We start from the raw sequence: 109,718 nt of genomic DNA, 5'->3' as shown, positions 1-109,718 counted from the left end.
GGCGCTGGCCGGTCTGGTGATCAGCGGTGCGGCGCAGGCCGAGGCGATGGTCCGCGTGCGCGCCATCGACATCCTGCCGGACGCCAAGTCCAGCCCGGTGACCGGCGTCGATGTCTCCAACAAGATCGCCCCGGACGTTGATCTCAACTGGTTCTTCACCAAGAACCTCGCGGTGGAGCTGCTGCTGTCCATCCCGCAGGAGCACAAGGTCACTCTGAACGGTGCCAGCCTCGGCAAGGTCAGCCACCTGCCGCCGGCGCTGCTGCTGCAATACCACTACCCGGTGGGCGAGACCTTCCGCCCCTATGTCGGTGCCGGCCTCAACTACACGCTGTTCACCGACCGCAAGCTCGACGGTGGCCTGAAGCTGGAAACCGGCAGCTTCGGCCCCGCCATCCAGGCCGGCATGGACGTGGCCTTGCAGGGCAACTGGTACTTCAACGTCGACGTCAAGAAGATCTGGATCGACTCCGACGTCACCGACGGCACTGGCGCCTTCGTCACCCACGTCGAGATCAATCCGCTGATCGTCGGCGCCGGTATCGGCTACGCCTTCCGCTAAGCCACCGGCGCGAGCAGCAAAGCCCCTGTCCGCGCGAGCGGGCGGGGGTTTTTCTTGCGCGCTACTGCACCAGCCCCAGACGGTTGGCGACCAGCGCCGCCTCGGCGCGCGAGCTGATCGCCAGCTTGCGGTAGACGGTCTTGATGTAGGTGGCGGCGGAGGTGCGGGTGATGCCCAGGGCCTCGGCGACTTCCGGCAGCTTGTAGCCCTTGCCGATCAGCATCAGGGTTTCGCGCTCGCGCGGCGACAGATGCGCGTCTTCCTCGGCGGCTTGGGCGGGTGCCGACGCCGCTTCGGCGAAGGTGCGCAGCACCCGCCGGGCGATGGACGGCGACAGCGGCGGCTCGCCGGCGAGGATGCCGCGCAGCGCCGATTCCAATCGCTCGCGGGGTTCGTCCTTCAGCAGATAGCCGGCGGCGCCGGCGCGCAATGCCGGGAACAGGTGCGCGTCGTCGGCGTAGATGGTGGTGACCACCGCGACGCAGCCGGGCGCGGCGGCGGGCAGGGCACGCAGGAGATCAAGGCCGGAGCCGTCGGGCAGGCCGAGGTCGATCAGGGCGATGTCGGGCCGGTAGCCCTCGCGCAGCTGTTGCAGCGCCGCCTCCAGGCCGTCGACCAGGCGCAGGGCGATGCCCGGGAAGGCGCCTTGCAGCGCCGCCGCCAGGCCGAGGGCCACGTCCGGGTGGTCTTCGACGATCCAGCCGCTCTGCATGCTGATGGCAACCCTCCCCGGATGGGGACTGATGGAATCCGTAGCGGAATTAGATCATCGCGCGTGGTCGCCGCCAATCGCCGCGACGCGGTTGTCGGGCGCGGCTGGCGGCCTCAGGTGCGCGGATAGAGGTATTGCAGCCAGGCCTGTGCCGGGCCGAGTTGTTCGGCCAGGCCGATCCAGGCCGGGTCCAGGCGCGACGCCAGCTGGTAGGTCCGGCTGGCGTTTTCCGCTGGCCAGGGGCCGTCGTAGCCGGGCAGGCCGGCGGCCTTGCGGCGGCGGTCGAACTCGACGGTGGTGCCGGCGAACTCCTGGTGCTGCTTGCGGCCCTGCGCGTAGTCGGCGAGCCAGACCAGGGCGTTGTTGAGGCTGGCGCCACCCTTGCTCTGGAACCAGTACCAGTCCTCGCCGTGGCCGCGCGCCACCAGGGCGGCGGTCAGCAGCGGCTCCAGGCCGTAGGTGACGTAGCGCAGGGCGTCGCGCTCGCGGAAGTCGTAGAGGGTGCCGTCGGCCTCGATGTTGCGCGCCACCTGGTGGCGGAAGGCCACCCGGCTGCGCTGGATCAGCCCGGCGTCGTCCAGGCTGAAGGCCAGCAGGCTGGCGATCTTCACCCGGTGGCTCTGCCAGTTGTTGCGGCCGGTGGGGCGTGGATCCTCGGTCTGGAGATAGCCCTCGGCCATGCTGCGGAACAGCGCTTCGGTGCGCCGCCGCAGCGGCTCGTCGAGGAAGCGCTGGCCGCGCTCGTAGGCCAGGGCCAGGTAGGCGAAATCGGTCTCGTCGATGGGATTGAGGCTGGGACGGTAGACCGTCACCCAGGCATCGAAGTAGTCGTTGAGCTTCTGCCGGTAGCGCGGGTCGGCGCGGTTCTCGGCGGCGATCGCCAGCGCCAGACTGGCGAACCAATCGGCCTTGGCCAGCCGGCTGCTCTGGTAGCCGGGGGCGTCCGGCAGCAGGCCCTCGGTGTGGACCACGGCCTGCGCGCGCGGCGCGCGGGCGAGCGCCCCGTCCGCCACCTGCAGCAGCTCCGGCAGCGCGGCCTGGCGTCGGAGTTCGGCGCTGCCCGGCGCACTGGAATCCGGCGCAGGGGCCGGCAGCGGCGCCGAGACGCAGGCGACGCAGCAGAGGGCGAGTAACAGGCTGGTCAGGCGCATGGCAGACGTGGGCTGGGAGCAGGGGTGACGGCCGGTGCGGGTTTTTGCCGCTTTGCGTATTATCCAACCACTCGCGGCCGCCGGCCGCCGTTTCCTCCCAGAGGCCTGCCATGCGTAGCCTGCTCGTTCTGACTCTCGGTCTCGTCCCCCTGTTCGCGTATGCCGCCGCCGGCCGCGTGGTCGAGACCAATGGCAATGTCGAAGTCTCGCAGTCCGGCGCCACGGCGCCGATCAAGGCTGGCGGCGTGATCGAGGTCGGACAGTCGCTGACGGTTGGTCAGGGCTCGCTGGCGGTGTTGCAGATGGACGACGACGAGGTGGTGTCGCTCGGCGCCAATGCCCGTTTTGAAGTTCAGGAGTACCGCTTCGACCCGAAGTCGGAGACCGGCAACAGCGCCCGCTACCGGCTGGAAGGCGGCAGCGCGCGGCTGATCTCCGGCGTCATCGCCCGCCAGCAGCCGGGTGCGGTGCAGCTGGATACGCCCTTCGGCCAGGTCAGCACCGTCGGTACCGACTACGGAGTGCGGGTCTGCACCGCCGGTACCGGCTGCGGCGCGCCGGGTGTCTACGTCACGGTCAACTCCGGCAAGGTCAAGGTCTCCAACCCGCGCGGTTCGCAGACCGGCACCAATGGCCAGATCGTCTACATCGCCGGTCTCGACGTGGTGCCGGTGCTGGTGGCCGCGCTACCCCGCGACCTCGACGGCGCGCCGGATCCGGAGCCCTTCCTGCTCGCCGCCGGTGCTGGCGTCGGCCCGCTGCGCATCGAGATCACCAGCAGCGTCTGCGATCCGGCGGCAACGCCGTCGACGCCGACGTGTTCCTCCGGCCGCTGAGTGCGTTAAGCCTGCTGGAGGCGGGACAGGCCGGGTGCAACGCCCGGCGTTCGCGCTGGAATCTGTGACTTTTCGCCGTACCGAACCTTGCGCGATAAAACCGAGATCCTGATTACCCCGGAAGGCGGGCGCCTCCGGGGCTATCTGGCGGCGCTGCCGGCCTTCCACGAGCTGCTCGCCTTCCTGGTCTGGAAAGACCTGAAGGTGCAGGTCGCCCAGACCACCCTCGGCTTCGGCTGGCTGGTGCTCCGCCCCATGCTCAATGTGCTGGTGATGAGCCTGGTGTTCGGCAAGCTGGCGCGGCTGCCCAGCGACGGCCATCCCTATCTGCTGTTCCTGCTCAGTGCCTGGCTGCCCTGGAGCTATTTCACCGGCGTCAGCTCCAAGGCCACCAGCAGCCTGCTGGGCAATTCCGCGCTGGTGACCAAGGTCTATTTCCCGCGCCTGCTGCTGCCGGTCTCGCTGGTGCTGGGCGGCCTGCTGGAATTTCTCATCGTCTTCGTGCTGTTCGTCCTGCTGTCGCTGGCGATGACCGGCAGCATGCCGCTGGCCGGCCTGCTCTGGCTGCCGCTGCCGCTGCTGCTGCTGCTGCTCACCACCGCCGGTGCCAGCTTCTGGCTGGCGGCGCTGGCGGCGCGTTTCCGCGACGTGCGCAATGCCGCCAGCTACCTTCTGCAGCTGCTGATGTTCCTGGCGCCGGTGATCTGGCCGCTGAGCCTGCTGGCGCAGCGCTTCGGCATCAGCGCCGACCAGCACTGGCTGGCCACCGCCTACGGTCTGTATCCCCTGGTCGGCGTGGTCGAGGGTTTCCGTCGCGCCCTGCTCGGCAGCGGCGAGATCCCCTGGCAGCTGCTGGGTCTGGGCTTCGTCTCCGGCTCGCTGCTGTTCATCAGCGGTCTGGTCTATTTCCAGCGCAGCGAGAAACGTCTCGCCGACGAACTCTAGGGTGTGTTAACAGCAGATATGTCGCTGCGTTGCCGGTCAAAAGCGCGTCAGGCCAGACGCGAGCCGACGCAAAGGCTGGAGCCTTTGCTAGGCGAGCAACGCCGCATGACGCGCTTTTGGCCAGCAACCCTTCGGGGCGGGGCGGTTTTGGGGCATTGCCGCGTCAGCAAGAGTTTCAATAGCCCCGCTATTGCGCACTCTTGCTTCCTTGCACTGCCCCAAAACCGCCTTCCGCCGCAGCGACATATCTGCTGTTAACACACCCTAAGACATGAGCGACTACGCCCTCAAGGTCGAAGACCTGTCGAAATGCTTCCGCGTCGGCGCGGTTCGGAAGGGAAACCCACAGACCCTGGTGGCGCAAACGGCGGAAGCCGGCCTGCGGGCGCTGCGCCGGCTCTCCGGCCGGGTCAGCGCCGAGGAGAAGGCGGCCACCGAACACTGGGCGCTGCGCGACCTCAATCTGGAGGTCAAGGAGGGCGAGGTGGTCGGCGTGATCGGCCACAACGGCTCCGGCAAGAGCACCCTGCTGAAGATCCTGTCGCGGATCACCGCGCCCAGCACCGGCCGGGTGCGGGTGCGCGGCCGCATGGCCAGCCTGCTGGAGGTGGGCACCGGCTTCCATCCCGATCTCAGCGGCCGCGAGAACGTGTTCCTCAACGCCGCCATCCTCGGTCTGAAGCGCGCCGAAACCCGCCGCCGCTTCGACGCCATCGTCGAGTTTTCCGGCGTCGGCCGCTTCATCGACACGCCGGTGCGCAATTATTCCTCGGGCATGAAGGTGCGGCTTGGCTTCGCGGTGGCCGCCCATCTGGATCCGGACGTGCTGCTGATCGACGAGGTGCTGGCGGTGGGCGACGCCGCCTTCCAGCAGCGTTGCCTGGAGCGCATCGAGCAGGTTGGCGCCGCCGGCCGCACCATCCTGTTCGTGTCCCACCAGCTGGGCGCGGTGTCGCGCCTGGCGCCGCGCAGCGTGCTGCTCAATCGCGGCCGTATCGCCTTCGACGGCCCGACGCTGACCGCCATCCGCCATTACGAAGAGCACATCGGCGGCTTCCAGTCGCAGCAGCGCTGGGACGACCCGGCGCAGGCGCCCGGCGACGACTGCGTGCGCCTGCGCGCAGTGCAGCTGACCAGCGATGGCAAGCCGCTGAGCGGGCCGGTGGACGTGCGCCGGCCGCTGGAGCTGCGGCTGCGCTACGAGGTGTTCAAGGCCGGCCTGCCGATCCTGCCCAGCCTGCACCTGTACGACTTCAGCGGCACGCCGGTGCTCAGCGCCATCGACAACCATCCCGAGTGGCACGGCCAGTCGCGCGGCGCCGGTGTCTACGAGACCGTGGCGGTGTTCCCCGGCAACCTGTTCAACGAGGGCAGCTTCCAGCTGGCGGTGGGTCTGTCGACGCTCGACCCCTTCCTCAGCCATGCCTACGTGCATCACGCGCTGGCGTTCTCGCTGTACGACCCGATCGAGGGCGATAGCACCCGTGGCCAGTACCGAGGGGAGTTGCAGGGCTATATGCGGCCGGCCCTGGACTGGCAGACCGCGCGCCTCGGCGCCTGAGCTAGGAAGGACGTAGGCCCAGGGTGTCGTCGCGGCCGGTGCGCAGGGAATACCCGGCGTCCTTGAGCCGTTGCCGCGCCTGCTGGCGGTCGTCCGGGCTCAGGTGCTTGTGTTCGTAGAGCACTACCGAGGGGCGGTAGCGCTGCAGGTCGAACATCCGCAGCACCTGCCAGTCGTAGCCTTCGGTGTCGATGTGCAGCACGTCGATGCGGTCCACCCGGTGCTGATCCAGCACGCTTTGCAGGGGCAGGCAGGGCAGCGCGGTTTCGACGATGTAGGGTTCGAGCAGGCCGTCCAGATGCTTGACGATGTGCTGGCGGTCGAACGACCCCAGTTGGTCGTACCAGTACGGCAGCCGCTCGCCCAGCGCCGCCTTGGCCTGCTCGGAGACGTAATAGAACGCGGCGCTGCCGGGTTCGGCGGCGATCGCGACATTGGCGAAATCGAAGCGCGCGTCGCCGGCGTAGTTCTGGCGCAGCCGTTCAAACAGGAAGCCGACCGGCTCGATGAACAGGCCGCGCCAGCGGCGGTCTCGGCGCAGCAGGCGGTGCAGGGGGTCGCCCTGGGTGCCGTCGTTGGAGCCCACCTGCACGAAGTGGACGCGGTCCAGGTTGCGCAGCGCGGCGCGAATCTCCGCCTCCAGCGGGTGCGGCGCCGGCACCAGCCGACGGTAGCCGCGTTGCAGGGGCTGATAGAGCCAGGGCAGGCGCCTGAGCGCGGCGCTCAGGCGCTGACGCAGGGTGGAGGTCATGGGCAATCGGTTGGCGCTCAGTGGGGCGTTTCCAGGCGCTGACGCAGCTTGCGTACCCGGCCGCGCAGGCCGCGCCAGTTCAGCCGGGTCAGCAGATTTTCCAGGTCCAGCAGCGTCCAGGGCGTGTGCGCCACCGGCCAGGGCAGTTGCCGTGCGTAGCGGGCATGCAGGCGGCCGTAGGGATGCTTGGCGGGATTCACCCAGGGCTTGGTGCTGCCCTCGAAGTGGATGATCGCCGGCCTGCGGATGGCGTCTTCGAGATCGGCCGCCGCGAACAGCTGCCGGCTCTGCGGCGCCATCATCAGGATGCGCATGACGTTCCAGCGCGGTGGCAGCGGCAGGCGTTGCCCGTGCAGCACCGCCACCAGCGAATCCTGATCGCCGAAGCGGGTCCAGCCGGCGTTGGCGCGACCGTGGGCGAGCACCGCCTCGGTGAGCTGCGCGGCGCGGAAGCGTTCTAGGTTGAGCAGCATCACCCCGGAGTTGAAGTACTGCTCGGGGCCGCTCAGGCCGAGCTTCGCGTACCAGCTGTTGTCGCCGTCCCAGAACGGATTGCTGACCGCCGCCAGCGCATGCTCGCCGAGTGCGCGCTGCCAGAGCCATTCCAGGCTGTCGATCACCAGGGTGTCGCAGTCGAGATAGAGAACCTTGGGCTCGTCCGGCAGCAGCCGGGGCAGGAACAGCCGGTACCACATCACCGGCCGGATCTCGCCCGGCTTCATGAAGCCGAACAGCGGCAGGTCGCGCACCCACTCGTCGGGCACGGTGTGGAAATGCAGCTCGACCCGCTTGCCGTAGCGCGCCAGCGACTGCCGCACCAGGGCGCGGGTCGCCTCCGGGAAGTCCGGGTCGGTGAGGTAGTGAATGACGAAGTTCGCGCGCGGGGTGTTGCGCAGGGCGCTGCTCAACATCACCGTCGCGTGCGGGGCGTAGCCGTCGTCGCTGCTGCAGGTGAGGGCAATGCGGCTGCTCACGGAGCCCGCTCCAGCGGCGCGTAGGGCGGCTTGGCGCGCACCTTCAGCGCCACCCGCAGCTGCTCTGGCCGCGAGCCGGGCCGGTTCTCGCTGAGGCTGTGCTGGTTGTTGTAGATGTAGAGGGTTTCGTCGAGATAGCGCCAGTGCTTCGGCGTCGCCATCTCCAGCATCGGCCACATGGTCACCGCGTCGGCGGCGGCGCGGTAGTAGTCGCCGTCGCTGTCGCGCAGGTCCTCGTCGCGCAGTGCTTCCCACAGGAAGCGCCGGTAGCTGCGCAGGTGGGCGGCGATGAAGTCGTAGTAGCGGTAGGCGCCCAGTTCGCTCACCGGCGCCGGGTAGCGGTAGACCTTGCCGCGCACCTTGCGGCGCAGCCAGCGGTCCCGGCGCGCCGGCGGCACCCGCAGCTCGTGGCTGCCGTAGGTCAGCCAGACCTCGGGATCGGCATAGACCTCGGCGAGCCGCTCCAGCACCCGCGGGTGCGCCAGCCAGTCGTCGCCGTCGAGTACCACCAGCACGTCCTCCGGGCCGCCGCCGACCTCGGCGCTGGCGCGGACGATGTTGGCGAGCGGGAAGCGGCGCTCGGTATTGGCCAGCACCTGGAAGCGCGGATCGTTGCCGACCCGGGCGCGGGCGCGCTCGAAGGTGCCGTCGGTCGAGCAGTCGTCGACCATCACCATGCGAAAGTGCGGATAGGTCTGGCTCAGCACCGAATCCAGGCAGCGGTTGACCCACTCGGTGCATTGGTAGCTGGCGCTGACCAACAGGAACTGCAGGGGTTTCGGAGCGGACATGGGGCCTGAGGGAAAGGAGAGTCGTTGGATAACGGCGCCGCCGCTCTTGCGAGGACGGTCGGTGCCGGATCGGTACGGACCGCCGGCACGGTCGCCCGCGCGATGCTACATGGCGGCATCGCCGGCTGGCATCGTTGCTTCAGCGACGGCCGCCGACCGAATCCAGATTTCCTGCCGGCAGCCGCTCTGCGGCCGGCTCCAGCCGGAAGCGATCCTTCAGCCGCAGCGCTGGGGCTTCCACCAGCCGGTACAGCAGCCAGGCCAGGAACCCGGACAGCAGCAGGCTGCAGCCGGCGGTGCCCAGTGCCATGGCGTTGGCGCTCAGTACCGGCTCAAGCCAGGGTTGCAGGCACAGTCGCACCCAGGTGTCTGCGGCCATGTGCACCAGGTACAGCCCATAGGAGTAGAAGCCGAACCAGCCGAGCAGCGGTGTGGACAGACCGCGCCGCAGCCAGGAGTCCGGCGCGGCGCGCAGGCTGGCTTGCAGCAGCCCGGCGAACATCACGGCCAGGGCGCTGGTGGTCAGCACCAGCTCGCCGCTGCTGCGGAACATCGACAGTCCACGGCGGCTGAGGAAGACCGCCGCCAGCAGCGCCGCGCCGAGGCCGACTGCGGCCCAGGCGGCCGGCGACAGCCGCGCCTGACCCGATTGCCGACGAGCCGCCAGGTAGCCGCCGAGAAGGAAGCCGTCGAGTCGCGCCGGGGTGAACAGGTACAGGCTCAGCGCCGGGGCCTCAGCCAGGTACAGGGCCAGCTTGATTGCCCAGACCAGCAGCACCCCGTGCAGGCAGGCGCCGGCCAGCTTCTGCACCGGCAGCCGCCAGACCAGCCAGGGCCAGAGCAGGTAGAACTGCTCCTCGACCGACAGCGACCAGAGCACGCCCAGTTCGCGCACCGCCGGCAGGCCGTCCCAGCTGCTCTCCAGGTTCTGCACGAACAGCAGCAGGCCAGGCAGCCGGTCGAGGCTGTCGGCGACGATCTCCGGCGCCGGCACCAGCCATACGATCACCAGCACGGTCAGCGTCAGCACCAGGTAGTAGGCCGGCAGGATGCGCAGGGCGCGGCGCAGGTAGAACCGCCGCGCCCGCTGCGGCGCCGCGCGGCTGCGGATCAGGATGCCGGTGATCAGGAAGCCGGACAGCACGAAGAACAGGTCGACGCCGATCCAGCCCGAGCGTAGCGCCGCGTCGGCCCAGGCCGACCAGGCGGCCCTGGCGTCGAAGCGCAGGAAGTGGAAGGCCAGGACCAGCAGGATGGCGATGCCGCGCAGGCCGTCCAATACCGGATCCCGGCCCGCGTCAGCGGTCCAGTCCTTGGAACTCATTGTCACGCCCCTCCACAGGGCGGCGCCGGCATCCTTGCCCGCGCTTGGGTGCGTCACTGTGCCGACGGAGCCGCATGACTCGCAAGTCTGGTCAGAGCCCCCCGCGAACGGCGATGATCGCGGCTCTTCTTCCGCAGACCAGTCCATGGACGCCAGCCAGTTCAGTTCGATGCCGCGTGTCGGCGCCGCTCCCATCCCCCGCAACTACTGGCGCTGGTATGTGCTGAGCCAGCTGCGCGCTGCGATCAGCCGGGCGCTGGTGGCGGCCGGCTCCGGGCCCGGCAAGCGGGTGGTGGAGCTGGGCTGCGGCAACCGTCCCTACGAGGCGGCGGTGCTGGCCACCGGCGCCGCCTACGAGGGCGCCGATCTCAAGGGCAATGCCCACAACGACCGGGTGATCGGCGACGACGGCCGGGTCGAGGTGGAGGACGGCTACTACGATCTGGTGGTCTCGGCGCAGGTGCTGGAGCACGTGCCCGATCCCAAGGCCTATCTGGCCGAGTCGCTGCGGCTACTCAAGCCGGACGGCTGCCTGATTCTTTCCACCCATGGCACCTGGCCCTACCACCCGGAGCCCAACGACTACTGGCGCTGGACCGCCACCGGCCTGCGCAAGACCCTGGAGGACAGTGGCTTCGTGGTCGAGGGCTTCGAAGGTCTGGTGGGCCTGATCCCGGCCGGCCTGCACCTGATCCAGGACCATCTCTACAAGCGCTTGGCGATGTCCAAGCGCTGGTACGGCAAGAGCTTCGTCTGGCTGATGCAGGGCCTGATCGCCGCCGCCGACCGCCTGCACGGCGCCGACGGCCGCGCTAGGGATGGGATGATTTATGTGGTACGGGCACGGCCCGCGCCGCGCCAGCCCGGCGGGTCTGCAAGCCCTGGTCGATGAAGCGATAGAGCAGGTGGGCTAGCAGGAAGCAGATCGTCAGCGTTACCGCCGCCTCCAACACCCCTGGCAGCGGCGGCAGCCCGAGCTTGGCAGCCAGGGCCGGGGCCAGCTTGGGCATGAAGCGCACGATCGGGTAGTGCACCAGGTACAGCGCGTAGCTGATCACCCCGGTGTAGACCAGCGGCGGCCAGCACAGCAGCCGCAGCCAGGAGGCGCCGCGGTTGATCGCCAGCAGGCCGATCCAGCACACCGCCATCAGGATGCCGGCGGTGGCCGGCCAGGCCTCGTAATGGCGTTCCTCGCCGTTCACGAACCAGGCGTGGTAGCCCTCGATCACATAGGGCAGGAACCACAGCAGGCCTACGAAGAAGCCCAGCCACAGCGCCGGGTTCACCTGCCGCCGGTGGTCCTGCATCCACTCGATGCCGATCGCCATCAGCGAACCGAGCGCGAAAGCGTCGATGTGGCTGGTGATGACCACCGTGTAGGGATGCATCGCGCGCTGCCAGACCGCGAACGGCACCGCCGCCAGCAGCACCGTCATCCACACCAGGCGCGGCGTGTGCCGCAGCAGCAGGATCAGCACCGGCAGCAGGATGTAGAACTGCTCCTCCACCGACAGCGACCAGAGGTGGCCGGTGAAGTAGGGGTAGTTCTCGTCGCTCACCGAGTCGAACAGAAAGTCGGAGAACTGCGAGAAGGTGAAGAAGCGCCAGAACAGGCTCAAGTCGAACTGCCGTCCGGTGCTGACGCCGTTGATCGCCAGCGCCAGCAGCAGCAGTGCCCAGACCGTCAGCAGATAGAGCGGCCAGATGCGCTCGATGCGCCGGCCCCAGAAGGCGATCAGGCCCTTCGCCGAGGTGACCTGGCGCAGCACGATGCGGGTGATCAGCAGGCTGGACACCACGAAGAACATGTCCATGAACACCCAGGCCCAGAACAGGTTGTGGTAGTTGATGTGCCCGACGATCACCACCATCGCGCCCAGGCCGCGCATGCCGTCGATCTCGATGAAGCGCACCGCCTCGCCGCGCACGGGCGCGGAGCGGGCGGGCGCGGTGGCCTCGGACGCGGACATCGGGGGTCTCCTCTTGGGGGCAGGCTGGGCGCAGTCTCGTTGTGGCCAGAGGTTAGCAAGCTTGCCGGCCCGCCGGATGGTCTTGGCGGGTGAGGTCCGGGCGCCTACGCTGTCGTCACTTTCCGCAGCCCCCGCCATGACCGCTTCCAAACCCACTCCGGGCCTCGCCCGCCGTCTCGCGCGCCTCGTTCCCAGCGTCCTGCACCATGCCCGCCAGGGCAGCCTGCTGCCGGCTATCAAGCGCCGCCTGCGGCCGGTGCCGGCGAAGGCGCCGGACCTGCGCTTCAGCGCCCAGACCCGTGCCGACGCCATCGCCCGGTTGCCGCCGCTGGCGGCGCAGGCCGCAGCGGGTGGCGAGGTGCTGGTGATCGGCGTCGAGGGCGAGTTCCTGCAGGGGGTGCTGGCCGGCCTGGTCCAGCGCGGCCTGCGCCACCGCCGACTCGCACCGGAGGCCATCGCCGGGCTCGGCAAGCCGCAGCTCGCGGGCGTCGGCTGTCTGCTGCTGGCGCTGCCGGATTCGCAGTCGCAGTTCGCCGCCGCCAGGGCCCTGGTGGCCAACCCGGCCAGCGCCGAGATTCCGCTGGAGTACCTGGCGCTGCCGCGCGAGGACAACGCCGCCATCGCCGAGTGGGACCACTACGACACCCGCGATTTCGTCTCTCCGCTGATCAGCCAGCACGGCGCCGCCTTCTACGACATCTACCGCGAGTCGCTGAGCCGCTTCCGTCGCAAGACCGACATCCGCGACTACCTCGACCTCAGCCAGCTGCTGGAGTCGGTGGTGAGCCGAGGCGTGCCGGGCCAGGTCGCCGAGTTCGGTTCCTACAAGGGGCACAGCGGCTATCTGATCTCGCGGGTGCTGGAGCGACTGGGCAGCGACAAGACCCTGTACATGTTCGACATGTTCGAGAACTTCCCGGAGGAGGGTGTCGGCGTCGACCGCTTCTGGAGCGGCACCCACCAGGTCGATTTCGCGCAGATCCAGCAGCGCTTCAGCGATCGCGCCAACGTGCGGCTGGTAAAGGGCGACTTCACCCGCACCGTGCTGGAGACCGACACCGGGCCGCTGGCGCTGACCTTCATCGACTGCGACTCCTACCGCGCCACCAGGGTGCTGCTCGCCGAGCTGTGGGGTAGCCGCGTGCCGGTCGGTGGCATCGTCATCATGGAGGACTACGGCCACGCCGCCCTGCTCGGCAACCGCCTGGCCGTGCACGAGTTCTTCGACGGCCGGCGCGACGCGGTCACCTGGTTCTCGCAATTCAGCGGCTTCTTTGTCGCCATCAAGCTGGCCTGAGGCGACGATGACCGCTCTTCCCCGCCTGCTGGTCTCCAGCCAGGCCGGCTCGCCCGCCGATCCGCGCGTCTGGTCCGGCACCCCGAGCAAGCTGTTCGAGGCGCTGCTCGCCGACGGTGCGCTGCGGCCGGAACCCTGGTCGAGTGCGGCCGCCGGCCCCAGCGCCCTGCGCATCGACCGCGCGCTGGGCCTGCAGCACCGCTTCATCCACGGCCCGGCCCGACGCTGGCAGGCTGCCGCAGCCGCCAGCGCCGAGGCGGAGCGCCTGGACTGCGTCGCGCAGTTGCATCTGGGCAGCTACGACGCGCCGTTGCGCGCCGGCCGGCGGCCGTTCTACCTCTACGTCGACAGTTCCTACGACTTCTGGGAGCGTCACGCGCTGGCCGCCCGTTCGCTCGGTGGCTGGCAGCGCCGGGCCTTCCGGGCCCTGGACCGCCGGGTGCTGCTGGCCGCCCGGCACATCTTCACGGTCGGCGAGCACATCGCCGACAACATGGCGACGCACATGGGCGTGCCGCGCGACAGGCTGACCGCCGTCGGCACCGGCATGGGCGACATCCAGCCGTACAGCGGCGCCAAGGACTACCGCCGCAACCGCTTGCTGATCGTCGCCAAGAACCGCCCGGCCGACAAAGGTCTGCCGCTGCTGCTGGCCGCCTTCGAGCGTGCCCGCGCCAGCCTGCCGGACCTGCAACTGACCGTCATCGGCGGCGCCAAGTATCCGGAGCTGAAGGACCGCCCGGGCATCCTGCCCACCGGCTGGATCAGCGCCGAGGAACTGCAGCGCCTGTTCGACGAGGCCTGCCTGTACGTGATGCCGGCCGGCTACGAGCCCTGGGGCCTGTCGTATCTGGAAGCTCTGGCCTGCCGCATGCCCATCGTCGGCCTGGAGCGCGGAGCGTTCCCGGAGATCAGCGGCCGGGGCCGCTACGGCTTCAGCTTGGCGCAGCAGACCCCGGAAGCACTGGCGGACCTGCTGCTGTCCGCGCTCGCCGACCCCGAGCGCCTGGCACGCATGGGCGAGGCAGGTCAGGCGCATTGCCTGGCGCACTACCGATGGCAGCGGGTGGCGCGCGAGATATCCAGGGTGATACTGGACGCCCGCTCCTGAGCGCGGCGCGGCGAGTTCGGCGCTGAACCTCAGTCGCGATAGCGGCGCACCAGATCGCCGTAGGCATCAATCCGGCGGTCGCGCAGAAACGGCCACCAGCGACGCACGTTCTCGCTGCGCGCCAGGTCGACATCGACCACCAGCACGTCGGCGGACTCGTCGGCCCTGGCCAGGAACTCGCCCTGCGGGCCGGCGACGAAGCTGTGCCCCCAGAACTGCGAGCCGGACAGCTGGCCGCTGGGGTCGGGCTCGAAGCCGACCCGGTTGGCGACCAGCACCGGCAGGCCGTTGGCAACGGCATGGGCGCGCTGGATGGTCACCCAGGCCTCGCGCTGCCGCTGCTGCTCCGCGTGCGGATCCTGTGGGTTCCATCCGATGGCGGTGGGGTAGAGCAGCAGGTCGGCGTCCGCGAGCGCCATCAGCCGCGCGGCTTCCGGGTACCACTGATCCCAGCAGACCAGCAGGCCGAGCTTGCCGACGCTGGTCTGGATCGGTGTGAAGCCGAGGTCGCCAGGGGTGAAGTAGAACTTTTCGTAGTAGCCGGGATCGTCCGGGATATGCATCTTGCGGTAGACGCCGGCCAGCGAGCCGTCGGTTTCCAGCACCACGGCGGTGTTGTGATAGAGCCCGGGCGCCCGGCGCTCGAACAGGCTGCCGACCAGGACGATCCCCAGTTCCCGGGCCAGCTCGCCCAGCCATTGCGTGGAGGGGCCGGGGATGGGTTCGGCGAGATCGAACAGCTCGGTGGATTCGTGCTGGCAGAAGTACAGCGAGGTGTGCAACTCCTGCAGCAGCACCAGCTTGGCGCCGCCGGCCGCAGCGGCGCGCACGCCTTCCTCGGACATCTTCAGATTGAGTGCGCGGTCGCTGGTGCAGGGTTGCTGGATCAGGCCGACGCGCAGGGTCTTGCTGGACATGGTCAGATTCCTACTGGGCAGCGGTGGCGGCGGGAATCTGCATGGTGACGCAATGCAGGCTGCCGTACTGGTTGATCAGGGCGCGGCAATCCAGGCCGATGACCTCGCGGCCCGGGAAATGCGGACGCAGGCGGCGCAGCGCCTCGGCGTCGTTGTGCTTGTCGCCGTAGGTGGGCACCAATACCGCCCCGTTGAGGATCAGGAAATTGGGATAGCCGGCCGGCAGGCGACGGCCGTCTTCGTCGTGGATCGGCTGGGGCAGGGGCAGAGGGACCAGGGTGTACGGCGCACCATCGGGAGTGCGTAGAGCCTGCAACTCGGCTTCCAGGGCCTTGAGGTCCTGGTAGTGGGCGTCGTTCTGATCCTCGCAGGCTTGGTAGGCGATGGTGTGGTCGTCGCAGAAGCGGGCGATGGTGTCGACGTGGCCGTCGGTATCGTCGCCCAGCAGGTCGCCATGCCGCAGCCAGAGGACGCGCTTGGCACCCAGTTTGTCCTTGAGCACGGCCTCGATCTGCGCCTCGGACAGCTGCGGGTTGCGGGTGGGCGCCAGCAGGCAACGGCGGGTGGTGAGCAGGCTGCCCTGGGAGTCGACATCAATGCCACCGCCCTCCAGCACCAAGTCAACGGTCTCTACCGGCGCGGTCAGTGCGCCGAGTGCGGCCAGTTGCTGGGTGAGGGTGTTGTCCAGGCGGGCGTCGAACTTGCCGCCCCAGCCGTTGAACTGGAAATCCAGATGCAGCGGCTGGCCGTCGCGCAGCACGGTGATTGGGCCGTGGTCGCGGGCCCAGACGTCGTTGCTGCGCACCGGATAGATGGCGAGCCGCTGCGGCAGGGCGCCTGCGGCGATCAGGCGTTCGCGCAGGGTCTCGGGGGGCTGCTCGGTCCCGATCAGCACGCGCTGGTAGCGGCTGATGGCGACCGCCAGACGGATGAAGTTGTCCTCCACCGCCTCGAACCAGTCGGCGAAATCGCCGTCGGGACGCGGCCAGGTGAGCTGGATGGCAGTTTGAGGCGCCCACTCGGGCGGCAGCAGACGGTTGGTCATGGGGTGGAAAGTGCGGACAGGACAACTGACCGGCGCGCGATGGCGCCAGTCCGGGGCAGGTAGGCGGACCTACTTATTTAAGGTGTGGATGTTTGCAGTTCGTCGCGATGCTGAACTGGCGGCGGCTGCCCGGGGATCACCGCGTCGACCACGTGCTGGTGTTCAAAGAACACGGTGAAGCCCGGATAGTCCCAGCGGGTGATGGGCGGCTGCTGGGGCCGGCCACCACCCACTGCGGGGTGCTTCTTCAGCGGTTGGCCGTACTGGCGTTCGACCGCCGACATGGTGCTGCCCTTGGCGGGCTTGTCGATATGAGGGGCGGTTTCGGTGGGCGCAGGCAGGTCCAGCACGTCAGCGCCGGCCAGCAAGGGCATCAGGCTGGCCAGTAGAAAGAAAGTTGCCGGTAAAGCGGGCGGTGTCAGGCGCATGAACGACTCCAGCAATAATGCGGATGCCTTTGAATGCTCACTACTTTACCAGCGCCGGCCGGCCTCCCAGCGCGCTCATCGGGGACAAATTTCGCCTGCACGCCACTTGTTGACACTGCCAAGGAGCGCCCGTAAGATTCGCGACCTCCAAAAAACGGGCCGGCCTGTCGGCCCGTTGCTGTCTTTGCCAAGCCGACCTCGCGGAATCGCGGGAGACAAACGAACGTGCCGACGATCAACCAACTTGTGCGCACCGGGCGCACCAGCAAAGTCTACAAGAGCAAGGCTCCCGCCCTTGCTGGTAGCCCTCAGAAGCGTGGTGTCTGCACGCGCGTCTACACGACGACCCCGAAGAAGCCGAACTCGGCGCTTCGCAAGGTCTGCCGCGTGCGTCTGACCAATGGCTTCGAAGTCACCAGCTACATCGGTGGTGAAGGCCATAACCTGCAGGAACACTCGGTGGTGATGATCCGTGGCGGTCGCGTGAAAGACTTGCCGGGTGTCCGTTACCACACCGTGCGCGGCGCGCTCGACGCCTCTGGCGTCGACAAGCGTCGTCAGAGCCGTTCGAAGTACGGCGCCAAGCGTCCCAAGGCCGGTGGTGCCCCGGCTGCTGGCAAGAAGAAGTAATTAGGAAGCTGCCATGTCCCGTCGCCGTACCCCTGAGAAGCGCGAAGTCCTGCCCGACCCGAAGTTCAAGAGCGTCACGCTCTCGAAGTTCATGGCCATGATCATGGAGGACGGCAAGAAGGCCGTCGCCGAGAAGATCATCTACGGCGCCCTTGACCAGATCGCCGCCAAGAAGAAGACCGATGATCCGGTCGCCGTGCTGCAGACGGCCTTCGACAACGTCTCCCCGAGCGTCGAAGTGAAGTCCCGCCGCGTCGGCGGTGCCACCTACCAGGTTCCGGTGGAAGTGCGCGCCGTGCGCCGCACCACCCTGGCCATGCGCTGGCTGATCGACGCCGCCCGCAAGCGCGGTGAGAAGGGCATGATGGATCGCCTCGCCGGCGAGCTGCTCGATGCCTCCGAGAATCGCGGTGCGGCCGTCAAGAAGCGCGAAGACACGCACAAGATGGCGGAAGCGAACAAGGCCTTTGCCCACTTCCGCTGGTAAATCCGGGGTTCGTCCCCAGATTGCCGCTGTCCCGACAATCCGCAGCCCGAAAAGCTGCGGATTGTCGTTTTCTCCGAACACTTTACAAAGAGGTTAACGCCGTGGCCCGCACTACCCCGATTGAGCGCTACCGCAACATCGGCATCTCCGCCCACATTGATGCCGGCAAGACCACCACGACCGAGCGCGTGCTGTTCTACACCGGTGTCAACCACAAGATCGGCGAAGTGCACGACGGCGCTGCCACCATGGACTGGATGGAGCAGGAGCAGGAGCGCGGCATCACCATCACCTCCGCTGCCACTACCACGTTCTGGAAGGGCATGGCGGGTCAGTTCGACCAGCACCGCATCAACATCATCGACACCCCTGGGCACGTGGACTTCACCATCGAAGTCGAGCGTTCCATGCGCGTGCTTGACGGCGCCTGCATGCTGTACTGCGCAGTCGGTGGCGTGCAGCCGCAGTCCGAGACCGTGTGGCGCCAGGCCACCAAGTACAAGGTTCCGCGTCTCGCGTTCGTCAACAAGATGGACCGCACCGGTGCGGACTTCTTCAAGGTCGTCAAGCAGATGAAGGAAAAGCTCCGGACCAACCCGGTGCCAATCCAGATCCCGATCGGCGCCGAGGAAAAGTTCCAGGGCGTGGTCGACCTCGTCAAGATGAAGGCGATCATCTGGAACGAAGCCGACAAGGGCACCACCTTCACCTACGGCGACATTCCCGCCGATCTGGTCGCGACCGCCAAGGAGTGGCGCGAGAAGATGGTCGAATCCGCCGCCGAAGCCAGCGAAGAGCTGATGAACAAGTACCTCGAAGAGGGCGACCTCTCCGAGGAGGAAATCAAGAAGGCTCTGCGTCAGCGCACGCTGGCGCTGGAGATCTTCCCGATGCTCTGCGGTTCGGCGTTCAAGAACAAGGGTGTGCAGGCCATGCTCGATGCCGTCATCGAGTACCTGCCTGCGCCCACCGACGTCGCGGCCACCGAGGCCCACGATGTGGACGACTACGCGACCATCATCGAGCGCAAGGCGGACGACGCCGAGCCGTTCTCGGCCCTGGCGTTCAAGATCATGACCGATCCCTTCGTCGGCGCGCTGTCGTTCATTCGCGTCTACTCGGGCGTCCTGAAGCAGGGTGACTCCGTGTACAACAGCCGTACCGGCAAGTCCGAGCGCATCGGCCGCCTGGTGCAGATGCACGCGAACAACCGCGAGAACATCGACGAAGTGCGCGCCGGCGACATCGCCGCCTGCGTCGGCCTCAAGGAGGTCTACACCGGTACCACGCTGGCTGATCAGAACAAGCCGGTGGTGCTGGAGCGCATGGAATTCCCGGAGCCGGTGATCAGCCAGGCTGTGGAGCCGAAGACCAAGGCCGACCAGGAAAAGATGGGTCTGGCCCTGTCCAAGCTGGCTCAGGAAGATCCCTCGTTCCGCGTCAAGACCGACGAGGAAACCGGACAGACCATCATCTCCGGCATGGGTGAGCTGCACCTCGAAATCCTCGTGGATCGCATGAAGCGCGAGCACAAGGTCGAGGCCAACGTCGGCGCGCCGCAGGTGGCCTACCGCGAGACGATCCGCAAGAGCGTCGAGCAGGAAGGCAAGTACGCCAAGCAGTCCGGTGGTAAGGGTCAGTTCGGCCACGTCTGGCTTCGTATCGAGCCGAACGAGGTGGGCAAGGGTTACGAGTTCGTCAACGAGATCGTTGGCGGCGTGGTGCCCAAGGAGTTCATCCCGGCGGTCGATAAGGGTCTGAAGGACGCCATCAAGAACGGCGTGCTCGCCGGCTACCCCGTGGTTGACGTCAAGATCAGCCTGTTCGACGGCAGCTACCACGAAGTCGACTCTTCGGAAATCGCCTTCAAGGTTGCCGCTTCTATGGCCTTCAAGGAGGGCTGCCAGAAGGCCAGCCCGGTGATCCTGGAGCCGATCATGGCGGTGGACGTCGAAACTCCCGAGGACTACACCGGTGACGTGATGGGCGACCTCAACCGTCGTCGCGGCATGATCCTGGGCATGGAAGACAACTACGGCGCCAAGATGATCCGCGCCGAGGTGCCGCTGTCCGAGATGTTTGGCTATTCCACGACCCTGCGCTCGATGAGCCAGGGCCGCGCCACCTACTCCATGGAATTCAAGAAGTACCAGGAAGCGCCGCGCAACGTCATTGAGCAGCTCTCGAAGGCAGCCAAGGCTTAAAGCCTGCAATTCCCCTATCCATCAATTGATCTGACAAACGAACAGAGGACGCCGACATGGCCAAGGAAAAGTTTTCCCGTAACAAGCCGCACGTAAACGTGGGCACGATTGGTCACGTTGACCATGGCAAGACCACGACGACGGCGGCGCTGACCAAGGTGTCGTCGGACAAGTACGGCAACACCAAGTACGTGGCGTATGACGAAGTGGCGAAGGCATCTGAGAGCCAGGGCCGTCGTGACTCGACCAAGATTCTGACGATTGCGACCTCGCACGTGGAATACGAAACCGAGAACCGTCACTACGCGCACGTTGACTGCCCTGGGCACGCCGACTACGTCAAGAACATGATCACCGGTGCTGCGCAGATGGACGGCGCGATTCTGGTGGTGTCCGCGACGGACGGCCCGATGCCGCAGACCCGCGAGCACGTGCTGCTGGCCAAGCAGGTGAACGTTCCCAAGATTGTCGTTTGGCTGAACAAGTGCGACCTCGTTGACGACGTCGAACTGCTCGACCTGGTCGAGATGGAAGTGCGCGACCTGCTCGCCAAGTACGGCTTTGACGGCGACAACACCCCGGTGATCCGTGGCTCCGCCACCCAGGCCATCAAGGGCGACGCCGAAGGCATTGCCAACCTCCAGAAGCTCTACGACGCCCTGGACACCTGGATTCCCGAGCCGCAGCGCGAAACCGACAAGCCCTTCCTGCTGCCGGTGGAAGACGTGTTCTCCATCTCCGGTCGCGGCACCGTCGCCACCGGCCGTATCGAGCGCGGCGTGGTCAAGGTGGGCGAAGAAGTCGAGATCGTCGGCTTCCGCGACACTGCCAAGACCATCATCACCGGCGTTGAGATGTTCCGTAAGCTGCTCGACCAGGGCCAGGCCGGTGACAACGTCGGTCTGCTGCTGCGCGGCACCAAGAAGGAAGACATCGAGCGCGGCCAGGTGCTGTGCAAGCCGGGCAGCATCAAGCCCCACACCAAGTTTGAGGGTGAGGTGTACGTGCTGACCAAGGAAGAAGGCGGCCGTCACACCCCGTTCTTCAACAACTACCGTCCGCAGTTCTACTTCCGCACCACCGACGTGACCGGTAGCTGTCAGCTGAAGGCCGGTACCGAGATGGTGATGCCGGGCGACAACGTGGCGATGACGGTGGAACTGATCGCCCCGATCGCGATGGAAGAGCAGGTCCGCTTCGCCATCCGTGAAGGCGGTCGTACCGTCGGCGCGGGCGTGGTGACCAAGATCCTGGCGTAAAAATAATTCCTCGCAGATCACCGCGAGGCTGTTGTAACAACGAAAGGGCGTCGATATAATTCGCGCCCTTTCGCGTTACCACCCTGTTCTTTAAGACCTGAGTGTGAGCATGGCCGCAACCAGCCAATCCATCCGTATCCGACTCAAGGCGTTCGATCATCGTCTGATCGACAAGTCCGCCAAAGAGATCGTCGAGACCGCGAAGCGCACCGGTGCTGTTGTCCGTGGCCCGATCCCCCTGCCCACACGCAAGGAGCGCTTCACCATCCTGGTGTCCCCTCACGGTGACAAGGATGCTCGCGACCAGTACGAACTGCGTACCCACAAGCGCCTGATGCAGATCGTGGAGCCGACGGAAAAGACCGTCGACGCTCTGTCGAAGCTGGATCTGCCGGCGGGCGTGGAAGTCCAGATCAGCCTCAACTGAGCCTGGAGAAGACATCATGACTAATACTGTCTCCCGTCTCGGTCTGGTCGGTCGCAAGGCCGGCATGACCCGCGTTTTCACCGACGCTGGCGAATCGATTCCGGTCACCGTGATCGAGTGCGCCCCCAACCGTATCACCCAGGTCAAGACCGTTGAGGCCGATGGCTATCGCGCCATCCAGGTCACTTCCGGCGCTGTGAAGGCCTCGCGCCTGAACAAGGCCGAAGCCGGTCACTTCAAGAAGGCGGGCGTTGAAGCCGGCCGGACCCTGGTGGAGTTCCGCCTGCAGGACGGCGAGGGTGCGGAATTTGCCGCCGGCGCCGAGCTGAAGGTCGAGCTGTTTGCCGACGTCAAGGCCGTCGACGTGCTCGGCACCACCCAGGGCAAGGGCTTTGCCGGTTGGCAGAAGCGCCACAACTTTGGTGGCGGTCGCGCGACCCACGGTAACTCCCTGTCGCACCGCATGCCCGGTTCTATCGGTCAGCGTCAGTCCCCCGGCAAGGTCTGGAAGGGCAAGCCGATGGCCGGTCACATGGGTTCCAAGCAGGCGTCCGCGCTCAACCTCGATGTGGTCAAGATCGATGGCGAGCGCAACCTGATCCTGGTCAAGGGCGCAGTCCCTGGCTACGCCGGCGGCGAAGTCATCGTCCGTCCGACGGTCAAGTAAAGCGAGCGAGTCCTTCATGGAACTGAAAACCAACAAGGGCGAATCCGTGACGGTGTCTGACACCGTTTTCGGCGCCGAGTACAACGAGCCGCTGGTTCACCAGATCGTCACCGCCTACATGGCGGCCGGTCGTGCCGGCACCAAGGCCCAGAAGACCAAGGCGGAAGTTTCCGGCGGCGGCAAGAAGCCCTGGAAGCAGAAGGGCACTGGCCGTGCCCGCGCCGGCTCCATCCGCAGCCCGCTGTGGCGCGGCGGCGGCCGGACCTTCGCGGCCAAGCCGCGCGACTTCGCGCAGAAGGTCAACAAGAAGATGTATCGCGGCGCGATCCGTTCGATCGTCTCGGAGCTGTCCCGCCAGGGTCACCTGGTGCTGGCCGATAGCTTCAGCGTCGAGGCGCCCAAGACCCAGTCCCTGCTGGCCAAGCTGGCGGAAGTGGGTGGTAACGACATCCTGCTGGTGACCGAAGCGGTGGACAAGAATCTGTACCTGTCCGCCCGCAACATCCCGCATGTCGCGGTGTGCGACGTCGAGGCCCTGAATCCCGTCGCGCTGCTGCGCCACGAGAAGGTGCTGTTCACTCGCGAAGCCGTGAAGAAACTCGAGGCTTGGCTGGCATGAACGTCGAACGCATCCATCAGATCATTCTCGCGCCGGTGGTTTCCGAGAAGGCCACCCGCGTCGCCGAGAAGCGCAACCAGGCGGTGTTCAAGGTTGCCCTCGATGCCGACAAGCCCGAGATCAAAGAAGCCGTCGAAAAGCTCTTCAACGTCAAGGTGTCTGGTGTCCAGACCCTGGTCGTGAAGGGCAAGAGCAAGCGCTTTGGCCGTTTCGAAGGCAAGCGCTCCGACTGGAAGAAGGCTTACGTGACGCTCGCCGAAGGTCAGGAAATTGATTTCCTGGCCGGCGCCGCGCCGCAGGCCTAAGGCACTAGAAGAGAGATCCAGGCCATGCCGCTGATCCAACTCAAGCCGACCTCGCCGGGTCGCCGCCACCAGGTCAAGGTGGTGCATCCGCAGCTCCACAAGGGCGCTCCCTACGCTCCCTTGCTCGAGTCGCAAAGCAAGTCCGGTGGCCGCAACAACAACGGCCACATCACCACCCGTCACAAGGGCGGTGGCCACAAGCAGGCGTACCGTCTCGTTGACTTCAAGCGCAACAAGGACGGCATCCCGGCCAAGGTCGAGACCATCGAATACGATCCGAACCGCTCGGCGCACATCGCGCTGGTGCTGTTCGCCGACGGCGAGCGTCGCTACATCATTGCTCCCAAGGGGCTCTCGGTGGGTGATACCGTGCAGTCCGGCTCGGACGCGCCGATCAAGGCGGGCAACGTGCTGCCGCTGCGCAATATTCCGGTGGGCTCGACCATCCACTGCATCGAGCTGCGTCCCGGCAAGGGCGCGCAGATCGCTCGTTCTGCCGGCGCCGCCGTGCAGTACGTGGCTCGCGAAGGCGACTACGTGACCCTGCGTCTGCGCTCCGGCGAAATGCGCAAGGTGCACAATGAGTGCCGCGCCGCCATCGGCGAAGTCAGCAACAACGAACACAACCTGCGCCAGTACGGCAAGGCCGGCGCCAAGCGCTGGAAGGGCATTCGCCCGACCGTCCGTGGCGTGGTGATGAACCCGGTCGACCACCCGCACGGTGGTGGTGAGGGTAAGTCCGGTCAGGGTAACCCGCATCCGGTTAGCCCCTGGGGCCAGAAGGCCAAGGGTCTCAAGACCCGCAAGAACAAGCGCACGCAGAAGTTCATCGTGCGTAGTCGCCACAAGAAGTAATTGAGAGAACGACCATGCCGCGTTCCGTAAAGAAGGGTCCGTTTATCGATCATCACCTGATGAAGAAGGTGACTGACGCTAGCGGTTCCCGAGTCAAGAAGCCGATCAAGACCTGGTCGCGCCGTTCCATGATCACGCCCGAGTTCGTGGGCCTGACCCTGCAAGTCCACAACGGCAAGCAGCACATGCCGGTGTTTGTGACCGACAACATGATCGGCCACAAGCTGGGCGAGTTTTCGCCGACCCGGACCTTCAAGGGTCACGGCGGCGACAAGAAGGGTTAAGGGAGCGCCATGAACACGCAAGCCGTTCTGAGATTTGTGCGTCTGTCCCCGCAGAAGTCGCGCCTGGTGGCCGACCTCGTGCGCGGCAAGCCGGTCGCCGAAGCCGTCAACATCCTGAAGTTCTCTCAGCAGAAGCCCGCTCGCATCATCCTCAAGGTGCTGGAGTCGGCGATCGCCAATGCCGAGAACAACTTCGGTGCCGACGTCGATGAGCTGAAGGTGAAGGAAATCTTCGTCGACAAGGGGCCGGTGCTGAAGCGCGTCATGCCGCGTGCCAAGGGTCGTGCCGACCGCATCGTCAAGCCGACGGCGCACATCACCATCCGTGTTTCCGACGGCAAAGCGGCGTAAGGACCAGGATCATTTATGGGCCACAAAGTTAACCCCAACGGTTTCCGTCTCGGCATCACCACCGGCTGGACCTCCAACTGGTACGCCGAGAAGGGCGCCTACGCCGAAACCCTGCAGAAGGACATTGCTGTCCGTGCCTTCCTGTTCAAGAAGCTCGCGGCTGCTTCGGTCAGCAAGATCAAGATCGACCGCCCGGCGAAGTCCGCGCGCGTCACCATCTTCACCGCGCGTCCCGGCATCGTCATCGGCAAGAAGGGCGAGGACATCGAAAAGCTGAAGGCCGAAGTCGCCGCCAAGATGGGTCTCAAGACCGATTCGGTGCACATCTCGGTTGAGGAAATCCGCAAGCCGGAACTCGATGCCAAGCTGGTCGCCGAGTCCGTTGCCCAGCAGCTTGAGCGTCGCATCATGTTCCGCCGCGCGATGAAGCGCGCGGTGCAGAACGCGATGCGCATCGGCGCCGGCGGCATCAAGATCCAGCTCGGCGGCCGTCTGAACGGCGCCGAAATCGCCCGTGTCGAGTGGTACCGCGAAGGCCGTGTGCCGCTGCACACCCTGCGCGCCCACGTGGACTACAACACCGCCGAAGCCAAGACCACCTACGGTGTCATTGGCGTCAAGGTCTGGGTCTACACCGGTGAGGTGTTCGAGGCCGACCAGCGTGGCCACGGCAAAAAGGACGAAGCTGCCGAGGCCGTCGCGGCCTAAGGCTTAAGGAGCACTCCCATGATGCAGCCCAAGCGGACCAAATTCCGCAAACAACAGAAAGGCCGTAACCGCGGACTCGCGCAGAACGGCAACAAGGTGAGCTTCGGCGAATTCGGCCTGAAGAGCTCCGAGTGGGGTGCGCTCACCGCGCGCCAGATCGAGGCCGCCCGCCGTGTCATCACCCGTTACGTGAAGCGTGGCGGCAAGATGTGGATCCGCGTGTTCCCGGACGTGCCGGTGACCCGCAAGCCCCTGGAAGTCCGCATGGGCTCCGGTAAGGGTAACGTCGAGTGGTGGGTTGCCAAGGTGCAGCCCGGCAAGATGATTTACGAACTGGATGGTGTCACCGAAACCGAAGCGCGCGAGGCTTTCCGCCTGGCGGCCGCCAAGTTGCCGGTGAAGACCTCCTTCGTCCAGCGCACCATCATGTGATGTGATCGCCATGAAGAAGAACAGCGAAAAAATGAAGGAACTGCTCGCCAAGTCGGCGACGCAGCTCAACGAGGAACTGGCCTCGCTCCGCAAGGAGCAGTTCAACCTGCGCATGCAGGCTGCCCTCGGCCAGCCCACCAAGTCCCACCTCGTCCGCGAGGCGCGCAAGAGCATTGCCCGTCTCAAGACCGTGATGACCCAGCAGGCGAACGCGAAATGAGCGAGCAGACCACCACCGCGACCAAGCCGGAGCGCCGCATTGTCGGCCGCGTGACCAGCAACAAGATGGCCAAAACCATCACTGTGCTGGTCGAGCGTCAGGTCAAGCATCCGCTCTACGGCAAGTACGTGCGCAAGAGCAGCAAGCTGCATGCTCACGACGAAAACAACGAGTGCAACGAGGGCGATCTGGTCGCCATCGTCGAAACCCGTCCGCTGTCCCGCAGCAAGCACTTCAAGTTGCTCGAAGTGCTTGAGAAAGCGCACGGCTAAGGAGGCTTAGAGCCATGCTTCAGCAAGAATCATTTCTGGTCGCCGCTGACAACAGCGGCGCCAAGCTGGTCCAGGTGATCCAGGTCAAGGGTTCTACCTACCGCCGCTACGCCAACGTTGGCGACGTGGTGAAGGTGACCGTGAAAGACGCCATCCCGCGCGGCAAGGTCAAGAAGGGTGAAGTCCACGACGCCGTGGTGGTTCGCACCCGTCATCCGATCCGTCGCAACGACGGCTCCGCCATCCGTTTTGATACCAACGCGGCGGTGCTCATCACCACCAAGATGGAGCCGATTGGCACCCGTATCTTTGGACCCGTGACGCGCGAACTGCGCGACCGGTTCATGAAGATCGTGTCCCTGGCGCCGGAAGTGATCTGAAGGACAAGAAGCCATGAGCAAGATCAAGAAGGGCGACGACGTAATCGTCACCACCGGCAAGGACAAGGGCAAGCGCGGCACCGTTTCTCAGGTGCTCGAAGGCAAGCTGATCGTCTCCGGCATCAACGTTGCCAAGAAGCATCAGAAGGGCAATCCCAACGCCGGTGTCGCGGGTGGCATCGTCGAGAAGGAACTGCCGATCGACATCTCCAACGTGCAGCTGTTCAACCCGAAGTCGGGCAAGGGCGAGCGCGTCGGCTTCCGTGTTGAAGGCGGCAAGAAGGTTCGTTTCTTCAAGTCCAGCAAAGAATTGGTGGGCTAAAGGATTTCTCCGATGACTCCGAATTTCCAGACGCTGTACCAGGACAAGATTGCCACCGAGCTGAAGACCAAGCTCGGCTGCAACGCCATGGCGGTGCCGCGCATCAAGAAGATCACTCTCAACATGGGCGTCGGCGAGACCACCCAGGACAAGAAGGTGATCGAGAATGCGCTGGCCGACATGACCGCGATCGCCGGCCAGAAGCCGGTGATCACCAAGTCCAAGATCGCCATCAGCAACTTCAAGATCCGCGAGAACTATCCCGTGGGTGTGAAGGTGACCCTGCGCCGTGAGCGCATGTGGGAATTCCTGGAGCGTCTGGTGTGCGTGGCTCTGCCGCGTATCCGCGATTTCCGTGGTCTTTCTCCCAAGGGTTTTGACGGCGCCGGCAATTACAATTTCGGCATCACCGAACAGATCATCTTTCCGGAAATCGAGTACGAAAAGGTGGATGCGCTGCGCGGCATGAACATCACCATCACCACCAGCGCCAAGACCGATGCCGAAGGCAAGGCCCTGCTGGAAGCCTTCCAGTTCCCGTTCCGCAAGTAAGACCAGGTAGAGACTCATGGCCAAGACCAGCATGATCAACCGCGAGGTCAAGCGGAAGAAGCTCGCCAAGCGCTACGCCAAGAAGCGCACCGAGCTGAAGAAGGTGATCGCCAACGAGAACGTCGGCTACGACGAAAAGCAGGCCGCCGTGGTCGCGCTTCAGAAGCTGCCCCGCGACGCCGCCAAGACCCGCCAGCGCAACCGCTGCGCCATCACCGGCCGTCCGCGCGGTGTCTACGCCAAGTTCGGCCTCGCCCGTCACAAGCTGCGCGAGGCGATGATGCGCGGCGAGGTGCCCGGACTGAAGAAGGCCAGCTGGTAAGGCGTATTCCGTATTGCCGGCTCGCGGCATCCTGCCGCGAGCCGTTTGTTTCAAACCGACCGAAGAAGATTTGATATGAGCATCAACGATCCTATCGGCGACTTTCTGACCCGCATCCGTAATGGTCAGCAGGCGCGCAAGAAGTACATCGTCTCTCCCTCCTCGAAGGCGCGCGAGGCGGTTGCCGCCGTCCTCAAGGACGAGGGCTACATCGCCGACTACGCGGTGACCGCCGACGGCAACAAGAAGACCATCGCCGTTACCCTCAAGTACTTCGCCGGCAAGCCGGTGATCGAGCGGCTGGTTCGCGTCAGCACCCCGTCTCTGCGCGTCTACAAGGGCAAGGATGAACTGCCGAAGGTGCTGGGTGGCCTCGGTGTTGCGATCATCTCCACCCCCAAGGGTGTGCTTTCCGACCGCAAGGCCCGGGCTGAAGGCCAGGGCGGCGAAATCATCTGCCTCGTGGCGTAAGGAGAAGACCCCATGTCACGCGTCGCAAAGAATCCCATCAAGCTGCCGGCCGGTGTGCAGCTGACCACCTCCGGCGGTGTCGCTACCGTCAAGGGCGCCAAGGCGTCCCTGACCCTGCCGCTGCCCGCCGGTATCGCGGTTGACGTCCAAGGCGATGTCGCCACCATCAGCGCCGAGTCGATCAAGTCCAACAAGATGCTCGCGGGCACCATGCGCGCCCTGCTGAACAACATGGTCGTCGGCGTTACCAAGGGCTACGAGATCAAGCTGCAACTGGTCGGCGTCGGTTACCGCGCCGCCATGAAGGGCAAGTTGCTCGACCTGCAGGTTGGCCTCTCGCACCCGGTGAACTACCCGGTGCCGGAAGGCATCTCGGTGGAAACCCCCACCCAGACCGAAATCGTCATCAAGGGTGCCGACAAGCGCCTGGTTGGTCAGGTGGCCGCCGACATCCGCAGCTATCGCGAGCCGGAACCCTACAAGGGTAAGGGCGTGCGTTACTCGGATGAGAAGGTCATCCTCAAAGAAGCGAAGAAGAAGTAAGTCTGGGCACCCGGTAAACGAACATGAGCACCGACAAGAAATCCGTCCGTCTGCGCCGCGCGCGCCGGACGCGTGCGAAGATCACTCAGCTGGGCGCGCACCGCCTGACGGTTCACCGCACGCCGCAGCACATCTATGCCCAGATCATCTTCGAAGGCAAAACCCTGATCGCCGCTTCGACGGTGGAGAAGGACGTGGCCTCCGGCCTGGAAGGTACGGGCAACGTCGACGCCGCCAAGAAGGTGGGCGCCACCATCGCCGAGCGTGCCAAGAGCGCCGGCATCGTCAAGGTGGCTTTCGACCGTTCCGGTTTTCAGTATCACGGCCGCATCAAGGCGCTGGCCGAAGCCGCGCGTGAAGCCGGCCTGGAGTTCTAAATCATGGCTAACTATCAGAACACGCAGGACGACGGCCAGGGCAGCGATCTCAAGGAGAAGCTGGTTGCCACCAACCGCGTCTCCAAGACCGTTAAGGGCGGCAAGCACTTCAGCTTCACCGCGCTGACCGTGGTGGGCGACGGCGCTGGCCGCGTCGGCTTCGGCTACGGCAAGGCTCGCGAAGTGCCGCAGGCAATCAGCAAGGCGATGGACCAGGCTCGCAAGAACATGGTCACCGTCCCGCTCCGCGGCCACACCATCCAGCACGAGGTGATCGGCACCCACGGCGCCACTCGCGTCCTGCTCCGTCCGGCCTCCGACGGTACCGGCGTCATCGCCGGTGGCGCCATGCGCCCGATGTTCGAAGTCGCCGGCGTGCAGAACGTGCTGGCCAAGACCTACGGTTCGCGCAACGCCATGAACGTGGTGCGTGCCACCGTCGATGCCATCAAGAAGATGAGCCTGCCTTCCGAGATTGCCGCCAAGCGTGGCAAGACGGTTGAAGAGATCCTGGGGGCCTAAGCCATGACCGCTACCACCAAGCAGATCAAGGTCACGCTGGTTCGCAGCCTGGCCGCCCAGCTGAAGATGCACCGCAATTGCGTGAACGGCCTCGGTCTGACCCGCATGCACCAGTCCGTGATCGTGTCGGCCACCCCGGAGAATCTGGGCATGGTCAACAAGTCGCGCTTCATGCTGAAAGTCGAAGAAGTGAACTGAGACAGTCATGAAACTGAACACCATCAAGCCCGCCAAGGGCTCCAAGCCGGGTAAGGTCCGCGTTGGCCGTGGCATCGGCTCCGGCTTCGGCAAAACCGCCGGTCGCGGCCACAAGGGTCAGCGCGCTCGCTCGGGCGGCTACCACAAGGTTGGTTTCGAAGGCGGCCAGATGCCGATCCAGCGTCGTCTGCCCAAGCGCGGCTTCAAGTCGCCGCTCAAGGGGCTGACTGCGGAAGTGCGCCTGTCCGAGATCGAGAAGCTGACCGCCACCGAGATCGACCTTGCTGTGCTCAAGGCTGAAGGCGTGGTTGCTGCGGGTGCGCAGACCGCCAAGCTGGTGAAGTCCGGCACGCTGACTCGTAAGGTCAGCTTCAAGGGCGTGCTCGCTACCAAGGGTGCCCGCGAAGCCGTGACCGCCGCTGGCGGTAGCTTCGCCGAGTAAGCCCAGTACCGTTTCCCTAGCCTCCACCGAACGCGTTCGACCGAGTAGACCATGGCAAATCAGCAAGCCACCGGGATGATGCCGGATCTCTCCAAAATGGGAGAGGTCCGCAATCGTCTGCTGTTCCTGCTGGGCGCGCTGGTGGTGTACCGCATCGGTTCGTACATCCCGGTGCCGGGCATTGATCCGGGCAAACTGGCTGCGCTGTTCAGCCAGCAGAAGGGCACCATCCTGGACATGTTCAACATGTTCTCGGGTGGCGCACTCGAGCGTCTGTCGATCTTTGCCCTGGGCGTGATGCCCTACATCTCCGCCTCCATCATCGTGCAGTTGATGGCCGCTGCGGTGCCGCAGCTCAAGGAGTTGAAGAAGGAAGGCGAGGCCGGTCGTCGCAAGCTGACCCGCTACACCCGTTTCGGCACCCTCGGCCTGGCGATCTTCCAGTCGGTCGGCGCCGCCACCGCTCTGCAGAAGAGCGGCGTGGCGATGTTCCCGGGCTTCGGTTTCGTGTTCGTCGCCGCCGTGTCGCTGGTGACCGGCACCATGTTCCTGATGTGGCTGGGTGAGCAGATCACCGAGCGCGGCGTCGGTAACGGCATGTCGATGATCATCTTTGCCGGCATCGTCGCCGGTCTGCCCCGGGCCCTGGGTGCTACCGCCCAGCTGGTCAGCGAGGGCTCGCTGAACGCCTTCGTGGTGATCGTGATGTTTGCGCTGGTCGGTCTGGTGACCTGGGCGGTGGTATTCGTGGAACGCGCTCAGCGGCGTATCCCGGTTCACCACGCGCGCCGTCAGCAGGGCCGCAAGCTGTTCGCCGCCCAGACCCAGCATCTGCCGCTGAAGCTGAATATGTCCGGCGTGATCCCGCCGATCTTCGCTTCCTCGATCATCCTGTTCCCGGCCTCGATCGTCAGCTTTTTTGGCGACGGTGAAGCGGGCAGCTTCCTGCAGCGGCTGGCCAATGCCTTGTCGCCAGGCCAAGCCCTGCACTCGGTGCTCTACGGCGCCATGATCATCTTCTTCTGCTTCTTCTACACGGCGCTGGTGTTCGATTCCCGCGAGACCGCCGAGAACCTGAAGAAGTCCGGCGCGATCATTCCCGGGGTTCGTCCGGGCGTGCAGACCGGCCGCTACATCGACCAGGTGTTGACCCGCCTGACGGTTGCCGGCGCCATCTACATCACCGCCATCTGCCTGTTGCCGGAAATGCTGATCGCGAAGTGGTCGGTTCCCTTTGCCTTCGGCGGTACCTCCCTGCTCATCACCGTGGTGGTGGTCATGGACTTCATGGCGCAGTTGCAGGCGCACCTGATGTCGCATCAGTACGAAGGTTTGCTGAAGAAGCAGAACCTCAAGTCGCTCGGCAAGGGTGCCGACGGCAAGTCCGAGCAGAAAACCCCTGGTCGTCCCGGCGCACTGCGCCAGGGCTAATAGCAACAACGTCGTCAAGAGATAGAGCCATGAAAGTCCGTGCATCCGTCAAGAAAATGTGCCGCAACTGCAAGGTGGTGCGCCGCAATGGTGTCGTGCGGGTGATCTGCTCTGACCTGCGCCACAAGCAGCGCCAGGGTTAATACCCTCCGTCTGATCGGGGCGGCCTGAATGGGTTGGTCTGCTCAGCAGGGTTTGGAAGATCGAGTTTTGCCGGCTGCGTCAAGGGCGTTGCCGTTTGAATAAGTCAAGAGTTTTCTTTACAATCCGCGCCCTTTTATTTGGCGCTTGAAGGAAGTCGAACATGGCACGTATCGCGGGCGTCAATGTCCCCGACAAGAAGCACACGGTGATCGCGCTTCAGTCGATCTATGGCATCGGCGCGACCCGGTCCAAGAAGATCTGTGAAGCGACCGGCATCGACCCGTCGGTCCAGATCAAGAGCCTGACCGAGGCCGAGCTGGACAAGCTGCGTGCCGAAATCGGCAAGTACATCGTCGAAGGCGACCTGCGTCGCGAGGTTTCGATGAGCATCAAGCGGCTGATCGACATGGGTTGCTACCGTGGCACCCGTCATCGCCGTGGACTGCCGGTCCGTGGCCAGCGTACCCGTACCAACGCCCGTACCCGCAAGGGTCCGCGTAAGGCGACTGTCGCCTCCAACAAGAAGTAGTAACCAGTCAGTTTAAGGACGCCCTATGGCCGCCCCACAATCCGCCGCAGCTGCCGCTGCCGCCAAGCGCAAGAAGGTCAAGAAGAACGTTAGCGATGCGGTCGTGCATGTGCACGCGTCGTTCAACAACACCATCGTGCTCATCACCGACCGCCAGGGCAACGCCTTGTCTTGGTCGACGGCCGGTGCCTGCGGCTTCAAGGGCTCGCGCAAGTCGACCCCGTTCGCGGCCGGTGTTGCCGCCGAGCGTGCGGCGACCGCAGCGGCCGAGCATGGCGTGAAGACGGTGGAAGTGCTGGTCAAGGGCCCCGGCCCTGGCCGCGAGTCTGCGGTCCGCGCTCTGAATGCGGCTGGTTTCAAGGTGACCAACATCTCCGACGTCACCCCGATCCCCCACAACGGCTGCCGTCCGGCCAAGCGCCGCCGCGTCTAAGGCCTAGGTAACAGGAATCGATCATGGCTCGTTATATCGGCCCCAAGTGCAAGCTGTCCCGTCGTGCCGGCACCGACCTGCTGCTCAAGTCGCGCGCCCGCAGCCTGGAAACCAAGTGCAAGCTGGAAACCCGCCCCGGCCAGCACGGCGCGGCCAAGACCCGTCTCTCGGACTACGCCCTGCAGCTCGCTGAGAAGCAGAAGCTCAAGCGCATGTACGGCGTGCTGGAGCGTCAGTTCCGCAACTATTACCTGAAGGCCACCAGCTCCAAGGGCGCGACCGGTCTCAACCTCGTGCACTTCCTGGAAGCGCGCCTGGACAACGTCGTCTACCGCATGGGCTTCGCCTCCACCCGTGCTGAAGCCCGCCAGCTGGTTGGCCACAAGTCGGTGGAAGTCAACGGCAAGCCGGTGAACATCCCCTCCTACCAGGTGGCGGTGGGCGACGTGGTGTCGATCCGCGAGAAGTCCCGCAACCAGACCCGCATCGCCTCCTCGCTGCAGCTGGCCTCGCAGGCCGGTTTCCCGGAGTGGCTGGACATCGACGAGAAGGGTCTGAAGGGCACTTTCAAGTCGCTGCCGGAGCGTAGCCAGATTCTGCCCGACATCAACGAAAACCTGGTCGTCGAGTTGTACTCCAAGTAAGCGATAGCCGCCGCACTGGTTTTCCCGAATTTTCTAGAGGTCATCCCATGCAGGGTATCGTCAACGATTTGCTCAAACCGCGTAACGTCGAGGTCGAACAACTCGGTCCGAACCATGCGCGGGTTTCTCTGGAACCGCTTGAGCGCGGTTTTGGCCACACTCTCGGTAACGCCCTGCGTCGCATCTTGCTGTCCTCCATCCCCGGCGCCGCGATCACGGAAGTCCAGATCGAGGGCGTGGTGCACGAGTACAGTGCCGTCGAAGGCGTGCAGGAAGACGTGCTCGACGTGCTGCTGAACCTCAAGAACGTCGCCATCCGCATGCACTCGCGCGACAGCGCGACCCTGACCCTGTCGAAGTCCGGCAAGGGCCCGGTGACCGCCGGGGACATCCAGCTCGATCACGACATCGAGATCGTCAACCCGGATCTGGTGATCGCCAACCTCACCGGCGGCAAGCTGAACATGACCCTGCGCGTGACTCGCGGTCGTGGTTATCAGCCTGCGCTGGCGCGCCCCGAGGAAGAGGGCGTCGGCATTGGCATGCTCAAGCTTGATGCCTCGTACAGCCCGGTTCGCCGTGTCAGCTACTCGGTGGAGCGCGCCCGTGTTGAGCAGCGCACCGACTTGGACAAGCTGATCCTCGACATCGATACCAACGGTGGTGTCGACGCCGCTGAAGCGGTGCGCCAGGCGGCCCGTATCCTGCGCGACCAGCTCACCATCTTCGTCGGCCTGGAAGCCGAAGAGACCGTGGCCGTCGCCGGCGGCAAGAAGGATCTCAGCCCCATCCTGTTCCGTCCCATCGACGAGCTGGAACTGGGCGTGCGTTCCACCAACTGCCTCAAGGCCGAAAACATCTACTACATCGGCGATCTGGTGCAACGCACCGAGACCCAGCTGATGAAGACGCCGAACCTCGGCAAGAAGTCGCTCAACGAGATCAAGGAAGCCCTCAAGGGCCACGATCTCGACCTGGGCATGAAGCTCGACAACTGGTCGTCGCCGAAAGCCTCGGCCTAAGCCATCAGATCTGGAATCTAAGTCATGCGCCACAAAGTCTCCGGCCGCCGTCTCGGCCGCACCACCGCTCACCGCAAGGCCACCATGCAGAACATGGTCGCCTCCCTGATCCAGCACGAGCTGATCCAGACCACTGTCCCCAAGGCCAAGGAGCTGCGTCGCGAGATCGAGCCGCTGATCACCCGCGCCAAGGAAGACTCCCTGCACAACCGCCGCATTGCGTTCGACCGCCTGCGCAACCGTGATGCCGTGCAGAAGCTGTTCCTGGATCTCGGCCCGCGCTTCAGCAAGCGTCCGGGCGGCTACCTGCGCATCCTGCGCTGCGGCTTCCGTGCCGGTGACAATGCGCCGATGGCGTATGTGGAACTGGTTGATCGGCCATTGTCGGTTGGTGAACAAGCCTCGGCGTAATGTTCCCACAAGAATAAAAACGGCGCCCTAGGCGCCTTTTTTATTCGTCGGCCGCGACTCGGCTTGGGACGCTTGGACTGCGGCCCTCTTTTCGGAGCTGACGGTCTTCGTCACTGAGAAAACGTGAACCACGCATTGAAAGCCACGGTGATGCGCGGGGAGTCCCCGAAAAATGGGGTGACTTGGTGCGATACCCAGGATGGGAACAGCAGCAAATCGCCTGGGTTCAAGAAGTACTCCCGGGATTGATAGCCGTACGGGATTCTGAGCTTGCTGTTTGCCGCATCTTTGAACATCGCGGCGGCGAGGTTGGGGTGCGGAAAACTTAGTAGGCCTCCCTTCTCTGGCTCTTCGCCGTTGCATCCCGAATCGACGCAGTAGACGCCCGACCACGAAGCCATGGGGTGGTTGTGAAGTCCGAAATAACCGTGCTGTCGAGTGACGTGGAACCAAGCATCGGCATGTCCGATGATTCTAGACAGTGTGGTGGCCTCTTGACCATGCAATGTCGAGACGAAGTGGTGCAAGTGCCGCCAGCAGAATTCCCGCAACTCGCGTACGCATGGCTCGGGCCAATTGAACAAGTCGAAGCGGCTCTCGAATAAGTCCTTGGTCACCTGCATGGTGGCCTTCGCATTGGCGGAAGAAGGATCCTTTTCCTTTTCGAGAAATAGCCTGCGCAACTCAGCGTTCAAACTGCTTGGTGCCGGGTGACGAGCGAAGCCGAATGGCGTCGCAAAAGGGGTTGTAATTTGTAAGTTCATTTGCGGTTGATGGTACTTGTCCTGCCGCAATTCATGCACGCCTCCCCAAAGGCCAAACATCGACTGCTAGGTGTTGAGGTTCGATACGTTATTCATGGGGATGCGGCTGATGGGAGGGCAGAAGCCGATTGCTGAATGTTGTCGGTGGTGATTGTAGAAGTGGTTCCATCGTGCAAGCTGGTCGGTGCGTTCGCTGGAGTGGTTATAGGCATGGGCATAGGCCCATTCGCGCAGTGCCGTTTGCACAAAGCGTTCGGCCTTGCCGTTGGTCCGTGGCGTATACGGTTTGGTGAAGACGTGGCGGATGCCTCGTACGGCCAGTGCGGCACCAAAAGGCTTCGAGCGATAGGACACGCCGTTGTCCGTCATCACCCGCGCGGTTGAAACACCGTGTTCGGTAAACCACGCCAGTGCGCGTTCCAGAAAGTCGGTGGTCGTAGCTTTCTTCTCGTCGATCAGCACTTCGGTGTAGGCCAGCCGGCTGTGATCGTCAATGGCCAGATGCAGCACTTCCCAGCCCACGCAGCAGACGTGATCGCGCTTGTTTCCGGTGATGCGGTGTCCGGTCTTCTCGAGCCGCCCGAGCTTCTTGGTGTCGAGGTGAATCATAGACCCGGGCGTCGTATGCTCGTAGCGCACCACCGGTGGTGGCGCTTCGATGGGAGGCAGCCGGCTCAAGCTCCGACCGGCCAGGAACCGCCGCACAGTCGGATAGGGCGCTGCCAGTGAGCTGGCAATCGCCCGGATCGTCCAGCGGGCCCGACGCAAGCGCAGTGCTTCAGCAAGCTGCTCTCCGTTCAGCGCCGCGCGCACGGCATGAGGTCGGCTCGACCGATCCCGAAGGCCCGCGTCGCCTTCAGTCACAAAGCGGGACTTCCATTTCGCTGCCGTGCGCTGCGAAATACCCGCCTCAATCGCAGCGGCAGCAAGACCAATGACTGCGATCCGCTCTACCAATCACATTCGCCCACGCCACGTCGTTCGGGCATTCTGATGACTGTTCATCCGGCTCCCTGGTGATGGCTCTGAACTCTCGACAAGCTCAGATTCCCATCTCCACAGCCGGATGAACAACCTATCGAACCTTTACAGCTAGCCCGCGAGGTTCCCTGTCTGGGCAAGGATTTTGCTTTCCCACAAGTATCAGGCGGGATATGGGTTTAGGCCGTAAGCCGTATTGACGTGTCGCAATGCACAACGTTACGTTGCGGTGACAGCCTGGGCTGAAACTCGTGTTGGCTTGGCATGTGGGCCCTGCTTTGGTCGAGGGCCTTTAATTTTTTGGTATTCGCTGTCCCCAAGGGAGTCAATCAAATGAAACTTAGCGTAGACGGATGTATTCGGAGGTCAGTGTGGGCTGCGTTCGCCGCTGGCATTGCCAGCGCCGCAGCTCCCACTTTTGCGCAGGACACCGCTCCGGCGGCGACCACTGTGCCTGAGACGGCTCCTGCGCCTGAAGCGGCCCCTGCCGCTGCTCCGGCGACCAAGGCGGTGGAGTTGAAGGCTGTTCAGGTTACGGGCTCGCGCATCAAGGCGCCGAATCTGACCAGTTCCAGCCCGATTACCACGGTAGGCGCGCAGGAGATTAAGTTCCAAGGCACCACCCGCGTCGAAGATTTGCTCAACAGCCTGCCGCAGGTGTTTGCGGATCAGGGCGGCAACCTCGCTAACGGCGCGACTGGTACTGCCACTGTGGATCTTCGCGACCTTGGCTCCTCGCGTACCTTGGTGCTGATCGACGGCAAACGCGTGCAACCGGGTGATCCTGGCGATTCCACCGCTGACCTCAACTTCATTCCTGCGGCACTGATTGATCGCGTTGACGTGCTGACTGGCGGCGCTTCGGCCACCTATGGTGCTGACGCGGTCGCAGGTGTCGTCAACTTCGTGATGAAGAAGAATTTTGAAGGCGTTCGCATCGAGGCTCAGCGCGGCATCTTCAACCACAAGAATGACAGTCAAATCGGCGATGTTGTGCAGGCCAAGGGCTTTACGCGCCCTGCCGAGAATAAGTGGGACGGTCAGTCTTGGGATCTTGCCGCAGTTATCGGCACCAATACGGCTGATGGTAAGGGCAACGTTTCGGCCTACGCGACTTACCGCCAGATTGATCCCATTGATCAGGGGCAGCGCGACTTCAGTGCGTGCGCGCTTTCTCGTGCTAGTGCTCCGACTGGTGCGCGGCCTAACGACTTCATCTGCGGCGGTTCCGGTACCAGCGCGACCGGCCAGATTCTTGGCAATTACGATGGCGCCTATACCCTTGATACGTCTGGTCCGGGCAATACCTTCCGCCCGTTCGCTGCGACGGACGTTTTTAACTTCAATCCGTACAACTACTTCCAGCGTAACGACGAGCGTTACACCCTGGGTGCGTTTGGTCATTACGAGATCAATAAGCACGCTGAGGTTTACAGTCAGGTCATGTTCATGGATGACCGCACCAATGCCGTGATCGCGCCCAGCGGCGCCTTCGGTGTGGCCGTCACCATCGATCGCGACAACCCGCTGATCTCGCAGCAACAGGAAGACCTGTTGTTCCAGAACGAAGACCCGACTGCCCAGACCACGGACACTCTGATCCTGCGCCGCAATGTGGAAGGTGGTGGTCGTGACAGTGATCTCCGCCACAACTCCTTCCGTATCGTCGGCGGCATTAAGGGTGATATCGTTGGCGACTGGTCCTATGACGCGTCTTATCAGTTCGGTAAGACCACCCGCGAGAACATTTACCGCAACGACTTCTCGATCGTGCGCGTCGGTCGGGCTCTGGACGTCATCGATGACGGTAGTGGAAACGCGGTTTGCCGCTCGTTTGCCGACGGGACCGACCCGGCATGTGTGCCCTGGAATATCTTCTCGGTTGGTGGCGTGACCCCTGCGGCTCTCGGCTACCTCCAGACTCCGGGCTTCCAGCTCGGAGTGGTTGAGGAGCGTGTTGCCACGGCGTCGGTCTCCGGTCCGTTGCCCTTGCAGACGCCCTGGGCTAATGAAGCCGTTACGGTCGCGTTGGGTACGGAATACCGGGACGAGCGTTCCATCCTGGAAGTTGATCAGGCTTTTGCCACAGGTGACCTCGCTGGTCAGGGTGGTGCAACGCTTGGCAGCGGAGGGCAATTTGATGTCAAGGAATTCTTTGCCGAGGCCCGACTGCCGATCTGGCAGGACCAGCCGTTTGGTAAGGAGTTGAGCGTTGACCTCGGGTATCGCTTCTCCAGCTACAGCTCCATTGATAGCACCAACGCCTACAAGGTTGGCCTGAACTACGCTCCGGTTGACGATATCAAGCTTCGTGGCAGTTACAACCGAGCGGTTCGTGCCCCGAACATCGGTGAGTTGGCCTCGCCGCTGAACGTGCAGTTGGATGGTTCGACCGATCCTTGTGCTGGTCTGCTGACTCCGGACCAGGTTGCCGCGGGTGAAGTTGTTTCAGGCGGCGCTACGCGCGACCAGTGCCTTAACGATCCGCTGATTGCCGCCAACCCGGCACTGTATGGCACCATCCGACCGAATGCTGCGGAGCAGTACAACGGCCAGGTCGGCACCTCACCGGGCCTGAAGGCCGAGACCGCCGACACCTATACCTTTGGCTTTGTGTTGACTCCGTCGTTTGTCAAAGGCCTGAGCTTCTCCGTCGACTACTTCAACATCAAGGTTGACGGTTACATCTCGGGCTACGGCGCAGATACCATCCTGGCCTCTTGCTACAACAGTGGTGCGCTTTGCGATCTCATCAATCGCGATCCCACCGCCGGTATCACCCAGGGTACCCTTTGGCTGAGCAACAACGGTTACGTCGTCGACACGACGACCAACACTGGTACGTTGCTGGCTGCGGGTATTGACTTCAAGGGCGATTACCGCATCAAGGCCACCGATCTCGGCCTGGGTCCTGTTGGTACCTTCGTGGTCGATTACGTCGGTACTCTGAACACCCAGCAGAAGGTTTCCCCGATCCCGGGTGACGAAAGCCTGGCCTACAACTGCGTCGGTAAGTACGGTCCGCAGTGCGGCGCGCCGGTTTCGCAGTGGCGGCACAAACTGCGTGGTAGCTGGCAGATGCCCTGGTATGACTCGGCGGTTTCGCTGGCTTGGCGCTACATCGGTGAGGTCGAGGCTGACGGTTCTGGTCTTAACAATCTCCGTGACGACAAGCTGTCGGGTCAGAGCTACTTCGATCTGTTCGGCAGCATCCGCCTTGCGAAGAAGTACACCGTGCGCGCCGGTATCCAGAACGTCCTGGACAACGAGCCGCCGTTGGTGGGCTCCGGCGCCACGACCTCCGTTGTCGGCAGCGGTAACACCTATCCTCAGGTGTACGATTCCATGGGACGCTTCCTGTTCACCAGCGTGACCTTGGATTTCTAAAGCAGCACTGTTGTTTGCAATCAAAGCGGCGGGTTCGTAAGACCCGCCGTTTTTTTTTGGATAATCTGCTAGCACGTAAAGACGACGAGGGTGGGTTTGACGGTGGAACTGTCGAGAACGATTCAACAGACCCTATCGGTACTGCATCAGCAGGCCAGTGAGGCGATGGCTGCTGCCGATGCTGAGACGGCACGGGACCGCCTCAAACAGGCATTGAATCTGCACTCGTCGGACCCCGGTTTGTGGCTCCACCTTGCGGCCGCCAGCAGAGCTTGCTGCGATTATTCGGGCGCAATGGTCGCCGTCGATCAGGCCTTGCGTCTTGATCCACGTTTCTTTCTCGCCCTTCTGATGAGGGCGACGTTGCTAGAAAGAGACGGAAAATCGAAGGAAGCAGCCCGCGCGTACGGAGTTGCGCTCACCCAGGCGCCGGCGGATAGTCGGCTAGACTCAGCTAGCCTCCAGGCCATACGACATGGGCGTTTGGTTTACGAACGCTATCTGCGCGGAATGCGTGAGCACCTAAACCAGATAGTCCCGCTGATTACAGAGACCAACAGCGGTGTGGTGGGACGACGGCTCGCCAACTTTGTCGACTCCACTTTGGGCCTCAAGCCGCGCTTCCGACAGGAGCCGACAGACTATTTCTACCCCGGCCTGCCTGCAACCGAGTTTTGGGAGCGAGGCGAGTTCCCCTGGTTGGAAGAACTGGAAGCAGCTACTCCGCGAATTCAGCAGGAGCTCGCCCAAATTATGGCGGTAGAGCAGGGGTTCACCCCCTATGTTGATTACCCCGACGGCATTCCGCTAGACCAATGGGCTGCATTGAATCGCTCGCTGAGCTGGAGCGCGTTTCATTTTTTTCATCACGGGCGCCGTTACGAAGAGAACTGTTTACGCTGCCCGGCTACGATGGCGGCGTTGGCAAAGTTGCCGCAACCGCAAGCTGCGGGGCGCATGCCGGCGGCGATGTTCTCTGTGCTAAAGCCGCAAACCCGAATTCCGCCGCATACCGGCGTAGCCAACGTCCGTTTGGTGATGCACCTCCCTTTGGTGGTTCCTTCGGGCTGCGGTTTCCGTGTGGGTAATGAAATCCGAGAGTGGCGTGTTGGCCAGGCCTGGATCTTCGACGACACCATTGAGCACGAGGCCTGGAACAACAGCAACGAAGTTCGCGTGGTGCTGATTTGTGATGTTTGGAATCCCCGCCTCAGCACGATTGAGAGGGAGAACATCAGCGCGGTACTGGCGGCAATGGATAGTTATAACGAACTGACTCCGAGCGAAGGGTTATGAGCCTGCTAGCCATGCCCACAATCTGACGTGACCTGGCTCCATATTGGGCTTGCCTCATGAGCCGCGTTAGGTCAGAGGAATACCTGTACATAGCAACGGTATCGTCAGGTTGGAGATTCAGCTCTCTCCCGATTGTTTGCCGGTTCAATATGTCTCCGCGCTATTCGGCCGGCTTCACCGGGGCGTCGGCTTCGCGGCTCGGGATGCGGTTCAGGAGATCAAGCTTTCTAGGGGCGGTTTACGTCACGGGCACCCTTACTGGCTTGGCACGCTGCGGGTGTGTGACTCCGAAGCCGCGACTAGAAAAGCCGGTCTCGGCGAAAGCTTGGTCGTGAGTTTCCCGGCGCGAAAGCTCTGCTGGCAGATGCTGGCTGCGCTGCTGTTGTGCCCAGCCCATTTTTGCGCGGCGGAGTCACGACTGAGCGTCGGCAATGGGAACGAACCTGAAACCTTGGACCCACAGCGAGTCGAGGGCGTCAGCGCGTCAAACATCGTACGCGACCTCTACGAGGGACTAACCAGCTTGTCGTCTCGCGGTGAGGTCGTTGCCGGCGCGGCGGAGCGCTGGGAGGTCAGTCCCGACGGCCGGGAATACCGGTTCCAACTGCGCGCGCAGGCGCGTTGGTCGAATGGCGATCCACTAACGGCAGAGGATTTTGCTGATGGTCTGCGTCGCAGTGTCGATCCAGCGACCGGTTCTGCCTATGCCCAGATGCTGGCACCTATCGAAGGCGCGACGGAGGTGATGGTTGGGGCGCGGCAACTTAGAGAGCTTGGCGTGGAAGTGATCGATGCGCAGACTCTAATAATCCGTCTGAGCTCGCCTCGGCCGTACTTCCTCGGGTTGCTATCCCACCCCTCTACCTTCCCCATCCACCGCCCCAGCCTGGAGCGCTGGGGCAAGGATTTCGCACGCCCTGGCCGTCTGGTCAGCAATGGCGCCTACACCTTGGAGTCCTGGACGCCGCAGTCGTCCATTCGCCTGAAGCGCAACCGCTATTACTGGAACGATGCGCGTACTGCCATCGACACGGTGGTGTACCAGCCCTCCGAGGACAGCAATACCGAGCTCAAGCGGTATCGCGCCGACGAACTGGACGTGACCTACGAGATTCCCTTGCAGCAGGCGCCATGGTTGCGCCAGCACTATGGCCAGGATTTGCATGTTTCCAGCTATCTCGGAACCTACTTCTACGGCTTCAACTGCTCCCGCCCACCGTTCAAGGACAACCCCAAGCTGCGCAGGGCCTTGACCTTGGCGGTGGATCGCCAGGTGATCGTCGATAAGGTCATGAACGGTCTCGCGCTGCCGGCGTATAGCCTGCTGCCGCCGGGCTTGAGTGGCTACACGCCGCAACGGCCGGAATGGGCCGACTGGTCGCGCGAGCGGCGGCTGGCCGAAGCCAGGCGCCTGTACGCGGAGGCGGGCTACTCCGAGCAGCGGCCGCTGGAGGTGGAACTGCGCTACAACACCCACGAGGATCACAAGCGCATCGCGACAGTGGTGGCGGCGATGTGGAAGCAGTGGCTGGGTGTGCGCACCACGCTGCTCAACGAGGAGTTCAAGGTCTTTATCCAGAATCGCAATCTGCGCAAGATCACCCAGTTGTTCCGTGCGGTCTGGATCGCCGACTACGACGACCCCACGGCCTTTACCGACATCCTGCATTCCAGCCACGGCCAGAACGACATGGCCTACAGCAATCCGGACTACGACAGCTTGCTGGCGTTGGCAGCCGCAGAAGCGGACTCCGAGCGTCGCCGCCAGCACCTCGCGCAGGCCGAGCAAATGCTGCTGCGTGACCAGCCGCTGCTGCCGATCTACACCTACACCTCCAAGCATCTGGTGAAGCCCTGGGTCCAGGGCTGGCAGGACAATCCGCTGGACATCCATTACAGCAAGGATCTGCGCATCGTCGGGCGTCCGGGCGAGGCGGCACGGTGAGTCGTTATGCGCTGCTGCGCTTGCTCACGGCGCTGCCGACCCTGCTGCTGCTGGTGACGCTCAGCTTCTTCCTGATGCGCCTCGCTCCCGGCGGCCCCTTCGATGGCGAGCGCAGTCTGCCGCCGGAGATCGAGGCCAGCCTGCGTGCCGAATACCACCTCGACGAACCCCTGCCGCAGCAATACCTGCGCTATCTCGGCGGACTGCTGCGCGGTGATCTCGGGCCCTCATTCCAGTACCAGGGCTTCCGGGTGCGCGAGTTGATCGCGGCAGGCTTGCCGGTATCGCTGAGCCTGGGATTGTTGGCGATGGCGCTGGCCTTGCTGCTCGGTGGAGCCACGGGCGTCGTCGCCAGCCTGCGGCCGGGAAGCGTGCTGGACCGGGGCCTGATGAGTCTGGCGATGCTGGGCATCTCGGTGCCCAGCTATGTGGTGGGCCCACTGCTGGTGCTGCTGTTCGCGGTGCTGCTGCGCTGGCTGCCGGCGGGCGGCTGGGAACCGGGTCGCTGGAGCGATCTGCTGCTGCCGGTGCTGGCACTGGCGCTGCCGCAGATCGCCGCCATCGCCCGGCTGTTGCGCGGCTCGATGCTGGAGGTGCTGCGCCAGCCGTACATTCGTACCGCTCGCGCCAAGGGGCTCCCGGAGTCCCGCGTGGTACTGGTGCACGCCCTGAAGCCGGCCTTGCTGCCGGTGCTCTCTTATCTGGGCCCGGCCACCGCTGGACTCATCACCGGCTCCGTAGTCGTCGAGCAGGTGTTCGGTCTGCCTGGCATCGGTCGTTACTTCGTGCAGGGGGCACTCAATCGCGACTACACCCTGGTGCTGGGTGTGGTGCTGGTCTATGGCGCGATGATCGTGCTGTTCAACTTTCTGGTCGATCTGCTCTACGGCCTGCTTGACCCCAGGCTGCGGCGAGCATGAGCACGATGGCGGAAGGCCTGTGGCCGCTGTTGCGCCGTGATCGCGGTGCGTTGCTGGCGGCGGCCTTGCTGAGCCTGCTTCTGCTGCTGATCCTGCTCGGCCCACTGTTGTCGCCCTATGCGGTGGACAGCATCGACTTCGACGCCGACTGGGCGCAGCCGCCGCAGTGGGCCGGGCGGCACTGGTTCGGCACCGACGGTCTCGGTCGCGACGTCTTCGTGCGCAGTCTGGAAGGTGGCCGGGTGTCGCTGCTGGTCGGTATCGCCGCCACTGCGGTCTCGCTGCTGATCGGCGTCGCCTACGGTGCCATCGCCGGCTACTTCGGCGGCCGGCTCGACGAGCTGATGATGCGTGCGGTGGACATCCTCTACGCCCTGCCGTTTCTGTTTCTGGTGATCCTGCTGATGGTGCTGTTCGGCCGTGAGTTCTGGTTGGTGTTCGTCGCCATCGGCGCGATCAACTGGCTGGACATGGCGCGCATCGTCCGGGGCGAGACCCTGGCCCTGAAGCAGCGCGAGTTCGTGCTCGCAGCGCGCGCCTCGGGCCTGGGCGATTTCGCCATTCTCTGGGGCCAGATCCTGCCCAACCTGCTGGGTACGGTGGCGGTGGTGGCGACGCTGACCGTGCCGCAGGTGATCCTCACCGAATCCTTCCTGAGCTTCTTGGGCCTGGGGGTGCAGGAGCCGGCCACCAGTTGGGGCGCGCTGGTCAACGACGGCGCCCGCGAGATGGAGCGCACGCCCTGGACACTGCTGTTCCCGGCCGGCCTGCTGGCGCTGACGCTGCTCTGCCTCAACCGCCTCGGCGACGCCCTGAGCGATGCCCTCGAGCGCGGTGCGGACTAGCACCATGGCCCTGCTGGAAGTGGAAGACCTGAGCATCGACTACCCGCGTGGCAGGGTGGTGGACGGCCTTTCTTTCACGCTGGAGGCGGGCGGCTGTCTGGGCCTGGTTGGCGAGTCCGGCTCTGGCAAGTCGCAGAGTGCGCTGGCGCTGCTGGGTCTTCTGCCCGAGCAGGCCCGCGTGCAGGGTTCGCTGCGCTTCCAGGGGCAGGATTTACTGGCGCTCCCCGAGGCCTCGCGGCGCCGGTTGCGTGGCAGCGCCATCGGCATGGTGTTCCAGGATCCGATGAGCAGCCTCAACCCCTACCTGCGCATCGGCAGCCAGCTCACCGAGATGCTGGTCGTGCATCGCGGCCTGGGGCAGGGCAGTGCCGAGGCCGAGGCTTTGCGCATGCTGGAGGCGGTGCGCATCGGCGACGCCCGCCGCCGCCTGCGGCAGTGCCCGCACGAGTTTTCCGGCGGCATGCGCCAGAGGGTGATGATCGCGATGATGTTGCTGCTCAAGCCGGCGCTGCTGATCGCCGACGAGCCCACCACCGCGCTCGATGTCACCGTGCAGGCCGAGGTGCTGCGCCTGCTGGCAGACCTGCGGCGCGAGTTCGGCCTGGCTTTGCTGATGATTTCCCACGACCTTGGCGTGATCGCCGAGGTCGCCGACCAGGTGCTGGTGCTCTACGGTGGCCGGATGATGGAGCGCGGACCGGTGCCGCAGGTGCTCGGGCAGGCCAGGCACCCCTACACGCGCGGTCTGATTGCCTGTCGTCCCCGTCTCGACAGTCCGCTGGGGCGACCGCTGTCGGCGATCCCCGGCTCCGTGGTCAGCGCGCGTGACGCGCGAACAGGCTGCGTTTTTGCACCCCGCTGCGAGTTGGCGCGTGCGCTTTGCCAGCGTCAGCGTCCGGTCTGGACCTCGGTGGACGGTGGCGCGGGGCTGGCCTGCCATGCGGCGGCTGGCTGGCCCGAAAACGGTGACGGCTAAGTCATTTTTTTACCCATTCTCCGGGGGCTTGCCTTACCATGCTCGGGCTGCTGAACAAACGGTAAATAGTGCCTCCGGGGAAGCCCTATGCCCTGGCGGCTCGCCGTGCCGGCAGCCACCGACCGCGCCAGATCCCCAGGGAGTTCCCGTGTCACTGCCGTATCGCTATCTCGCCTTGACCCTGCTGCTGGCCGCCCTGCCGGCGCAGGCCATCGAATTCAAGCTCCCCTACCGCGACGACGAAGTGAAGGGCGTGCTCAACACCGTGGTGACCGTCGGCGCCGCCTGGCGCATGCAGGAGCGCAGCGCGGCCCTGGTCGGCAAGTCCAACGTCGATCCGACGGTCTGCGGCATTCCCAACCAGTCCTGCCAGGCGGTATTCCGCGATCAGCTGTATCCCGCGCAGACGCTGGCGGCCGCTCCCGGCCAGTACTCGCTGAATGCCGACGACGGCAATCTCAATTACGACAAGCGCGACCTCATCCAGGCGCCGCTGAAGATCACTCAGGATCTCACTCTGGCTTACGGCGATTTCGGCTTCTTCGCCCGTACCCTTTTCTTCCACGATTTCGTCAACGACGACTTCGAGGAATACCACCCGAACCGCATTACCGCCGAGAACGCTGCCAGCGTCGGCTATTCCTCGTTCAATCCGGGCTTCACCCTGCCTTACCCGGGCGCCCGCGTGTACGGACCCGGTGCCGTGGTGCGCAACCAGCGCAGGGACAAGGAGGTGCTGCGCCAGGCCGGCCAGGACTACCAGTTCCTCGACACCTACGTGTACGGCAAGCTGCCGTTGCCGTTCAGCGACGAGAAGATGCTCAGCTTCAAGCTCGGCCGCCAGACCGTGAACTGGGGCGAGTCCACCCTGCTGGTGCTCAACTCGATCAATCAGGCGCAGCCGGTTAACGCCAACAACTTCATGCGCATCGGCACCCAGGTCGAGGAGGTGTTCACGCCGGTGGCGATGGCCTTTGCCAGCTTCGAGCCGTTCGAGAACGCCACGCTGGAGGCCTTTTACCAGCTCGAATGGCAGCCGGTGGAAGCGCAGACCCCGGGCACCTATTTCTCCACCATTGATGTCGGCACCAACAACGCGGGCGACTACGTGTTCGCCAGCTTTGGTGGCGCCGCCGAAGATCCGGACGGCAAGGCCTCGCTGCAGTACAACCCGCTGGCGCGTATCACCGACACCACCTTGCGCCTGCAGCGCCAGCCCGATCTGGAACCGGACGCCGCAGGCCAGTTCGGCGTCGCGCTCAAGTACTACGCCGAGAACATCAACTCCGGCAGCGAGTTCGGCTTCTACTTCATGAACTACCACTCGCGTCTGCCCTACGCGAGCTTCTTTGCCGCCGACGCCAGCTGTGCCCGCCGTGAAGGCAATGCCCTGGGCATCGACGCCTACGATCCGCTCAGCTTCGTCGCTGCCTGCCCGGGCATTCCGCAGCTGTCGGTGGATCCCAGCAATGCCAGTTCCAGCGCCGCGCCGCTGGATACCGCCAGCTTCATGCTGGAGTACCCGAAGAACATCCAGCTCTACGGCATCTCCTTCAACACCACGGTCGGCGATTACTCCCTGCAGGGCGAGGTGGCCTACCGCCCCAACCTGCCCTTGCAGGTGGACCAGGAAGATCTGGTGTTTGCCGCCTACGGCCCGACGCTTACCCGCTGCCACGACCAGAACCTGGCGCGGCTGGCGCTGCCGGGACTGAACCTGGGCGCAGCCAGCACCGCGCTCAACAATCTGCTGTCCGGTCTGGGCCTGCCGGTGGGCGTGCCCAATGTGCTGCCGGTCGGTAGTGGCTGCGCCGGCACCACGGTAGGCATCGACACCAACAGTGCCTACCTGGGCACGCTCTACGGCCCCAGCGATTTTCTCGACGCCAACGGCAACAATCCCTTCCCCGATACCTTCGACCTCGGTGTCGGCCATCTGCCGGGCTCGGCGCGCTCCTTCCCCAGCTTCATCATCCCCTACCGTGGCGGCGTGGTCGGCGAGAACGCGCCCACCGACCGCAGCAAGGCGCTGGACCCGAACAATCCGGGTTACATCCGTGGCTACGAGCGCTTCGGGGTGTATCAGTTCAACCTGGGCGCGACCCGCGTGCTGGGAGCCACCGAGAATCCCTTCGCCGCCGATCAGATTCTGCTGCTGGCCGAGTTCGGCGCCACCTGGGTGCCCGACCTGCCGCCGCTGGATCAATTGCAGATCGAGGCGCCCGGCACCTTCACCCATGCCAGCGCCGGTGCCGACGGCTCGGGCGGCTACTTCACCGACGAAACCCGGCGCATGGCCTGCTCCACCAACCCGACCTGCTCCTACGGTGCCGACGGCGCGCGGTTCAATCCGCACCAGCAGGATCCCGAGGGCTACACCGACCGCTTCTCCTGGGGCTACCGGATGATCGCCATCGTCAAGTACGAGAGCGTGCTGCCGGGCATTTCCTTGCAACCCTTCCTGGTCTGGAGCCACGACGTCAACGGCACCGCGCCGGGGCCAGGCGAGAACTTCGTGCAGGGGCGCAAGACCGTCTCGGCCCTGCTGGAGACCCGCTACAAGTCCAGCTTCTCGTTCAATCTCGGCTACACCTGGTTCACCGGCGGCGGCAGCTACAACCTGTTGCGCGACCGCGACTATGCCCAGGTGTTTGCCAAGTACCTGTTCTGAATTGTTGCAGCGGTTGAGAAAAGGACGCCCCCGGCGTCCTTTTTCTTTTCTCACTTTCTTTTTTGCCTGTATTGCGGCTGCTCGGAGGCTGCTGCTACCTTCCATGAATAAGCAGGCGCTGTTGTCAGGGCGCCGCAAATTTTAAGAGTCCGCGTCTGCGGGCCAGTGCGTGAGAGAGAGGAGGAGAGAGCATGGGGTACCGTCTTGGACGTCCTGGGCTGCTGCTGGCCCTGTTCGCGGCACTGGTCTGGCAGGGGAGTGCCCACGCGGTGGAATTCACGTTTCCCTACGGCGATGAGGGCATCACCGGCGTGCTCAATTCCACCATCACCGCCGGTGCGCAGTGGCGCATGCAGGAGCGCTCGCAGTCGCTGGTGGGCAAGGCCAATCTCGATCCCAATGTCTGCGGCCGCAAGGCCAACGGCACGCCGCTCTATCAGTCCTGTCAGGGCCTGTTCCGTGCCCAGACCTACCCGGCGGCGCGGCTGTCGGAAGTGCCGGGGCAGTTCTCGAACAATTTCGACGACGGCAACCTGAACTACGACAAGGGTGACCTCACCCAGGCGCCGATCAAGCTCACCCAGGACTTGACGCTCAACTACGGTGACTACGGCTTTTTCGCCCGCGCGCTGTACTTCTACGATCTGGTGAACAACGACTTCACCGAGAACCACCCCAACCGCATCACCAAGGACAACTATCTGCAGGTCGGCAATGCCGTTACGGCCTTGCAGAATCTGCCGCTGCCGCGCACCGATTCGCGACCCTGCGATGCCGCGCGCAACCCTCTCGGGTTGCCGTGCAGCATCCTTTACGGCCCCGGCGCGCAGGTGAACAGCAAGCGCACCGACGCCGCGACCCTCAGGCAGATCGGTCAGAACTTCCAGTTGCTGGACGCGGTGTTCTACGGCAAGGCGCCATTGCCGTTCGACCGCGAGCTGACCTACAAGCTGGGGCGGCAGACCATCAACTGGGGCGAGTCCACCCTGCTGGTGATCAACTCGGTGAACCAGGCCCAGCCGGTCAACGCCAACAATTTCCTGCGCACCGGCTTCGCGGTGGAGGAGGTTTTCACGCCGCAGACCTCGGCATTCGGCAGTTTCGAGCCGTTCGAGAACGCCACCATCGAGGCCTACTACCAGTTCGAGTGGCAGCCGGTGGAGATTCCCGCGCCCGGCTCCTACTTCTCCTTTGCCGACCTCGGTACCGACAACGCCGGCAACTTCGCCACCATCAGCTTCGGTGGTGCCGCCGAGGATGCCGACGGCAAGGGCCGGCTGATCGACAACCCGCTGTCGGGGCTGACCGATACCAGCCTTCAGGCGCAGCGGCTGCCCGACAACGAACCCGACCGCTTTGGTCTGAGCAACCAGTACGGCATCTCCCTGAAGTACTTCGCGGAATGGCTCAACAACGGCACCGAGTTGGGTTTCTACTTCATGAACTACCACTCGAAGCTGCCCTATATCAGCACCTACGCTTCGATCGACTCCTGCGGCCGTTATTCGCGCAGCACCCTGCAGTTCCTGGCCGACTGCCCGGGCATTCCCTTGCTCGCCAGCCTGACCAATCCCAACGACCCCGACTCCTACCGCATTGATCCGGCCACCGGCCAGACCAAGACGGTGAACGATTACTCGGCGGTGCCGTTCGACAGTGCCAAGCTGCAGTTCGAGTACCCGAAGAACATCAAGATGCTCGGGGTGTCGTTCAACACCACGCTTGGCGAGTACTCGATCCAGGGCGAGGTGGCGTACCGGCCGAACATGCCGCTACAGGTGGATCTCGAAGACCTGCTGTTCGGCGCCTTCGGGCCGACGCTGTCGCTGTGCCAGAACCCGACCGTCGGCGGCACGCCCTGCGCCGGAACCGGCAATGGCACCGGCCTGGCGCTGGGCGCCTTGCCGCCGCAGTTGCAGGCCGCTCTGGGGCCGCTGGTGGACTCGCTGGGCGGCAACATCAATGCCGTCGGCGGCATCGGCACCGACGCCAACGGCAACCCGGTGCTCTATCCGGGCAGCGATTACGTGGTCGATGCCAACGGCACTCCCGGCGCCTACAACGACACCTTCGACCTGCTGGTCGGCCACATGACCGGCTCCTCGCGCTCGTTCCCCAGCTTCATCATTCCCTACCGGGGTGGTGCAGTGGGCGAGAACCCGGGCAGCGACCCGACCCGGCCCTACGACCACAACAATCCGGGCTACATCCGCGGCTACGAGCAGCTCGGCGTTTACCAGTTCAACTTCGGCGCCACCCAGGTGCTGGGCGCGACCGACAACTGGATCGGCGCCGACCAGATTCTCGGCGTGCTGGAAGTGGGCGGCACCTGGATCCCGGACCTGCCGCCGCTGGACGTGCTCCAGTTCGAGGCGCCGGGTACCTACACCCATGCCAGCGCCGGTGCCGACGGTTCCGGCTCCTACTACACCGACGCCACCCGTCGGCAGGCCTGCTCGACCAATCCGACCTGCTCCTACGGTCCGGATGGCCTGCGCTTCAACCCGCACCAGGCCGACCTCAGCCTGTATCCGGACAAGTTCTCCTGGGGCTACCGGATCATCAGCATCATCCGTTACGAGAGCGTGTTCCCGGGCATCAGCTTCCAGCCCCAGATCATCTGGCAGCACGACATGAACGGCACCGCGCCGCAGCCGCTCGACACCAATTTCGTCGAGGGCCGCAAGACCGCGAGCATCAACTTCGAGGTGCGCTACAAGTCCTCGCTGTCGATCAATCCTGGCTACACCTGGTTCACTGGCGGCAAGGGCGCATCCAATCTGTACCGCGACCGCGACTTCGCACAGCTCTACGTGCGCTACCAGTTCTGAGGCAGGTCCGCCCTCCGCGCCCCGGCGAGTTCCGCCCGGGCGGGGGAGGGCAAACGGTGACGTCGCCCCGGGCGCGCCGTTATACTTGCCGAGTTTCGGGATTGCGGCCCGCTCTATGCGGCCGCAGGCCAGTTCCCAGCCAAATTTTCGAATTCCAGCGAGGGTATCCGTACATGAGTACCGAAGGCGTCGACACCAGCCGCCGCCGCTTCCTCACGCTTGCCACTACCGGCATGGGCGTGGTGGGCGGCGCTGCCGTGGTTTGGCCGTTCCTGGCCTCCCTGAGGCCCAGTGCCAAGGCGCAGGCGGCTGGCGCTCCGGTCACCGTTGACCTGACGGCGGTGGAGCCGGGCCAGAAGCTCAGCGTCACCTGGCGCGGCAAGGCGGTCTGGGTTGTGCGTCGCACCCCCGAGATGGTCGCCAGCCTCGACAAGGTCACCGCCGATCTGACCGACCCCGAGTCCAAGAGTTCGCTGCAGCCGGCCTACGTCAAGGGTGCCGGTCGCTCGATCAAGCCGGATGTGCTGGTCACCATCGGCAACTGCACCCACCTCGGCTGCATTCCGACCTTCCGTCCCGAGCACCCCGCGCCGGACATTCACCCTCACTGGGAAGGTGGCTTCTTCTGCCCCTGCCACGGTTCCAAGTTCGACCTCGCCGGCCGCGTCTACAAGGGCTCTCCGGCCCCGGTCAATCTGGTGATCCCGCCGCACCGCTTCGCCAGCGACCTCTCGGTCGTCATCGGCGAAGACCAGGCCTAAGTTCCGCGAGCGAGTTTTAAGACATGGCCATTGTTCCCAACCCGTACAAGACCACCGGCTTCCTCGGCTGGATCGACGACCGCTTCCCGCTGACCAAGCTGTGGAAGGATCATCTCTCCGAGTACTACGCGCCGAAGAACTTCAACTTCTGGTACTACTTCGGCTCGCTGGCGCTGCTGGTGCTGGTCAACCAGCTGATCACCGGCATCGTGCTGACCATGCACTACAAGCCGGGTGCCGAGACCGCCTTCGACTCGGTCGAATACATCATGCGCGATGTGCCCTGGGGCAACATCATCCGCTACATGCACTCGACCGGCGCCTCGGCGTTCTTCATCGTCGTGTTCATGCACATGTATCGCGGCCTGCTCTACGGCAGCTACAAGAAGCCGCGTGAGCTGATCTGGGTGTTCGGCGCGCTGATCTTCCTGGTGCTGATGGCCGAAGCCTTCTGTGGCTACGTGCTGCCCTGGGGCAACATGAGCTACTGGGGTGCGCAGGTGATCATCAGCCTGTTCGGCACCATCCCGGTGATCGGTCCCGACGTGGTGATCTGGGTGCAGGGCGACTACTCGCCGGCCGATGCCACGCTCAACCGCCTGTTCTCGCTGCACGTCATCGCGCTGCCCTTCGTGCTGGTCGGCCTGGTGGTCGCCCACCTGATCGCGCTGCACGAAGTCGGCTCCAACAACCCCGACGGCGTCGAGATCAAGAAGCACAAAGACAAGGCCACCGGCATCCCGCTCGACGGCATTCCCTTCCACCCGTACTACACGGTGAAGGACATCGTTGGCGTCACCGTGTTCCTGATGATCTTCGCGGGCATCATCTTCTGGGCTCCGGACGGCGGCGGCTACTTCCTTGAGAAGCCGAACTTCACCCCGGCCAGCGCCATCAACACCCCCGAGCACATCACCCCGGCCTGGTACTTCGGCAGCTTCTACGCGATCCTGCGCGCCACCCCGCCGCTGTTCGGCTCGGCGCTGCCGGGCGTGATCGCCATGTTCGGCGCGGTGCTGGTGATCTTCTTCGTGCCCTGGCTGGACCGCTCGCCGGTGAAGTCGATCCGCTACAAGGGCCCGCTGTTCAAGATCGCCCTGACGCTGTTCACCATCGCCTTCATCGCCTTGTCCTACTACGGCATGCAGCCACCCAGCCCGCTGGGCAAGCTGGTGTCGCAGATCGGCAGCGTGGTGTACTTCCTGTTCTTCTTCCTCATGCCCGTCTACACCAAGATGGATTCCTACAAGACCGAACCGGAGCGCGTGACCCATGACGCTCACTAAGATTCTCGCCTCCGGCCTGCTGGCGCTGGCGGGCATCGGCGCCTCGGGCGCGGCCCTGGCGTCTTCCGGCGGTGCCGAGTTGCAGTACTTCCGCGCCGACACCGGCAACCTGCCCTCGTTGCAGCGCGGTGCCCGCGACTTCATGGCCTACTGCTCGGGCTGCCACGGTCTGAAATACCTGCGCTACAACCGTCTGGCCCAGGATCTCCAGATTCCCGAGGAGCTGCTCAAGGCCAATCTGATGTTCACCAGCGAAAAGCCGGGTGACACCATCGTTTCGGCCCTGCCGAAGAACGCTGCTGACTGGTTCGGTGCCCAGCCGCCCGACCTGTCGCTGACCGCCCGTTCGCGCGGTGCCGAGTGGGTCTACACCTATCTCCAGAGCTTCTACCTCGACCCCAGCCGTCCGCTGGGCGTCAACAACACCGTGCTGCCGGGGGCTTCCATGCCGCACGTGCTCTGGGAGTTGCAGGGCCTGCAGGCCAAAGTTGAGCACCACGGTGAGGCTGCGGCCGAAGGCGAGCACGGCGCCAAGCCGTTCGAGCTGGTGCAGAAGGGCAAGCTGTCGCCGGAGGAGTACAAGAAGTTCGTCGGCGATCTGACCAACTTCCTGGTCTATGCCGCCGAGCCGGGCCGCAACCACCGCATCGCGTTTGGCTGGAAGGTTCTGGCTTTCCTCTCGGTCTTCTTCGTCCTGGCCTATGCCCTGAAGAAGGAATACTGGAAGGACGTGCATTGAGATTCAGCGCCCTGGCTGTTGGCCTGGCGGCCCGCTAGTCGAGCCGCCAGATCATGAGCCTGCGTCGTCCCCGCAACAGCCTCCCCCCCAAGCCCGCGCCGGTCGCGGGCTTGGTGCTTTACGCCGGCAGTGATCTCTGGAGCGACTGGGCGCGGCTGATCTTCACCGAGAAGGACGTGGTCGATGCGCGTGTCGACCGCCTGCGTGCCGGCGCGCCACCCAATGAAGACTTGCTGGTGCTCAACCCCGAGCAACGGCTGCCGGCCCTGGCCGACCGCGAGTTGCTGATCACCGGTGCCAGGGTCATCGCCGAATACCTGGAAGAGCGCTATCCGCATCCACGGCTGATGCCCACCGATCCCGCTGGCCGGGCGCGGGCGCGGATGGTGCTGGAGCGCTTCGAGCAGGAGCTGTTCCCGCTGTTGGAGGAGGCCGCTGGCGACAAGGCGGCCGCCAAGGCGGCGCGTCTCAAGCTGGGGCAGACCCTGGCGGTCAGCGCCCGCTCGTTCAGCGCCCGTGGCTGGTTCCTGGGGCCGGAGTTCAGCCTCGTCGACAGCGCCTGGGCGGTCTGGCTGCAAGGGGTGTTCGCGCGCGGCATCGAGCCGCCCGAGCCGGTGCGCAACTACGCCGAACGTCTGGCCCAGCGGCCGGCGGTGCGGCGTTTCTTCACCGGCCGCTGAAATCCGGCCCGGCCGCCAAGGCGGCCGGCTATCCTTGGCGCCTGTTTTCGCTTGTCGAGTGCTGGCCGTGTCAAAGACCCATAAATCCCGCCGTCCGTACCTGATCCAGGCCATCTACGACTGGGCGGTGGACAACGGCCACACCCCGCACATCCTGGTGGCCGCCGACTATCCGGGCGTGGCGGTGCCCCGTCAGTACGTGCAGGAGGGTCGCATCACCCTCAATCTGTCGCCGATGGCGGTGCAGTCCATGCACCTCGACGACGATCCCCTGTGGTTTTCCGCCCGGTTTTCCGGCCGGCCCTTCGAGGTGGTGATTCCCTCCGGCGCGGTGCTGGCGATCTTCGCCCGGGAAAACGGCGAGGGTCTGGTGTTCGGCGAGGTGGAGCCGCCGGAGGGAGAAACCGACGCCGAGACAGGGGCCGATCCCGTGGTTTCCCAGGATGAGCCGCCGGAGCCGCCCAAGCCCAAGGGACGGGGGCACCTGCGGGTGGTTAAGTAGGCGGTCTGGCAATCCCCTCTAGCCGGGTGCAAGCTGGCCGCCGCACTCTCGGCGAGATCGCGACCGCCGGACCTGTATTGGGAGGTAGATCATGCGAGCTGAGACATTGTGTCGGTGTCGTGGGCTGTTGATGGTCTTGCTTTCCCTGTTGCTTCTGGCCGCTTGCGGAGGGGGCGGCGACTCCGGGGGGAGTTCGGGCGGCGGTGGCAGCTCCTCGGGCGGGAGCAGCGGCGGCAGTGGCGGTTCCAGCGGCAGTGGCTCGGGGAGCAGTGGCAGCTCCAGTGGCAGCGGTTCGAGCAGCGGTAGCTCGGGCTCGCAACCGCTGCCGACCGATGGCTACGTGAGTGGACCCACTGATCGCGACTCCGCCACCGTCACGGTCGATGGCCGCCAGATGGTTCTCTGGCGAGGCACGGAAGCCGGTGTCGAGACGCTGAGCCATCAGGGCGTGCTGCGCAGCTACTTGGTCGTCCGTCCGCAGGGCCTGAACGCGGATGTGCCGGTGATGATGTTCCTGCACGGCAACAACGGAACTCCGCAGGGCATGTCCGATCAGGTCGAGGCGGCGGCGCTGGTTGCCAGTCAGCGCCTAGTGGCGGTGTTGCCCGAGGCCACCGACCTCCGCTGGTCGGAGGACCCTTCCGATACCCGTGGCATCGACGACATTGGCCTGATCAGCGCCGTCGTGCAGCGTTTGCGCGGCACCGCGCATATTGATGCCCAGCATTTCTACCTCAGCGGCTTTTCCAACGGCGGCGCGATGGTGGAGCGCTATGCCTGCTCGAATCCGGGCGCATTCGCCGCCTATGGCGTGGTCTCGGCGGTGCTGCGCCCATCCATCGCCGCCGCTTGCGCGAGCAGTCCGGCGCGGCCGATCGCCTACATGCTCGGCACCCTGGACCCGGTAGTGGCCTTCGACGGCCTCAGCGGCTTCTCCTCGGCGGCCACCTCGGTGGCGCACTGGGTCGATGCCCAGGGCTGCACCGGTGAGAGCACGGAAGCGCTGCCGAATACCGCGCTCGACGGCACCACCACCGATCTCACCCGCTACACCGGCTGCGCGCAGGGCAACGAGCTGCGCTTCTACAAGATCAACGGTGGCGGCCACGCGTGGCCGGGCGGCACTTTCCAGGGGCTGGCCAGCAGCATCGGCCTGACCGCGCGGGACTACTCGGCCACCGAAGCCTTCTGGGACTATTTCGGCGCTTACCGAAATTAGATGCCTGTTGCCGTCGGCAGGGCCTTGCCGGGATTGAGGATGCCCAGCGGGTCGAAGAGCTGCTTCACCGCGCGCATCTGTTCAAGCGTGTCGGCGTCCACCTCCCAGCCGACGTAGTCGCGCTTGTCGATGCCGACACCGTGCTCGCCGCTGAGCGTGCCGCGCAGCGACAGCACCAGTCGGAACAGCGCCGCCAGGCAAGCCTCGATGCGCCCCATCTGTGCCGGGTCGTCCGGGTTGGCGAGCAGATTGACGTGGATGTTGCCGTTACCGGCATGGCCGAAGCAGACGATGGGCAGGCCGTGCGCGCGGGACAGCGCCTGCACCCCGGCGATCAGCGCCGGTAGCTGGGTGACCGGCACCGCCACGTCCTCATTGACCTTCTTCGGCGCCAGCTTGCGCAGGCTGGGCGAGAGCGCCTTGCGGCAGGCCCAGAGCGTCTCTGCTTCCTCAGCGCTGCCGGCGCTGCGCAGCTCGACTAGCCCGGCGCCGCTCGCCGCCGCCTCGATGGCGCGTACCGTTGCCGGCAGCGTCTCGGCCTCGCCGTCGGCCTCGATCAGCAGCAGCGCGCCGGTGCCGGCGGGGACGCCAGTGGGCCGGTACTCCTCGGCCAGCCGCACCGCCTCGCCGTCGAGGAATTCCAGCGCCGAAGGGATCGCCGGCTGGCCCATGATCCGCGCCACCGCCTCGGCGGCGGCAGTGACATCGGCATAGGCGGCGCGCAGCAGGCGGGTCTGGCTGGGCCTGGGCAGCAGCTTGAGCGTGGCCTCGGTGATGATCGCCAGCGTGCCCTCGCTGCCGATCAGCAGGCGGCTCAGGTCGTAGCCGACCACGCTCTTGCTGGTGTAGGCGCCGGTGGTGAGCGTGCGGCCTTCGCCAGTGACCGCCTTCAGCCCCAGCACCGCGTCGCGGGCGGTGCCGTACTTCACCGCGCGCGGCCCGCCGGCGCCGCAGGCGAGGTTGCCGCCGACGGTGCTGAAGGCGGCACTGGTCGGGTCCGGCGCCCAGAACAGGCCGTGCCGGCCGGCGGCGGCCTGCACCGCGCCATTGAGCGCGCCGGCCTCGCAGCGCAGCAGGCGGTCGCCGGGGGAGACTTCGAGGATGCGGTCCATGCGTTCCAGCGACAGCACCAGGCCGCCGGCCAGCGGCACGCTGGCGCCGGTGGTGTTGGTGCCACGCCCGCGCGCGGTCAGCGGCACGCGGTACTGGTGGCAGAGTCGCACCACGGCCTGCACCTGCTCGTGGTTCTGCGCGAAGGCAACAGCTTGCGGCAGGGTCAGCCGCCGTGAGTTGTCGTAGCCATAGGTCAGGCAGTCGGCTGGATCGGTCAGCAGCGCCGCCTCACCCAGCAGGCCGCGCAGCGCCGCGACGAAGGCCGCCGGCAGCGGCTCAGGGCCTGGGGTAGAGCAGCTCATCCAGGGCGTCGCAGAGGCAGTGCAGGAACAAGAGATGCACTTCCTGCACGCGGGCGGTGACGGCGCTGGCGGCGCGCAGTTCCACGTCCTCGCCCTGGAGCATCCGCGCCATCGCGCCGCCGTCCTTGCCGGTCAGCGCGATCACGCTCAGGCCCTTGGCTTGCGCCGCCTCGATGGCCTTGACCACGCTGGGCGAGTTGCCGGAAGTGGAGATCGCCAGCAGCAGATCGCCGGGCCGGCCGAGACCGCGCACCGCCTTGGCGAACACCTGTTCGTAGCCGTAGTCGTTGGCGATGGCGGTGAGCTGCGAGCTGTCGGTGGTGAGGGCGAGGGCGGCGAGTTCCGGCCGCTCGCGCTCGTAGCGGCCGACCAGTTCGGCGGCGAAGTGCTGGGCGTCGGCGGCACTGCCGCCGTTGCCGCAGGCCAGCACCTTGTGGCCGGCGTCGATGCGCGCCGCCAGGAGGCGCGCGGCGCGCGCGATGGCGGGTAGGGCGCTGTCCAGGGTCGCGCGCTTGGCGGCGAGGCTGGCTTCGAAATGACCGCGCAGGCGGTCCTCTAGGGAGCTCATGCGAAATCGTCCATGGAGAAGGCGGCTTGCAGCCACTCGCGGCGGCCATCGGCCTCGTAGGCCAGCACGTCGAAGCGCAGCGGCGCCTCGGCCTGGCGCGGATGCCGTTGCAGCCAGGCCAGTGTGGCGGCGGCGATGCGGCGCTGCTTCCTGCGGTCCACCGAGCCGGCGGCACCGCCATAGCCGGCGTGGCCGCGCTGGCGCACCTCGACCACCACCAGGGTGTCGCCGTCCTGCATCACCAGGTCCAGTTCGCCGCGCGGGCAGCGCCAGTTGCGTTCCAGCGTGCGCAGGCCGCGGCTCAGCAGATAGCGCTCGGCCTCGCGCTCGGCATCCTGGCCGCGCACGGCGGCCAGCCTGGCCTTGAGCGCGGCGATCACTCGCCGCCCTCGTCGCTGACCGGATTCGGCGCCACCAGCGTGGTGCAGCTCAGCCGTCGGTGCAGGGCGGCGTCAGCCTCGATCACCAGTTCGCCGGTGAGTCCCGGGACGGCGTTGCCCGGCGCCAGGCCCTCGCTCTGCATCCGCCGTGCGAGGTTGTAGGCGTCGTAGCCGAGCGCGAACAGCCGCTGGGCGTCGGGACTGCGCGGGTTGACGGTCGCCAGCGTGCCGCGCAGGTCGGCAAGCGGGCCGGTGGTGTCCAGGCGCCAGGGCGCGTCGCAGACGCGCAGGCCGCCGAGGTCGGCAGGGCCGGCATCGGCCGCCGCCGCCGGCGCATAGGTGGCGATGCGGCCGGCGCGGAAGTAGCGGAGCTGCGGCCAGATCAGCTTGGCCTGGGCGGCGCGGGCGCCGATGAAGATCACGTCGACATCGCCGCGCGGCCGCGCCGCCGCCTCGGCACGGATGCCGATGTTGGCGAGCTGCTTGCCGCGCTGCTCGGAGGCATCCAGCGCCAGCAGTTGCTTGAGGCTGGTGGAGAAGTCCACGGTCGCGGGGGCGAAGCGCGCCTCCGCCAGCACCCGGCCGCCGCGCGCCTCCAACTGGCTGCGGAAGGCCTGCGCCACGCGCTCGCCCCAGTCGCCCTGCTGGCTGAAGATCAGCGCCCGCAACTGGCCGGCGTTGGCGGCATCCTCGGCGGCGGCGCGGGCTTCGTCCTCCGGCGCCAGGCCGAAGGGGGTGAGGCCGGTCGGCGGACTGCGGCCGGCATCCAGATAGTTGAGCGCCAGCGTCGGCAGCCGCAGCGGCGAGGCGGCGAGGGCAGCGACATCTTCCTTGCGCAAGGGGCCGATCAGCAGGCCGGCACCGGCGGTGATCGCCGCCTGCTGGGCCGCTTCCAGGCCGGGAGCGAGATCCTGCACGCTCAGGGCCGGCGCTTGCGGACCAGCCTGCTGACGCGCGGCCTCGGCGCCGGCGCGCACCGCCTGCGCGGCGCTGGCCAGCGGGCCGCTGAGCGGCAGCAGCAGGGCGAAGTCGCGGCCGCCCACCAGCGGTGCCGGCGCCGGGCTGTCCGGCAACAGCAGCGCTGGCAGCTGGCTGACGCCAGGATGGTCGGGATGGCTGGCGCGCCAGGCCTCCACCGCCACCAGGGGCGCGCCGCCGCGCGCCAGCTGCGCCAATTCGATCCAGCCGCTGACCAGGGTGTTGCCGCTGTTGACGCTGCCCTCGGGCAGCGGCGCGCGACCGAGTTCGGTCCACAGCGCCTGCCAGTTGGCCTCGCGCGCCTCGGGAGAGAGCAGGGGGTCGCGGGCGACCCGGCTGGCGGTGCCCGCCACCGCGTCACCGAGCGCGAACTGCACCTGGGCGCGCACAGCCAGACCTTCCACCGCCAGCGGTGCGTCGAAGCTGGCCGGCAAGGCCTGCAAGGCGCCGCTGGCATCGCCCAGCTGCAGGCGGGCGCGGGCCCGCAGCAGGCCGGCGCGTTGGAACTGACGGTTGTCGAGCGAGGCCGGCGGCAGCTTCTGCAGCAGCGGATCGACGCCGGCCGGTTCACCGGCCGCAAGCAGCGATTCGGCGGCGAGCAGGCTGTAGTCCGCCGCCAGCCCGCCCTTGGTCTGGCGGGCGGCGTCCTGATAAAGCCGGCTGGCCTCGCGGTACTCGCCGCGCGCCGCCGCAGCCTGGGCGGCGGCGGCCGGCGACTCGGCCATGGCGGGCAGGGCGGTGTGCAGCAGCAGGGCCAGCAGAGCGGCGCGGTGGAACGCGGTGTTCATGGCTAAAGTATCGCACGCCCCCTCAAGACCTCCGCACCCGTGACCATCGTCGAAGAACCGCTGCTGCCCGGCTGCCTGTACGTGGTGGCGACGCCGATCGGCAACCTCGGCGATCTCTCGCCACGGGCGCGTTCGGTGCTGGCGCGGGTCGACGGCATCTGCGCCGAAGACACCCGCACCAGCGGCCAGTTGCTGGCGCAGTTCGGCATCCAGCAGTCGCTGCTGGCCCTGCACGAGCACAACGAGGACCGCATCGCCGCGCGGGTGGTGGCCGACCTCGCCGCCGGCAAAACCCTGGCCCTGGTCAGCGATGCCGGCACGCCGCTGGTTTCCGATCCCGGCTACGCGCTGGTGAAGGCGGTGCGCGAGGCGGGCGGCGAGCTGCGCGCCATCCCCGGCCCCAGCGCCTTGATCGCGGCGCTGTCGGTGGCCGGCCTGCCTACCGACGAATTCCGCTTCGCCGGTTTTCTGCCGGCCAAGCCCAATGCCCGTCGCGAGCGCCTGCGCGCGCTGGCGGCCGAGACCGCCACCCTGGTGTTCTACGAGGCGCCGCACCGCATCGTCGAATGCGCCGAAGATCTGGCCAGCGAGCTGGGCGCCGGGCGGCTGGTGTGCCTGGCGCGCGAGCTGACCAAGCGTTTCGAGCAGAGCGTTCGGCTGCCGGCCGGCGAGCTGGCGGCCTGGCTCAAGGCCGACGACAACCACCAGCGCGGTGAGTTCGTGCTGGTGGTCGCCGGCGCCCCGGCCGGCGAGGCGGGCAGCGTGGTTTCCGCCGAGCAGACCCTGCGGCTGCTGCTCAAGGAGCTGCCGCCCTCGCGCGCCGCCCGGTTGGCCGCCGAACTCACCGGCGCCAAGCGCAAAGCCCTCTATGAGCGGGCGCTGCAACTCGGCGGAGCGGCCGAGGAGACCGCCGGCGACATCGCCGACTAGGCCGGAATGCGGCCCGCGCAGGCTGGCGGCTCGCAATTATTACTACCCCTTCGAATCACTTTATTCCTGAAAACTCCTTGACCCCGAATGCAGGCAAACACTAAGGTCCGGCACTGTTTTTGCGAAAACGTGCCGGTACTGGCGTCATGTGCCGCCGCTGGAGTTCAAAGATGCGAGTTTTCTCCCTGGTCGGGAGCCTGTTTCTCGGCCTTAGTTTGAGCACCCTGGTTCAGGCTGCCCCAGCAGTCGCGGGCACTGCCGGGGCGCATACCCATGCGGTGACGGTTTCGTCGAAGAATGCGGCGACGAAGCCGAAAAAAAAGAAATCCACCACCACCGCCAAGGCGCATCAGGCGCTGGCCAAGCGTCCGTCGGTGGCCGCCGTCGCTGCTGAAACGGAGGCCGGCAACGCGTACGCGGACCGCAGTCTGGACGGCCACTACGGCCTGAGCCCGGAACGGGTCTACGAGGGCGTTCTGCCCGGCGAAGGCGTGGAAGTCGCCTACCCCAGCTTTGCCAACAGCGCCGGTCGCACCGAGTGCGTGGAGCTGATCAAGGGCCTGCTCGACGCGCCCAGCACCCGCCAGTGGCAGGAAGGCCGCAAGCTCAAGGCCCACGCCGACCAGATCCAGCCTGGCACCGCCATCGCCACCTTCGTCAATGGCCGCTACCCGCAGGCCCGCCGGCGCGGCAACAAGCACGCGGCGATCTTCCTGCGCGCGACCGAGCAGGGCATCTACGTGCTCGACCAGTTCGTGCACCAGCAGCACGCCCAGGAGCGTTTCATCCCCTGGCACAACCCGCGCGACCGTCGCGCCGCCAACAACGCCAGCAGCTATTCGACAGTGCGCTGGTAGGCCGCTCCGCGCCCGCGTTCAGTTGCTGCGGCGGTAGATCCTTCCGTCCGGCGCGGTCAGGCTCGCCGCCATAGGGCTGTGTCGCCGCGCCCAGCGCCGCCAGAACGGCGTGCCGGCGTAGTCAAAGTCGATACAGGCCTGCACCAGCGCCGGCTGCTCCCAGGGCACGTCGTGGTGCGCGGTTTCCAGCGCCGGGTCTTCGGGGTTTTTCAGCCAGGTGCCGGGGAACATCGCGATCTGGCCGCGATTGGTCAGCGCCGGCCGGTCGGCGACGGCCTGCCCCAGCCACTGGCGGCTGAGTGCCGCCACCAGATCGCGGCCCGGCCCCAGTGCCAGCGCGGTCACCGGCGTCGCGCGCGGATTCACTTCGATCAGGTAGGCCCGGCCGCTCGCCGCTTCGAGCATGAAGTCGAAGCCGCAGAGGCCGGAAAGACCCAGCCGCCGTACCAGGCGTCGTGCCGCCTGCTCCATCTCCGGGTGCTCGATCGGCTGGATCAGCGTCGCCGCGCCGGTGGCACTGAGTGTCGCCAGCGCCTCGACGCTGCTCCCCGCCAGTACCTCGCCCTGCCAGCAGGCCACCGCCCGGTTGGCGGGACGCCCGGCGATGTATTGCTGAGCGATCAAGCCCTGACTCTGGCGGTCGCGCAACTGGTCGAGCAGGAAGTGATCGTGGTTCACCAGCAGGCGCTTGAGGATGCGCAGCGCGCTGGGTTTGGCCGACACTGCGCGATAGGCCGGCTCCAGTTCTTGCGCCTCGCGGATGATCGCCACGCCGGTGCCGCCGAAAGTGCCGTCGGCCTTCAGCACCAGCGGCCAGCCTTGCTGTCGCTGCCAGGCCTGAAGGTCGGCCAGGCTGCGGATCTCCGCCGTCTCCGGAATGCGTACCTGCTCGGCCCGCGCCGCCGCCATCAGTGCTTCGCGGCGGGTGGCTTCCAGGCAGGCGTCGGGGTTGCCCAGGGAGCGCTCGATCAGCGGCCGCAGCGCCGGCCGCTGCTGCGCCACCCGGTGCAGGCGCACCACCGCACTGTCGTCGCAGGGGATGATGAAATCCGGCGCGCCCTGCTCGATGGCGGCGATCAGCGCCGCCAGCGGATCGAGCAGACTGTAGGGGTGCAGCCGTCGCACTGCCGAGGTGCTGCCGAGCACGTGGCCGCGCGGGCCGACAGCTTCCACCTGCCAGCCCGCCTCGGCGAAGGCGATGGCCAGACGCGCCGGGAAAGGCCAGTGCTGGGTGGCGACCAGCAACAGCCGGGATGGCGCCGGAATTTCCGAGGGACTCATTGTTGTGATCGTGGTGGTCTGTTCTCCGGTCCTCGATTTGACTGCAAGTCGGGGCCAGCCGCCAACCACACAGGCCTGCGGGCTTGCGGGCCGGGCTGGCCCTGCGGCAAGGTGATCTGGCGCGGACTCTTCGCGCCGCTACCCGTAATCCACCGCCATGGCCGCGCCCGCCGCCGCAAGCTCTCACGATCCCTACGCTGCCTTGCGTTACCCCGAGTTCCGCCGCCTGGTGGCCGGCAGCTTTCTGCTCACCCTGGCCTTGCTGGCTCAGGAAGTGGCGCTGGGCTACGAGCTGTACCTGCTGACCCGCGACCCGCTGACCCTGGGTTTTCTCGGGCTCGCCGAGGCCATCCCCTTCATCGCCCTGGCCCTGGTCGGCGGCCATCTCGCCGACCGCCGCGAGAAGCGCAATCTGATTCTCGGCGCGCTGCTGGCGATCTTCGTCGCCTCCACCTGGCTGCTGGCGCTGTCGCTGGACGCCAGCCGCGCCGCCTTGCCGCAGACGCCCTGGCTGCTGGCGATCTACGGCGCCATCGTGCTCATTGGTTTTGCGCGCGGCATCTTCTCGCCCTCGGCCAGCTCGCTGAAGGCCTTCCTGGTGCCGCGCGAGATCTATGGCAACGGCGCCACCTGGTCCTCGGCCGGCTGGCAGGTGGGCGCCATCCTCGGCCCGGTCAGCGGCGGCCTGCTCTATGCCGCCTTTGGCCTGGAAGGCACGCTGCTGGTGGTGATGGCCCTGCTGGCCGCGTCCGCCGTGCTGGTTGCCGGCATCCGCAAGCGCGGCGTGCCGGCGGCGGGCGAGGGCGGCGACGACCTCTGGGCCTCGCTGAAGGAAGGCCTGGCCTTCGTCCGCAATACCCCGATCATCCTTTACGCCATCACCCTCGACCTGTTCAGCGTGCTGTTCGGCGGCGTGGTGGCGATCCTGCCGGTGTTCGCCGAGGACGTGCTGCACGTCGGCGCCACCGAGGTGGGCCTGATGCGCGCCGCCTCCAGCGTCGGCGCGGTACTCACCCTGCTGCTCTGCGCCTGGTATCCGCCCACCCGCCGCGCCTGGCGCAATCTGTTGTGGGTGATCGCCGGCTTCGGCCTGGCGACCCTGGTGTTCGCGCTGTCGCGCAGTTTCTGGCTGTCGATGTTCGCCTTGTTCCTCACCGGAGCCTTCGACTCGGTGAGCGTGGTGATCCGCTCCACCATCCTGCAGGTGATGCCGCCCGATCATCTGCGCGGTCGCGTGCAGTCGGTCAACAGCGTGTTCCTGTCCTGCTCCAACGAGATCGGCGCCTTCGAGAGCGGCCTGGCGGCGCGGCTGATGGGCGCGGTGCCAAGCGTGGTGTTCGGCGCCGGCATGACCTTGTCCATCGTCGCCGGAGTCTGGACGCGTTCCGGCAAACTGTTCGCGGTCAACCTGCTGGAGCTGGGCAATGAGCGCAAACCCGACACTCCGGCCGCCGTCGCCTGAGGCCTGGCGCGCCGCCGGTGCCCACTTCGACTATCGCGGCCAGCGCATCTACTACCGCGACAGCGGCGCGTCGGCGAAGCCGGCGCTGTTGCTGATCCACGGCTTTCCCAGCGCCTCCTGGGACTGGCACGGGCTCTGGGCGCCGCTGGCCGAGCGCTTCCGCCTGATCGCGCCGGACATGATCGGCTTCGGCTTTTCCACCAAGCCGCGCGGCTGGGGCTATTCCATCCACGACCAGGCCGATCTCCACGCCGCGCTGTGCGCGCGGCTGGGCGTGAGCGAAGTGCATGTGCTGGCGCACGACTACGGCGTCTCGGTGGCGCAGGAGCTGTTGGCGCGGCATGAAGCTGCATTTCTCCCTCCCCCGTTTACGGGGGAGGGTCGGGGTGGGGGCGTTTTGCGCCTGCGCTCCATCGTCTTCCTCAACGGCGGCCTGTTCCCGGAAACCCATCGCCCCCGGCCCATCCAGAAGCTGCTGCTATCGCCACTGGGTCCGCTGGTCAGCCGCCTGTTCAACGAGCGTGGCTTCCGCAAGAGTTTTTCCGCCGTATTCGGCCCCGATACCAAGCCCAGCGCGGCCGAGCTGGCCGCCTTCTGGCAACTGGTTGCCTACAACGACGGCGGCCGGATCATGCACGAGCTGATCCGCTACATCCTCGACCGCCGCCAGCACCGCGAGCGCTGGCTGTCGGCGATGCAGCGGACAGCGGTGCCGATGCGCCTCATCAACGGCCCGGTCGATCCGGTGTCCGGCGCGCACATGGTGGCGCGCTACCGCGAGCTGATCGCTGCGCCCGACGTGGTGAGCCTGCCGGGCATCGGCCACTATCCCCAGGTCGAAGCGCCGCAGGCGGTGCTCGACGCCTTCCTGCAATTCCACGACCGCCAGCGAGTCTCATGAGCGAATCCACCGGCACCGGGCACAGCCAGTTTGGCCTCTTGAAGGCGCGCCGTTTCGCGCCGTTTTTCTGGACTCAAGCGCTGGGCGCGTTCAACGACAATGTGTTCAAGAACGCGCTGATCATCCTGGTGACCTTCGGCATCGCCGGCCTGAGCGAGGGCCAGCGCGCCCTGTACGTCAACCTCGCGGCCGGGCTGTTCATCCTGCCGTTCTTCCTGTTCTCCGCCTTCGCCGGCCAGTTGGCGGAGAAGTACGAGAAGTCGCGGCTGATCTGCGGCATCAAGCTGCTGGAGCTGGGCATCGCGGTGCTCGCCGCCGTCGGTCTGGCGATGCAGAGCGTGGGCTTCCTGCTCGCCGTGCTGTTCCTGCTCGGCCTGCAGGCCACGCTGTTCGGGCCGGTGAAGTACGCGATCCTGCCGCAGCATCTGCGCGCGGACGAGCTGGTCGGCGGCAATGCTCTGGTGGAGGCCGCGACCTTTCTCGCCATCCTGCTCGGCACCATGCTTGGCGGCTGGCTGGTGGCGCAGCCGGGCGGCGCGCACTGGGTGGGTGGCACGGTAATCGCCGTGGCGGTGATCGGCTACCTCAGCAGCCGCGCAGTGCCTCTCGCCCCGGCCGCCGCGCCCGAGCTGCTGATGCGCTGGAACCCGATCACCGAGACGGTGCGCAACATCGCCTTCATGCGCGGTAACCGCACCGTATTCCTGTCGGTGCTGGGCATCTCTTGGTTCTGGTTCTACGGCGCGATGTTCCTCTCGCAACTGCCGGCCTATACCAAGACCACGCTCGGCGGCGGCGAGGAAGTGGTGACCCTGCTGCTGACGGTGTTCTCGCTGGGCATCGGACTGGGCTCACTGCTCTGCGAGCGCTTGTCCGGCCACAAGGTCGAGATCGGCCTGGTGCCCCTGGGCTCGATCGGCCTCACCGTGTTCGGCGTCGATCTCTACTTTGCCGCGCCGGGTGTGGCGGAAGGCGTGGCGCTGGATGCCAAGGCGTTCATTGCCCAGGTTGGCAACCACCGCGTGCTCTGGGACTTGCTGCTGATCGGCGTGTTCGGCGGCTTCTACATCGTGCCGCTCTACGCCCTGATCCAGACCCGCAGCGAGGCCAGCCACCGCTCGCGCATCATCGCCGGCAACAACATCCTCAACGCCGCCTTCATGGTGGTTGCCGCCGCGCTCGCCATCGCCTTTCTCAAGGCGGGCCTGAGCATCCCGCAACTGCTGCTGGTGACTGCGCTGATGAACGCCGCCGTGGCGGTGTTCATCTACAGCCTGGTGCCGGAATTCTTGATGCGCTTCCTGGTGTGGCTATTGATCCACACGCTGTACCGAATCCGCGCCGAGGGGCTGGAGAAAATTCCCGACGAGGGCGCGGTGATCGTCGCCGGCAATCACGTCAGCTTCGTCGATGCGCTGATCGTCGGCGGCAGCATCCGCCGGCCGGTGCGCTTCGTCATGTACCACAAGATCTTCAAGATCCCGGTACTCAACTTCATCTTCCGCACCGCCCGCGCCATCCCCATCGCCCCGGCCAAGGAAGACGAGGCGCTGCTCAAGCAGGCGTATGAAGACATCGACGCCGCGCTGAAGAACGGCGAGGTGGTGGGCCTCTTTCCGGAGGGCGGGCTCACGCCGGACGGCGACATCCAGGAGTTCAAGGCCGGCATCGAGCGCATCCTTGCCCGCACCCCGGTGCCGGTGGTGCCCTTCGCCCTACGCGGCCTGTGGGAAAGCATGTGGAGCCGCCGAGACTCGCGCCTGCGCCGCATGCGCCTGCCGCGTCGCCTGCGGGCCAGGATCGAACTGATCGCCGATGCGCCCGTTGCCGGCGACACCCTGAAGGCGGCGGAACTGCAACAGCGCGTCTCCGCCCTGCGCGGCGATTCGGCCTGAGGCCCTGGCGGTGACCGGCGGCTGTCGGCCGCCGGATCCGCCGCAAGATTCAGCGCGCGCGGCGACGGCTGCCGAGTAGCAAGAGGCCGAGCAGCAGCGAAGCCGTTAGCGCGCCGCCGCCGCTGGCCGCACCCGAGGAGCCACCCGGCGCACCGCCGGAGGAGCTGCCGGAGCCAGTGCTGCTGCCACTACTGCCACTGCTGCCGCTGCTGCTGCCGGAGCTGGAGCTGCTGGACGAGCCCTCTGGCTCGCAGCCGCCAGAGCTGCCCCCTGAGCTGCTCGACGACGACGAGCCCGAGCTGCTGCCGGACCCGCTCCCCGAACCGCTCGCCGAGCCCCCGCTCGTGCTACTGCCGCTGGTGCCGCCGCCGCTGCTCGATCCGCTGCCGCTACCCGAGCCGGAACTGCTGCTGCCGGATGTTGAGCCACTGGCCCCGGAACTGCTGGAGCTGCTGCTGGACTCGCCTTGGCAGCCGCAGCCGGCGCGGATGTCCTCGCAGAGCGCCGGGCTGCCGTCGCGCTTGGGGAAGGCCCGCGCCGAACGCGCGTAGAAGCTGTAGCGATCCACCCAGTCGCTGTCGGCCAGCAGGCGCGCGTCGGCATCGTCATAGCCCGCCTCGCCCGGTTGCTTGAGCCAGCGGTCGAACCAGGCCAGCGAGTAGTTCTCGGCCAGCGGCCGTCCCCAGCCACCGACGCACTGACCGTCGACCACTTCCGGGCACCAGCTGGTGGCGGGAAAGGTCGGGATCAGGCTCCACTCGAAGTGCGTCGAGCCCTGGATGGTGAGCTGGTATACCGGCACGCCAGCGTCGCGCCAGGCGCTGTAGGCCGCCTTGTCGGACTCCGGGTCGGGCGCTTGCGTGAAGGGCGTGCCGCCGATGCCGTACTCGCTGGTCTGCCCCATCGCCGGCACTCGCGCCACCACGGCCGGGGTGCCGCTGCTGGCGGCGCCGGGCGCGCGCAGCGAATCCCAGGCAACGATCACCTTCACCGGATTCTCGCGGTCGAGCCGTCCGGGCCAGGGCTCCGCGCCCTCGCCGCCGTAGGCCTGCACCACCGACACCCCGGTTGCGCCCAGCGAGTGGCCGGCGATGCCCAGCCGTGCCCGGTCGATACGGTCGTGAAACGGGTTGAAGTCGGTGACCGGGGTCGGGTAAGTGCCAGCGCAACTGGCGTTGTGCGGGTAGGGCATCACCGGCGTCGAACGGAAGAAGTCGATGACGTTGACCAGACCCTCCCAGAACACCGCCGAGTTGAGGTTGCTGCCTTGCTCCCCGGAGGGAGTCTGCTGGTCGCTGCGGCCCTGGCCGCGCGGGTCGAAGCTCATCACCACATAGCCCTGCCGCACCAGCGCCTGCGCCATCCACCAGTACAGCGGCTCCGGGGCCTGGATGCTGCCGTTCTCGATCACCACTGCCGGCAGGTTGGCGCCGGCACGACTGCCTTTCGGCGCCCACACTCGTCCCGAGAGTCGCGCACAGCCTTGGTCGTAGATCACCAGCGGAATGACCTCGGCCTCGTTCTCATAAAACGGATCGAAGCCCGGGTAGCGGAAGGGGTCGCCCGCGCACTGCAGTGCCCAGGTTGTGCAGAGCGGCAGCACCGGCGTGTTGCCACTCGGCAGCAGCAGCCAGCTACTGTCGCCCAGCGCGCGCTGGTTCCACTCGACGAGGTTGGCCGTGGACTGCGGCAGCCAGCGCGCCTGGAAGGCCGGCAGCAACTGTTCGGTGGGCGCCTCGGTGGTCTTTGCGTAGTTCAGCGCCTCGCGCTGCACCCAGGCCGGCGTGTTCGGCGCCGGGCCTTCAGGGATCGCCAGCGCGGCGCTGCTCAGCAGCCACGAGACTGCGGCTGCGAGCCGCAGGGGTTTGGAAATGATCATCGGTCTCCTCCACGGCCGCGTCTTGGCGCGACCTTGTGACGAAGAGACTACTCCGGCCGTTTGGGTAAGGGGGCTTACGCTACGGCGTACTCACCTGCGCGGTTGCTGGTTCGCCGCCATGACTCCCCCCCCCCGCGCGTCGCGTGCGCCCGCCATGCAGCCTGAGAGCAAGTATTTAGCTGATAGCCAATACACACTTGGCGGTGAATTCCTAAAAGCCGGGAAACTGCAACGGCGCGTCGTTCACTTCGTGATGATTCGGCTTTAGGTCAGATTGCAGACGTAGGGCGGACTTTAGCCCGCGCTTCATTTGCTCTGGCGATTCGAGTGGGTCCGTTTGACTTTGCTCGCCCTAAGATTGCAGCTGTGTACTATCACTGAGGCCTAGGGAGGGCACGATATGCAGAATCTCGCAGCGTATTCGTTTGAAGCGGTGGTGGGGGACGTGAGCGGCCGCTTAGAAGTACTCGACCAGCTTGTTGACGAGTGGTTGGCCTATAAGGGTGTCGAGACAGTTCGGGCGACTGATGGATCGTTTGTCTCGAAGACCGGTGACGGTACCGGCCAATTTCAACGTCGGGTGTTGGAAAGCAGTCTAGGCTCTTTGCGTGAGATTGAGCTGATCGAGACTGCATATGCCGGTGCCATGTTCACCACTAGCATCCAAATTGCGAGTGCCGCTGATCGGGTGACGGTTTACGCTTCGCTGTCTGCTACCCCCGGCGAATCAAGGATCGCTCCTATGGGGCTCTACCCGCGTTGCCCTTGGGTGATTCGGGCGATGGTGAATCGCTTTTCGGACTGGAAGTCTTTCGGCAAGGTCTTGCCGGGCGCAGTGGCATTCGACGCGACCGATGCCGTTAGCGCCAAAGAACTGTGCGGCGTGCTCCGAGCTGGCGGTCGCCGGTTTCCTGTCGTTGTCGTCTCGAATGATGAAGACGAGAGGGTCTGGCTTGATCTTCACCTAAAGGTCGCAGAGCACCTAGTTGGCCTAGCATACGTTGCAGTTGTTAGTGCTGAGTCGTCTTGGATTCTGACCGATGAACTCGGGCCGCGAGATTCATGCTACCTCGGGGCGGTTCGCCTTTATTGGCCCGGCGCTACCGTTGGCCGCTCATTGGCGGGAATTAACTGGCTGGCGTCCAGACTTGCATTGTTCGGAACAGATGAAAGTGGACGCAATCGATTCCTGGCGGTACTCCGCAAGGAAATTATGTCAGTTGCTGCATGGACAATTACCCCGCCACGAATCCTCCGGGATATTCGCACGACAGGCGAGAAAGAGAGAATCAACGCGCTCGAATCCCAGGCCCGTGATCAGGCCTTGGACTCTATCGTCGAAGAAAATGCCAAGTTGACGGAACGCCTCCGGGAAGCTGAGCAAACCATTCATTCGCTCAACTCAAAATTGGTAGCTGCTACCTATGCGGTACCGGGGCGAGATTCAGCTCGGGATGATTCCGATGAGGGGGGAAGCGATTCGGCATCGCATATTCCGCCTCAACCGGGTGAGACTAGGTTTTACAAGAAAATCGGCAGTGGCGGTGGCGTAGATGCCTTGGTACAGACCAAGGAATGTAACCACAAGGAGTCGAACTGGAAGCCGGCCTTCAAAGGTATCCAAGCAGAAAAAGGCCTGTTGAAGCTTGAGGGGAGAAGCGATTGGAAGACCCTTGCGCACTGCAGTGCTTGCACCGGGGGGGGGCGTTGGCGCGTACGTTGGTGACTGAAGAGGCGAAGGAGGCACAGTGCCCTTTGCCCGTCTAGGTTCTAGTCAGAACTCCAGGTCCAGTGAAGTACACAGCCAGTCAATCATCGGCGCCATCAGCGCATAGCGGCGTACGGCCTCTTTCAGAAAGCCCGGCGCGCAGACTTCCTCGTCGCTGAGCGCACAACTCGCGACGAAATCCTTGCGCTTCAAGTCCTCGATCAGTTCGTGGTCGGCCGGGTAGCCGGCGGGCGGGCGTTGCAGACTGTCGCCGCCCAGCGCGAACAGCTTCAGAAACTTCGGGTCGCGCGTGGCCTTCTTCCAGCTTGCGGGATTGCTGACGATGTTGGCGCGGATGCGTTTCAAGGTGTCGGGCTGCGGGTGCCAGAGGCCGCCGCCGAGAAAGCTCGCGCCGGGCTCCAGATGCAGGTAGAAGCCCGGCGCGTCGAGCCGACCCATCATCGCGTTGGCGCCGGCGGCGCGCGCGACCTGCTTGGTGGCGGCGTGGAAAAAGCTCATTCCGGCGTGGGTCTTGTACGGCGTCTTGTCGCCGCTGAAGCGCGTGTCGCGGTAGATGCGGAACAGCGAGCCGCCCACCGGCTTGGGGCTGGCGACCATCTGCGGGCTGATCTTGGCCAGCGGCGCGGCGAGGTCGGCGATGAAGGCGAGGCAGGGCGCCTTCACGGCCGCCTCGTATTCGGCCTTGTGGGCGGCGAACCAGTCCTTGCTGTTGTTCTTGGCCAGCGCGCGCAGAAACTTGAAGGTGGCCGGGCTGAAATGGGCGGTGGTTGGCATGTCGGGCTCCCTGTGGATGCCGGCAATCTAGGGAAACTCGGCCCTGCTTGTCATTTCCGCGCCGGCGCCAACGTCCTGGCGCAGAATGCCCGGACTACAACCATCATCCGAGGAGCGCGCGATGAGCACCATCGAAACCCCGTCCGTGAAGGAACACGTCAGTGCCGAGGAGTGGCAGCGTCGCTGCGATCTGGCCGCCGCCTACCGGCTGGTGCGGCTGTTCGGCTGGGACGATCTGGTGTTCACCCACATCTCGGCGCGGGTGCCGGGGCCGGAGCATCATTTCCTCATCAACCCGTATGGCTTCCTGTTCGAGGAAATCACCGCCAGCTCGCTGGTGAAGGTCGATCTCGACGGCAAGCCGGTGATGAAGACGCCGCACTTCATCAACCCGGCCGGCTTCACCATCCACAGCGCGGTGCATGCGGCGCGCGAGGACGCGCACTGCGTGATGCATGTGCACTCTCTCAATGGCATCGCGGTCTCGGCGCAGAAGGGTGGGCTGTTGCCGATCAGCCAGCAGAGCCTGTTCGTGCTGGCGAGCCTGGGTTACCACGACTACGAGGGCGTGGCGCTCAATGCCGACGAGAAGCCACGGTTGGTGCGCGATCTCGGCGACAAGGCCTTTCTGATGCTGCGCAACCATGGCCTGCTGACCGCAGGTGGCACGGTGGCCGACGCCTTCCTCGCCATGTACCTGTTCGAGGCGGCCTGCATGATCCAGGTGCGGGCGCAGTCCGGCGGCGGCGAGTTGTTGCCGATTCCGGCGCCGATCCTGGCCGGTATCCAGGCGCAGGCGGCGGCGGTCACCAAGGGGCTGGGCGGCGCGCTGGTCTGGCCGGGCCTGCTGCGGCGTCTGGGGCGGGCGAATCCGGGGTGGGAGGTTTGAGGGGCTGCGGCGCGTTTGGGTAAGGCGCTGGTCTCCTTCCCCTGCGTAGCGGGGGAAGGTCGGGATGGGGACGTTATTTGCGCTAAGGGATTCGCCGGGAACAAACGCCCCCTCCCTGGCCCTCCCCCGCTGCGCAGGGGAGGGGATTTTGGGGCGCACTTGAATTGCGTGGTGCTAGCGCGTCGCCACCGGCGGCGCCCGGCCGCTCTGGCGCAGGTTCCAGGCGAGCACGGCATGCACCGGCAGCCAAAAGGCGATCCAGGGCAGTTGCTGCTGAGCGCCCGGCAAGAGTTGCAGCGGCAGGCTGAGCAGGGCGCCGAAGGCGATCAGCGCCGCCAGCAGACGCTGCGTCCGCCCCGGCCGCCATTGCGCGCGGGCGCTGCCGGCGAGACTGGGGATCAGCAGCAGGCTCAGGGGACTGAACAGCAGCAGATTGTGGTTGGCCCACATCGCCCAGTGGTCGGTCAGCGTCCAGGCCGCCAACAGCACCACGCCGCCCAGGCCGGAGAGCAGGCTGGGCAGCAGCGCCAGCACCAGGTAGGCGCCGCGTGCGGCGGGGCGCCGACGCTGGCGGTGCAGCAGGACGAGCGCCGTCGCCAGCAGAGCGCCCAGCAACAGGGCGGGCAGGGTGTAGCCAAAGGCTTGCTCGGGCGCCTCCGGGCCGCCGGCGGGCGGCAGCCAGTAGCCTTCGCGCGCCACCAGCGGCTGACCATCGACGCGCACCGCGCGCACCGCGCGCATCAGCACCTCGGGCACGAAGGCCTGCTCCCAAAGGCTGATCGGCCGGTCGGCGGCGGGGCCGAGGATGTAGTCCATGCCCAGCATCAGCGCCGGCACCGGCGACATCAGGCGGGTGGCCTCGCGGCGGAAACTGCTGCCGCTGGGTTGCCCGCTCCAGGCCTGTTTCAGCGCGCCGCCGAGGGTCTGGTCGAGCGCATCGCGCACCCGCGTCGAGCAGTTGGAGAGGAAGTAGTCGTAGCGGTACTCGGCGTTCTGCGGCAGGGCGTTGTCGGCCAGGAAGGCAGCCAACTGGCGCGCCTGTGTCTCGCTCAGGGCCAGTTCCTGCACGTACACCCAGCGGCCTTCGGCGGCGTACTCGGCGAGCGTGTTCGGCACCGGGATCGCCGCCAGCCGGTAGAGCATGTGGCCGCGTGCGAAGTTGAGGAAGAAGTTCTTCTGGAAGAAGTCGAAGATGCCGTAGTTGTAGACGGCGGTGGCGCTGCCATCGCCGGGTTCGACCATCAGCGCGTTGTGGCCGAAGCGCTGCCAGTACACCGGGCCGGGCGCGAAGCTGAGCAGGCTGATGCGCGGCGCCGGTGCCGAGGCCGGCTCCGCCTGGGCCTGTGCGGCAGGCAGCCAGGCGAGCAGGGCCAGCAGGCTCGCGGCCAGCCAGTGGCGCAGGGCGGACATCAGTCCTGGGACAGCAGCACTTGCAACTGCTGCACGCGCCGCGAGTCGGCGCGCTGCACGCTGAACTGGAAGCGGCCGATCTTCACGCTCTCGCCGCGCCTTGGCAGGTGCCCGAAGTGGTGCACCACCAGGCCGCCGACGGTGTCGAATTCCTCGTCGCTGAACTCGGCGTTGAAGTGCTCGTTGAACTCCTCGATCGGCGTCAGCGCGTTGACCACGTAGCGGCGCTCGTCCTGCTTGATGATCCAGGCGCCCTCGGCCTCGTCGTGCTCGTCGTCGATCTCGCCGACGATGGTTTCCAGGATGTCCTCGATGGTCACCAGGCCAGCGACTCCGCCGTATTCATCGACGACGATGGCCATGTGCTGGTGCTTGCGCTTGAAGTCCTTGAGCAGCACGTTGACCCGCTTGGACTCGGGCACGAAGCTGGTCGGGCGCATCACCCGCGCCAGATCGAAGGTGGCGGTGGCGGTGGTGAACTTGAGCAGGTCCTTGGCCAGCAGCACGCCGACCACTTCGTCCTTGTTGTCGCCGATCACCGGATAACGCGAGTGGCCGGACTCGACCACGGCGGCGAGCACCTGCTCCGGCCCCCAGTCGGACTCGATGCAGACCATCTGCGCGCGCGGCACCATGATGTCGCGGGCCTGCAACTCCCGGGTTTCCAGCACGCCGTCGATCATGTCGGCGGCATCGGCGTCCATCAGGCCGTCCTCGCGGGCACCCTCCAGCAGGTCCTTGAGGTCTTCCTGGGTGCGCGGGCCGCCCACCAGGCGCAGGGTCAGACGCTTCCACCAATGGCTGGGCGTCGTCTCGTGAGTGTCTTCGTGGTTGCTACTAGGGCCGTCGTTCATCGTGTCAGCACACTCGCAAAAGCCAGGCCTTGCGGGCGGGCGGCTCGGGCGGTGTGGGGTTTTTGCTGGACCGGTAGTTTACAGGCTGGGCCATGACGGGGCGTTTTCAAGCCCCCGGCCGGGCTGCCAGGCTTCAGTAAGGGTCGGGAAAACCAAGCCGCGCCAACAGCTTGCGCTCCAGGGCTTCCATCTTCTCGGCCTCGTCGTCCTGGATATGGTCGTGGCCCAGCAGGTGCAGCACCCCGTGCACCACCATGTGCGCCCAGTGGGCGCGGGCGGCCTTGCCCTGCTCGACCGCCTCGGCCGCCACCACCGGCGCGCAGATCACGATATCGCCCAGGTAGCCGGGCTCGCCCATCGGAAACGACAGCACATTGGTCGGCTTGTCCTTGCCACGGAAGTCGCGGTTGAGCGCCTGGCTCTCGGCGGCCGCGACGATGCGGATGGTGATCTCGCCCTTCTTCCTGCCGCGCGCCGCCTCGGCCCAGCCGCGCAGGCTGGCGGCGGTAGGGATGCCGGCGGCGGGTACGGCGCGCTGGATGTGGATTTCGCTCATGCCTGCTCGGCTTCGTGGCGCTCGTAGGCGCCGACGATGGCCTGCACCAGCGGATGCCGCACCACGTCCTGCTTGCGGAAGTAGGTGAAGCTGATGCCGGCAACGCCGTCGAGCACGGCGATGGCGTGCTTCAGGCCCGAGCGGTCCTTGTTGGGCAGGTCGGTCTGGGTGAGATCGCCAGTGATGACCGCGCAACTGCCGAAGCCAATCCGGGTCAGGAACATCTTCATCTGCTCGGTGGTGGTGTTCTGCGCCTCGTCGAGAATGATGAAGCTCTCGTTGAGCGTGCGGCCGCGCATGTAGGCGAGCGGGGCGACCTCGATGACGTTCTTCTCGATCAGCTTCGCCACCCGCTCGAAGCCGAGCATCTCGTAGAGGCCGTCGTAGAGCGGCCGCAGATAGGGGTCCACTTTCTGCGCCATGTCGCCGGGCAGAAAGCCCAGCTTCTCGCCGGCCTCCACCGCCGGCCGCACCAGCACGATGCGGCGCACGCGGTCCTTCTCCAGCGCGGCGACCGCCGAGGCGACCGCGAGATAGGTCTTGCCGGTGCCGGCGGGGCCGATGCCGAAGCTCACGTCGTGGGCGGCGATGGCCTTGAGGTAGGCTTTCTGCAGCGGCGTGCGGCCGCGCACCACGCCGCGCTTCGTGCGCACCACCACCTCGTCGCCCTCGACCGGCGCCAGCTCCTCGGCGGCCGGGCGCGGGCCACTCAGTTCCAGCAGCGCCAGATGGATCTGCTCGGCGGCCAGCGAGCTGGTCTCGGTCTGCGCGAACAGGTGTTCGAGCAGGGTCTGGCCGCGCGCGATCTCGTCCTCGGGACCGAGCAGGCGGTAGAAGTTGCCGCGGTTGCGGATCTCGATGCCCAGGCGCAGCTCGATCTGCCGCAGGTGGGCGTCGAAGGGGCCGTTGAGGCTGGCGATGCGGCCGGCCTCGTCGGGTTCGAGGACGAGGTCGAGATGGGCAGGTGTTGAGGTCATGGGTTGCGCCCTTCGAGAGCGTCTTCAAGCAGGCGTTTGCCGTGGATGACGGCGATCACCGAGATTTGCTGTGGTTCGAGGCGGTAGAGCACGCGATAGCTATGGATGAAGCGTTCCCGCAGGTTTGGATCGCGGTATTCCGGGACCATCCGGCCCAGATGCGGGAAATCCTTGATCGAAGGTCCCAAGGCCAAGAAGCGCTCCACCATCACATCCGCATACTGCGGTACGTCTTTGCGGATGTAGTCCGCGATCTCGGCAATGTCGCGCAGCGCCGTTGTCGCCCAGATCAGTGTTTGAGCCATTTCGCCAGAAGGATGCGCGCCTCTTCGGTGGTGTGGCTGCGGCCGGCACGGATGTCTTCGTCACCCTTGCGTATCTTTTCCAGCACATACAGGTGGTACTGCATGTCCTCGAAGGTGGCGTCCTCCGGTAGCTTGGCGATCATCTCGGTGGCCAGGGTCTTGTCGTTTGGCGGGGCTGTGCTCATCGAGTGCTCCGGTCAGCAGGCGGCGAACAATTCTAAGACACCCGGACCATACGCCCGCGCAGCGAATTCGGCATCGCCTCGGTGATTTCCACGTCCACAAACTGGCCGATCAGCGAGGCCGGCGCATCGAAGTTCACCGTGCGGTTCTGAGGCGTGCGGCCGGCCATCTGGCGGGCGTTCTTGCGCGAGACGCGCTCCACCAGCACCGGCTGGGTGCTGCCGACCAGCGCTTGCTGGAAGGCATCGCTGCGCTGCTTGATGCGCGCCTGCAGCAGGGCCAGGCGGCGTTCCTTCAGTTCCACCGGCACGTTGTCGCGCAGGTTGGCGGCGGGGGTGCCCGGGCGTGGCGAGTAGAGGAAGGAGAAGGCGGCGTCGAAACCGGCCTGCTCCACCGCGTCCAGCGTGGCCGCGAAGTCGTCCTCGGACTCGCTGGGGAAGCCGACGATGATGTCGGTGGAGATCGACAGCCCCGGCCGCACCTGGCGCACGCGGGCGATCTTGTCGAGGTACTGCTGGCGCGTGTAGCCGCGCTTCATCGCGGCGAGGATGCGGTCGCTGCCGCTCTGCACCGGCAGGTGCAAGTAGCTGGCCAGCTTGGGCTCCTCGGCGTAGGCGGCGATCAGCGCCTCGCTGAACTCCGCAGGGTGGCTGGTGGTGTAGTGGATGCGGTCTATGCCGGGGATGCGCGCGACGTAGTGGATCAGCAGCGCCAGATCGCAGAACTCGCCGGTTTCGCCCATGCGGCCCTGGTAGGCGTTGACGTTCTGGCCCAGCAGGTTGATCTCACGCACGCCCTGCTCGGCCAGCCGCGCGCACTCCACCAGCACATCGTCCAGCGGCCGGCTGACTTCCGGGCCACGGGTGTAGGGCACGATGCAGAAGCTACAGTACTTCGAGCAGCCTTCCATGATCGACACGAAGGCGGTCGGCCCTTCGGCGCGCGGCGCCGGCAGGTGGTCGAACTTCTCGATCTCAGGAAAGCGCACGTCCACCGCCGGCTTCTGGGTGCGGCGGGTCTGTTCCAGCAGCTCCGGCAGGCGGTGCAGGGTCTGCGGGCCAAACACCATGTCCACCACGCCAGCGCGGGCGCTCAAGGCCTCGCCTTCCTGCGAGGCGACGCAGCCACCGACGCCGATCACGCGCTGTGGGTTGGCGGCCTTCCACTCCTTCCAGCGGCCCAGCTCGCTGAACACCTTCTCCTGCGCCTTCTCGCGCACCGAGCAGGTGTTGAGCAGCAACAGGTCGGCTTCCTCGGGGTTCTGGGTGCGGCTGTAGCCGTGCGACTGCGCCAGCACGTCGGCCATCTTGGACGAGTCGTACTCGTTCATCTGGCAGCCCCAGGAAATCAGGTAAAGCTTCGGCGACGCCGGACTGGCCGCCGGGGTGGCGGGAGTTTCATTGGTGCTCATGGCAGCGGGACGGCGGATAAGCCGGGGCTGTGAAAGGGGCGGCGATTATAGGTCGCCCGCTCGCCGGGCTGGCGATTATTTGAGCTTGGACAGCCAGTCGCCGACCTGCGCTTCCATCTGCTGATAGGCGCTGACGAAGTCCTCGCGAGGATGCCGGTAGGGGTCGGGCACGTCCTCGTCCTTGCGCCATTTGCCGAGCTTGTGGACCTTGCCACGGAACTGCGGGTAGCGGCCGTTGATCCAGGCGCTGTGCGAGCCGTCGAGGGTGAGCACCAGGTCGGCGTTCTGGAGCATGGGCAGGGTGAGCTGCTGGGCGCGGTGGGCGGAAATGTCCAGGCCGTACTCGGCGCTCACCTCCACCGAGTAGGGATCGGCGCCGTGGCCGACCATGGCCATGGTGCCGGCGGACCAGACCTGCTTGCCGCTCAGGCGGGCCTTGAGCAGGCCTTCGGCGATGGGGCTGCGGCAGATGTTGCCGGTGCAGATGACGAGTATGCGATCAAACATCGAAGTGCTTTCGGGTCGCGCGACGGCCAGGGCCGCCGCGACGGTGGAGGGTGTTCAGGGGATGAGGACGATCTTGCCGGTCACCTTGCGGTCCATCATGTCACGGAGCGCGCGGCCGGCCTCGGCCAGCGGGTAGCGGGCGGAGATGTAGGGCTGTAGCTCGCCGGCCTCGATCCAGGCGAACAACTGCTGGAAGTTGGCGAGGTTGAGCGCCGGCTCGCGCACCGCGAAGGCGCCCCAGAAAACACCGACCGCCGAAGCACCCTTGAGCAGCAGGCGGTTGGCGGCGAGGTTGGGGATGGGGCCGGAGGCAAAGCCGATCACCAGGTAGCGGCCGTTCCAGGCGATGCAGGACAGACAGTCCTCGCCGAGCGCGCCACCGACCGGATCGTAGATCACGTCGGCACCCTGGCCCTTGGTCAGGGTCTTGATCGCGTCCTTCAGCGACTCCTTCGAGTAGTCGATCAGCGCGTCGGCGCCCTGCGCCTTGCACAGCGCCAGCTTGTCGGCGCTGGAAGCGGCGGCGATCACCTTCGCCCCCATCAGCTTGCCCAGCTGCACTGCGGCCAGGCCGACGCCGCCGGCCGCACCCAGCACCAGCAGGGTCTCGCCGGCCTTGAGCTGGCCGCGCTGCTTGAGAGCGTGCAGGGTGGTGCCGTAGACCAGCGGGAAGCCGCCAGCGTCAGCAGCGGCGAGTCGCGTCGGCAGCGGCAGGGCGGCATCGACGCTGAGCACGCACTCCTCGGCGTAGCCACCGCTGGGCACGAAGGCAGCCACCGCGTCGCCGACCTTGTACTGGCTCACCGCGCTGCCCACTTCCGTCACCAGCCCCGCCACCTCAGCGCCCGGGGTGAACGGCGGCTCCAGCTTCATCTGGTACTTGCCGGCGATCTGCAGCGAGTCGGGGAAATTGACCCCCGCGCTCTTCACCGCCACCCGCAGTTCGCGCGGGCGCAGCGCGGGCGAGGGGCGCTCTTGCAGTTCCAGCAGCTCGGGGCCGCCGAGTTGCGTGCAGACGATGGCTTTCATGGGATCGGGTCGGACGACGGGAAGGTCGCCATGCTCGCCGATTGCCGGCGAAAACCCAATGGCTGCCGCACTGCGCGCCGGTCAGGCTCAAGGCCACCGTTGGTCCGATCTGGGCATTCTTGCCCATAGGCTTGCGCTCGTGGCCGCATGGCCGGCGCCGATATAAGGCAACACCTGCTACTGCGAGCTGGAGCCGCGCCATGCACATCTCCTCGACCATCCGCGAATCGGCCGTGATCCAGATCTGCCGGGACTACCGGGCCGATTGGCCGGGCGCACGCCTGCGTATCCGCGATTTCGCCGAGGCCTGGCAGGCCACCGGACTGCGTGAGGCCGACCTCGCCCTGGCGCTGCGGGAAATGCTCGACGCCGGCGTGTTCAGCGGCCGGCCGCAGAGCCTGGATTCGGAGCTGGAGCTGAGCGCCGTCGGCGCCGAGCTGATCGGCAAAGGCCGTAGCGGCCTGGACGGTTTGGTCGAGGGGCTGATGGTCCGGCGCACCCTGGAGCGTGCCCGGCGCCGGGTGGCGTCTGCGGATGCGGCCCCAGGGCTGCGGATGCCGGCGCGGCGCGAGACTGACCGTCGTCAGGCCGGCTGAGGCGCAAAAGAAAAGCCAGCCCGAAACCCGGACTGGCTTCGCCGGCCTCAGGCCGAGGGCTCAGAACGGAATGTCGTCGTCGTCGAAGCCGCCGTGTTCCGGCATCGGCGCCGGTGCCGCCGCCGCCGGGCGGGCCGGGGCGCTGCTGCGCGCTGGCGGCTGGTCGTAGCCGGAGCTGCGGGCGTAGCCGCCGCCACCGCCGGCTCCGCTGCCGCCGCCTTCACCGCCACGGCCATCGAGCATCTGCATGTCGCTGACCACGATCTCGGTGGTGTAGCGGTCGATGCCGTCCTTCTCCCACTTGCGGGTGCGCAGGCTGCCTTCGACGTAGACCTTGGCGCCCTTCTTCAGGTACTGGCCGGCGATTTCCGCCAGCTTGTTGAAGAACACCACGTTGTGCCACTCGGTCTTTTCCTTCTTCTCATTGGTGGCCTTGTCGGTCCAACTTTCGGAAGTGGCGATGGTGACATTGGTGACCGCGCCGCCGGAGGGCAGGTAGCGCACCTCGGGATCTTTGCCGAGGTTGCCGATGAGGATGACTTTGTTTACGCCACGGGCCATGAGCCTGTCCTTTATTTATCGAGAGTGGGGGCCGCCGCCGCTGCCGCAGGCGGTGCGCGCAGGCCAGTGGCGAATGATAGCCAGATCAGCGGCAGCAGGGCCGCCGCCGCGAACGCCGCCGACAGGCCCCAATGGCCCTTCACCCCACCCAGCAGGGCGCCGCCGAGCATGGGGCCGAGAAACTGGGCGCTGCCGTAGACGCCCAGCGCCGCGCCGCGCTGGTTGGCGGGTGCGCGGCGGCTGATCAGCGAGGGCAGCAGGCCTTCCAGGGTGTTGAAGGCGATGAAGAACAGAGTCAGCGCGCCGACCAGCACCGCCGGCTGGCGGTAGCCCAGGGACAGCAGCGGCAGCGCCAGCGCCAGGCCGACGATGGCGCTGATGAACAGGCCCCGGGTGGCGTGGCGCTGCTCGGCGCGGCGCACCAGCGGGAACACCGGCAGCAGCGATAGCAGCAGCACCGGCAGGTAGAGCTTCCAATGCGCTTCCGAGGGCAGGCCCAGGGTCTCGACGATGGCGAACGGCGCGGCCACGAACAGGCCGGTGAGCAGGGCGTGCAGCAGCAGGATGCCGCCGTCCAGGCGCAGCAACTGGGTGTCGCGCAGCACCGACCAGACCCCGGCATTGCTGACCTTGGGCAGCGGCGCGCCCGGCACCAGCCAGAGCACCACCGGAATGCCGCCCAGGGCGAGCAGGCCGGTGAGCCGGAAGATGCCGTCCACCCCGATATGGCCGGCCACCACCGGCCCGGCCACCAGGGCGCCGAGAAAGGCCAGGCCCATGCCGGCGCCGAGGATGGCCATGGCGGTGGTGCGGACCTGGTCGCGGGTGAGGTCGGCGAGCAGGGCCGACACCGCCGAGGACACCGCGCCCAGGCCCTGGAGGATGCGGCCGGCGATGATCCAGTGGATGTCCTGGGTTGCCCCGGCGACGAAGCTGCCGACGGCGAATACCGCCAGGCCCAGCACGATCACCGGCTTGCGGCCCCAGCGGTCGGAGGCGATGCCCAGGGGAATCTGCAGGCCGGCCTGGGCCAGGCCGTAGATGCCGATGGCGAGCCCGATCTGCAGGTCGCTGGCCGGCACCGGCAGGCCGTGGGCGTAGAGCGCGAACACCGGCAGGATCATGAACATACCGATCATCCGCAGCGCGTAGATCAGCGCGAGGCCGATGGTGGCGCGGATTTCCAGGGCATTCATGTTGCTAGACGATCCAGGCGGCGAAGGCCGCGCATAATAGCCGATCAACTTTTGAGCCCCTTTCTCCATGAGCGCGAGCAGCAACCAGATCACGATCCGTGGCGCCCGCACCCACAACCTCAAGAACGTCTCGCTGAGCCTGCCGCGCGACCGGTTGACGGTGATTACCGGGCTGTCCGGGTCCGGCAAGTCCTCTCTGGCCTTCGACACCCTGTACGCGGAAGGGCAGCGGCGCTACGTCGAGTCGCTGAGTGCTTACGCGCGGCAGTTTCTGTCGATGATGGACAAGCCCGATGTCGATGCCATCGAGGGCCTGTCGCCGGCGATTTCCATCGAGCAGAAATCGACCAGCCACAACCCGCGCTCGACGGTGGGCACGGTCACCGAGATCCAGGATTACCTGCGCCTGCTGTTCGCCCGCGTCGGCACCGCCCGCTGCCCCGACCACGGGGTGGCGCTGGAGGCGCAGAGCGTGGCGCAGATGGTCGATCACGTCCTGGCCCTGCCCGAGGGCTCGGCCTGGATGCTGCTGGCGCCGGTGGTGCGCGGCCGTAAGGGTGAGCACGCCGAGTGGTTCGAGCAGATGCGCGCCCAGGGTTTCGTGCGCGCGCGGGTCGATGGCAAGGTGCTGGAGCTGGACGAGACCCCGGTCTTGAACCGCAAGCTCAAGCACGACATCGAGATCGTCGTGGACCGCTTCAAGGTGCGTGCCGACCTCAAGCAGCGCATCACCGAGTCCTTCGAGACCGCCCTGCGACTGGCGGATGGTCTGGTGCTGGTGGCGCCGCATGGCGAGGCCAACAGCCACGCCGAGATCACCTTCAGCAACCGCATGGCCTGCCCGCACTGCGGCTACTCGGTGCCGGAGCTGGAGCCGCGGCTGTTCTCCTTCAACGCCCCGCACGGCGCCTGCCAGACCTGCGACGGTCTCGGCAGCCTGCAGGTGTTCGATCCGCAGCGGGTGGTGGCGGCCCCCGACCTCTCGCTGGCCGATGGCGCGATCAAGGGCTGGGACCGCAAGAACGCCTATTACTGGGCGCTGATCGAAAGCCTGGCCAAGCACTACAAGTTCGACGCCGGCAAGCCGTTCCAGAAGCTCAGCGAGAAGATCCGTGGGCTGATCCTCTACGGCAGCGGCGAGGAGAAGATCGAGTTCCACTACCCGGACATGAGCGGCAAGCGGGTGAGCCGGGTGCATCGCTTCGAGGGGATCATTCCCAACCTCGAACGCCGCTACAAGGAAACCGAGTCGCTGGCGGTGAAGGAGGAGCTGGCCAAGTACCTCTCCGACAAGCCCTGCCCGGACTGCGGCGGCGCGCGCCTCAACCGGATGGCGCGCAATGTCTTCGTCGCCGATCAGCCCATGCACACGCTCTGCGCGCTGTCGATCCGCGAGGCGGAGCAGTGGTTCCGTGACCTCAAGCTGCCCGGCCACAAGGGCGAGATCGCCGAGAAGATTCTGAAGGAGATCGTCGCCCGTCTGGGCTTTCTCAACAACGTCGGCCTCGACTACCTGATGCTGGCGCGCAGCGCCGAGACGCTGTCCGGCGGCGAGGCGCAGCGCATCCGCTTGGCCTCGCAGATCGGCGCGGGTCTGGTTGGCGTGATGTACGTGCTCGACGAACCCTCCATCGGCCTGCACCAGCGTGACAACGAGCGGCTGCTGAAGACGCTCTTCCACCTGCGCGACCTCGGCAACACCGTGATCGTGGTCGAGCACGACGAGGACGCCATCCGCCATGCCGACCACGTGGTGGACATCGGCCCCGGTGCCGGCGTGCACGGCGGCCGCGTCATCGCCCAGGGCAAGCCGGCGGACATCGAGAACAATCCCGACTCGCTGACCGGCCGCTATCTCTCTGGCGCCGAGAAGATCGCGATCCCCAAGCAGCGCCACAAGCCCGATCCCAAGAAGATGCTGGTGATCCAGGGCGCGCGCGGCAACAACCTGAAGAACGTCACGGTGGAGATTCCCACCGGCTTGATGACCTGCGTCACCGGCGTCTCCGGCTCCGGCAAGTCCACGCTCATCAACGACACCCTGATGAACTACGCGGCGCGCCATCTCAACGGCGCCGCCAGCCGCTGGGCCGAGTGCGACGCCATCACCGGCTTCGAGCACCTCGACAAGCTGGTGGACATCGACCAGTCGCCCATCGGCCGCACCCCGCGCAGCAACCCGGCGACCTACACCGGCCTGTTCACGCCGATCCGCGAGCTGTTCTGCGAGGTGCCGGAGGCGCGCGCGCGCGGCTACGAGGCCGGGCGCTTCAGCTTCAATGTGAAGGGCGGCCGCTGCGAAACCTGCGAGGGCGACGGCCTGATCAAGGTGGAGATGCACTTCCTGCCCGATGTCTACGTGGTCTGCGACACCTGCAAGGGCCGCCGCTACAACCGCGAGACGCTGGAGATCAAGTACAAGGGCAAGGGCATCGACGAGGTGCTGGGCATGACCGTCGAGGCTGGCCTGGAATTCTTCAAGGCGGTGCCGGCGCTGAAGAACAAGCTGCAAACCCTGATGGATGTCGGCCTGAGCTACATCACCCTGGGCCAGAACGCGACGACGCTTTCCGGCGGTGAAGCGCAGCGCATCAAGCTCGCGAAGGAACTCAGCAAGCGCGACACCGGCCGCACGCTCTACATCCTCGACGAGCCGACCACCGGCCTGCACTTCCACGATGTCGCGCAGCTGCTCAAGGTGCTCGAGCGTCTGCGCGATGCCGGCAACACGGTGGTGGTGATCGAGCACAATCTCGATGTCATCAAGCGCGCCGACTGGCTGATTGATCTGGGCCCCGAAGGCGGCAGCGGCGGTGGCGAGATCGTCGCCAGCGGCACGCCGGAACAGGTGGCGGCGAACAAGCGCTCGCACACCGGACGCTTCCTCAAGGCGATGCTGCGCTGATCGCAGGCGGTCCAGGCCAGCCGCAGCTTATTTTGCCGGCTTGAGCCGCACCGCCAGCACGTCGCAGGGTGCGTGGCCGACCACGCCCTTGTCGGTGTGCGAGAACAGCGCCGCGAATCCGCGCAGCGGGTGATGGCCGAGGACGATCAGGTCGGCATCGACATGCTGCGCCACCTCCAGGATGGTGGCGGTGATCGGGCCGACTTCGACCCGCAGCCGGCCTGGGTCCAGGCCCTCGGCGGCGCACAGCGGGCGCAGGCGCTTGCCGGCCAGTTCGACCAGTTCGCTGGTGAACTGGGTGGGGACCACGCCGATGTCGCCGTTGAAGTCGGTCAGCACCGGCTCGACCACCGAAAGCACGGTGAGGCTGGCGCCGAACTGCCGGGCCAGCTGATTGGCATGACTCAGCAGCGCGCGGCCTTCGTTCTCGTCGGCTTCGACCGCCACCAGGATGTGTTGGTAAATGCTCACGGCAGACTCCGGGGTTGCGAGGAATGCCGTCAGTCTGGACCGCCCCCGGCGCCAGGCCGTTGACCCAGGTCAACCGCGCGGCAGATTCAGGCCTGCGCGCTGGCCTTGGCCGGCGTCAGCGCCACTGCCAGCACATCGCAATGGGCCTTGCTGACCACGCCCTTGTCGGTATGCGAGAACAGCGCCGCCAATCCGCGCTGGCGGTGGTGGCCGAGCACGATCAGATTCGCGCCCAGCTCGGCGGCTACCGCCAGGATGGTGGCGGTGATCTGTCCGACCTCGATGCGCAGGCGCGCCGGTTCCAGGCCGTGGGCGGCGCACAGCGGTTGCAGGGTTTTGCGCGCCTGCTCGCGCATCTCGCCGTCGAGGTTCATGGGGATCACCCCGAGGTCGCCATTGAGGTCCATGGGCATGGGCTCGACGACGTTGAGCACGCTCAGCTCGGCGCCGAACAGGCGTCCGAGCTCGCGGGCATGGGCGAGCAGGCGGTCGGCCTCCTCGCCGGCTTCGACGGCAACCAGGATGTGGCGGTAGTGGCTCATCAGGGACTCCGGCGGAACGGCCGGCGCGAGTCGGCCTGGGGAGGGCGTCGGCACCGCTGACCACAGTCAGCCGTGCCGACCAGGACAATCAGGCGCTGGGCACCGGCGGACAGCCGGCCGGTTTGTGGACGCGCTGGTTGGAGGCGGGGTACTTGGCGAGCAGATGAGCCGGTCGGCGCGGCCTGGGCAGAAGGCCGCCACCGCAGTTGGGGCAGATGCCCGCGAGGCGGCCGTCCGCGCAATCGGCGCAGAACGTGCACTCGAAGGAGCAGATGCGCGCGTCTTCGCAGTCTGGCGGCAGATCCTTGTCGCAGCATTCGCAACTGGGGCGGAGCTGGAGCATGACGACTCTCCGGTGGCGATGGCGGAGCCCATTGTGCGTCCGCCATCGCCCGCGAGGCTAGCCTCAGCCGTCGATCCAGCCGCGCTTGAGCAGCTCCATCTTCACCATCAGCACGATGAAGCCCCAGATCGCCTTGACCTGCGACCACAGCGTCGGCTTTTCCTCGGCGCGCAGGCGGATGTAGTGGCGGATCGAATCCAGCTCCTCGTCGCTCAGCTCATCGAACTTGGGCATGCCGCGCGCTTCCAGCGCGCCGCCCTGGACGATGGCCTTGAACGCCGGCGCGGCGAGCGGCACCGGTGAAGCGCGCAGGTCCGGCGCATAGCCGCCGGCGACCACGCCGGTGCCGTGGCAGATCGTGCAGTTCTTGCCGTAGAGCGGCTTGCCCTTGGCGGCCAGCGCCGGGTCGATGGCGAAGCCGGGCTCGTGCAGCGGCTTCACCTCGCTGGGCGCGGCCGAGGCTGGCAGCGCCGCCTGGCCGTCGAGCGCGAAGGTCAGCAGACGGCGCGGGTGCTCGCGGCCGACCCAGCCGTGCTGGGCCGAGAGCGAGCCCAGCAGCATCTGGCCGCCGGCCCAGCCGGCGAGCACGCTGACGTACTGCTTGCCGTCCACCTCGTAGGTCAGCGGCGGCGCCTGGGTGCCGACGCCCATGTCGGCGCTCCACAGCACCGCGCCAGTGTCGGCGTCGTGGGCAACGAACTTGCCATCGGCCTGGCCCTGGAACACCAGGCCGCCCTGGGTGGCGATCACACCGCCGGCGGTGGCGCCGGGCGTCGGCAGCTCCCAGGCCTTGGTCTGGCTCAGCGGGTTCCAGGCCAGCAGCGAGCTCTTGCCCGCGTTCTTGGGTACATCGTCGAAGAAGCCGGCGATGCCCAGCGGGCCGTCCTTGTCCATCTGCCAGGTGCGCGGGTCGATCTCCTTGTCGTTGTAGTAGCCGGCCATCTCGCGCGCCGGGATGTAGACCAGCCCGGTCCTCGGGCTGTAGGCCATCGGCTGCCAGTTGTGCAGGCCGCCGGAGCCGGGCCAGGTCAGCGCCTCGCCGCCCTCGTAGCGCACGCCCTTGTTCTCCACCGGCCGGCCGGTGGCCATGTCCACCTTCTCGGCCCAGGTGACCTTGCCGAGCTTCTCGGCCGAGATCAGCTTGCCGGTCTCGCGGTCGAGCACGTACATGAAGCCGTTCTTCGGCGCGTGGAAGATCACCTTGCGCGGCTTGCCGGCTATCTCGACGGTGGCCAGCACCATGTCCATCGTCGAGTTGAAGTCCCAGGTCTCGTTCGGCGTGGTCTGGTAGTGCCAGAGGTATTCGCCGGTGTCGGCGTCGAGCGCGACCACCGAGCACAGGTAGAGGTTGTCACCGCCGCCGGGGTTGCGCAGCTTGGCGTTCCAGGGCGAGCCATTGCCGGTGCCGAGGTAGATGCGGTTGAACTCGGGGTCGTAGGTCATCGCGTTCCAGACCGTGCCGCCGCCGCCGAACTTCCACCACTCGCCGCTCCAGGTCTTGGCGGCTGCCTCCATCGCCTTGTTCTCGAAGCCGTCGGCGGGATTGCCCGGCACTACCCACCAGCGCCAGTCCTGCTTGCCGGTCTCGGCGTCGTAGGCGGTGACATAGCCGCGCACATGGCCGAAGTCGGCGCCGCCGTGGCCGATGATGACCCTGCCCTTGCCGTCCTTGCCCGCCCAGACGCGCGGTGCGCCGGTGATGTAGCGGTTATCGCCCGGCTCGGTGGTGAGCGTCTCCCAGACCAGTTGACCGGTCTTGGCGTCGAGCGCGAACAGCCGGCCGTCCTGCACGCCGGTGTAGACCTTGCCCTGCCAGTACGCCAGCCCTCGGCTGCCCCAGGCCATGCGCATCTTCTTGCTGTCGATCTTGGGGTCGTACTTCCACAGCAGCGTGCCGGTCCTGGCATCGACGGCGTGGACCACGCTGTAGCCGACCGCGAAGTACAGGACACCGTCGATGGCCAGCGGCTGGCTGGAGACGTTCCAGACATCGTTGAGTTCCAGCGACCAGGCCAGGCCCAGGCGCGAGACGGTCTGCTTGTTGATCTGGTCGAGCGTGCTGAAACGCTGCTCGTCGAAGTTCTTGCCCCAGGCCGCCCAGTTGCGGCTGTCGGCCTGGTTGGCGAGCGCGGCGTTGTCGATCTCGGCGGTGGCGGGCTGGCTCAGTCCGGTGCTGATTGCGAACAGCGCCAGCGCCAGGGCGCGGCTCCAGCGGGCCGCGTTGCGGGCAAGAAGCATGATTTCCCCTCCAGGAAATGGCCGGTGCGGTGGCACCGTGCCGGGCTGCCCGCGAGTGTGCGCAAGCCGGCGGCCGGCCCCATCGGCCGAATGCAGTAGCCGGGCGACAAATACGGCGGAGGACAGCCGCCTGGCGCGGCGCCGGCGCTCAGGCCGCGATCAGCCGCAGCAGGGTGATCTCGGAAGGCGCGCCGAAGCGCAGCGGCGGTCCCCAGTAGCCGGTGCCGCGACTGGTGTAGACCCAGAGCTGGCGCAACCGGCGCAGCCCGGCGGTAAAGGGCTGTTGCAGGGGCACGAAGAAGTTCCAGGGCAGGAACTGGCCGCCGTGGGTGTGGCCGGAGAGTTGCAGGTGGTAGCCGGCCTCGGCGGCCTGCGGTGCCGAGCGCGGCTGGTGCGCCAGCAGCAGGCGCAGGTCCACCTGCGCGGGCGCGTCGGCGAGGGCGCCGGCGGGATCGCTGTGATGGTCCGGGTGGAAGTGGCCTGCCGAGTAGTCGGTGACGCCCGCGACCAGCAACTGGGCGCCATCGTGGTCGAGCACCCGGTGTTCGTTCATCAGCACCCGCAGGCCCAGGCGCCGCCACTCCGCCACCCAGGCCTCGGCGCCGGAGTAGTACTCGTGGTTGCCGGTGACCGCATAGACGCCGTGGCGCGCCTTGAGCTCGCCGAGCGGTGCGACGTGCGGGCGCAGGCGGGCGACGCTGCCATCGACCACGTCGCCGGTGATCGCCACCAGATCGGCCTTCAGGCCGTTGACCCGCCGGACGATGGCGTCGAGATAGCCACGGCGGATGGTGTGGCCGACATGGATGTCGCTGATCTGCGCGATGTGGAAGCCGGCCAGTGCTGCCGGCAGTCCGGTGATCGGCACCTCGACGGTCACCACCCGCGCCAGCCGGCGGGCGTTGAAATAGCCGACCAGGCTGACCAGCGCGCTGAGCAGCACCACCGCCTGCGCCGAGACGACGCGCAGTGGCGCGCCGGCCCAGGCCGCCGGCAGCAGCGGTGCCGCGAGCAGCAGCAGGTCGCGCAGGACCGTGAGCACCAGCAGCGAGGAGAACACGCCCATCGCCAGATAGCCCAGCCAGGCCAGGGCATCGGCCAGCCAGTGCGGCCTGAGGCCGCGCAACAGCAGCAGAGGCGCCGGCGTGGCGAGGGTGGAGACCGCCAGCCAGAGCAGGCCGAGGACGAGGCCGGTCTGACCCCAGGGCAGATCCGGCAGCAGGCGCCAGCCGACATAGGCATGCAGCAGGGCGCTGATCAGGCCGAGAACCAGGAGAGCTTTACGGGGCATGCCAACGACTATTGGAGCGGCGCGGCGGCGATTCAATGGCGTAGGCTAAATGCGGAAGCCAGAACCCGGGACCGCGCATGGAGCCGCAGACACTGCTGGAGATTCCGATCTTCCCGCTGACCACGGTGCTGTATCCGGCCGGGAGGCTGCCGCTGCGCATCTTCGAGCCGCGCTATGTGGAGATGACCAAGGCCTGCTTGCGCGACCAGAGCCCGTTCGGCGTGGCGCTGATCCGCGCCGGTTACGAGGTGGGTCAGCCGGCGATCCCCTGCGACTGGGGTTGCACCGCGCGCATCGCCGACTGGGACATGCCGGTGCCCAGCCAGTTCCGGCTGCTGGCGCGCGGCGAAAGCCGCTTCCGCATCCGCCGCCGCTGGACCGAGGCCGACGGCCTGATCCGCGCCGAGGTCGAACTGGCCGAGCCGCCCGATCCTCTGGAACTGCCAGAGCGCTACCGCCTGCTCGGCCAGTTGCTGGAGCGGCTGGTCCGCGAGCTGGGTGCCGAAAATTTTCCCCAGCCGGCGCGCTTCGACGATGCCGCCTGGGTGGCCTACCGCCTCTGCGAGCTGCTGCCGGTGGCACCGGAGCGCAAGCAGCAACTGCTGGAGGAGTCCGACCCGCAACGGCTGTTGCAGGCCATCGAGGACTATGTGCAGCGGCTGCCGGAAGAGGATTAGGGCTAGCGCCGTTCAGATGGTGATCTGGCGGGTCTCCTTCCCCCGCCTGCGGGGGAAGGCCGGGATGGGGGCGAACCCTAGAGCATTTTTCGTTTAAGTGCAGATATCGAACTGCTGTCATTCCGGCGCAAGCCGGAAGGTGGATTCACAGTTGGAATGCAACACTTTGGCAAAAGCTTGGGCGGGCGTTTGGAAGCCCAGGCATTTGCGCGGGGTGTGATTGTAGAGAAGGGCGGCGAGCTGAATTTGTTCGGGAGGGAGCGTGGACAAATCGGTTTTGCGCGGCAGGAATCGACGGAGCTGGCCGTTGGCATTTTCGATGCCCCCTTTTTGCCACTGCGCGTGCGGATCGCAGAAGAAGGTTTTCAGGCCCAGGCGTTCGTTGAGCGTGTAATGCCGCGCGAATTCGGTGCCGTTATCGAAGGTCAGCGTGCGTCGAAGGGTGGGCGGTAGAGGCGCGAGCAAGTCATGCAGTCGGTGGGCGACGGGCTCTGCCGCCTTGCTCGCCAAGGCGGCGACCGCCGTAAACCGGGTGCTGCGCTCATGCAGTGTCAGCACCGCCTGTCCGTATCGGGAAAACAGCATCAAGTCGGCTTCCCAGTGTCCGGGCTGCTGGCGGTCGTTGGCCTGGGCCGGCCGTTTTTTCACGGAAATCCGCTGCTGGATGTGCTCGACCGGGGAGCCGCCGCGAGCAGGGCGCCGGCCCCGCTGGCTCTTCCCGCGCGGCAGGTAGTGACGCCAAGCGTAGTGGTTGGTACGGCGGATCTGGGCGTCGATGAAGCGGTAGATGCTCTCGTAGCTGATCCGGTGATCCAGCCGGGCGGAAGCCTGCTCTGGTGAGAAGCCCTGGCGTAGACAGTCGAGGACTTCCGCTTGCAGACCTTCGTCACGTAGCAGGCGGCTGCCTTGCCAGCGGCGCGCGCCGGCTTGTTCCTGGGCATAAACCGGCTGATAGCCCTTCTGACGGCTGGTATTGCGTTTCAACTCCCTCGATACGCTCGACGGCGAGCAATCCAGAGCTGCCGCGATTTGCCGCAACGATTCCCCCGCTTCGCGACGCCGGGCCAGTTCACATCGCTCTTCCAGACCAAACTGCTTGAACTTCGTTCCCATCGCAGCACCCCCAAAACGCCCTCAGGGTGTTGCATTTCGTTTGTGAATTCAGGGAATCCAGTCCCAGCAACGATTTCCCAGGCTGAAGTACTGGATACCGGCTTTCGCCGGTATGACGATGCATATGGACGTAAATCGAAAATGCTCTAGCGGCGGTGCCTTCGCGGAGCGCGCGTCATAGCGCCGAACGCTCGGCTTGTCGCCCTCACCCTAAGCCTCCCCCGCGCGCGGGGGAGGGGACTGGTTCGTGTTGAGCCAATGAGTGCTCCGAGGCCGGCGGCGGACAAAAAAAACGGGCCGCGTAGTGCGGCCCGTGATTGCTTCGCGTAACGAACGGCTCAGGGCGCCCAGGATGCCAGCGAGGCCTCGCGGATCGCCTTGAACTCCGAGCCCGGCTTCCACTCGGCGCTCGCCGTACCCTGCGCCAGGCGGTAGCCGACCTCGAACAGCGCCTGCATGTCCTGCGCGGCGCCGTCGAGGTTCCAGTCTTCGCGCACTTCGTCGCTGACGTTGTGGTAGCTGTTGCTGGTGAAGACCTTGTTCTTCTCCGCCAGCCAGCCTTCCGGCTGGCCGATGGCCTGGCTGCCCCGGCAGGCGTAGAGGCCGGGCACGCCGACCTTGGCGAACTCGAACTGATCAGAGCGGTAGTAGCTGCCCTTCTCCGGCTGCGCGTCCGGCACGGTGATGCGGCCACGGTCGGCGAGCACCGCCGCCAGCGTGTCCTCCAGCGTCGTCTGGCCGGAGCCGACCACCTGCAAGTCCTTGGTCGGGCCCCAGGGATTGAGCGCGTCCATGTTGATGACCGCGCTGGTCAGCGGCAGCGGGTAGAGCGGGTTCTTGGCGTAATGACGCGAGCCGAGCAGACCCTGCTCCTCCGCAGTCACCGCCAGGAACAGCACCGAGCGCTTCGGCGCCGAGGGCAGCGCCTTGTAGGCCTTGGCGATCTCCAAGAGGCCGGCGACGCCGGAGGCGTTGTCCACCGCGCCGTTGAAGATCTGGTCGCCCTGCAAATGACTGTCGCGGCCGAGGTGGTCCCAGTGCGCGGTGTAGATGACCGTCTCCGCCGCCAGCTTGGGATCGCTGCCCGGCAGGCGCGCGACGATGTTGTGCGACTCCACCGTGCGCACTTCATTGCGGATGCTGAAGTTGGCCTTGGCCTTGATCGACACCGGCTGGAAGTTGGGATGCGCGGCGTCCTGCTTCAGCTCGTCGTAGTCGCGGCCGCCGGCAGCGAACAGCTCGCGCGCCTTGTCCACGGTGATCCAGGCCTGCACCGGCACCCGGCTCATGTTCTTGTCGGGTGCGGCCAGCTCGAACTGCTCGCCGGTCCAGGAGTGCTCGACCACGCTCCAGGGATAGGCCGCCGGTTCGGTCTCGTGGACGATGATGACGGCGGCCGCGCCGAGCTTGCTGCCGATCTCGAACTTGTAGGTCCAGCGGCCGTAGTAGGTCATGCCCTTGCCGGCGAACTTCTTCGGGTCGAGCTGGCCGTCGGCGCCGCGCACCGGCGGGTCGTTGATCAGCATCACCAGGGTCTTGCCCTTGACGTTGAGGCCCTTGTAGTCGTCCCAGTCGTATTCCGGCGCCTGCACGCCGTAGCCGACGAACACCAGGTTGGAATTGCTCACCGTCACTTCCGGCAGGAAGCGCGCGGTGGCGGCGACGAAATCCTTGCCCGGGGTCATCGCCAGCGTGGTCTTGCCGGCCTGGAAGCTCAGCGTGGGCGTGCCGTTGATGCCGACCAGGGGCACGTCCTGCACATAGCGGCCGTCGGGATTGCCGGCTTGCAGGCCCAGCGCCTTGAACTGCTCGCTGAGGTAGGCGACGGTCTTGTCCTCACCCGGCGTGCCGGGCAGCCGGCCCTCGAAGGCGTCAGAGGCGAGCACGCCGATGTGGCGGCCCAGGCCGGCGGCGCTGATCGCCTGGGCGGCGATCTGTTCGGGCGGAGTCGCCGGTTCCGGCAGCGGATACGGCGTAGGCGCCGCGCAGGCGACGAAGCCGGCGGTGAGCGCCGCGAGACTGAGCTTCTTGAGCATCGATTGATCCTTGATTACTTCAGCCACTGCGCCAGCCAGGCTTCGACGGTCTGGTGCCATTGCACGCTGTTCTGCGGCTTCAGCACCCAGTGGTTCTCGTCCGGAAACACCAGGAACTGGCTGGGCACGCCGCGCCGCTGCAAGGCGGTGAAGGCGGCGAGGCCCTGCTCCAGCGGAATCCGGTAGTCCTTGGCGCCGTGGATCACCAGCATCGGCGTCTTCCAGTTGTTCACGAAGTTGACCGGGTTGTGCTTCTCGTAGGCGGCCGGCGCCTCGTAGGGCGTGCCCTTGTGCTCCCATTCGTCGAACCACAGCTCTTCGGTGCTGTAGCCCATGCTGCGGTTATCGAACACGCCGCAGTGGGTGACGATGGCCTTGAAGGCATCCGGCCAGTTGCCGGCGATCCAGTTCATCATGTAGCCGCCGTAGCTGGCGCCCAGCGCGGCGGCCTTGTTGCCGTCGAGAAAGTCGTAGCTCTTCAGCGCGTGCGCCCAGCCCTTTTGCAGATCCTCGAAGGGCTTGCCGCCCCAGTCGCCAGAGATCGAATCGGTGAATGCCTGGCCGTAGCCGGTGGAACCGTGGAAGTCGATGAACACCACCGCGTAGCCGGCGCCGGCATAGGTCTGCGGATTCCAGCGGTAGTGGAAGTGGTTGCCCATGCTGCCCTGCGGACCGCCGTGGACGATGAAGGCCACCGGGTACTTCTTGCCCTTCTTGTAGTTGGCCGGCTTCACCACGTAGCCGTACACGGTTTCCTCGTTCCAGCCCTTGAAGCTGAACTGCTCGTAGGCGCCGAACTTGAGGTTCGACAGCGTGGTGGCGTTGTGGGCGGTGAGCGGCTTCAGGCCGCTGGCATCGACCAGCTTGAGATCGGTGGGGCGGTCGAGGGTGTTGTGCGCGACCACCGGGCCGCGCGCGCTCAGGGTGAAGCCTTCCACCGTGCCGGGGCCGGTGAGCGGGCTGACCTTGCCGCTGGCGACCTCGATGGCGAACAGCTTGTTCTGGCCCAGCTCATCGGCCTTGGTGTAGAGCGTCTTGCCGTCGGCGGACCAGACCAGGGTCTCGGCCGAGCGGTCCCAGTCGGCAGCCAGCTCGCGGCTCTGGCCGCTGGCGAGGTCGCGCAGGATGATCGCGTAGCGGTCGGCCTCGAAGCCGGCGCGCTTCATGGCGCGGTAGGCGAGGGTCTTGCCGTCCGGCGAGACCACCGGGCCGACATCGGTCGCCGGGTTGCCGGCGGTGAGGTTGCTCGGCTTCTTCGAGCCGTCGGCGGGCACGCTCCAGACATCGAGGTTGGTGCTCCAGGCCTCGGTCTTGCCGGCCAGTCGCAGCGAGAAGTACAGGGTCTTGCCGTCCGGCGAAAAGCTGAATTCCTCGGCGCCGCCGAAGGGCTTGGAGGGGGCGTCACCGTCGAGGTTCTGGCTCAGCGGCAGCGGCTCGCCGACTGCGATGCCGTCCTTGAGTGCGAGCGCGAACAACTGGTTGCGGGCGCCGCTGGCCCAGGTATCCCAGTGGCGCACGAACAGCTTGTCGTGCAACTGCCCGGCGCTGGGATTCTTCTCGGCCTTGTCGAGGCGCTCCTTGGTCTCAGCCAGGGTCTTGGCGTCGGGGAACACTTCCAGCGCCACCGCGATGCGGTCACCGGTCGGGGACAGCGTGTAGGCCACCACGTCCAGCGGCAGGTCGCTGACCTGCTGGGCTTCGCCGCCGGTGAGGCTCAGCTTCCAGACCTGCGAGGAGCCGGAGCGGCTCGAGAGGAAGTAGAGATCGCCATTGGCCGCCCACTGGGCGCTGTCGCTGCTGCCCTTGCCGCCGGTGAGCGGACGGCTCTTGCCGCTGGCGAGATCGAGCAGCCAGAGCGAGCGCACGCCCTTGTTGGCCTCGTAGTCGGTCTTGCGCAGGGTGTAGACGATGCGCTGGCCGTCGGGCGAGGCGACCGGATCACTGACCCGCTCGAAGCGGACCAGCTCGTTGTAGGTAAAGGGCTGGGGAGCGCTCATGGCAACAGTGGCGGTGGCCGCGAGACTGGCGGCGAGGAGTAGGCGTTTCATCGAAGGGAGAAGGCAAGGCGTGCGGGGCACGAACGGGTCGATGTTACGTTTTCGCGTCGCGGCATGGCTACACTCGGGGCATCCCCCTTTTGTCTTCCCCCATGACCGCCACCGCCCACGCGCACACGGACTTCCTCGGCCACCCCAAGGGCGTCTACGTCTGCTTCTTCACCGAGATGTGGGAGCGCTTCAGCTTCTACGGCATGAAGGCGCTGCTGCTGCTCTACGTGCTCAAGTACCACCTGTTCAGCGACGACGCCGGCTACGACCTGCTGGGCGCCTACGGGGGCCTGGTCTACGCGGTGCCGGTGATCGGCGGCCTGGTGGCCGACCGCTACCTGGGCATGCGCAAGGCGGTGATCTACGGCGGCGTGCTGCTGGTGCTCGGGCACCTGGGCATGGCCTACGAGGGCCACGCGGCCCGGCTGGTCGACGGCGTGGTGGTGCGCGATCAGTTCGCGCTCCAGGTGTTCTACCTGTCGCTGGCGCTGATCATCATGGGTGTCGGCTTTCTCAAGCCCAATATTTCCACCATCGTCGGCAAGCTCTACCCGGAGAGCGATCCGCGCCGCGATGGCGGCTTCACCCTGTTCTACGCCGGCATCAATGTCGGCGCGCTGTTCGCCAGCCTGATCTGTGCCTTTCTTGGCGAGACCTATGGCTGGAAGTACGGTTTCGGTGCCGCCGGCATTGGCATGCTCGCCGGCCTGGGCATGTTCCTCTGGGGGCAGAAGTATCTACAGGGTCATGCCGAGCCGAACGATCCGGCCAGGCTGAAGGAGAAGGTCGGGCCGCTGAACCGCGAATGGCTGATCTACCTCGCCGGCTTCGGCGGCGTCGCCCTGGTCTGGCAGTTGATCCAGCGCACCTGGACCGTGCACGGCGCCATGCACCTGATCGCGCTCGGCTTCCTGGCCTGGTTCGTCTGGTACCTGGTGCGTCATTGCTCCAAGGTGGAGCGCGCGCAGATGCTGACCCTGGTGGTGCTGATCGTCGGCGTGCTGATCTTCTTCACCCTCTACGAGCAGACCTACGGCTCCTGGATCACCTTCACCGACCGCCTGCTGACCAAGGAGCTGTTCGGCCTCGACGCCGGCGCGGTCGGCCATCTGCCCTGGGCGCTGTACTCGCTGGTCGCCTCGCCGCCGCTGATGATCGTGGCACTCGCCGCCAGCGACCGCGGCCGCAAGGGCCTGGCGCTGGCGATGGTCGGCCTGCTGGTGCTGGGGCTGGTGATCGCCATCGTCCACGACATCGTGCTGGTGCCGCAGACTGCCGGTTCGCTGACCTTCCTCGGCGCCTTCTTCATCGTCGCGCTGGCGCCGGTGTTCTCCTGGCTCTGGCCCTGGCTGGAGCGGCGCGGCCTCAACCCCAGCAAGCCGGCGAAGATGGCGATTGGCCTGGCGGTGGCCGGCTTGTCGTTTCTGCCGATGATCGCCGCTGCCAAGGCCGCCGCCGGTGGCGAACTGGCCAGCGTCTGGTGGCTGGTGCTGGCCTATTTCGTCCTGGAGATCGGCGAGATGTGCCTCTCGCCCATCGGCCTGTCGGCCGTCACCCAGTTGTCGGTGGCCAAGGTCGTGGGCTTGATGATGGGCGCCTTCTGGCTGGCGACCGCCTACTCCGAGGTGCTGGCCGCGCAGTTCGGCAAGCTGGCCTCCATCGAGATTCCCGAGGGCAGCACGCTCGACTTCGCCCAGGCCTCGGCCGGCTATGTGCAGCTGTTCGAGCTGATGGCAGCGGTCGGCATCGGCGCCGGCCTGCTCTACGCCCTGGCTACGCCGCGGCTGCGGCGCGGCATGCACGGCGTGAAATAGCCAGCAGCGCCAGCCCGGCCAACAGTGCCGGGCCGGGGCTGCCGCCGCCGCCGTCGCCGGAATCCGGGGCGCAGGAGCTACCGTCAGATGGGGGCGGGTCGCTACAGGCGGTCACCGGCGAGGCGCTGCCGGGATTCTTGCCGCTCAGGGTCAGGCAGCCGCTGCTATTGGGGTCCAGATGCGCCTTGAGCTGGCCGCTGCCGCTGCTGTTCGCCGTCCAGCCGCGCTCCAGACGGGCGAAGTAGTCCGGCTCCGAGCGCGCGCTGCAGGAGGCGCCGCCGCCGGACAGCACGCCGACCACCCGGTGATCCTGGTTCCACAGCGCTGCACCGGAAGACCCCGCCTCGGTGGTGCCCTGCGTCCAGACCACCCGCCAGGCGTCGACCGTGAAGAAACTGCTGCAGCTGTCGTTCTGACAGATGCGGTTGTTGTCCGCAGGTGTTGCTGCCGAGTTGTAGACAGAGATTTTCTTCTCGTCGCCACTGGGGTGGTGGATGGCGACGCCGCACTGCGGCGCGACGCCGCTGCGGGCGTCCCAGCCGGCGTAGTAGGCGTTGTAGGTGCTGGGCGGCTTGCTGGCGAGGGTGAACAGGGTGAAGTCCGAGTTCTCGTCACGGGCCAGGAAGCTCGCGCCAGCGAGGTTCTGGTCGGTGCGGCCGTTTTGGTTGCCGCCGCAAGTGCCGGACTGGAGATTGAAGTAGGCGGTCACCGTGCGGACATTGCTGCTGCGGATGCCGCAGTGGTTGGCGGTGAGGATCAGCGGCCGGTCGTCCTGCGCGGTGTTGCTGACCAGCGAGCCGCTGCACAGGCTGACCCCGGCGGTGGACAGCAGCACAGTGGAGCGGATCTCGCTGCGCCAGTCGTTGCCGGCGCTGCACACCACGTCGATATTGCAACTGCCGGAGTCGCTGCCGATCGAGGCCTTGGGTTCGACGCCATCCGCTGAAGTCAGGCTGCGGAAGCCGTGGAAGGCCTCGGCGACGGCCAGGTGCAACTCCGGGGTGGCGTCCATCGGGAGCTGCACCTCCAGCACCGCCTCGCTGGCGCGCACCACCGGCAGCCACAGCTCGCCCTGGTAGATGGCGGCGCTGTCGCGGTCGTAGGGGCCCTGGCGGTCACCGCTGCCGCTGGCGTCGTACAGCCAGAGCTGGGCGCCCTGCGGCAGATTCAGCTCGCGCAGGTGCAGGCTCAGGGAGCGTGCGCCGTCGGAGGCGATGCGCAGGCGCCAGCGCGCCAGGCCGGTCTCGGTCTGGTCCCAGGCGCCGCTGCGCTGATCCAGGTTCAAGGGCTCCGCCACCGCGTACCGCAGCGGATCGCCTTGCACCCGGCCGATCTCGGCCCGCACCTCGGCCGGCGTCAGCAGGGTCTGCGGTACCGCCGTCAGTGCCAGCCGCTGCGAGGCCTTGGCCGGGGTCAGCACCGCCGAGGCCAGAGCAAGGCTCAGCAACAGCGGGGTCGGCAGCGACGTTCGCATGGGAATCTCCTGATCGGGGCGGACAAGCCAGGGCGATCCACCCTAGCCGGACGACGGGCGTTCCGGCCACCCCTGGCGATGGTCGGTCCGGCCGCCGGGGCCGGGAGGTGCGTGCCACCCCAACGAAACGGGCCGCCTGCCGCAATGGATGCGGCAGGCGGCCCGGGGGTCGTAGCGGCAGAGGTTCAGCCGCCAACCAGCAGGCGGTCGATCTCGGCCAGGTCGGCCTCGACCAGGCGGCCGGCGTAGGCCTTCAGTTGCAGCACCGACAGCAGATAGTCATAGCGGGCGCGGGCGTAGTCGCGCTCGGCGGAGTAGAGCTGCTGCTGGGCGTTGAGTACGTCGATGGAGGTGCGGGCACCGACCTGCAGGCCGACTTCGCTGGCTTCCAGCGCGGTCTTGGACGAGATCACCGCCTGCTTGTAGGCCTTCACCCGGGCGATGCCCGAGAGCACGCCCTGGTAGGCGTCGCCGGTCTGGCGCTCGGCGGTACGGGTGGCGCTTTCCAGTTGTGCCTGGCGCTGGCTGGAGGTGCTGCTCGCCGCCTTGACGCCGGCGCGCACCGCGCCGCCGGCGAACAGCGGCAGCTTGGCGACCACGCCGATCGAGGTGCCCTCGCTGTCGCGCGGGAAGGTGCCGACACCCGAGTAGTCCACGTCGGAGTCGGAGTTGCTGTAGCTGCCTTGCAGGCTCAGCGTCGGCAGATGGCCGGCCTGGGCGATCTGGATGTCCTTCTTGGCGATCTCGGCCTGCAGGCGTGCGGCGAGCACGCTGAGGTTGTCCTTGCGCGCGGCTTCAATCCAGGTCGCCGGGGTCTGCGGATCCGGGCCGGCCAGCGGCATGTCCTCGGGGACGGCGCCGGAGGCGTTGTCGGTGCCGCCGGTGGTCTCGGCCAGCACCCGGCGGGCGCTGGACAGCGCGGTCTCGGCGTTGATCAGCGAGGCCACGGTCAGGTCGTAGCGGGCCTGGGCTTCCTGCACGTCGGTGATCGCCGACAGGCCTACTTCGAAGCGCTGCTTGGACTGCTCCAACTGGCGGCCCACGGCCTGGTTTTCCGCCTGCGAGAAGCGCAGGGTGTCGGCGGCGGCCAGCACGTTGAAGTAGGCGGTGGCGACCCGCAGGATCAGGTCCTGCTGCGAGGCGCGGTAGCCGGTCTCGGCCAGCGCCACCTGATCGGTGGACTGGCGCAGCTTCTGGATCGCCGACCAGTCGAAGATCGACTGGGTCAGGCTCACTCCGTAAGCGCTGGTCTTGGTTTCGACGTCGGTATTGTTGCCGCTCGAACTGCCCGAGCCGGACGAACTGGCATCGGTTCCGCTGGTGTTGTTTTGCGTGTAGGACGCCTGCGCACCGATCTGCGGCAGCAGGTTGGCCATGGCCAGCGGCTTGGCCTGCAGGGCGGCATCGCGCTGGAACTGCGCGGCCTGGAAGGTTTTGTCATTGGCCAGGGCCTGCTGGTAGACGTCGAGCAGGGCATTGGCCTGGGCGGCGGTGGCGCAGCAGCCGGCGGCGAGGGCAACGGCGTAGCGGGTCAGGCGCATGGCGAGTCCGGAAGTGTGTTGATGGGGATGCTCAGTAGCGGGGGATGGTCGCATCGACGCTGCACGACCAGGCGTCGATGCCACCGTCGAGGCTCAAGACCTCGGGGTAGCCATTGCGTTCCAGAAACCGCGCGGCAGTCTGGCTGCGCACGCCGTGGTGGCACATCGCCACCAGCGGCTTGTCCTTGGGCAGCTCGGTGTGGCGCGCCGGCAGTTCGTGCAGGGGGATCAGCACCGCGCCCGGCAGGCTGGCCGCCTCGATCTCGTCCGGCAGGCGCACGTCGAGCAGGGTGACGGCACCCTGGTCGAGCAGGGGCTTCAAGTCTTGCGGGCTGATGATTTGCATGGCGGGTAGTGTGGCCTTGGCGGGTCGGATGCGCGAACCCGGCGGAAAGTTTATAGACCGCGCCGGCTGATTTCCCGGTGGCCTTTGTCAGCCACTCGCCGGCGCTCAGTCCTCGGCTGGAACCTCGGCATGAATCAGGTCGGCCAGCTCGGTGCGGCTGGCGACGCCCAGCTTGCGGTAGATGCGGTACAGGTGGTTGGCGACTGTCGAGGGTGCCACGCCGATCTTGCGCGCCGCCTGCTTGAACGACAGGCCGTGCGCCACCGCGATCACGATCTCGCGCTCGCGCTGGGTGAGCTTGTCGAGCGGGCCCGAGGGCCAGATGTGGACGATGTAGAGATCACCCATCGCCTCGCAGCGCACGCACAGGCTGCCGACGTTGCGGGTCTCGCCCGGGCCGGGCAAGGGGAACGGCAGGGTGCGCTGGCGATGGTCGGGAAAGTGCTGCTCCATCGCGTCGAGGAATCGCGGCTGGGCCTCGTGGAACTGGCCACGGACATCCACCACCGCCGCCATCGCCTGCGCCGGACGGTCTCGGTGGGTGCGGGCGAGATGGATGAAAAAGGAGTGCGAGACCGCGTTGAACAGGTGGTAGTTGAGGCGGCGCTGGATCGCCTTCTCGGCATCGGTGAAATGGGCGTTGCGATCACGCCGGTACAAGGACACCAGCGAGTAGAGGCCAGAGCGCGGGTCGACATGCACGGTGCCGAGAATGCGCTGGATGCCCACCGGCTCGAAGGCTTCGTGGTAGAGCCGCGACTGGAAGAACTGCTCGTCGGGGTAGACGCTGTCCATGGTGGTGGGCACTTCCGGCACCGCCAGCATCCTTCGGATCAGCGGGTTCTCGTCGGCGGTACGTTCCAGCCGCAGTGGGTAGTCTTCCGGGACATCGCGCAGGGTGACATTGTGGAAGCGGCGGCCTTCCCAGAAGCCGGTGCCCCAGAGCGCGGCGTCGTGCGGAACCACCGTGTTGATGCGGTCCAGCGCCCAGGCGCGGAATTCCGGCGGCGGTACCGCCAGCACCGAGCGGTACAGCTGGGCGATGACCCGGTCCACCGGGTCGGCGCTATCCGTGCGCGGAACGTCCACCATGCGCGAGCCATCTCCTTTACTGCGAAGCAATGCGATCCAAAGCCAGAGCCGCTTTTACTATCGTGGGCTCTGGGGGGCAAGCGGATACTGGAAAAAAAACGCCAGATGTAAAGTTGTCGTCGAGGAGACCGCGCCATGAAAACACTGCACCAGTGGCTGGACGAGTACAGCGCCAGCCACCGCAACCCCCGCAACAAGCTCACCCACTGGATCGGCATTCCGCTGATCGTGTTCGCCGTCTGGTGCGCGCTCAAGGCGATCCCGCTGGGCAATGAGCTGATCAACCCTGCCACCGCCTCCATTGCCATCTTCGTCGGCTACTACCTGCTGCTGTCCTGGCGGCTGGCCGCCGGCATGGCGCTGCTGTCGGCGGTGTTCTATGCCGGCGTGCTGAGCCTGCGCGACCTCAGCGGCGCCAATCTGATCTGGGTGGCGGCAGCGATCTTCCTGGTCGGCTGGGTGTTGCAGTTCATCGGTCACCACATCGAGGGCGCCAAGCCCTCGTTCTTCAAGGATCTGCAGTTCCTGCTGATCGGCCCCTTGTGGTTGCTGGCCGACCTCTACCAGCGCTTCGACATCCCCATGCTGGGGTCGCCACGGCCCGCGACGGTCGCCGAAGGCAAGCGCTGACCTCGGCTCAGGGCGCGGCGCGCTGCATGCGCCTGCGCGCCAGCGCCTGGATCGTTGCCGCCACTGCCAGCGCCAGGGCGAAGGCCAGACCCGCGCTCATCGCTGGCAGCGTCAGTGCCAGGATCAGGCAGAAGCCGGCGAAGGCGTAGTAGCCGTAGACCATCGCCCGCAGCAGCCGGATGCTGAAGCCGGCCCCGGCTTGATGGTGCGAGAACACCGCCAGCACGCTGGCCATCACCGGGAACATCGCCAGCAGGCCGCTCAGCCTTGGCCCCAGGGTTTCCGCGCCGCCGGTGACGCCCAGCACCAGCGCCGCAGCGGCGAGCATCCGCCAGAACAGATCACCGCGTGCCGTGCGCGAGGGGACGCTGTAGGGCGGCGGCGCGGGATAGGCGCCGGGCGCCAGCCACAGGGCCAGCAGCACGCTGCCGGCGGCCAGCCACAGCGGCGGCGTCCAGAGATTTAGCAGCGCCACCGCCAGCGCATAGGCGGCGAGGCTGATCAGCAGGCTGAGCGGCCAGCCGTGGCGCAGCGCGGCGCGGCAATAGGCGATGCCGAACACCAGGATCGCCAGCACCGCCGACAGCGTCGCCGCCGCCGCTTGCGCCGCGAAGTCCGCCCCGCGTTCCAGCGCCAGCAGCCAGAGGATGGGCGCCGAGACCACCGGGAAGGCCGACAGCCAGCCGGCCACCGCCGGACCCCAGCGCCGGCCGGCGGCGGTGATGCCGGCGATCAGGCTGGGGACCAGCAGCAGCTTCAGGAGCAGCAGGGAGTTCAGGGCCAAGGCTCGCGGGGCGGCGAATAAAGAAGGCGCGCCGGGTGAGGTCTCACCACGGCGCGCCCGGTTCTCGCTGTCGGCTCCGTGCCAGGCGCGGAGCCGCGCTGACGGCTTACTTCGGGGCCATGCGGATGGCGCCGTCGAGGCGGATGGTCTCGCCGTTGAGCATCGCGTTCTCGACGATCTGCTGCACCAGTTGCGCGTACTCCTCGGGGCGGCCGAGGCGGGCCGGGAAGGGCACGGTGGCTTCCAGCGAGGCGCGCACATTGGGCGCCATGCCGGCCATCATCGCGGTCTCGAAGATGCCGGGAGCGATGGTCATGATGCGGATGCCGAAACGGGCCAGCTCGCGGGCGATCGGCAGGGTCATGCCGACCACGCCGGCCTTGCTGGCGCTGTAGGCGGCCTGGCCGATCTGGCCGTCGAAGGCGGCGACGCTGGCGGTATTGATGATGACACCGCGCTCGCCACCCTCGTTGGGCTCCTGCTTGGCCATGGCGTCGGCGGCCAGGCGCAGCATGTTGAAGCTGCCGATCAGGTTGATCTGGATGGTGCGGGCAAAGCCTTCGAGGCTGTGCGGGCCGGTCTTGCCGACCACCCGGTCGCCGGTGGCGATGCCGGCGCAGTTGATGAGGCCGTGCAGGCCGCCGAAGGCGCTCTGTGCCAGCGCCACCGCCGCCTGGGCGTCGGCTTCGGAGGTGACGTTGACCTTGCAGAAGCGGGCGTGGTCGCCCAGCTCGGCGGCGAGCTGCTGGCCGAGGGCTTCGTTGAGGTCGGCGATCACCACCTTGCCGCCCAGGGCGACCAGACGGCGGGCGGTGGCGCCGCCCAGGCCGGAAGCCCCGCCGGTGACAATGAAGCTGGAACCTTCGATACGCATCTTGTTCTCCTGATCCGCGTTGTAGTTGGGGGTAAAAATCGGGACCGAATTGTATGCGCTGCCTGCCCGCCCCGACTCCTCCTTCAGGAGGGGGCGTGCCGCCGCCGCGCCGCCGGCTTGCGCAGGCCCAGTCGCGCCGCGATCTGGGCATAGATCACCGGATGATTGAGCAGGCTCATGTGGTGGGCGCGGTAGAGCACGGCGGTGTCGGCATCGGCGAGATGCCGCGCGGTGGCGCTGGGCAGCAGCACCAGACCGTCGCCCAGCACCTTGCCGACCAGATCGTGCTCGTCGGTGCCGAAGCTGCTGCCGATGAAGTGGTAGCGCGCGCCGGGCAGGCGCGGGATCGGCGTCAGCGCCTCGGCATTGAGGGCATTCTCCGGGCGGCCGCGCCAGTCCTCGTCGGCGATGTAGCCGTGGCGCAGGTCGCGGATGCCGACGCTGCGCACATTGAGCACCTTGGCGACCGGCCGCGACAGTGGGAACATCTCCAGCGCATTGGCGGCGAGATGCGCGCCGCGTGCCAGCGGCGCACCGGTGTGCGGCGAGCCCAGGCAGATCACCTGGCTGACTTTGGTGGTCCAGCCCAGTTGCGACTTACCGCCGGCATAGCAGGCCGAGCGCGCCACCAGTCCGCCCATGCTGTGGCCGATCAGGGCGATCTCGCGTACCGGCACCGGCCAGGCCTCGACCAGCTTCTGCAGCTGGCGCGCCAACTGGCGGCCGTTCATGGAGATGCGCAGGCCGCTGTTGTAGCGCAGGTACAGCGAGGTCCAGCCGGCCTCGTCCAGACGGTCGCCGTAGGGGCGGGTCTCCGGGTCGTCGGGGTTCTGGTAGAAGCGCCAGGTGTGCTCGTTGCAGCAGAGGCCGTGGATGAACACCACCAGCCGGCCGCTGGCTTCGGGGTAGGCGGCGGCCAGCGCCGCCGGCGTCAGCGCGCGGCGGTGACCTTCGCGGTAGAAGCCCATGCGCACCGCCAGCGGATTGCGCTCCTGTGCCATGAAGTCGCCGACCAGGCCGCTGACCGCGCTCACCAGGTTGTCGCGCGCCAAGGCCGCCGGCGTCAGCGCCAGGGCCTGGCGGCTGGCCGGCTGGAAGTTGCGCTCGGCCGCCTTCAGGCTGCCCTCGGCGAGCTTGAACAGGCCGCCGCCGATCCCGCGTACCGCCGCGTAGACGCCGTCGGTGATGCTGTCGTGCAGCTGCTTGGCCGAGCGCGCGCCGGGCTCGATGCCGGGCAGCGCCGCTGCGGTGTTGAACGGCATGTCGGCGATCGCCCGGTGAAACTCCTGAACGCGGGTGGTGATCTGCTCGAAGCCGACGCCGGCCAGCCGCACCGAGCCGCGCAGGCCGCCCAGGGGGTGGGTCTTCATGGTTCTCCTCCAGGCCGTGGACTCGCGGCTCTGGAGCAGACTCTACGCGCTCGCGAATCGCGCCGGCCTCCCCGCAAAGGGTGAGCGGCAGGATGTGCGGGTTGTATCGGTCGGCCCGTGGCGCTACCGCAGCGCCAGACCACTGACCTGTGCCGACGCCGGCTCGGCGCCGCGCTGCCAGCGGTTGGCGCGCGCGAAGCTGCCGGTGTCGTTGAAGCGCACGCCCATCTCGCGCATCACCGCGTGCGCCTGCTTCGCCGTCCACTGGCGGATGTAGAAGGGCTCCTTCACCACGAAGTGATGGATGGCGTGGGTGCTGCCGAAGTTGAAGCAGAACAACTGGAACGGCAGCAGCCACCAGGGATTCAGCACCTGGGTCTGCTGGATCACGTTGTCCGCTTCGACATCGCCGTAGTAGTGCATGTTGGAGCTGACGAAATGCAGGCAGAACATGCGCAACTGATTGGGCCCGACCCAGACCACGGTGGCGAGGTCGATCCAGGGCATGCGCGCCAGCGTTGTGGCACTCCAGGCGATCTCGCTGCCGCTCAGCACGGCGTAGAGGTTGGCGCCATGGAAACCCAGGAAGCAGTACCAGATGGCGAGGTGGATCCAGCCCATCGGGAAGTAGCCCAGCGGCGCCACCAAGGCGAGCAGCAGCTTGCGCTTGGTGTTGGGCATCTGCGGCACCCGCAGCCACAGCGCCAGCAGCCAGTCGCCGAGCATCAGGAAGCGCTTGAAACCCCAGGGCTGGCCGTTGGTGATGCCGCGCTCTTCGAGATCGCGGTGGCTGCCCGAATACTTGTGGTGCTGGAAGTGCAGCTTGCGGCGAATCCAGGGATTGATGGTGCCCGGCCGCGACAGCCAGCACAGCGCCATCATCAGGTGGTGCGGCAGCGGGTTCTTGCGGAAGTACATCAGGTGGATGAGGTCGTGCTCCAGCTCGTGGATCAGCGAGGCGAAGAAGGCCGACAGCGGCAGGCACAGCCACCAGGCGATGGCGCCGGTCCAGTAGAGCCAGCCGCTCAGGCCCATGCCGGCCAGCGCAAAGGCCATGATCGCGGCGCCGAGGGCGTCCTGCCGGCGCAGCCAGGGGTGGCGCTGGCGCAGGGCGACGCCAGCGGCCTGGACCACGGTCTTGATGCGGGCGGTCTTCTCGGCGTCGGTCAGGAGGGCGGTGCTCATGGGGGCTCGGTGACGGGCTCAGGGTTTGTGTCGCAGACTCTAGGGATCAACCCCTCACCCGCGCCCAGCCCGGCGCGCCAATCGCTTGACCACGGACGCCAGGCCCGACACCCCGACCGCCCTCGCCAGCTGGACCCGCGCGATCCGCAAGGCCCTGCTGGCCGCCGGACTCGATGCCGAGGCGCTGCTGGCCGAGGCCGGCATCGCGCCAGAGCGCCTGGCCGATCCCGACGCGCGTCTGCCGGTGGCGCAGACCCGCCGGCTCTGGCAGCTCGCGGTCGCCGCCAGTGGCGACCCCGCCTTCGGACTGCGGGTGGCGCGCCAGGTGCAGCCGACCACCTTCCAGGCGCTGGGCTATGCGCTGGCGGCCAGCGCCACCCTCGCCGAGGCCTATGCGCGCGCCGAGCGCTACTGCCGCATCGTCACCGACGCCGGCGAGCTGAAGCTGGAGCGTCACGGCGAGGAATGCCATCTGCTGCTGCATACCGTCGGCGGCGAGGCGGCGCCGGCCGAAGAGGCCACCGATGCCTTCGCCGCCTTGCAGGTGCGTACCGTGCGCGGGCTCTCCGGCCGCAGCGTGCTGCCGCTGCGGGTGCAGTTGCGGCGCGCACCGCCGGCGCAGGCCGAGCCCTATCGGCTGGCTTTTCACGCGCCGGTTTCCTTCGCTGCCGCCGACAACCGGCTGGTGTTCGCCGCCGCCGACTTCGACCGGCCGCTGGAAGGCGCCAATCCCGAACTGGCCCGCATCAACGAGGGCCTGGCCGCGCAGCAGCTGGCGCGGCTGGACCAGGCCGACCTGCCGGCGCGGCTGCGTGCCCTGCTGGCCGAGCGCCTGCCGGACGGCGAACCCACCGCCGCCGAACTGGCCGCCGCCCTGCACCTGAGCCTGCGCAGCCTGCAACGCAAGCTCGCCGAACGCGGCCTGCGCTACGAGAACCTGCTCGACGACACCCGCCGCGAGCTGGCCCTGGCGCGCTTGCGCGAGGCGCGGCTCTCGCTCAACGAGATCGCCTTCCTGCTGGGCTTCTCCGATGCCAGCAGCTTCAGCCGCGCGTTCCGGCGCTGGACCGGCCTTGCGCCCTCCGCCTGGCGCGAGCAGCAGTCGGGCTAGCTGATCGGCGTTTCCGTCTCCCCTGCGCGCAGGGGAGAGGTGCGCGGAGAAGTGGGTCAGCATCGAGCCGGACACCGTCTCCCCTGCGCGCAGGGGAGAGGTGTCACTAGCCCCAAAATCCGGCCCACGCCACTCCTGTCTCCCCTGCGCGCAGGGGAGATGTCGCGTGAGCGACAGAGGGGTTCTCCGCCGTTGCCAGCGATCCCGAATCCGCAGCAACCCCTCCGTCGCCTACGGCGCCACTTCCCCTACACGCAGGGGAGGCAGGGAGCGTCGGATTCCCGGCTGGCGAACTGGCCTGGACTTTGCAGAATCTCCAGGCAGGGAAAGGCAGCTCAGCAACGGAGGTCAATCGCATGCAGACGCCCGATTTCGCCCAGCTGGGCCATCCGCCCTTGCCGGCCCGCGATCTCAACTTCCTGTTCGAGCGCTTCCCGGGGAAGATCGACGTCGCCCGCGCCATCAGCGAGGTCGGCCAGTTCTTCAACACCCTCGACTCGATGCTCGACGCCGACTACGTCTACGCCGCCCTGCGCGACGCCGACACCCTGGATCTGCCGGTATCGCCGCAGCTCTGGTTCGAGGTGATGCTGCGCAACGCCTTGCCGGGTCGCCGCAATCGCCAGGAGCAGCAGGCCCTGCATTACATCGCCCATCTGCTGGCCCTGTTCGCCCGCGCCGAGCGTCTGCGCCGGGTGCAGGATGGCGATGACACCGCCTACGACTATCTGGTCGATCTGGTGATGGAGGAGCAGGCCGCCGATGCCTCGCGCCGCTTCGTGGTGCAGGCGCACATCGCCAACTACGCGCTGTTCCTCGGCGGCGTCTGCGCCGAGTGGGTCGAGCACCGGCACCGCTACCGGCGCCGGCCGGTGAACCTG

The 109,718-nt window shown here is 66.5% G+C and carries 113 protein-coding genes (2 of these 113 cut by a window edge); 67 read left to right on the top strand and 46 right to left on the bottom strand.

What is annotated here, in order from left to right:
- On the top strand, positions 1 to 562 hold the 3' portion of the coding sequence (locus ED208_RS06590) for an OmpW/AlkL family protein (protein WP_199720528.1). It extends 26 nt beyond the left edge of the window; only the last 562 of its 588 coding nucleotides appear in the window; its start codon lies beyond the left edge, outside the window; it ends in the stop codon at positions 560 to 562.
- Positions 563 to 623: 61 nt separating this feature from the next.
- Here the strand turns inward: ED208_RS06590 and ED208_RS06585 are convergent, their stop codons facing one another.
- On the bottom strand, positions 624 to 1,274 hold the full coding sequence (locus tag ED208_RS06585; RefSeq protein WP_123211075.1) for a response regulator transcription factor: 651 nt from the start codon (positions 1,272 to 1,274) through the stop codon (positions 624 to 626).
- Positions 1,275 to 1,387: 113 nt separating this feature from the next.
- Positions 1,388 to 2,425: an alginate lyase family protein gene (locus tag ED208_RS06580; protein WP_123211074.1), complete on the bottom strand. Its 1,038-nt coding sequence runs from the start codon at positions 2,423 to 2,425 to the stop codon at positions 1,388 to 1,390.
- Positions 2,426 to 2,535: 110 nt separating this feature from the next.
- On the opposite strand from ED208_RS06580, the gene ED208_RS06575 reads away from it, so the two are divergent.
- The 3 genes from ED208_RS06575 (at position 2,536) to ED208_RS06565 (ending at position 5,767) form a co-directional block, all read left to right on the top strand.
- A complete protein-coding gene (locus ED208_RS06575; RefSeq protein ID WP_123211073.1) occupies positions 2,536 to 3,261 on the top strand; it encodes a FecR family protein in 726 nt (241 codons plus the stop codon).
- A gap of 87 nt (positions 3,262 to 3,348) precedes the next feature.
- Entirely contained in the window at positions 3,349 to 4,206 is an 858-nt protein-coding gene (locus ED208_RS06570; protein ID WP_158608472.1) for an ABC transporter permease, read from the top strand.
- Positions 4,207 to 4,477: 271 nt separating this feature from the next.
- On the top strand, positions 4,478 to 5,767 hold the full coding sequence (locus ED208_RS06565; protein WP_123211071.1) for an ABC transporter ATP-binding protein: 1,290 nt from the start codon (positions 4,478 to 4,480) through the stop codon (positions 5,765 to 5,767).
- Between the two features lies 1 nt (position 5,768).
- Here ED208_RS06565 and ED208_RS06560 read toward each other — a convergent pair whose 3' ends face one another.
- The 4 genes from ED208_RS06560 to ED208_RS06545 form a co-directional block, all read right to left on the bottom strand.
- Positions 5,769 to 6,518, bottom strand: a complete 750-nt coding sequence (locus ED208_RS06560; protein ID WP_123211070.1) for an FkbM family methyltransferase — start codon at positions 6,516 to 6,518, stop codon at positions 5,769 to 5,771.
- 17 nt (positions 6,519 to 6,535) lie between these two features.
- Positions 6,536 to 7,492 (bottom strand): glycosyltransferase family 8 protein, encoded by a 957-nt coding sequence (locus ED208_RS06555; RefSeq protein WP_123211069.1) that lies wholly within the window; start codon positions 7,490 to 7,492, stop codon positions 6,536 to 6,538.
- The gene (locus ED208_RS06550; protein WP_123211068.1) at positions 7,489 to 8,283 is read right to left on the bottom strand and encodes a glycosyltransferase family 2 protein; all 795 of its coding nucleotides are present in this window, start codon (positions 8,281 to 8,283) and stop codon (positions 7,489 to 7,491) included. Before ED208_RS06550 ends, ED208_RS06555 begins: the two co-directional genes overlap by 4 nt.
- A 139-nt stretch (positions 8,284 to 8,422) precedes the next feature.
- Positions 8,423 to 9,607 carry an acyltransferase family protein gene (locus tag ED208_RS06545; protein WP_158608471.1) on the bottom strand — a complete coding sequence of 395 codons (1,185 nt, stop codon included), beginning with the start codon at positions 9,605 to 9,607 and terminating at the stop codon, positions 8,423 to 8,425.
- Between the two features lie 145 nt (positions 9,608 to 9,752).
- Between ED208_RS06545 and ED208_RS06540 the strand changes: the two genes are divergently transcribed.
- On the top strand, positions 9,753 to 10,499 hold the full coding sequence (locus ED208_RS06540) for a class I SAM-dependent methyltransferase (protein WP_158608470.1): 747 nt from the start codon (positions 9,753 to 9,755) through the stop codon (positions 10,497 to 10,499).
- Here the strand turns inward: ED208_RS06540 and ED208_RS06535 are convergent.
- Complete coding sequence (locus tag ED208_RS06535; protein WP_158608469.1) at positions 10,420 to 11,577, bottom strand: acyltransferase family protein; 1,158 nt, start codon at positions 11,575 to 11,577, stop codon at positions 10,420 to 10,422. The two genes, ED208_RS06540 and ED208_RS06535, sit on opposite strands and share 80 nt — an antisense overlap.
- A 136-nt stretch (positions 11,578 to 11,713) precedes the next feature.
- On the opposite strand from ED208_RS06535, the gene ED208_RS06530 reads away from it, so the two are divergent.
- Together ED208_RS06530 and ED208_RS06525 are read left to right on the top strand one after the other, a co-directional pair.
- The gene (locus ED208_RS06530) at positions 11,714 to 12,874 is read left to right on the top strand and encodes a TylF/MycF/NovP-related O-methyltransferase (protein WP_158608468.1); all 1,161 of its coding nucleotides are present in this window, start codon (positions 11,714 to 11,716) and stop codon (positions 12,872 to 12,874) included.
- Between the two features lie 7 nt (positions 12,875 to 12,881).
- Positions 12,882 to 13,985 carry a glycosyltransferase family 4 protein gene (locus ED208_RS06525; RefSeq protein WP_123211064.1) on the top strand — a complete coding sequence of 368 codons (1,104 nt, stop codon included), beginning with the start codon at positions 12,882 to 12,884 and terminating at the stop codon, positions 13,983 to 13,985.
- 29 nt (positions 13,986 to 14,014) lie between these two features.
- Here ED208_RS06525 and ED208_RS06520 read toward each other — a convergent pair whose 3' ends face one another.
- The 3 genes from ED208_RS06520 to ED208_RS06510 form a co-directional block, all read right to left on the bottom strand.
- Positions 14,015 to 14,902, bottom strand: coding sequence for a carbon-nitrogen hydrolase (locus ED208_RS06520; protein WP_123211063.1), 888 nt, complete (start codon positions 14,900 to 14,902; stop codon positions 14,015 to 14,017).
- Positions 14,903 to 14,912: 10 nt separating this feature from the next.
- Positions 14,913 to 15,947 (bottom strand): agmatine deiminase family protein, encoded by a 1,035-nt coding sequence (locus ED208_RS06515; RefSeq protein WP_123211062.1) that lies wholly within the window; start codon positions 15,945 to 15,947, stop codon positions 14,913 to 14,915.
- A 77-nt stretch (positions 15,948 to 16,024) separates the two neighbouring features.
- A complete protein-coding gene (locus ED208_RS06510; RefSeq protein ID WP_123211061.1) occupies positions 16,025 to 16,375 on the bottom strand; it encodes a phosphodiesterase in 351 nt (116 codons plus the stop codon).
- Positions 16,376 to 16,600: 225 nt separating this feature from the next.
- Here ED208_RS06510 and rpsL point away from each other — a divergent pair, with 225 nt between their 5' ends.
- The 32 genes from rpsL (at position 16,601) to rplQ (ending at position 34,838) form a co-directional block, all read left to right on the top strand.
- Positions 16,601 to 17,005 carry a 30S ribosomal protein S12 gene (gene rpsL, locus ED208_RS06505; RefSeq protein WP_123211060.1) on the top strand — a complete coding sequence of 135 codons (405 nt, stop codon included), beginning with the start codon at positions 16,601 to 16,603 and terminating at the stop codon, positions 17,003 to 17,005.
- A 13-nt stretch (positions 17,006 to 17,018) separates the two neighbouring features.
- Positions 17,019 to 17,492 carry a 30S ribosomal protein S7 gene (gene rpsG, locus ED208_RS06500; protein ID WP_123211059.1) on the top strand — a complete coding sequence of 158 codons (474 nt, stop codon included), beginning with the start codon at positions 17,019 to 17,021 and terminating at the stop codon, positions 17,490 to 17,492.
- A gap of 101 nt (positions 17,493 to 17,593) precedes the next feature.
- Entirely contained in the window at positions 17,594 to 19,696 is a 2,103-nt protein-coding gene (gene fusA, locus ED208_RS06495; protein ID WP_123211058.1) for an elongation factor G, read from the top strand.
- Positions 19,697 to 19,752: 56 nt separating this feature from the next.
- Positions 19,753 to 20,955 carry an elongation factor Tu gene (gene tuf, locus ED208_RS06490; protein ID WP_123209825.1) on the top strand — a complete coding sequence of 401 codons (1,203 nt, stop codon included), beginning with the start codon at positions 19,753 to 19,755 and terminating at the stop codon, positions 20,953 to 20,955.
- Positions 20,956 to 21,064: 109 nt separating this feature from the next.
- Positions 21,065 to 21,382, top strand: coding sequence for a 30S ribosomal protein S10 (rpsJ, locus tag ED208_RS06485; protein WP_123211057.1), 318 nt, complete (start codon positions 21,065 to 21,067; stop codon positions 21,380 to 21,382).
- A gap of 16 nt (positions 21,383 to 21,398) precedes the next feature.
- Positions 21,399 to 22,049 (top strand): 50S ribosomal protein L3, encoded by a 651-nt coding sequence (gene rplC / locus ED208_RS06480; RefSeq protein WP_123211056.1) that lies wholly within the window; start codon positions 21,399 to 21,401, stop codon positions 22,047 to 22,049.
- 16 nt (positions 22,050 to 22,065) lie between these two features.
- Positions 22,066 to 22,668 carry a 50S ribosomal protein L4 gene (rplD, locus tag ED208_RS06475; protein WP_123211055.1) on the top strand — a complete coding sequence of 201 codons (603 nt, stop codon included), beginning with the start codon at positions 22,066 to 22,068 and terminating at the stop codon, positions 22,666 to 22,668.
- On the top strand, positions 22,665 to 22,973 hold the full coding sequence (gene rplW / locus ED208_RS06470) for a 50S ribosomal protein L23 (protein ID WP_123211054.1): 309 nt from the start codon (positions 22,665 to 22,667) through the stop codon (positions 22,971 to 22,973). The genes rplD and rplW overlap by 4 nt, the downstream gene beginning before the upstream one ends.
- Before the next feature lie 24 nt (positions 22,974 to 22,997).
- Positions 22,998 to 23,828: a 50S ribosomal protein L2 gene (gene rplB, locus ED208_RS06465; RefSeq protein WP_123211053.1), complete on the top strand. Its 831-nt coding sequence runs from the start codon at positions 22,998 to 23,000 to the stop codon at positions 23,826 to 23,828.
- A gap of 14 nt (positions 23,829 to 23,842) precedes the next feature.
- Positions 23,843 to 24,112 carry a 30S ribosomal protein S19 gene (rpsS, locus tag ED208_RS06460; protein WP_123211052.1) on the top strand — a complete coding sequence of 90 codons (270 nt, stop codon included), beginning with the start codon at positions 23,843 to 23,845 and terminating at the stop codon, positions 24,110 to 24,112.
- Positions 24,113 to 24,121: 9 nt separating this feature from the next.
- Positions 24,122 to 24,463, top strand: coding sequence for a 50S ribosomal protein L22 (gene rplV, locus ED208_RS06455; protein ID WP_123211051.1), 342 nt, complete (start codon positions 24,122 to 24,124; stop codon positions 24,461 to 24,463).
- 15 nt (positions 24,464 to 24,478) lie between these two features.
- The gene (rpsC, locus tag ED208_RS06450) at positions 24,479 to 25,171 is read left to right on the top strand and encodes a 30S ribosomal protein S3 (RefSeq protein ID WP_123211050.1); all 693 of its coding nucleotides are present in this window, start codon (positions 24,479 to 24,481) and stop codon (positions 25,169 to 25,171) included.
- An 18-nt stretch (positions 25,172 to 25,189) separates the two neighbouring features.
- The gene (gene rplP, locus ED208_RS06445; protein ID WP_123211049.1) at positions 25,190 to 25,603 is read left to right on the top strand and encodes a 50S ribosomal protein L16; all 414 of its coding nucleotides are present in this window, start codon (positions 25,190 to 25,192) and stop codon (positions 25,601 to 25,603) included.
- A gap of 10 nt (positions 25,604 to 25,613) precedes the next feature.
- Positions 25,614 to 25,823 carry a 50S ribosomal protein L29 gene (gene rpmC, locus ED208_RS06440; RefSeq protein ID WP_199720527.1) on the top strand — a complete coding sequence of 70 codons (210 nt, stop codon included), beginning with the start codon at positions 25,614 to 25,616 and terminating at the stop codon, positions 25,821 to 25,823.
- On the top strand, positions 25,820 to 26,095 hold the full coding sequence (gene rpsQ / locus ED208_RS06435; RefSeq protein ID WP_123211048.1) for a 30S ribosomal protein S17: 276 nt from the start codon (positions 25,820 to 25,822) through the stop codon (positions 26,093 to 26,095). The genes rpmC and rpsQ overlap by 4 nt, the downstream gene beginning before the upstream one ends.
- A 14-nt stretch (positions 26,096 to 26,109) precedes the next feature.
- Positions 26,110 to 26,475: a 50S ribosomal protein L14 gene (gene rplN, locus ED208_RS06430; protein WP_123211047.1), complete on the top strand. Its 366-nt coding sequence runs from the start codon at positions 26,110 to 26,112 to the stop codon at positions 26,473 to 26,475.
- Between the two features lie 13 nt (positions 26,476 to 26,488).
- Positions 26,489 to 26,797, top strand: coding sequence for a 50S ribosomal protein L24 (gene rplX, locus ED208_RS06425; RefSeq protein ID WP_123211046.1), 309 nt, complete (start codon positions 26,489 to 26,491; stop codon positions 26,795 to 26,797).
- A gap of 12 nt (positions 26,798 to 26,809) precedes the next feature.
- A complete protein-coding gene (rplE, locus tag ED208_RS06420; RefSeq protein WP_123211045.1) occupies positions 26,810 to 27,349 on the top strand; it encodes a 50S ribosomal protein L5 in 540 nt (179 codons plus the stop codon).
- Positions 27,350 to 27,365: 16 nt separating this feature from the next.
- Positions 27,366 to 27,671 (top strand): 30S ribosomal protein S14, encoded by a 306-nt coding sequence (gene rpsN, locus ED208_RS06415; RefSeq protein ID WP_123211044.1) that lies wholly within the window; start codon positions 27,366 to 27,368, stop codon positions 27,669 to 27,671.
- Positions 27,672 to 27,746: 75 nt separating this feature from the next.
- Entirely contained in the window at positions 27,747 to 28,142 is a 396-nt protein-coding gene (gene rpsH, locus ED208_RS06410) for a 30S ribosomal protein S8 (protein WP_123211043.1), read from the top strand.
- A 12-nt stretch (positions 28,143 to 28,154) separates the two neighbouring features.
- The gene (rplF, locus tag ED208_RS06405) at positions 28,155 to 28,685 is read left to right on the top strand and encodes a 50S ribosomal protein L6 (protein ID WP_123211042.1); all 531 of its coding nucleotides are present in this window, start codon (positions 28,155 to 28,157) and stop codon (positions 28,683 to 28,685) included.
- Positions 28,686 to 28,708: 23 nt separating this feature from the next.
- Positions 28,709 to 29,062: a 50S ribosomal protein L18 gene (gene rplR, locus ED208_RS06400; RefSeq protein ID WP_123211041.1), complete on the top strand. Its 354-nt coding sequence runs from the start codon at positions 28,709 to 28,711 to the stop codon at positions 29,060 to 29,062.
- A gap of 3 nt (positions 29,063 to 29,065) precedes the next feature.
- Positions 29,066 to 29,584 (top strand): 30S ribosomal protein S5, encoded by a 519-nt coding sequence (gene rpsE, locus ED208_RS06395; protein WP_123211040.1) that lies wholly within the window; start codon positions 29,066 to 29,068, stop codon positions 29,582 to 29,584.
- 3 nt (positions 29,585 to 29,587) lie between these two features.
- Positions 29,588 to 29,782 (top strand): 50S ribosomal protein L30, encoded by a 195-nt coding sequence (rpmD, locus tag ED208_RS06390; protein WP_123211039.1) that lies wholly within the window; start codon positions 29,588 to 29,590, stop codon positions 29,780 to 29,782.
- Positions 29,783 to 29,789: 7 nt separating this feature from the next.
- Entirely contained in the window at positions 29,790 to 30,224 is a 435-nt protein-coding gene (gene rplO / locus ED208_RS06385; protein WP_123211038.1) for a 50S ribosomal protein L15, read from the top strand.
- A gap of 51 nt (positions 30,225 to 30,275) precedes the next feature.
- Positions 30,276 to 31,655, top strand: a complete 1,380-nt coding sequence (gene secY, locus ED208_RS06380; protein WP_123211037.1) for a preprotein translocase subunit SecY — start codon at positions 30,276 to 30,278, stop codon at positions 31,653 to 31,655.
- Between the two features lie 29 nt (positions 31,656 to 31,684).
- Positions 31,685 to 31,798 (top strand): 50S ribosomal protein L36, encoded by a 114-nt coding sequence (gene rpmJ, locus ED208_RS06375; protein ID WP_123211036.1) that lies wholly within the window; start codon positions 31,685 to 31,687, stop codon positions 31,796 to 31,798.
- A 161-nt stretch (positions 31,799 to 31,959) separates the two neighbouring features.
- A complete protein-coding gene (gene rpsM, locus ED208_RS06370; protein WP_123211035.1) occupies positions 31,960 to 32,328 on the top strand; it encodes a 30S ribosomal protein S13 in 369 nt (122 codons plus the stop codon).
- A gap of 25 nt (positions 32,329 to 32,353) precedes the next feature.
- Positions 32,354 to 32,761, top strand: coding sequence for a 30S ribosomal protein S11 (rpsK, locus tag ED208_RS06365; protein WP_123211034.1), 408 nt, complete (start codon positions 32,354 to 32,356; stop codon positions 32,759 to 32,761).
- A gap of 23 nt (positions 32,762 to 32,784) precedes the next feature.
- A complete protein-coding gene (rpsD, locus tag ED208_RS06360) occupies positions 32,785 to 33,405 on the top strand; it encodes a 30S ribosomal protein S4 (RefSeq protein ID WP_123211033.1) in 621 nt (206 codons plus the stop codon).
- A gap of 47 nt (positions 33,406 to 33,452) precedes the next feature.
- Positions 33,453 to 34,427: a DNA-directed RNA polymerase subunit alpha gene (locus tag ED208_RS06355; protein WP_123211032.1), complete on the top strand. Its 975-nt coding sequence runs from the start codon at positions 33,453 to 33,455 to the stop codon at positions 34,425 to 34,427.
- Between the two features lie 24 nt (positions 34,428 to 34,451).
- Positions 34,452 to 34,838: a 50S ribosomal protein L17 gene (rplQ, locus tag ED208_RS06350; RefSeq protein WP_123211031.1), complete on the top strand. Its 387-nt coding sequence runs from the start codon at positions 34,452 to 34,454 to the stop codon at positions 34,836 to 34,838.
- Positions 34,839 to 34,948: 110 nt separating this feature from the next.
- On the opposite strand, the gene ED208_RS06345 is transcribed toward rplQ, so the two are convergent.
- Together ED208_RS06345 and ED208_RS06340 are read right to left on the bottom strand one after the other, a co-directional pair.
- Positions 34,949 to 35,602, bottom strand: a complete 654-nt coding sequence (locus ED208_RS06345; protein WP_158608467.1) for a putative 2OG-Fe(II) oxygenase — start codon at positions 35,600 to 35,602, stop codon at positions 34,949 to 34,951.
- A gap of 66 nt (positions 35,603 to 35,668) precedes the next feature.
- Positions 35,669 to 36,559 carry an IS481 family transposase gene (locus ED208_RS06340; RefSeq protein WP_123211029.1) on the bottom strand — a complete coding sequence of 297 codons (891 nt, stop codon included), beginning with the start codon at positions 36,557 to 36,559 and terminating at the stop codon, positions 35,669 to 35,671.
- 357 nt (positions 36,560 to 36,916) lie between these two features.
- Between ED208_RS06340 and ED208_RS06335 the strand changes: the two genes are divergently transcribed.
- From ED208_RS06335 to ED208_RS06265, 14 genes are all read left to right on the top strand, one after another.
- Positions 36,917 to 39,970, top strand: a complete 3,054-nt coding sequence (locus ED208_RS06335) for a TonB-dependent receptor domain-containing protein (protein ID WP_158608466.1) — start codon at positions 36,917 to 36,919, stop codon at positions 39,968 to 39,970.
- Positions 39,971 to 40,072: 102 nt separating this feature from the next.
- Entirely contained in the window at positions 40,073 to 41,266 is a 1,194-nt protein-coding gene (locus tag ED208_RS06330) for an aspartyl/asparaginyl beta-hydroxylase domain-containing protein (protein ID WP_233574912.1), read from the top strand.
- Between the two features lie 364 nt (positions 41,267 to 41,630).
- Complete coding sequence (locus ED208_RS06325) at positions 41,631 to 43,211, top strand: peptide ABC transporter substrate-binding protein (protein ID WP_123211026.1); 1,581 nt, start codon at positions 41,631 to 41,633, stop codon at positions 43,209 to 43,211.
- Entirely contained in the window at positions 43,208 to 44,131 is a 924-nt protein-coding gene (gene oppB, locus ED208_RS06320) for an oligopeptide ABC transporter permease OppB (RefSeq protein WP_123211025.1), read from the top strand. Before ED208_RS06325 ends, oppB begins: the two co-directional genes overlap by 4 nt.
- The gene (locus ED208_RS06315; protein WP_123211024.1) at positions 44,128 to 44,976 is read left to right on the top strand and encodes an ABC transporter permease; all 849 of its coding nucleotides are present in this window, start codon (positions 44,128 to 44,130) and stop codon (positions 44,974 to 44,976) included. Before oppB ends, ED208_RS06315 begins: the two co-directional genes overlap by 4 nt.
- Positions 44,977 to 44,980: 4 nt before the next feature.
- Positions 44,981 to 45,952, top strand: a complete 972-nt coding sequence (locus ED208_RS06310) for an ABC transporter ATP-binding protein (protein ID WP_158608465.1) — start codon at positions 44,981 to 44,983, stop codon at positions 45,950 to 45,952.
- A gap of 148 nt (positions 45,953 to 46,100) precedes the next feature.
- Positions 46,101 to 48,623, top strand: coding sequence for a DUF1302 domain-containing protein (locus ED208_RS06305; protein ID WP_233574885.1), 2,523 nt, complete (start codon positions 46,101 to 46,103; stop codon positions 48,621 to 48,623).
- Between the two features lie 191 nt (positions 48,624 to 48,814).
- Complete coding sequence (locus ED208_RS06300) at positions 48,815 to 51,454, top strand: DUF1302 domain-containing protein (RefSeq protein ID WP_123211021.1); 2,640 nt, start codon at positions 48,815 to 48,817, stop codon at positions 51,452 to 51,454.
- 173 nt (positions 51,455 to 51,627) lie between these two features.
- On the top strand, positions 51,628 to 52,215 hold the full coding sequence (gene petA / locus ED208_RS06295; RefSeq protein WP_123211020.1) for a ubiquinol-cytochrome c reductase iron-sulfur subunit: 588 nt from the start codon (positions 51,628 to 51,630) through the stop codon (positions 52,213 to 52,215).
- Positions 52,216 to 52,238: 23 nt separating this feature from the next.
- Complete coding sequence (locus ED208_RS06290) at positions 52,239 to 53,501, top strand: cytochrome b (protein ID WP_123211019.1); 1,263 nt, start codon at positions 52,239 to 52,241, stop codon at positions 53,499 to 53,501.
- Positions 53,488 to 54,240, top strand: coding sequence for a cytochrome c1 (locus ED208_RS06285; RefSeq protein ID WP_123211018.1), 753 nt, complete (start codon positions 53,488 to 53,490; stop codon positions 54,238 to 54,240). Before ED208_RS06290 ends, ED208_RS06285 begins: the two co-directional genes overlap by 14 nt.
- A gap of 53 nt (positions 54,241 to 54,293) precedes the next feature.
- Positions 54,294 to 54,920 (top strand): glutathione S-transferase family protein, encoded by a 627-nt coding sequence (locus ED208_RS06280; protein ID WP_123211017.1) that lies wholly within the window; start codon positions 54,294 to 54,296, stop codon positions 54,918 to 54,920.
- A 67-nt stretch (positions 54,921 to 54,987) separates the two neighbouring features.
- Positions 54,988 to 55,422 carry a ClpXP protease specificity-enhancing factor gene (locus tag ED208_RS06275; RefSeq protein ID WP_123211229.1) on the top strand — a complete coding sequence of 145 codons (435 nt, stop codon included), beginning with the start codon at positions 54,988 to 54,990 and terminating at the stop codon, positions 55,420 to 55,422.
- 340 nt (positions 55,423 to 55,762) lie between these two features.
- Positions 55,763 to 56,641, top strand: coding sequence for a CE1 family esterase (locus tag ED208_RS06265; protein ID WP_148044704.1), 879 nt, complete (start codon positions 55,763 to 55,765; stop codon positions 56,639 to 56,641).
- Here ED208_RS06265 and ED208_RS06260 read toward each other — a convergent pair.
- Genes ED208_RS06260 through ED208_RS06245 form a run of 4 tightly spaced genes read right to left on the bottom strand, consistent with a single transcriptional unit; the run spans position 56,638 to position 60,770 of the window.
- Positions 56,638 to 58,056 carry an FAD-binding oxidoreductase gene (locus ED208_RS06260; RefSeq protein WP_123211015.1) on the bottom strand — a complete coding sequence of 473 codons (1,419 nt, stop codon included), beginning with the start codon at positions 58,054 to 58,056 and terminating at the stop codon, positions 56,638 to 56,640. The two genes, ED208_RS06265 and ED208_RS06260, sit on opposite strands and share 4 nt — an antisense overlap.
- A complete protein-coding gene (locus ED208_RS06255) occupies positions 58,031 to 58,624 on the bottom strand; it encodes a phosphoheptose isomerase (RefSeq protein ID WP_123211014.1) in 594 nt (197 codons plus the stop codon). Before ED208_RS06255 ends, ED208_RS06260 begins: the two co-directional genes overlap by 26 nt.
- The gene (locus tag ED208_RS06250) at positions 58,621 to 59,004 is read right to left on the bottom strand and encodes a YraN family protein (RefSeq protein WP_233574883.1); all 384 of its coding nucleotides are present in this window, start codon (positions 59,002 to 59,004) and stop codon (positions 58,621 to 58,623) included. The genes ED208_RS06255 and ED208_RS06250 overlap by 4 nt, the downstream gene beginning before the upstream one ends.
- Positions 59,001 to 60,770, bottom strand: coding sequence for a penicillin-binding protein activator (locus ED208_RS06245; protein ID WP_123211013.1), 1,770 nt, complete (start codon positions 60,768 to 60,770; stop codon positions 59,001 to 59,003). Before ED208_RS06245 ends, ED208_RS06250 begins: the two co-directional genes overlap by 4 nt.
- A gap of 39 nt (positions 60,771 to 60,809) precedes the next feature.
- Between ED208_RS06245 and rsmI the strand changes: the two genes are divergently transcribed.
- Both rsmI and ED208_RS06235 read left to right on the top strand, forming a co-directional pair.
- The gene (gene rsmI / locus ED208_RS06240; RefSeq protein WP_233574881.1) at positions 60,810 to 61,700 is read left to right on the top strand and encodes a 16S rRNA (cytidine(1402)-2'-O)-methyltransferase; all 891 of its coding nucleotides are present in this window, start codon (positions 60,810 to 60,812) and stop codon (positions 61,698 to 61,700) included.
- A gap of 170 nt (positions 61,701 to 61,870) precedes the next feature.
- Positions 61,871 to 62,557: a BPSL0067 family protein gene (locus ED208_RS06235; RefSeq protein WP_158608464.1), complete on the top strand. Its 687-nt coding sequence runs from the start codon at positions 61,871 to 61,873 to the stop codon at positions 62,555 to 62,557.
- 18 nt (positions 62,558 to 62,575) lie between these two features.
- Here the strand turns inward: ED208_RS06235 and ED208_RS06230 are convergent, their stop codons facing one another.
- Positions 62,576 to 63,838: an ATP-binding protein gene (locus ED208_RS06230; RefSeq protein ID WP_123211011.1), complete on the bottom strand. Its 1,263-nt coding sequence runs from the start codon at positions 63,836 to 63,838 to the stop codon at positions 62,576 to 62,578.
- Positions 63,839 to 63,995: 157 nt separating this feature from the next.
- Here ED208_RS06230 and ED208_RS06225 point away from each other — a divergent pair, with 157 nt between their 5' ends.
- Genes ED208_RS06225 through ED208_RS06215 form a run of 3 tightly spaced genes read left to right on the top strand, consistent with a single transcriptional unit; the run spans position 63,996 to position 68,096 of the window.
- Positions 63,996 to 65,300 carry an MFS transporter gene (locus tag ED208_RS06225; protein ID WP_123211010.1) on the top strand — a complete coding sequence of 435 codons (1,305 nt, stop codon included), beginning with the start codon at positions 63,996 to 63,998 and terminating at the stop codon, positions 65,298 to 65,300.
- Positions 65,263 to 66,201, top strand: coding sequence for an alpha/beta fold hydrolase (locus tag ED208_RS06220; RefSeq protein ID WP_123211009.1), 939 nt, complete (start codon positions 65,263 to 65,265; stop codon positions 66,199 to 66,201). The genes ED208_RS06225 and ED208_RS06220 overlap by 38 nt, the downstream gene beginning before the upstream one ends.
- Positions 66,198 to 68,096, top strand: coding sequence for an MFS transporter (locus ED208_RS06215; RefSeq protein WP_123211008.1), 1,899 nt, complete (start codon positions 66,198 to 66,200; stop codon positions 68,094 to 68,096). The genes ED208_RS06220 and ED208_RS06215 overlap by 4 nt, the downstream gene beginning before the upstream one ends.
- A 49-nt stretch (positions 68,097 to 68,145) precedes the next feature.
- Here the strand turns inward: ED208_RS06215 and ED208_RS06210 are convergent, their stop codons facing one another.
- Positions 68,146 to 69,975 (bottom strand): alpha/beta hydrolase, encoded by a 1,830-nt coding sequence (locus ED208_RS06210; protein ID WP_123211007.1) that lies wholly within the window; start codon positions 69,973 to 69,975, stop codon positions 68,146 to 68,148.
- Between the two features lie 400 nt (positions 69,976 to 70,375).
- Here ED208_RS06210 and ED208_RS17050 point away from each other — a divergent pair, with 400 nt between their 5' ends.
- Positions 70,376 to 71,701: a hypothetical protein gene (locus tag ED208_RS17050; protein WP_148044702.1), complete on the top strand. Its 1,326-nt coding sequence runs from the start codon at positions 70,376 to 70,378 to the stop codon at positions 71,699 to 71,701.
- A gap of 48 nt (positions 71,702 to 71,749) precedes the next feature.
- On the opposite strand, the gene ED208_RS06205 is transcribed toward ED208_RS17050, so the two are convergent.
- Positions 71,750 to 72,478, bottom strand: a complete 729-nt coding sequence (locus ED208_RS06205; RefSeq protein ID WP_123211006.1) for a DUF2461 domain-containing protein — start codon at positions 72,476 to 72,478, stop codon at positions 71,750 to 71,752.
- Positions 72,479 to 72,599: 121 nt separating this feature from the next.
- Here ED208_RS06205 and ED208_RS06200 point away from each other — a divergent pair, with 121 nt between their 5' ends.
- Entirely contained in the window at positions 72,600 to 73,367 is a 768-nt protein-coding gene (locus ED208_RS06200) for a class II aldolase/adducin family protein (RefSeq protein ID WP_123211005.1), read from the top strand.
- 174 nt (positions 73,368 to 73,541) lie between these two features.
- Here the strand turns inward: ED208_RS06200 and ED208_RS06195 are convergent, their stop codons facing one another.
- The 9 genes from ED208_RS06195 to ED208_RS06155 all read right to left on the bottom strand — a co-directional run bounded on the left by ED208_RS06195 (position 73,542) and on the right by ED208_RS06155 (position 80,599).
- Positions 73,542 to 74,777: a lipoprotein N-acyltransferase Lnb domain-containing protein gene (locus ED208_RS06195; RefSeq protein ID WP_123211004.1), complete on the bottom strand. Its 1,236-nt coding sequence runs from the start codon at positions 74,775 to 74,777 to the stop codon at positions 73,542 to 73,544.
- Positions 74,777 to 75,631 (bottom strand): CorC family transporter, encoded by an 855-nt coding sequence (locus tag ED208_RS06190; protein ID WP_123211003.1) that lies wholly within the window; start codon positions 75,629 to 75,631, stop codon positions 74,777 to 74,779. The genes ED208_RS06195 and ED208_RS06190 overlap by 1 nt, the downstream gene beginning before the upstream one ends.
- A 133-nt stretch (positions 75,632 to 75,764) precedes the next feature.
- Positions 75,765 to 76,187 (bottom strand): rRNA maturation RNase YbeY, encoded by a 423-nt coding sequence (ybeY, locus tag ED208_RS06185; protein WP_123211002.1) that lies wholly within the window; start codon positions 76,185 to 76,187, stop codon positions 75,765 to 75,767.
- Complete coding sequence (locus tag ED208_RS06180) at positions 76,184 to 77,164, bottom strand: PhoH family protein (RefSeq protein WP_123211001.1); 981 nt, start codon at positions 77,162 to 77,164, stop codon at positions 76,184 to 76,186. Before ED208_RS06180 ends, ybeY begins: the two co-directional genes overlap by 4 nt.
- Positions 77,161 to 77,469 carry a type II toxin-antitoxin system RelE/ParE family toxin gene (locus ED208_RS06175; protein ID WP_123211000.1) on the bottom strand — a complete coding sequence of 103 codons (309 nt, stop codon included), beginning with the start codon at positions 77,467 to 77,469 and terminating at the stop codon, positions 77,161 to 77,163. Before ED208_RS06175 ends, ED208_RS06180 begins: the two co-directional genes overlap by 4 nt.
- Positions 77,454 to 77,654: a hypothetical protein gene (locus ED208_RS06170; protein ID WP_123210999.1), complete on the bottom strand. Its 201-nt coding sequence runs from the start codon at positions 77,652 to 77,654 to the stop codon at positions 77,454 to 77,456. Before ED208_RS06170 ends, ED208_RS06175 begins: the two co-directional genes overlap by 16 nt.
- Positions 77,655 to 77,686: 32 nt before the next feature.
- Positions 77,687 to 79,063 carry a tRNA (N6-isopentenyl adenosine(37)-C2)-methylthiotransferase MiaB gene (gene miaB / locus ED208_RS06165; RefSeq protein ID WP_123210998.1) on the bottom strand — a complete coding sequence of 459 codons (1,377 nt, stop codon included), beginning with the start codon at positions 79,061 to 79,063 and terminating at the stop codon, positions 77,687 to 77,689.
- Positions 79,064 to 79,138: 75 nt separating this feature from the next.
- Complete coding sequence (locus ED208_RS06160) at positions 79,139 to 79,570, bottom strand: low molecular weight protein-tyrosine-phosphatase (RefSeq protein WP_123210997.1); 432 nt, start codon at positions 79,568 to 79,570, stop codon at positions 79,139 to 79,141.
- A gap of 54 nt (positions 79,571 to 79,624) precedes the next feature.
- Positions 79,625 to 80,599 carry an NADPH:quinone oxidoreductase family protein gene (locus ED208_RS06155; RefSeq protein WP_123210996.1) on the bottom strand — a complete coding sequence of 325 codons (975 nt, stop codon included), beginning with the start codon at positions 80,597 to 80,599 and terminating at the stop codon, positions 79,625 to 79,627.
- 200 nt (positions 80,600 to 80,799) lie between these two features.
- On the opposite strand from ED208_RS06155, the gene ED208_RS06150 reads away from it, so the two are divergent.
- Positions 80,800 to 81,195 carry a hypothetical protein gene (locus ED208_RS06150; protein ID WP_123210995.1) on the top strand — a complete coding sequence of 132 codons (396 nt, stop codon included), beginning with the start codon at positions 80,800 to 80,802 and terminating at the stop codon, positions 81,193 to 81,195.
- A gap of 60 nt (positions 81,196 to 81,255) precedes the next feature.
- Here the strand turns inward: ED208_RS06150 and ssb are convergent, their stop codons facing one another.
- Positions 81,256 to 81,756, bottom strand: coding sequence for a single-stranded DNA-binding protein (gene ssb, locus ED208_RS06145; RefSeq protein WP_123210994.1), 501 nt, complete (start codon positions 81,754 to 81,756; stop codon positions 81,256 to 81,258).
- A gap of 11 nt (positions 81,757 to 81,767) precedes the next feature.
- The gene (locus ED208_RS06140; protein WP_123210993.1) at positions 81,768 to 82,952 is read right to left on the bottom strand and encodes an MFS transporter; all 1,185 of its coding nucleotides are present in this window, start codon (positions 82,950 to 82,952) and stop codon (positions 81,768 to 81,770) included.
- Positions 82,953 to 83,019: 67 nt separating this feature from the next.
- Between ED208_RS06140 and uvrA the strand changes: the two genes are divergently transcribed.
- Positions 83,020 to 85,857: an excinuclease ABC subunit UvrA gene (uvrA, locus tag ED208_RS06135; RefSeq protein ID WP_123210992.1), complete on the top strand. Its 2,838-nt coding sequence runs from the start codon at positions 83,020 to 83,022 to the stop codon at positions 85,855 to 85,857.
- Positions 85,858 to 85,884: 27 nt separating this feature from the next.
- Here the strand turns inward: uvrA and ED208_RS06130 are convergent, their stop codons facing one another.
- The 5 genes from ED208_RS06130 to ED208_RS06110 all read right to left on the bottom strand — a co-directional run bounded on the left by ED208_RS06130 (position 85,885) and on the right by ED208_RS06110 (position 90,742).
- Positions 85,885 to 86,328 (bottom strand): universal stress protein, encoded by a 444-nt coding sequence (locus tag ED208_RS06130; RefSeq protein ID WP_158608463.1) that lies wholly within the window; start codon positions 86,326 to 86,328, stop codon positions 85,885 to 85,887.
- Positions 86,329 to 86,414: 86 nt separating this feature from the next.
- The gene (locus tag ED208_RS06125; RefSeq protein ID WP_123210990.1) at positions 86,415 to 86,870 is read right to left on the bottom strand and encodes a universal stress protein; all 456 of its coding nucleotides are present in this window, start codon (positions 86,868 to 86,870) and stop codon (positions 86,415 to 86,417) included.
- An 88-nt stretch (positions 86,871 to 86,958) separates the two neighbouring features.
- Complete coding sequence (locus tag ED208_RS06120) at positions 86,959 to 87,213, bottom strand: DUF1272 domain-containing protein (protein ID WP_123210989.1); 255 nt, start codon at positions 87,211 to 87,213, stop codon at positions 86,959 to 86,961.
- 63 nt (positions 87,214 to 87,276) lie between these two features.
- Entirely contained in the window at positions 87,277 to 89,451 is a 2,175-nt protein-coding gene (locus ED208_RS06115; RefSeq protein ID WP_123210988.1) for a PQQ-dependent dehydrogenase, methanol/ethanol family, read from the bottom strand.
- A 148-nt stretch (positions 89,452 to 89,599) separates the two neighbouring features.
- Positions 89,600 to 90,742, bottom strand: a complete 1,143-nt coding sequence (locus ED208_RS06110) for a metallophosphoesterase (protein ID WP_123210987.1) — start codon at positions 90,740 to 90,742, stop codon at positions 89,600 to 89,602.
- A 77-nt stretch (positions 90,743 to 90,819) separates the two neighbouring features.
- Between ED208_RS06110 and ED208_RS06105 the strand changes: the two genes are divergently transcribed.
- Positions 90,820 to 91,419 (top strand): LON peptidase substrate-binding domain-containing protein, encoded by a 600-nt coding sequence (locus tag ED208_RS06105; protein WP_123210986.1) that lies wholly within the window; start codon positions 90,820 to 90,822, stop codon positions 91,417 to 91,419.
- A 117-nt stretch (positions 91,420 to 91,536) separates the two neighbouring features.
- Here ED208_RS06105 and ED208_RS06100 read toward each other — a convergent pair whose 3' ends face one another.
- The 3 genes from ED208_RS06100 to ED208_RS06090 form a co-directional block, all read right to left on the bottom strand.
- A complete protein-coding gene (locus tag ED208_RS06100; RefSeq protein WP_123210985.1) occupies positions 91,537 to 92,532 on the bottom strand; it encodes an IS30 family transposase in 996 nt (331 codons plus the stop codon).
- A gap of 338 nt (positions 92,533 to 92,870) precedes the next feature.
- Positions 92,871 to 94,568, bottom strand: a complete 1,698-nt coding sequence (locus ED208_RS06095; RefSeq protein WP_123210984.1) for a M28 family metallopeptidase — start codon at positions 94,566 to 94,568, stop codon at positions 92,871 to 92,873.
- 14 nt (positions 94,569 to 94,582) lie between these two features.
- Entirely contained in the window at positions 94,583 to 96,616 is a 2,034-nt protein-coding gene (locus ED208_RS06090; RefSeq protein WP_123210983.1) for a S9 family peptidase, read from the bottom strand.
- A 101-nt stretch (positions 96,617 to 96,717) separates the two neighbouring features.
- Here ED208_RS06090 and ED208_RS06085 point away from each other — a divergent pair, with 101 nt between their 5' ends.
- Entirely contained in the window at positions 96,718 to 98,430 is a 1,713-nt protein-coding gene (locus ED208_RS06085) for a peptide MFS transporter (protein WP_123210982.1), read from the top strand.
- Here ED208_RS06085 and ED208_RS06080 read toward each other — a convergent pair.
- From ED208_RS06080 to ED208_RS06065, 4 genes are all read right to left on the bottom strand, one after another.
- Positions 98,390 to 99,904: a trypsin-like serine peptidase gene (locus ED208_RS06080; protein ID WP_123210981.1), complete on the bottom strand. Its 1,515-nt coding sequence runs from the start codon at positions 99,902 to 99,904 to the stop codon at positions 98,390 to 98,392. The genes ED208_RS06085 and ED208_RS06080 overlap by 41 nt on opposite strands.
- A gap of 185 nt (positions 99,905 to 100,089) precedes the next feature.
- Positions 100,090 to 101,445, bottom strand: a complete 1,356-nt coding sequence (locus ED208_RS06075) for a TolC family outer membrane protein (RefSeq protein ID WP_158608462.1) — start codon at positions 101,443 to 101,445, stop codon at positions 100,090 to 100,092.
- Between the two features lie 31 nt (positions 101,446 to 101,476).
- Positions 101,477 to 101,791 carry a rhodanese-like domain-containing protein gene (locus ED208_RS06070; protein WP_123210979.1) on the bottom strand — a complete coding sequence of 105 codons (315 nt, stop codon included), beginning with the start codon at positions 101,789 to 101,791 and terminating at the stop codon, positions 101,477 to 101,479.
- Positions 101,792 to 101,896: 105 nt separating this feature from the next.
- The gene (locus ED208_RS06065) at positions 101,897 to 102,883 is read right to left on the bottom strand and encodes a helix-turn-helix transcriptional regulator (protein WP_123210978.1); all 987 of its coding nucleotides are present in this window, start codon (positions 102,881 to 102,883) and stop codon (positions 101,897 to 101,899) included.
- Between the two features lie 135 nt (positions 102,884 to 103,018).
- Between ED208_RS06065 and ED208_RS06060 the strand changes: the two genes are divergently transcribed.
- A complete protein-coding gene (locus ED208_RS06060) occupies positions 103,019 to 103,513 on the top strand; it encodes an Mpo1 family 2-hydroxy fatty acid dioxygenase (protein WP_123210977.1) in 495 nt (164 codons plus the stop codon).
- A gap of 7 nt (positions 103,514 to 103,520) precedes the next feature.
- Here the strand turns inward: ED208_RS06060 and ED208_RS06055 are convergent, their stop codons facing one another.
- From ED208_RS06055 to ED208_RS06040, 4 genes are all read right to left on the bottom strand, one after another.
- Positions 103,521 to 104,297, bottom strand: coding sequence for a hypothetical protein (locus tag ED208_RS06055; protein WP_123210976.1), 777 nt, complete (start codon positions 104,295 to 104,297; stop codon positions 103,521 to 103,523).
- Between the two features lie 106 nt (positions 104,298 to 104,403).
- Positions 104,404 to 105,171 (bottom strand): 3-hydroxyacyl-CoA dehydrogenase, encoded by a 768-nt coding sequence (locus ED208_RS06050; protein ID WP_123210975.1) that lies wholly within the window; start codon positions 105,169 to 105,171, stop codon positions 104,404 to 104,406.
- Between the two features lie 83 nt (positions 105,172 to 105,254).
- Positions 105,255 to 106,541: a lipase family alpha/beta hydrolase gene (locus tag ED208_RS06045; RefSeq protein WP_123210974.1), complete on the bottom strand. Its 1,287-nt coding sequence runs from the start codon at positions 106,539 to 106,541 to the stop codon at positions 105,255 to 105,257.
- A gap of 123 nt (positions 106,542 to 106,664) precedes the next feature.
- Positions 106,665 to 107,726: a fatty acid desaturase gene (locus tag ED208_RS06040; protein ID WP_123210973.1), complete on the bottom strand. Its 1,062-nt coding sequence runs from the start codon at positions 107,724 to 107,726 to the stop codon at positions 106,665 to 106,667.
- 85 nt (positions 107,727 to 107,811) lie between these two features.
- Between ED208_RS06040 and ED208_RS06035 the strand changes: the two genes are divergently transcribed.
- Both ED208_RS06035 and ED208_RS06030 read left to right on the top strand, forming a co-directional pair.
- Complete coding sequence (locus tag ED208_RS06035; protein WP_123210972.1) at positions 107,812 to 108,837, top strand: AraC family transcriptional regulator; 1,026 nt, start codon at positions 107,812 to 107,814, stop codon at positions 108,835 to 108,837.
- A gap of 356 nt (positions 108,838 to 109,193) precedes the next feature.
- Positions 109,194 to 109,718, top strand: the 5' portion of a protein-coding gene (locus tag ED208_RS06030; protein WP_123210971.1) for a hypothetical protein. 162 nt of this gene lie beyond the right edge of the window; the window shows 525 of its 687 coding nt (coding positions 1-525); it begins with the start codon at positions 109,194 to 109,196; its stop codon lies off the right edge, out of view.

The sequence above is a fragment of the Stagnimonas aquatica genome, assembly GCF_003730135.1.
Taxonomy (GTDB): domain Bacteria; phylum Pseudomonadota; class Gammaproteobacteria; order Nevskiales; family Nevskiaceae; genus Stagnimonas; species Stagnimonas aquatica.
Note: the sequence above shows the minus strand (reverse complement) of the source record. Positions and strands in the feature narration are given on the sequence as shown.

Excerpts from the sequence above, each read along its gene's own strand:
- ED208_RS06585 (WP_123211075.1), bottom strand. The coding sequence starts at position 1,274 with ATGCAGAGCGGCTGGATCGTCGAAGACCACCCGGACGTGGCCCTCGGC.
- ED208_RS06580 (WP_123211074.1), bottom strand. The coding sequence starts at position 2,425 with ATGCGCCTGACCAGCCTGTTACTCGCCCTCTGCTGCGTCGCCTGCGTC.
- ED208_RS06575 (WP_123211073.1), top strand. The coding sequence starts at position 2,536 with ATGCGTAGCCTGCTCGTTCTGACTCTCGGTCTCGTCCCCCTGTTCGCG.
- ED208_RS06565 (WP_123211071.1), top strand. The coding sequence starts at position 4,478 with ATGAGCGACTACGCCCTCAAGGTCGAAGACCTGTCGAAATGCTTCCGC.
- ED208_RS06560 (WP_123211070.1), bottom strand. The coding sequence starts at position 6,518 with ATGACCTCCACCCTGCGTCAGCGCCTGAGCGCCGCGCTCAGGCGCCTG.
- ED208_RS06550 (WP_123211068.1), bottom strand. The coding sequence starts at position 8,283 with ATGTCCGCTCCGAAACCCCTGCAGTTCCTGTTGGTCAGCGCCAGCTAC.
- ED208_RS06545 (WP_158608471.1), bottom strand. The coding sequence starts at position 9,607 with ATGAGTTCCAAGGACTGGACCGCTGACGCGGGCCGGGATCCGGTATTG.
- ED208_RS06540 (WP_158608470.1), top strand. The coding sequence starts at position 9,753 with ATGGACGCCAGCCAGTTCAGTTCGATGCCGCGTGTCGGCGCCGCTCCC.
- ED208_RS06535 (WP_158608469.1), bottom strand. The coding sequence starts at position 11,577 with ATGTCCGCGTCCGAGGCCACCGCGCCCGCCCGCTCCGCGCCCGTGCGC.
- ED208_RS06530 (WP_158608468.1), top strand. The coding sequence starts at position 11,714 with ATGACCGCTTCCAAACCCACTCCGGGCCTCGCCCGCCGTCTCGCGCGC.
- ED208_RS06525 (WP_123211064.1), top strand. The coding sequence starts at position 12,882 with ATGACCGCTCTTCCCCGCCTGCTGGTCTCCAGCCAGGCCGGCTCGCCC.
- ED208_RS06520 (WP_123211063.1), bottom strand. The coding sequence starts at position 14,902 with ATGTCCAGCAAGACCCTGCGCGTCGGCCTGATCCAGCAACCCTGCACC.
- ED208_RS06515 (WP_123211062.1), bottom strand. The coding sequence starts at position 15,947 with ATGACCAACCGTCTGCTGCCGCCCGAGTGGGCGCCTCAAACTGCCATC.
- ED208_RS06510 (WP_123211061.1), bottom strand. The coding sequence starts at position 16,375 with ATGCGCCTGACACCGCCCGCTTTACCGGCAACTTTCTTTCTACTGGCC.
- rpsG (WP_123211059.1), top strand. The coding sequence starts at position 17,019 with ATGTCCCGTCGCCGTACCCCTGAGAAGCGCGAAGTCCTGCCCGACCCG.
- tuf (WP_123209825.1), top strand. The coding sequence starts at position 19,753 with ATGGCCAAGGAAAAGTTTTCCCGTAACAAGCCGCACGTAAACGTGGGC.
- rpsJ (WP_123211057.1), top strand. The coding sequence starts at position 21,065 with ATGGCCGCAACCAGCCAATCCATCCGTATCCGACTCAAGGCGTTCGAT.
- rplC (WP_123211056.1), top strand. The coding sequence starts at position 21,399 with ATGACTAATACTGTCTCCCGTCTCGGTCTGGTCGGTCGCAAGGCCGGC.
- rplD (WP_123211055.1), top strand. The coding sequence starts at position 22,066 with ATGGAACTGAAAACCAACAAGGGCGAATCCGTGACGGTGTCTGACACC.
- rplW (WP_123211054.1), top strand. The coding sequence starts at position 22,665 with ATGAACGTCGAACGCATCCATCAGATCATTCTCGCGCCGGTGGTTTCC.
- rplB (WP_123211053.1), top strand. The coding sequence starts at position 22,998 with ATGCCGCTGATCCAACTCAAGCCGACCTCGCCGGGTCGCCGCCACCAG.
- rpsS (WP_123211052.1), top strand. The coding sequence starts at position 23,843 with ATGCCGCGTTCCGTAAAGAAGGGTCCGTTTATCGATCATCACCTGATG.
- rplV (WP_123211051.1), top strand. The coding sequence starts at position 24,122 with ATGAACACGCAAGCCGTTCTGAGATTTGTGCGTCTGTCCCCGCAGAAG.
- rpsC (WP_123211050.1), top strand. The coding sequence starts at position 24,479 with ATGGGCCACAAAGTTAACCCCAACGGTTTCCGTCTCGGCATCACCACC.
- rplP (WP_123211049.1), top strand. The coding sequence starts at position 25,190 with ATGATGCAGCCCAAGCGGACCAAATTCCGCAAACAACAGAAAGGCCGT.
- rpmC (WP_199720527.1), top strand. The coding sequence starts at position 25,614 with ATGAAGAAGAACAGCGAAAAAATGAAGGAACTGCTCGCCAAGTCGGCG.
- rpsQ (WP_123211048.1), top strand. The coding sequence starts at position 25,820 with ATGAGCGAGCAGACCACCACCGCGACCAAGCCGGAGCGCCGCATTGTC.
- rplN (WP_123211047.1), top strand. The coding sequence starts at position 26,110 with ATGCTTCAGCAAGAATCATTTCTGGTCGCCGCTGACAACAGCGGCGCC.
- rplX (WP_123211046.1), top strand. The coding sequence starts at position 26,489 with ATGAGCAAGATCAAGAAGGGCGACGACGTAATCGTCACCACCGGCAAG.
- rplE (WP_123211045.1), top strand. The coding sequence starts at position 26,810 with ATGACTCCGAATTTCCAGACGCTGTACCAGGACAAGATTGCCACCGAG.
- rpsN (WP_123211044.1), top strand. The coding sequence starts at position 27,366 with ATGGCCAAGACCAGCATGATCAACCGCGAGGTCAAGCGGAAGAAGCTC.
- rpsH (WP_123211043.1), top strand. The coding sequence starts at position 27,747 with ATGAGCATCAACGATCCTATCGGCGACTTTCTGACCCGCATCCGTAAT.
- rplF (WP_123211042.1), top strand. The coding sequence starts at position 28,155 with ATGTCACGCGTCGCAAAGAATCCCATCAAGCTGCCGGCCGGTGTGCAG.
- rplR (WP_123211041.1), top strand. The coding sequence starts at position 28,709 with ATGAGCACCGACAAGAAATCCGTCCGTCTGCGCCGCGCGCGCCGGACG.
- rpsE (WP_123211040.1), top strand. The coding sequence starts at position 29,066 with ATGGCTAACTATCAGAACACGCAGGACGACGGCCAGGGCAGCGATCTC.
- rpmD (WP_123211039.1), top strand. The coding sequence starts at position 29,588 with ATGACCGCTACCACCAAGCAGATCAAGGTCACGCTGGTTCGCAGCCTG.
- rplO (WP_123211038.1), top strand. The coding sequence starts at position 29,790 with ATGAAACTGAACACCATCAAGCCCGCCAAGGGCTCCAAGCCGGGTAAG.
- secY (WP_123211037.1), top strand. The coding sequence starts at position 30,276 with ATGGCAAATCAGCAAGCCACCGGGATGATGCCGGATCTCTCCAAAATG.
- rpmJ (WP_123211036.1), top strand. The coding sequence starts at position 31,685 with ATGAAAGTCCGTGCATCCGTCAAGAAAATGTGCCGCAACTGCAAGGTG.
- rpsM (WP_123211035.1), top strand. The coding sequence starts at position 31,960 with ATGGCACGTATCGCGGGCGTCAATGTCCCCGACAAGAAGCACACGGTG.
- rpsK (WP_123211034.1), top strand. The coding sequence starts at position 32,354 with ATGGCCGCCCCACAATCCGCCGCAGCTGCCGCTGCCGCCAAGCGCAAG.
- rpsD (WP_123211033.1), top strand. The coding sequence starts at position 32,785 with ATGGCTCGTTATATCGGCCCCAAGTGCAAGCTGTCCCGTCGTGCCGGC.
- ED208_RS06355 (WP_123211032.1), top strand. The coding sequence starts at position 33,453 with ATGCAGGGTATCGTCAACGATTTGCTCAAACCGCGTAACGTCGAGGTC.
- rplQ (WP_123211031.1), top strand. The coding sequence starts at position 34,452 with ATGCGCCACAAAGTCTCCGGCCGCCGTCTCGGCCGCACCACCGCTCAC.
- ED208_RS06345 (WP_158608467.1), bottom strand. The coding sequence starts at position 35,602 with ATGAACTTACAAATTACAACCCCTTTTGCGACGCCATTCGGCTTCGCT.
- ED208_RS06335 (WP_158608466.1), top strand. The coding sequence starts at position 36,917 with ATGAAACTTAGCGTAGACGGATGTATTCGGAGGTCAGTGTGGGCTGCG.
- ED208_RS06325 (WP_123211026.1), top strand. The coding sequence starts at position 41,631 with ATGCTGGCTGCGCTGCTGTTGTGCCCAGCCCATTTTTGCGCGGCGGAG.
- ED208_RS06315 (WP_123211024.1), top strand. The coding sequence starts at position 44,128 with ATGAGCACGATGGCGGAAGGCCTGTGGCCGCTGTTGCGCCGTGATCGC.
- ED208_RS06310 (WP_158608465.1), top strand. The coding sequence starts at position 44,981 with ATGGCCCTGCTGGAAGTGGAAGACCTGAGCATCGACTACCCGCGTGGC.
- ED208_RS06300 (WP_123211021.1), top strand. The coding sequence starts at position 48,815 with ATGGGGTACCGTCTTGGACGTCCTGGGCTGCTGCTGGCCCTGTTCGCG.
- petA (WP_123211020.1), top strand. The coding sequence starts at position 51,628 with ATGAGTACCGAAGGCGTCGACACCAGCCGCCGCCGCTTCCTCACGCTT.
- ED208_RS06290 (WP_123211019.1), top strand. The coding sequence starts at position 52,239 with ATGGCCATTGTTCCCAACCCGTACAAGACCACCGGCTTCCTCGGCTGG.
- ED208_RS06285 (WP_123211018.1), top strand. The coding sequence starts at position 53,488 with ATGACGCTCACTAAGATTCTCGCCTCCGGCCTGCTGGCGCTGGCGGGC.
- ED208_RS06280 (WP_123211017.1), top strand. The coding sequence starts at position 54,294 with ATGAGCCTGCGTCGTCCCCGCAACAGCCTCCCCCCCAAGCCCGCGCCG.
- ED208_RS06260 (WP_123211015.1), bottom strand. The coding sequence starts at position 58,056 with ATGAGCTGCTCTACCCCAGGCCCTGAGCCGCTGCCGGCGGCCTTCGTC.
- ED208_RS06255 (WP_123211014.1), bottom strand. The coding sequence starts at position 58,624 with ATGAGCTCCCTAGAGGACCGCCTGCGCGGTCATTTCGAAGCCAGCCTC.
- ED208_RS06245 (WP_123211013.1), bottom strand. The coding sequence starts at position 60,770 with ATGAACACCGCGTTCCACCGCGCCGCTCTGCTGGCCCTGCTGCTGCAC.
- ED208_RS06235 (WP_158608464.1), top strand. The coding sequence starts at position 61,871 with ATGCGAGTTTTCTCCCTGGTCGGGAGCCTGTTTCTCGGCCTTAGTTTG.
- ED208_RS06230 (WP_123211011.1), bottom strand. The coding sequence starts at position 63,838 with ATGAGTCCCTCGGAAATTCCGGCGCCATCCCGGCTGTTGCTGGTCGCC.
- ED208_RS06225 (WP_123211010.1), top strand. The coding sequence starts at position 63,996 with ATGGCCGCGCCCGCCGCCGCAAGCTCTCACGATCCCTACGCTGCCTTG.
- ED208_RS06220 (WP_123211009.1), top strand. The coding sequence starts at position 65,263 with ATGAGCGCAAACCCGACACTCCGGCCGCCGTCGCCTGAGGCCTGGCGC.
- ED208_RS06215 (WP_123211008.1), top strand. The coding sequence starts at position 66,198 with ATGAGCGAATCCACCGGCACCGGGCACAGCCAGTTTGGCCTCTTGAAG.
- ED208_RS06210 (WP_123211007.1), bottom strand. The coding sequence starts at position 69,975 with ATGATCATTTCCAAACCCCTGCGGCTCGCAGCCGCAGTCTCGTGGCTG.
- ED208_RS17050 (WP_148044702.1), top strand. The coding sequence starts at position 70,376 with ATGCAGAATCTCGCAGCGTATTCGTTTGAAGCGGTGGTGGGGGACGTG.
- ED208_RS06205 (WP_123211006.1), bottom strand. The coding sequence starts at position 72,478 with ATGCCAACCACCGCCCATTTCAGCCCGGCCACCTTCAAGTTTCTGCGC.
- ED208_RS06200 (WP_123211005.1), top strand. The coding sequence starts at position 72,600 with ATGAGCACCATCGAAACCCCGTCCGTGAAGGAACACGTCAGTGCCGAG.
- ED208_RS06195 (WP_123211004.1), bottom strand. The coding sequence starts at position 74,777 with ATGTCCGCCCTGCGCCACTGGCTGGCCGCGAGCCTGCTGGCCCTGCTC.
- ED208_RS06190 (WP_123211003.1), bottom strand. The coding sequence starts at position 75,631 with ATGAACGACGGCCCTAGTAGCAACCACGAAGACACTCACGAGACGACG.
- ybeY (WP_123211002.1), bottom strand. The coding sequence starts at position 76,187 with ATGAGCGAAATCCACATCCAGCGCGCCGTACCCGCCGCCGGCATCCCT.
- ED208_RS06180 (WP_123211001.1), bottom strand. The coding sequence starts at position 77,164 with ATGACCTCAACACCTGCCCATCTCGACCTCGTCCTCGAACCCGACGAG.
- ED208_RS06175 (WP_123211000.1), bottom strand. The coding sequence starts at position 77,469 with ATGGCTCAAACACTGATCTGGGCGACAACGGCGCTGCGCGACATTGCC.
- ED208_RS06170 (WP_123210999.1), bottom strand. The coding sequence starts at position 77,654 with ATGAGCACAGCCCCGCCAAACGACAAGACCCTGGCCACCGAGATGATC.
- miaB (WP_123210998.1), bottom strand. The coding sequence starts at position 79,063 with ATGAGCACCAATGAAACTCCCGCCACCCCGGCGGCCAGTCCGGCGTCG.
- ED208_RS06160 (WP_123210997.1), bottom strand. The coding sequence starts at position 79,570 with ATGTTTGATCGCATACTCGTCATCTGCACCGGCAACATCTGCCGCAGC.
- ED208_RS06155 (WP_123210996.1), bottom strand. The coding sequence starts at position 80,599 with ATGAAAGCCATCGTCTGCACGCAACTCGGCGGCCCCGAGCTGCTGGAA.
- ED208_RS06150 (WP_123210995.1), top strand. The coding sequence starts at position 80,800 with ATGCACATCTCCTCGACCATCCGCGAATCGGCCGTGATCCAGATCTGC.
- ssb (WP_123210994.1), bottom strand. The coding sequence starts at position 81,756 with ATGGCCCGTGGCGTAAACAAAGTCATCCTCATCGGCAACCTCGGCAAA.
- ED208_RS06140 (WP_123210993.1), bottom strand. The coding sequence starts at position 82,952 with ATGAATGCCCTGGAAATCCGCGCCACCATCGGCCTCGCGCTGATCTAC.
- uvrA (WP_123210992.1), top strand. The coding sequence starts at position 83,020 with ATGAGCGCGAGCAGCAACCAGATCACGATCCGTGGCGCCCGCACCCAC.
- ED208_RS06125 (WP_123210990.1), bottom strand. The coding sequence starts at position 86,870 with ATGAGCCACTACCGCCACATCCTGGTTGCCGTCGAAGCCGGCGAGGAG.
- ED208_RS06120 (WP_123210989.1), bottom strand. The coding sequence starts at position 87,213 with ATGCTCCAGCTCCGCCCCAGTTGCGAATGCTGCGACAAGGATCTGCCG.
- ED208_RS06115 (WP_123210988.1), bottom strand. The coding sequence starts at position 89,451 with ATGCTTCTTGCCCGCAACGCGGCCCGCTGGAGCCGCGCCCTGGCGCTG.
- ED208_RS06110 (WP_123210987.1), bottom strand. The coding sequence starts at position 90,742 with ATGCCCCGTAAAGCTCTCCTGGTTCTCGGCCTGATCAGCGCCCTGCTG.
- ED208_RS06105 (WP_123210986.1), top strand. The coding sequence starts at position 90,820 with ATGGAGCCGCAGACACTGCTGGAGATTCCGATCTTCCCGCTGACCACG.
- ED208_RS06100 (WP_123210985.1), bottom strand. The coding sequence starts at position 92,532 with ATGGGAACGAAGTTCAAGCAGTTTGGTCTGGAAGAGCGATGTGAACTG.
- ED208_RS06095 (WP_123210984.1), bottom strand. The coding sequence starts at position 94,568 with ATGCTCAAGAAGCTCAGTCTCGCGGCGCTCACCGCCGGCTTCGTCGCC.
- ED208_RS06090 (WP_123210983.1), bottom strand. The coding sequence starts at position 96,616 with ATGAAACGCCTACTCCTCGCCGCCAGTCTCGCGGCCACCGCCACTGTT.
- ED208_RS06085 (WP_123210982.1), top strand. The coding sequence starts at position 96,718 with ATGACCGCCACCGCCCACGCGCACACGGACTTCCTCGGCCACCCCAAG.
- ED208_RS06080 (WP_123210981.1), bottom strand. The coding sequence starts at position 99,904 with ATGCGAACGTCGCTGCCGACCCCGCTGTTGCTGAGCCTTGCTCTGGCC.
- ED208_RS06075 (WP_158608462.1), bottom strand. The coding sequence starts at position 101,445 with ATGCGCCTGACCCGCTACGCCGTTGCCCTCGCCGCCGGCTGCTGCGCC.
- ED208_RS06070 (WP_123210979.1), bottom strand. The coding sequence starts at position 101,791 with ATGCAAATCATCAGCCCGCAAGACTTGAAGCCCCTGCTCGACCAGGGT.
- ED208_RS06065 (WP_123210978.1), bottom strand. The coding sequence starts at position 102,883 with ATGGTGGACGTTCCGCGCACGGATAGCGCCGACCCGGTGGACCGGGTC.
- ED208_RS06060 (WP_123210977.1), top strand. The coding sequence starts at position 103,019 with ATGAAAACACTGCACCAGTGGCTGGACGAGTACAGCGCCAGCCACCGC.
- ED208_RS06050 (WP_123210975.1), bottom strand. The coding sequence starts at position 105,171 with ATGCGTATCGAAGGTTCCAGCTTCATTGTCACCGGCGGGGCTTCCGGC.
- ED208_RS06045 (WP_123210974.1), bottom strand. The coding sequence starts at position 106,541 with ATGAAGACCCACCCCCTGGGCGGCCTGCGCGGCTCGGTGCGGCTGGCC.
- ED208_RS06040 (WP_123210973.1), bottom strand. The coding sequence starts at position 107,726 with ATGAGCACCGCCCTCCTGACCGACGCCGAGAAGACCGCCCGCATCAAG.